The organism is Fluviicola chungangensis (assembly GCF_007558725.1).
In the GTDB taxonomy this organism is placed as follows: Bacteria; Bacteroidota; Bacteroidia; order Flavobacteriales_D; family Crocinitomicaceae; genus Fluviicola; species Fluviicola chungangensis.
Window position 1 is genome coordinate 57,672 of the sequence record NZ_VLPL01000007.1, and the last position, 115,343, is coordinate 173,014.

The 115,343-nt window shown below is 42.1% G+C and carries 111 protein-coding genes and 1 other RNA gene (2 of these 112 cut by a window edge); 63 read left to right on the top strand and 49 right to left on the bottom strand.

The annotated features are described in order from the left end of the window. The 3 genes from FO442_RS13815 to FO442_RS13825 all read left to right on the top strand — a co-directional run. A protein-coding gene (locus tag FO442_RS13815; RefSeq protein WP_144333796.1) for a PASTA domain-containing protein crosses the window boundary here: on the top strand, nt 1-11 show its 3' end. Its footprint begins 670 nt before the window's first position; 11 of the gene's 681 nt are visible here — the last part of the coding sequence; its start codon lies beyond the left edge, outside the window; its stop codon occupies nt 9-11. Between the two features lie 88 nt (nt 12-99). Further along, nucleotides 100-1,089, top strand: coding sequence for a hypothetical protein (locus FO442_RS13820; protein WP_144333797.1), 990 nt, complete (start codon nt 100-102; stop codon nt 1,087-1,089). Further along, the gene (locus FO442_RS13825; RefSeq protein WP_144333798.1) at nt 1,073-1,552 is read left to right on the top strand and encodes a hypothetical protein; all 480 of its coding nucleotides are present in this window, start codon (nt 1,073-1,075) and stop codon (nt 1,550-1,552) included. The genes FO442_RS13820 and FO442_RS13825 overlap by 17 nt, the downstream gene beginning before the upstream one ends. A 71-nt stretch (nt 1,553-1,623) precedes the next feature. Here FO442_RS13825 and rfaE2 read toward each other — a convergent pair whose 3' ends face one another. The 4 genes from rfaE2 to panC all read right to left on the bottom strand — a co-directional run bounded on the left by rfaE2 (nt 1,624) and on the right by panC (nt 4,458). After that, nucleotides 1,624-2,139, bottom strand: a complete 516-nt coding sequence (gene rfaE2 / locus FO442_RS13830) for a D-glycero-beta-D-manno-heptose 1-phosphate adenylyltransferase (RefSeq protein ID WP_144333799.1) — start codon at nt 2,137-2,139, stop codon at nt 1,624-1,626. Then, entirely contained in the window at nt 2,111-3,136 is a 1,026-nt protein-coding gene (locus tag FO442_RS13835; RefSeq protein ID WP_144333800.1) for a lysylphosphatidylglycerol synthase transmembrane domain-containing protein, read from the bottom strand. The genes rfaE2 and FO442_RS13835 overlap by 29 nt, the downstream gene beginning before the upstream one ends. Then, a complete protein-coding gene (panD, locus tag FO442_RS13840) occupies nt 3,136-3,486 on the bottom strand; it encodes an aspartate 1-decarboxylase (RefSeq protein ID WP_144333801.1) in 351 nt (116 codons plus the stop codon). The genes FO442_RS13835 and panD overlap by 1 nt, the downstream gene beginning before the upstream one ends. Before the next feature lie 132 nt (nt 3,487-3,618). Further along, nucleotides 3,619-4,458, bottom strand: coding sequence for a pantoate--beta-alanine ligase (panC, locus tag FO442_RS13845; RefSeq protein WP_144333802.1), 840 nt, complete (start codon nt 4,456-4,458; stop codon nt 3,619-3,621). Between the two features lie 115 nt (nt 4,459-4,573). Between panC and FO442_RS13850 the strand changes: the two genes are divergently transcribed. Genes FO442_RS13850 through glmS form a run of 3 tightly spaced genes read left to right on the top strand, consistent with a single transcriptional unit; the run spans nt 4,574 to nt 8,609 of the window. After that, nucleotides 4,574-5,404, top strand: a complete 831-nt coding sequence (locus FO442_RS13850; protein WP_144333803.1) for a glycogen/starch synthase — start codon at nt 4,574-4,576, stop codon at nt 5,402-5,404. Continuing rightward, on the top strand, nt 5,401-6,762 hold the full coding sequence (locus FO442_RS13855; RefSeq protein ID WP_144333804.1) for a DUF4270 family protein: 1,362 nt from the start codon (nt 5,401-5,403) through the stop codon (nt 6,760-6,762). The genes FO442_RS13850 and FO442_RS13855 overlap by 4 nt, the downstream gene beginning before the upstream one ends. A 2-nt stretch (nt 6,763-6,764) precedes the next feature. After that, complete coding sequence (gene glmS, locus FO442_RS13860; protein WP_144333805.1) at nt 6,765-8,609, top strand: glutamine--fructose-6-phosphate transaminase (isomerizing); 1,845 nt, start codon at nt 6,765-6,767, stop codon at nt 8,607-8,609. Between the two features lie 214 nt (nt 8,610-8,823). Here glmS and FO442_RS13865 read toward each other — a convergent pair whose 3' ends face one another. Genes FO442_RS13865 through FO442_RS13875 form a run of 3 tightly spaced genes read right to left on the bottom strand, consistent with a single transcriptional unit; the run spans nt 8,824 to nt 11,069 of the window. Beyond that, nucleotides 8,824-9,522: a hypothetical protein gene (locus tag FO442_RS13865; protein ID WP_144333806.1), complete on the bottom strand. Its 699-nt coding sequence runs from the start codon at nt 9,520-9,522 to the stop codon at nt 8,824-8,826. A 1-nt stretch (nt 9,523) separates the two neighbouring features. Then, nucleotides 9,524-10,225, bottom strand: coding sequence for a hypothetical protein (locus tag FO442_RS13870; protein ID WP_144333807.1), 702 nt, complete (start codon nt 10,223-10,225; stop codon nt 9,524-9,526). A 55-nt stretch (nt 10,226-10,280) separates the two neighbouring features. After that, on the bottom strand, nt 10,281-11,069 hold the full coding sequence (locus FO442_RS13875; protein ID WP_144333808.1) for a hypothetical protein: 789 nt from the start codon (nt 11,067-11,069) through the stop codon (nt 10,281-10,283). A 123-nt stretch (nt 11,070-11,192) separates the two neighbouring features. Between FO442_RS13875 and FO442_RS13880 the strand changes: the two genes are divergently transcribed. The 5 genes from FO442_RS13880 (at nt 11,193) to FO442_RS13900 (ending at nt 18,188) form a co-directional block, all read left to right on the top strand. Then, nucleotides 11,193-11,399 (top strand): hypothetical protein, encoded by a 207-nt coding sequence (locus FO442_RS13880; RefSeq protein WP_144333809.1) that lies wholly within the window; start codon nt 11,193-11,195, stop codon nt 11,397-11,399. Nucleotides 11,400-11,478: 79 nt separating this feature from the next. Then, the gene (locus tag FO442_RS13885; protein ID WP_144333810.1) at nt 11,479-13,509 is read left to right on the top strand and encodes a S9 family peptidase; all 2,031 of its coding nucleotides are present in this window, start codon (nt 11,479-11,481) and stop codon (nt 13,507-13,509) included. A gap of 156 nt (nt 13,510-13,665) precedes the next feature. Next, nucleotides 13,666-16,353, top strand: coding sequence for an efflux RND transporter permease subunit (locus FO442_RS13890; RefSeq protein ID WP_144333811.1), 2,688 nt, complete (start codon nt 13,666-13,668; stop codon nt 16,351-16,353). 3 nt (nt 16,354-16,356) lie between these two features. After that, on the top strand, nt 16,357-17,220 hold the full coding sequence (gene rfbA / locus FO442_RS13895) for a glucose-1-phosphate thymidylyltransferase RfbA (protein ID WP_144333812.1): 864 nt from the start codon (nt 16,357-16,359) through the stop codon (nt 17,218-17,220). Continuing rightward, entirely contained in the window at nt 17,220-18,188 is a 969-nt protein-coding gene (locus FO442_RS13900; RefSeq protein ID WP_144333813.1) for a polyprenyl synthetase family protein, read from the top strand. Before rfbA ends, FO442_RS13900 begins: the two co-directional genes overlap by 1 nt. A gap of 2 nt (nt 18,189-18,190) precedes the next feature. On the opposite strand, the gene FO442_RS13905 is transcribed toward FO442_RS13900, so the two are convergent. From FO442_RS13905 to FO442_RS13935, 7 genes are all read right to left on the bottom strand, one after another. Continuing rightward, nucleotides 18,191-18,895: a lycopene cyclase domain-containing protein gene (locus tag FO442_RS13905; RefSeq protein WP_144333814.1), complete on the bottom strand. Its 705-nt coding sequence runs from the start codon at nt 18,893-18,895 to the stop codon at nt 18,191-18,193. Further along, nucleotides 18,892-19,377 carry a sterol desaturase family protein gene (locus tag FO442_RS13910; RefSeq protein ID WP_144333815.1) on the bottom strand — a complete coding sequence of 162 codons (486 nt, stop codon included), beginning with the start codon at nt 19,375-19,377 and terminating at the stop codon, nt 18,892-18,894. The genes FO442_RS13905 and FO442_RS13910 overlap by 4 nt, the downstream gene beginning before the upstream one ends. Further along, the gene (locus FO442_RS13915) at nt 19,374-20,000 is read right to left on the bottom strand and encodes a carotenoid biosynthesis protein (protein WP_144333816.1); all 627 of its coding nucleotides are present in this window, start codon (nt 19,998-20,000) and stop codon (nt 19,374-19,376) included. Before FO442_RS13915 ends, FO442_RS13910 begins: the two co-directional genes overlap by 4 nt. A 3-nt stretch (nt 20,001-20,003) precedes the next feature. Then, nucleotides 20,004-22,205 (bottom strand): tetratricopeptide repeat protein, encoded by a 2,202-nt coding sequence (locus FO442_RS13920; protein ID WP_186280129.1) that lies wholly within the window; start codon nt 22,203-22,205, stop codon nt 20,004-20,006. Between the two features lie 97 nt (nt 22,206-22,302). Beyond that, nucleotides 22,303-23,484, bottom strand: a complete 1,182-nt coding sequence (gene hflX, locus FO442_RS13925; protein ID WP_144333818.1) for a GTPase HflX — start codon at nt 23,482-23,484, stop codon at nt 22,303-22,305. Between the two features lie 3 nt (nt 23,485-23,487). Continuing rightward, entirely contained in the window at nt 23,488-23,835 is a 348-nt protein-coding gene (locus tag FO442_RS13930; RefSeq protein ID WP_186280131.1) for a c-type cytochrome, read from the bottom strand. Continuing rightward, nucleotides 23,826-24,263 carry a cytochrome B gene (locus FO442_RS13935; RefSeq protein ID WP_144333820.1) on the bottom strand — a complete coding sequence of 146 codons (438 nt, stop codon included), beginning with the start codon at nt 24,261-24,263 and terminating at the stop codon, nt 23,826-23,828. Before FO442_RS13935 ends, FO442_RS13930 begins: the two co-directional genes overlap by 10 nt. Before the next feature lie 115 nt (nt 24,264-24,378). Here FO442_RS13935 and FO442_RS13940 point away from each other — a divergent pair, with 115 nt between their 5' ends. The 4 genes from FO442_RS13940 to FO442_RS13955 all read left to right on the top strand — a co-directional run bounded on the left by FO442_RS13940 (nt 24,379) and on the right by FO442_RS13955 (nt 30,633). Beyond that, complete coding sequence (locus FO442_RS13940) at nt 24,379-27,417, top strand: amidohydrolase family protein (RefSeq protein WP_144333821.1); 3,039 nt, start codon at nt 24,379-24,381, stop codon at nt 27,415-27,417. A gap of 18 nt (nt 27,418-27,435) precedes the next feature. Beyond that, a complete protein-coding gene (locus tag FO442_RS13945; RefSeq protein WP_144333822.1) occupies nt 27,436-28,710 on the top strand; it encodes an amidohydrolase family protein in 1,275 nt (424 codons plus the stop codon). A gap of 173 nt (nt 28,711-28,883) precedes the next feature. Then, nucleotides 28,884-29,849: a T9SS type A sorting domain-containing protein gene (locus tag FO442_RS13950; RefSeq protein WP_144333823.1), complete on the top strand. Its 966-nt coding sequence runs from the start codon at nt 28,884-28,886 to the stop codon at nt 29,847-29,849. A 184-nt stretch (nt 29,850-30,033) separates the two neighbouring features. Then, nucleotides 30,034-30,633, top strand: coding sequence for a superoxide dismutase (locus FO442_RS13955; RefSeq protein WP_144333824.1), 600 nt, complete (start codon nt 30,034-30,036; stop codon nt 30,631-30,633). Between the two features lie 73 nt (nt 30,634-30,706). Here FO442_RS13955 and FO442_RS13960 read toward each other — a convergent pair whose 3' ends face one another. From FO442_RS13960 to FO442_RS13975, 4 genes are all read right to left on the bottom strand, one after another. Next, nucleotides 30,707-32,350 (bottom strand): choice-of-anchor L domain-containing protein, encoded by a 1,644-nt coding sequence (locus FO442_RS13960; RefSeq protein WP_144333825.1) that lies wholly within the window; start codon nt 32,348-32,350, stop codon nt 30,707-30,709. A gap of 86 nt (nt 32,351-32,436) precedes the next feature. Continuing rightward, a complete protein-coding gene (locus tag FO442_RS13965) occupies nt 32,437-32,682 on the bottom strand; it encodes a NifU family protein (RefSeq protein WP_144333826.1) in 246 nt (81 codons plus the stop codon). Next, complete coding sequence (locus FO442_RS13970) at nt 32,669-33,763, bottom strand: Mrp/NBP35 family ATP-binding protein (protein ID WP_144333827.1); 1,095 nt, start codon at nt 33,761-33,763, stop codon at nt 32,669-32,671. Before FO442_RS13970 ends, FO442_RS13965 begins: the two co-directional genes overlap by 14 nt. 197 nt (nt 33,764-33,960) lie before the next feature. Then, on the bottom strand, nt 33,961-38,805 hold the full coding sequence (locus FO442_RS13975; RefSeq protein WP_144333828.1) for a hypothetical protein: 4,845 nt from the start codon (nt 38,803-38,805) through the stop codon (nt 33,961-33,963). 158 nt (nt 38,806-38,963) lie between these two features. Between FO442_RS13975 and FO442_RS13980 the strand changes: the two genes are divergently transcribed. From FO442_RS13980 to FO442_RS13995, 4 genes are all read left to right on the top strand, one after another. Then, nucleotides 38,964-40,253, top strand: a complete 1,290-nt coding sequence (locus tag FO442_RS13980) for a T9SS type B sorting domain-containing protein (protein WP_144333829.1) — start codon at nt 38,964-38,966, stop codon at nt 40,251-40,253. Next, nucleotides 40,253-41,179, top strand: coding sequence for a PorP/SprF family type IX secretion system membrane protein (locus FO442_RS13985; RefSeq protein WP_144333830.1), 927 nt, complete (start codon nt 40,253-40,255; stop codon nt 41,177-41,179). The genes FO442_RS13980 and FO442_RS13985 overlap by 1 nt, the downstream gene beginning before the upstream one ends. 97 nt (nt 41,180-41,276) lie before the next feature. Further along, nucleotides 41,277-42,242, top strand: a complete 966-nt coding sequence (locus FO442_RS13990; RefSeq protein ID WP_144333831.1) for an OmpA/MotB family protein — start codon at nt 41,277-41,279, stop codon at nt 42,240-42,242. A gap of 95 nt (nt 42,243-42,337) precedes the next feature. Continuing rightward, the gene (locus FO442_RS13995; RefSeq protein ID WP_144333832.1) at nt 42,338-42,697 is read left to right on the top strand and encodes a CoA-binding protein; all 360 of its coding nucleotides are present in this window, start codon (nt 42,338-42,340) and stop codon (nt 42,695-42,697) included. A 47-nt stretch (nt 42,698-42,744) separates the two neighbouring features. Here FO442_RS13995 and FO442_RS14000 read toward each other — a convergent pair whose 3' ends face one another. From FO442_RS14000 to FO442_RS14025, 6 genes are all read right to left on the bottom strand, one after another. Continuing rightward, the gene (locus FO442_RS14000) at nt 42,745-43,815 is read right to left on the bottom strand and encodes a Fic family protein (RefSeq protein ID WP_186280133.1); all 1,071 of its coding nucleotides are present in this window, start codon (nt 43,813-43,815) and stop codon (nt 42,745-42,747) included. Between the two features lie 77 nt (nt 43,816-43,892). Further along, nucleotides 43,893-44,942, bottom strand: coding sequence for a tRNA preQ1(34) S-adenosylmethionine ribosyltransferase-isomerase QueA (gene queA / locus FO442_RS14005; RefSeq protein ID WP_144333958.1), 1,050 nt, complete (start codon nt 44,940-44,942; stop codon nt 43,893-43,895). Nucleotides 44,943-45,012: 70 nt separating this feature from the next. Continuing rightward, nucleotides 45,013-45,708 (bottom strand): tRNA pseudouridine(55) synthase TruB, encoded by a 696-nt coding sequence (gene truB / locus FO442_RS14010; RefSeq protein WP_144333959.1) that lies wholly within the window; start codon nt 45,706-45,708, stop codon nt 45,013-45,015. Further along, nucleotides 45,708-46,502, bottom strand: coding sequence for an undecaprenyl-diphosphate phosphatase (locus FO442_RS14015; protein WP_144333833.1), 795 nt, complete (start codon nt 46,500-46,502; stop codon nt 45,708-45,710). Before FO442_RS14015 ends, truB begins: the two co-directional genes overlap by 1 nt. 3 nt (nt 46,503-46,505) lie before the next feature. Further along, entirely contained in the window at nt 46,506-46,754 is a 249-nt protein-coding gene (locus tag FO442_RS14020; RefSeq protein ID WP_144333834.1) for a DUF3098 domain-containing protein, read from the bottom strand. Nucleotides 46,755-46,778: 24 nt separating this feature from the next. Continuing rightward, complete coding sequence (locus FO442_RS14025) at nt 46,779-47,669, bottom strand: cell division protein FtsX (protein ID WP_144333835.1); 891 nt, start codon at nt 47,667-47,669, stop codon at nt 46,779-46,781. Nucleotides 47,670-47,821: 152 nt separating this feature from the next. Here FO442_RS14025 and FO442_RS14030 point away from each other — a divergent pair, with 152 nt between their 5' ends. The 3 genes from FO442_RS14030 (at nt 47,822) to FO442_RS14040 (ending at nt 50,791) form a co-directional block, all read left to right on the top strand. After that, complete coding sequence (locus FO442_RS14030) at nt 47,822-48,439, top strand: YceI family protein (RefSeq protein WP_144333836.1); 618 nt, start codon at nt 47,822-47,824, stop codon at nt 48,437-48,439. Between the two features lie 240 nt (nt 48,440-48,679). Further along, entirely contained in the window at nt 48,680-49,951 is a 1,272-nt protein-coding gene (locus FO442_RS14035; RefSeq protein WP_144333837.1) for an aspartate kinase, read from the top strand. Between the two features lie 75 nt (nt 49,952-50,026). Next, nucleotides 50,027-50,791 carry an OmpA family protein gene (locus FO442_RS14040; RefSeq protein WP_144333838.1) on the top strand — a complete coding sequence of 255 codons (765 nt, stop codon included), beginning with the start codon at nt 50,027-50,029 and terminating at the stop codon, nt 50,789-50,791. 111 nt (nt 50,792-50,902) lie between these two features. On the opposite strand, the gene FO442_RS14045 is transcribed toward FO442_RS14040, so the two are convergent. After that, a complete protein-coding gene (locus FO442_RS14045) occupies nt 50,903-51,484 on the bottom strand; it encodes a hypothetical protein (protein ID WP_144333839.1) in 582 nt (193 codons plus the stop codon). 179 nt (nt 51,485-51,663) lie between these two features. On the opposite strand from FO442_RS14045, the gene FO442_RS14050 reads away from it, so the two are divergent. The 7 genes from FO442_RS14050 to FO442_RS14080 all read left to right on the top strand — a co-directional run bounded on the left by FO442_RS14050 (nt 51,664) and on the right by FO442_RS14080 (nt 57,873). Further along, a complete protein-coding gene (locus tag FO442_RS14050; RefSeq protein ID WP_186280135.1) occupies nt 51,664-52,512 on the top strand; it encodes a MerR family transcriptional regulator in 849 nt (282 codons plus the stop codon). A gap of 154 nt (nt 52,513-52,666) precedes the next feature. Continuing rightward, nucleotides 52,667-54,148 (top strand): phytoene desaturase family protein, encoded by a 1,482-nt coding sequence (locus FO442_RS14055; RefSeq protein WP_144333841.1) that lies wholly within the window; start codon nt 52,667-52,669, stop codon nt 54,146-54,148. A gap of 10 nt (nt 54,149-54,158) precedes the next feature. Beyond that, nucleotides 54,159-54,995: a phytoene/squalene synthase family protein gene (locus FO442_RS14060; protein WP_144333842.1), complete on the top strand. Its 837-nt coding sequence runs from the start codon at nt 54,159-54,161 to the stop codon at nt 54,993-54,995. Then, a complete protein-coding gene (gene idi / locus FO442_RS14065; RefSeq protein WP_144333843.1) occupies nt 54,996-55,517 on the top strand; it encodes an isopentenyl-diphosphate Delta-isomerase in 522 nt (173 codons plus the stop codon). Then, entirely contained in the window at nt 55,514-55,918 is a 405-nt protein-coding gene (locus tag FO442_RS14070) for a 6-pyruvoyl trahydropterin synthase family protein (protein WP_144333844.1), read from the top strand. Before idi ends, FO442_RS14070 begins: the two co-directional genes overlap by 4 nt. Nucleotides 55,919-56,082: 164 nt before the next feature. Beyond that, complete coding sequence (locus FO442_RS14075; protein WP_144333845.1) at nt 56,083-56,403, top strand: hypothetical protein; 321 nt, start codon at nt 56,083-56,085, stop codon at nt 56,401-56,403. 144 nt (nt 56,404-56,547) lie between these two features. Continuing rightward, complete coding sequence (locus FO442_RS14080; protein ID WP_144333846.1) at nt 56,548-57,873, top strand: cryptochrome/photolyase family protein; 1,326 nt, start codon at nt 56,548-56,550, stop codon at nt 57,871-57,873. A gap of 102 nt (nt 57,874-57,975) precedes the next feature. Here the strand turns inward: FO442_RS14080 and FO442_RS14085 are convergent, their stop codons facing one another. Next, nucleotides 57,976-58,608: a carboxypeptidase-like regulatory domain-containing protein gene (locus tag FO442_RS14085; protein ID WP_144333847.1), complete on the bottom strand. Its 633-nt coding sequence runs from the start codon at nt 58,606-58,608 to the stop codon at nt 57,976-57,978. A gap of 166 nt (nt 58,609-58,774) precedes the next feature. On the opposite strand from FO442_RS14085, the gene guaB reads away from it, so the two are divergent. The 4 genes from guaB (at nt 58,775) to FO442_RS14105 (ending at nt 65,116) form a co-directional block, all read left to right on the top strand. Next, nucleotides 58,775-60,247, top strand: coding sequence for an IMP dehydrogenase (guaB, locus tag FO442_RS14090; RefSeq protein WP_144333960.1), 1,473 nt, complete (start codon nt 58,775-58,777; stop codon nt 60,245-60,247). A gap of 420 nt (nt 60,248-60,667) precedes the next feature. Continuing rightward, the gene (locus tag FO442_RS14095; RefSeq protein WP_144333848.1) at nt 60,668-62,623 is read left to right on the top strand and encodes a peptidylprolyl isomerase; all 1,956 of its coding nucleotides are present in this window, start codon (nt 60,668-60,670) and stop codon (nt 62,621-62,623) included. A 139-nt stretch (nt 62,624-62,762) separates the two neighbouring features. Continuing rightward, nucleotides 62,763-64,142, top strand: coding sequence for a peptidylprolyl isomerase (locus FO442_RS14100; protein WP_144333849.1), 1,380 nt, complete (start codon nt 62,763-62,765; stop codon nt 64,140-64,142). 17 nt (nt 64,143-64,159) lie between these two features. Further along, a complete protein-coding gene (locus FO442_RS14105; protein ID WP_144333850.1) occupies nt 64,160-65,116 on the top strand; it encodes an AAA family ATPase in 957 nt (318 codons plus the stop codon). A gap of 80 nt (nt 65,117-65,196) precedes the next feature. Here FO442_RS14105 and FO442_RS14110 read toward each other — a convergent pair whose 3' ends face one another. Continuing rightward, a complete protein-coding gene (locus FO442_RS14110) occupies nt 65,197-66,045 on the bottom strand; it encodes a hypothetical protein (protein WP_144333851.1) in 849 nt (282 codons plus the stop codon). A 242-nt stretch (nt 66,046-66,287) separates the two neighbouring features. On the opposite strand from FO442_RS14110, the gene FO442_RS14115 reads away from it, so the two are divergent. From FO442_RS14115 to FO442_RS14140, 6 genes are all read left to right on the top strand, one after another. Next, the gene (locus FO442_RS14115; protein WP_246073860.1) at nt 66,288-67,163 is read left to right on the top strand and encodes a transglutaminase-like domain-containing protein; all 876 of its coding nucleotides are present in this window, start codon (nt 66,288-66,290) and stop codon (nt 67,161-67,163) included. 150 nt (nt 67,164-67,313) lie between these two features. Next, nucleotides 67,314-68,573 carry a peroxiredoxin family protein gene (locus tag FO442_RS14120; RefSeq protein WP_144333852.1) on the top strand — a complete coding sequence of 420 codons (1,260 nt, stop codon included), beginning with the start codon at nt 67,314-67,316 and terminating at the stop codon, nt 68,571-68,573. Nucleotides 68,574-68,687: 114 nt separating this feature from the next. Beyond that, complete coding sequence (locus FO442_RS14125; protein WP_144333853.1) at nt 68,688-70,760, top strand: prolyl oligopeptidase family serine peptidase; 2,073 nt, start codon at nt 68,688-68,690, stop codon at nt 70,758-70,760. 135 nt (nt 70,761-70,895) lie between these two features. After that, a complete protein-coding gene (locus FO442_RS14130) occupies nt 70,896-71,261 on the top strand; it encodes a hypothetical protein (RefSeq protein WP_144333854.1) in 366 nt (121 codons plus the stop codon). Nucleotides 71,262-71,323: 62 nt separating this feature from the next. Beyond that, nucleotides 71,324-72,115 (top strand): AraC family transcriptional regulator, encoded by a 792-nt coding sequence (locus tag FO442_RS14135; RefSeq protein WP_144333855.1) that lies wholly within the window; start codon nt 71,324-71,326, stop codon nt 72,113-72,115. Nucleotides 72,116-72,164: 49 nt separating this feature from the next. Next, a complete protein-coding gene (locus FO442_RS14140; protein WP_144333856.1) occupies nt 72,165-73,613 on the top strand; it encodes a S41 family peptidase in 1,449 nt (482 codons plus the stop codon). 1 nt (nt 73,614) lies between these two features. Here the strand turns inward: FO442_RS14140 and dnaE are convergent, their stop codons facing one another. From dnaE to ruvX, 7 genes are all read right to left on the bottom strand, one after another. Beyond that, complete coding sequence (gene dnaE, locus FO442_RS14145) at nt 73,615-78,000, bottom strand: DNA polymerase III subunit alpha (protein ID WP_144333857.1); 4,386 nt, start codon at nt 77,998-78,000, stop codon at nt 73,615-73,617. A gap of 197 nt (nt 78,001-78,197) precedes the next feature. Then, a complete protein-coding gene (locus FO442_RS14150; RefSeq protein ID WP_144333858.1) occupies nt 78,198-78,638 on the bottom strand; it encodes a DUF1573 domain-containing protein in 441 nt (146 codons plus the stop codon). A gap of 196 nt (nt 78,639-78,834) precedes the next feature. Then, the gene (locus tag FO442_RS14155; RefSeq protein ID WP_144333859.1) at nt 78,835-79,209 is read right to left on the bottom strand and encodes a DUF1573 domain-containing protein; all 375 of its coding nucleotides are present in this window, start codon (nt 79,207-79,209) and stop codon (nt 78,835-78,837) included. Between the two features lie 12 nt (nt 79,210-79,221). Continuing rightward, entirely contained in the window at nt 79,222-79,668 is a 447-nt protein-coding gene (locus FO442_RS14160; RefSeq protein WP_144333860.1) for a DUF1573 domain-containing protein, read from the bottom strand. Between the two features lie 90 nt (nt 79,669-79,758). Next, the gene (locus tag FO442_RS14165) at nt 79,759-80,322 is read right to left on the bottom strand and encodes a hypothetical protein (RefSeq protein ID WP_144333861.1); all 564 of its coding nucleotides are present in this window, start codon (nt 80,320-80,322) and stop codon (nt 79,759-79,761) included. Beyond that, the gene (def, locus tag FO442_RS14170; protein WP_144333862.1) at nt 80,319-80,915 is read right to left on the bottom strand and encodes a peptide deformylase; all 597 of its coding nucleotides are present in this window, start codon (nt 80,913-80,915) and stop codon (nt 80,319-80,321) included. Before def ends, FO442_RS14165 begins: the two co-directional genes overlap by 4 nt. A 188-nt stretch (nt 80,916-81,103) precedes the next feature. Further along, nucleotides 81,104-81,520, bottom strand: coding sequence for a Holliday junction resolvase RuvX (gene ruvX, locus FO442_RS14175; protein ID WP_144333863.1), 417 nt, complete (start codon nt 81,518-81,520; stop codon nt 81,104-81,106). Nucleotides 81,521-81,676: 156 nt separating this feature from the next. Between ruvX and FO442_RS14180 the strand changes: the two genes are divergently transcribed. Continuing rightward, complete coding sequence (locus FO442_RS14180) at nt 81,677-82,486, top strand: 2,3,4,5-tetrahydropyridine-2,6-dicarboxylate N-succinyltransferase (protein ID WP_144333864.1); 810 nt, start codon at nt 81,677-81,679, stop codon at nt 82,484-82,486. Between the two features lie 55 nt (nt 82,487-82,541). On the opposite strand, the gene FO442_RS18735 is transcribed toward FO442_RS14180, so the two are convergent. Next, nucleotides 82,542-83,501 carry a hypothetical protein gene (locus tag FO442_RS18735; protein ID WP_186280137.1) on the bottom strand — a complete coding sequence of 320 codons (960 nt, stop codon included), beginning with the start codon at nt 83,499-83,501 and terminating at the stop codon, nt 82,542-82,544. A gap of 354 nt (nt 83,502-83,855) precedes the next feature. Then, the gene (locus tag FO442_RS14190) at nt 83,856-86,129 is read right to left on the bottom strand and encodes an aconitate hydratase (RefSeq protein WP_144333865.1); all 2,274 of its coding nucleotides are present in this window, start codon (nt 86,127-86,129) and stop codon (nt 83,856-83,858) included. 231 nt (nt 86,130-86,360) lie between these two features. On the opposite strand from FO442_RS14190, the gene FO442_RS14195 reads away from it, so the two are divergent. From FO442_RS14195 to FO442_RS14215, 6 genes are all read left to right on the top strand, one after another. Then, nucleotides 86,361-86,768, top strand: coding sequence for a hypothetical protein (locus tag FO442_RS14195; RefSeq protein ID WP_144333866.1), 408 nt, complete (start codon nt 86,361-86,363; stop codon nt 86,766-86,768). Nucleotides 86,769-86,868: 100 nt separating this feature from the next. Then, complete coding sequence (locus FO442_RS18740) at nt 86,869-87,009, top strand: hypothetical protein (protein ID WP_186280139.1); 141 nt, start codon at nt 86,869-86,871, stop codon at nt 87,007-87,009. A 55-nt stretch (nt 87,010-87,064) separates the two neighbouring features. Next, on the top strand, nt 87,065-87,616 hold the full coding sequence (locus FO442_RS14200; protein ID WP_144333867.1) for a hypothetical protein: 552 nt from the start codon (nt 87,065-87,067) through the stop codon (nt 87,614-87,616). A 143-nt stretch (nt 87,617-87,759) separates the two neighbouring features. Next, on the top strand, nt 87,760-88,119 hold the full coding sequence (locus FO442_RS14205; RefSeq protein WP_144333868.1) for a TfoX/Sxy family protein: 360 nt from the start codon (nt 87,760-87,762) through the stop codon (nt 88,117-88,119). Between the two features lie 370 nt (nt 88,120-88,489). Next, nucleotides 88,490-89,185, top strand: coding sequence for a hypothetical protein (locus tag FO442_RS14210; protein ID WP_144333869.1), 696 nt, complete (start codon nt 88,490-88,492; stop codon nt 89,183-89,185). Then, nucleotides 89,182-90,033: a hypothetical protein gene (locus FO442_RS14215; RefSeq protein WP_144333870.1), complete on the top strand. Its 852-nt coding sequence runs from the start codon at nt 89,182-89,184 to the stop codon at nt 90,031-90,033. Before FO442_RS14210 ends, FO442_RS14215 begins: the two co-directional genes overlap by 4 nt. A gap of 168 nt (nt 90,034-90,201) precedes the next feature. On the opposite strand, the gene FO442_RS14220 is transcribed toward FO442_RS14215, so the two are convergent. Beyond that, on the bottom strand, nt 90,202-92,973 hold the full coding sequence (locus tag FO442_RS14220) for a bifunctional aconitate hydratase 2/2-methylisocitrate dehydratase (RefSeq protein ID WP_144333871.1): 2,772 nt from the start codon (nt 92,971-92,973) through the stop codon (nt 90,202-90,204). Nucleotides 92,974-93,326: 353 nt separating this feature from the next. Between FO442_RS14220 and rpsF the strand changes: the two genes are divergently transcribed. The 5 genes from rpsF (at nt 93,327) to FO442_RS14245 (ending at nt 95,635) form a co-directional block, all read left to right on the top strand. Continuing rightward, nucleotides 93,327-93,674, top strand: a complete 348-nt coding sequence (gene rpsF, locus FO442_RS14225) for a 30S ribosomal protein S6 (RefSeq protein ID WP_144333872.1) — start codon at nt 93,327-93,329, stop codon at nt 93,672-93,674. Nucleotides 93,675-93,702: 28 nt separating this feature from the next. Next, nucleotides 93,703-93,966 carry a 30S ribosomal protein S18 gene (rpsR, locus tag FO442_RS14230; protein WP_013685774.1) on the top strand — a complete coding sequence of 88 codons (264 nt, stop codon included), beginning with the start codon at nt 93,703-93,705 and terminating at the stop codon, nt 93,964-93,966. A gap of 31 nt (nt 93,967-93,997) precedes the next feature. Continuing rightward, entirely contained in the window at nt 93,998-94,444 is a 447-nt protein-coding gene (gene rplI / locus FO442_RS14235) for a 50S ribosomal protein L9 (protein WP_144333873.1), read from the top strand. A 227-nt stretch (nt 94,445-94,671) separates the two neighbouring features. Further along, nucleotides 94,672-95,142 carry a peroxiredoxin gene (locus FO442_RS14240; RefSeq protein WP_144333874.1) on the top strand — a complete coding sequence of 157 codons (471 nt, stop codon included), beginning with the start codon at nt 94,672-94,674 and terminating at the stop codon, nt 95,140-95,142. Continuing rightward, complete coding sequence (locus FO442_RS14245; protein ID WP_144333875.1) at nt 95,129-95,635, top strand: YciI family protein; 507 nt, start codon at nt 95,129-95,131, stop codon at nt 95,633-95,635. The genes FO442_RS14240 and FO442_RS14245 overlap by 14 nt, the downstream gene beginning before the upstream one ends. Here the strand turns inward: FO442_RS14245 and FO442_RS14250 are convergent. From FO442_RS14250 to FO442_RS14260, 3 genes are read right to left on the bottom strand one after another with little or no spacing between them, the layout of a single operon-like run. Next, nucleotides 95,632-96,150: an SRPBCC family protein gene (locus FO442_RS14250; protein ID WP_186280141.1), complete on the bottom strand. Its 519-nt coding sequence runs from the start codon at nt 96,148-96,150 to the stop codon at nt 95,632-95,634. The two genes, FO442_RS14245 and FO442_RS14250, sit on opposite strands and share 4 nt — an antisense overlap. Before the next feature lie 47 nt (nt 96,151-96,197). Next, nucleotides 96,198-96,932 (bottom strand): LytR/AlgR family response regulator transcription factor, encoded by a 735-nt coding sequence (locus FO442_RS14255; protein ID WP_144333876.1) that lies wholly within the window; start codon nt 96,930-96,932, stop codon nt 96,198-96,200. Beyond that, nucleotides 96,929-98,671 (bottom strand): tetratricopeptide repeat-containing sensor histidine kinase, encoded by a 1,743-nt coding sequence (locus FO442_RS14260; protein ID WP_186280143.1) that lies wholly within the window; start codon nt 98,669-98,671, stop codon nt 96,929-96,931. The genes FO442_RS14255 and FO442_RS14260 overlap by 4 nt, the downstream gene beginning before the upstream one ends. A 216-nt stretch (nt 98,672-98,887) precedes the next feature. Between FO442_RS14260 and FO442_RS14265 the strand changes: the two genes are divergently transcribed. Beyond that, complete coding sequence (locus FO442_RS14265) at nt 98,888-99,328, top strand: hypothetical protein (protein WP_144333878.1); 441 nt, start codon at nt 98,888-98,890, stop codon at nt 99,326-99,328. A 45-nt stretch (nt 99,329-99,373) separates the two neighbouring features. Here FO442_RS14265 and FO442_RS14270 read toward each other — a convergent pair whose 3' ends face one another. Genes FO442_RS14270 through rfaD form a run of 3 tightly spaced genes read right to left on the bottom strand, consistent with a single transcriptional unit; the run spans nt 99,374 to nt 101,586 of the window. Continuing rightward, on the bottom strand, nt 99,374-100,183 hold the full coding sequence (locus FO442_RS14270) for an energy transducer TonB (RefSeq protein ID WP_144333879.1): 810 nt from the start codon (nt 100,181-100,183) through the stop codon (nt 99,374-99,376). A 48-nt stretch (nt 100,184-100,231) separates the two neighbouring features. Further along, on the bottom strand, nt 100,232-100,615 hold the full coding sequence (gene gloA2, locus FO442_RS14275; RefSeq protein WP_144333880.1) for an SMU1112c/YaeR family gloxylase I-like metalloprotein: 384 nt from the start codon (nt 100,613-100,615) through the stop codon (nt 100,232-100,234). A gap of 5 nt (nt 100,616-100,620) precedes the next feature. Beyond that, nucleotides 100,621-101,586, bottom strand: coding sequence for an ADP-glyceromanno-heptose 6-epimerase (gene rfaD / locus FO442_RS14280; protein WP_144333881.1), 966 nt, complete (start codon nt 101,584-101,586; stop codon nt 100,621-100,623). Between the two features lie 180 nt (nt 101,587-101,766). Here rfaD and FO442_RS14285 point away from each other — a divergent pair, with 180 nt between their 5' ends. From FO442_RS14285 to FO442_RS14315, 8 genes are all read left to right on the top strand, one after another. Further along, on the top strand, nt 101,767-102,198 hold the full coding sequence (locus FO442_RS14285; RefSeq protein WP_144333882.1) for a 6-pyruvoyl trahydropterin synthase family protein: 432 nt from the start codon (nt 101,767-101,769) through the stop codon (nt 102,196-102,198). A gap of 40 nt (nt 102,199-102,238) precedes the next feature. Next, nucleotides 102,239-102,829 (top strand): GTP cyclohydrolase I FolE, encoded by a 591-nt coding sequence (gene folE / locus FO442_RS14290; RefSeq protein WP_144333883.1) that lies wholly within the window; start codon nt 102,239-102,241, stop codon nt 102,827-102,829. A gap of 2 nt (nt 102,830-102,831) precedes the next feature. After that, nucleotides 102,832-103,563, top strand: a complete 732-nt coding sequence (locus tag FO442_RS14295; RefSeq protein WP_144333884.1) for a Bax inhibitor-1/YccA family protein — start codon at nt 102,832-102,834, stop codon at nt 103,561-103,563. A gap of 90 nt (nt 103,564-103,653) precedes the next feature. Beyond that, nucleotides 103,654-104,364 carry a zinc metallopeptidase gene (locus FO442_RS14300; protein ID WP_144333885.1) on the top strand — a complete coding sequence of 237 codons (711 nt, stop codon included), beginning with the start codon at nt 103,654-103,656 and terminating at the stop codon, nt 104,362-104,364. Between the two features lie 51 nt (nt 104,365-104,415). Then, nucleotides 104,416-104,544, top strand: coding sequence for a hypothetical protein (locus FO442_RS18975; protein ID WP_281281584.1), 129 nt, complete (start codon nt 104,416-104,418; stop codon nt 104,542-104,544). A 49-nt stretch (nt 104,545-104,593) separates the two neighbouring features. Beyond that, complete coding sequence (locus FO442_RS14305; protein ID WP_144333886.1) at nt 104,594-106,126, top strand: GH3 auxin-responsive promoter family protein; 1,533 nt, start codon at nt 104,594-104,596, stop codon at nt 106,124-106,126. Beyond that, nucleotides 106,119-106,931, top strand: coding sequence for a hypothetical protein (locus FO442_RS14310; RefSeq protein WP_144333887.1), 813 nt, complete (start codon nt 106,119-106,121; stop codon nt 106,929-106,931). Before FO442_RS14305 ends, FO442_RS14310 begins: the two co-directional genes overlap by 8 nt. Before the next feature lie 153 nt (nt 106,932-107,084). Beyond that, the gene (locus FO442_RS14315; RefSeq protein ID WP_144333888.1) at nt 107,085-107,699 is read left to right on the top strand and encodes a deoxynucleoside kinase; all 615 of its coding nucleotides are present in this window, start codon (nt 107,085-107,087) and stop codon (nt 107,697-107,699) included. Here the strand turns inward: FO442_RS14315 and FO442_RS14320 are convergent. Then, a complete protein-coding gene (locus tag FO442_RS14320) occupies nt 107,691-108,269 on the bottom strand; it encodes a hypothetical protein (RefSeq protein WP_144333889.1) in 579 nt (192 codons plus the stop codon). The genes FO442_RS14315 and FO442_RS14320 overlap by 9 nt on opposite strands. Before the next feature lie 50 nt (nt 108,270-108,319). Here FO442_RS14320 and FO442_RS14325 point away from each other — a divergent pair, with 50 nt between their 5' ends. After that, entirely contained in the window at nt 108,320-109,177 is an 858-nt protein-coding gene (locus FO442_RS14325) for a type 2 periplasmic-binding domain-containing protein (protein ID WP_144333890.1), read from the top strand. A 556-nt stretch (nt 109,178-109,733) separates the two neighbouring features. Here FO442_RS14325 and rnpB read toward each other — a convergent pair. The 4 genes from rnpB to FO442_RS14345 all read right to left on the bottom strand — a co-directional run bounded on the left by rnpB (nt 109,734) and on the right by FO442_RS14345 (nt 113,187). Beyond that, an RNA gene (gene rnpB / locus FO442_RS14330) (RNase P RNA component class A) lies at nt 109,734-110,149 on the bottom strand. Between the two features lie 12 nt (nt 110,150-110,161). Further along, nucleotides 110,162-111,238, bottom strand: a complete 1,077-nt coding sequence (locus FO442_RS14335) for a T9SS type A sorting domain-containing protein (RefSeq protein WP_144333891.1) — start codon at nt 111,236-111,238, stop codon at nt 110,162-110,164. 153 nt (nt 111,239-111,391) lie between these two features. Continuing rightward, complete coding sequence (locus tag FO442_RS14340) at nt 111,392-112,615, bottom strand: outer membrane beta-barrel protein (RefSeq protein WP_144333892.1); 1,224 nt, start codon at nt 112,613-112,615, stop codon at nt 111,392-111,394. Then, entirely contained in the window at nt 112,612-113,187 is a 576-nt protein-coding gene (locus FO442_RS14345) for an RNA polymerase sigma factor (protein WP_144333893.1), read from the bottom strand. The genes FO442_RS14340 and FO442_RS14345 overlap by 4 nt, the downstream gene beginning before the upstream one ends. Before the next feature lie 107 nt (nt 113,188-113,294). Between FO442_RS14345 and FO442_RS14350 the strand changes: the two genes are divergently transcribed. Continuing rightward, nucleotides 113,295-113,801, top strand: a complete 507-nt coding sequence (locus FO442_RS14350) for a SixA phosphatase family protein (RefSeq protein ID WP_144333894.1) — start codon at nt 113,295-113,297, stop codon at nt 113,799-113,801. Here the strand turns inward: FO442_RS14350 and FO442_RS14355 are convergent. Next, on the bottom strand, nt 113,749-114,588 hold the full coding sequence (locus FO442_RS14355; protein WP_144333895.1) for a rhomboid family intramembrane serine protease: 840 nt from the start codon (nt 114,586-114,588) through the stop codon (nt 113,749-113,751). The two genes, FO442_RS14350 and FO442_RS14355, sit on opposite strands and share 53 nt — an antisense overlap. A 167-nt stretch (nt 114,589-114,755) precedes the next feature. Here FO442_RS14355 and FO442_RS14360 point away from each other — a divergent pair, with 167 nt between their 5' ends. Next, on the top strand, nt 114,756-115,343 hold the beginning of the coding sequence (locus tag FO442_RS14360) for a hypothetical protein (protein ID WP_144333896.1). 876 nt of this gene lie beyond the right edge of the window; only the first 588 of its 1,464 coding nucleotides appear in the window; it begins with the start codon at nt 114,756-114,758; the stop codon falls past the right edge of the window.

The following is a 115,343-nucleotide window of genomic DNA, read 5'->3' on the forward strand; positions in this document are numbered from 1 at the left end:
CTGAGATCTAATCTTCAGGAGAAATTCAGGATACGAGAAGATCCCGTATCCTGAATTTTAATCAGTCATTACAATTATTAACCTATTCCCAACCACCACATGCACAAGCTCAATATTACGACTACTATTTTCGATCAAGTGGCGGAAATAAACAGTCAAAAAGAATACTGGTATGTTCGTACCGACGGAGGAGAGCATTATACCGATTTTGTTCAAAATGGATACATCGGAATTAATTGGAATTTCATTTCTGCTTCTGATATCCGGGAAGAAAACCTGCAATATCTCCGAAAATCAATCATCACCAACAGTTATAAATACAGAAAAGTTCCCTACGATAAATTAGGAGCCGGAGAAAAATCGTCGGTAACCAAAACCATCAACAAACTATTTACCTTTCAAAACCTGAAGAAAGGTGATGTGGTGCTCATTCCCTCTGAAGAAGCGGATCGTTTCAGTATCGGTGAAATTGCAGACGACGAAATCTATACTGTTTCCGAAAAAGAGACATCAACCGGTGTATTTCTTAAAAGACGAAAAGTAAACTGGCTGAAAACTTCCATTCAACACCCTTATTACAATTCCCTGTTTTACTTATTAAAACATTCACACACCATTGTCTCCATTAAAAAATATGCCGATTTCATTGATTCCATCATGGAAGAATTGTACATCAAGGACGGTGATTGTTTTTTATCCCTGAGAATCAACAAAGAATCGGAAATCAGCTTGAAAGACCTGAAGGATTTATTTGACAATTACCTGGGACTTATCTCGAAAGTAAACAACGATTTCAATTTCGGAGAACAAATCGATACGACCACTGTGAAACTGAGTTTAAATTCTCCGGGATTCATCAATATCAAATTACCCGTTGGAAAATCTCTGATCGTAACCAGTTTGATCGTTTCTATGTTTCTGAACGGTTGTTCCAATGAAGAAATCAGCATGAAAATCAATCGCGAGAACATTCCGACAGAGTACATTCCATACATGGATTCCATCCAAAACATCCGGAAAAACCTGGAAGTGGAGAACGACTCGATTTTTAACCGTTTAACAAATCAGGACCATGGAAACAGCAAGTAGTTTTTTAGCATCGGGAGACAACGTCTTCAAATTCCTGTTGACCATGTGTATCGGAACCATTCTGTTCAACATCGTGTACCCGACTGATAAGATCCGGGAGCTTGAAATTCGGAGAAGCGAACTGAATTACAAACTGGACATCATAAACAATGACTCCAGGAAACTTTTTGAAGAGGTGAAAAAGCTAAAACGGATAGAAGATAACCTGGCGGATAAAGCAGTCTCCTATCCGGCCGGTTTCATGAAAAAAGTGGAATCATTCGATTTGAAATACGAGTTGCTCACAAAGAAAGATTATGAGATCAAACACCTGCGAAAACTGATTGCCATTTCCGAAGACGAACTGGAGTTCTATTCCGGTTTCCGGTTCTGGAGTTATTATCCTTCCATGGTGATCGGGTTATTGTCTTTGATCTTTTGGATTAAGTTTTATGTGAAGAGCCTGGAAAAAGAAGAACATTAGACATGGTAAAGTAAAGTCCATCGCGGAACTCAATACGGATGTCATTCTAAACTCAGACGACATTATAACGGTTAGCTTTTTAACTTCTTCACAATATTCGTTGTGCTGAATCCTTCAACGAGGGCAACAGTTTTTACTTCACCGCCTTTTGCAAGGATCGTCTCTCTTCCAACGATGTACTTTTTACTGGAAGGATCCGACTCATCGGCATCGTAATCAGCACCTTTTACCAGCACATCCGGTTCCAGGAATTCAATAAGGGAAACCGGTGTATCTTCATCAAAAAACACCACTCCGTCAACAAATGCCAAAGCTGCCAGGATCAATGCCCTGGAAGATTCCGGATTAATCGGGCGTTCTTCCCCTTTGCCCTGTCGTTTCACGGAAGCATCGGTATTGATGGCGATGATTAATTTCGATCCGAAATCAGCCGCTTTTGCCAGGTAAGTGACATGGCCTTCGTGTAAAATATCGAAACAGCCATTGGTAAAAACTACTTTTTCACCGGATTGTTTCCATTCCCGGATCCAATGTTTCATTTCTTCCGGAGAAGTTACTTTATGCTTGATTTGCTCGAATTTCCCCATCTTTCGAATAGTTTTTTGGTAAGAGAAAAAGGGACAATATTCCCAAAAGAATAATCAGTAATGTCTGGGAAGCCCAAATGATCATTCCCAAAGCCCAGCCCAAACCTCTGGCCTGAACACCGTATTGGTCTTTGAGGTAATATTCGATCACCAGTCCAACTACCAACGGAAAAATTCCCATACCACCGTTAGTCAGTGTAATTCCCAAAGAGCCGGCTAAAAATGCCAATAACATCCCGGTTGGCGGAACTTTTGATGTTTCGTCCAGTGCAAAAAAGCAAATCCCAAAATAAACAATGTAAAGAATCCAGATAAATAGTGTGTGACCGATAAATCCGACCGGATTCTTTGTATTAAAGACGGATAACGCTCCTGCAAACAACCCTCTGATAAAACCGATAACCTTTAAACGGATGGATCTCATAAAGAACACCAGGCAAAAACCCGCTAAAACAATTCCGGCAACAATCCATTTGATCAATTGAAAGTTGGAAGCAGATTCCGGGTCTCCGGAAAACTTCGCTTCGATGAGGTCTTTTATTTTCCAAAAGTCACCCGCTCCGACAATAGAAGCAATCAGCGCAACGGAAAATAACAAGATGAGGTCAAAAACGCGTTCTGCCAGAATAGTCCCGAAAGATTTGGAGAAAGGAACTCCATCCGAACGATAAAGCATAGCAGCCCTGGAAGCTTCACCGGCCCTTGGAATCGTCAGGTTTACAATGTACCCGATCATAATGGCATGGTAGCGATTCCAAAGGGAAGTCTTGTATCCCATTGGCTCCAATAAATACTTCCAGCGATAAGCACGTGAAAGCAAGGCAAAAAAACTTAGCAACAAGGATAGGAAAACCCAAAAATAGTTGGCTTCGCGAAGTGCTTTGTAGAAAGCATCTTTCACAGCCGATTCCATTGAGTGAAAAAAGTACCAGATCAGATAAACGCCTAATGCCAGTGGAAGAACTGTTTTTAGAAGAATACCTGCTGTTTTTTTCATCAGACTATCAAATTAGTCAATTCATTCGGAAAAACCAAAGACGGTTTGAATGATCGGGCTTCTTCGGGAGTCATATATCCATAACCGATCACGATGATCATGTCTCCAACAGCTACTTTTCTTGCTGCCGGACCATTTAAACAAATGGTACCACTTCCTCTGTCGCCTTTTATAACATAAGTTTCCAAACGCTCGCCATTATTTATATTGACAACCTGAACACGTTCTCCTTCAACCAAATTGGATGCATCCATCAATGCTTCATCGATAGTAATGCTTCCGACGTAATTTAGTTCTGCCTGAGTTACGCGTACGCGGTGAATTTTTGATTTGACTACTTGTATCAACATGTTTGTAAAAATCGAAATGCAAAGTTAATGTAAAATTGAGAATGTAAAATGAAGTCCCGATAATTATCGGGATGAAAAGTTAACACCGTTTACTCAAGGAAAATCAGCTTTTCAATTTTCACTTCACGATTTTCAATTCAGAATCATATTATCGATCAACCTGACTTCTCCGCAAAAACACGCAATACACATGGTTGCTCCCGGAACCCAGTGATCAGTCAAATCCTGCAAAGTAAGCGGATCCACTATATTCAAATACTCCAACTGAAGCGTTCCCTGCATGAAAAATTCCTTTGCACGAATAGCCGTTTCTTCCGGTGAAAAATTACCCGAATCCGTTTTTGCATGAATCAGGGTTTTATAGATTATTAACGCTTCTTCTTTTTGATCCTCTGTCAGACGCTTATTTCTGCTGCTCATGGCAAGCCCTTTATCTGTTCTGAAAGTCTCACAGGGAACTATTTCGATCGGGAGTTTCAATTGTTCCACCATCTTCTTGATAACGGCAACCTGCTGAAAATCCTTCAATCCGAAAAATGCTTTTTGAGGTTCGACCAATTCGAACAAGCGGGAAACAACTTGGACGACACCTTTGAAATGCCCCGGACGAAATTTCCCCTCCATTACAGTATCCAATCCGCCTAAATCTACCCGGGGAGATACCAGTTTTTTGGGATAAACTTCTGCTTCAGAAGGAAAAAAAGCGATGTCGCAACCGAATTTTTTCAACAACTCGGAATCGGCCTCCGGAGTTCGGGGATATTTTTCAAGGTCCGAGAGATTATTGAACTGGGTCGGATTCACAAAAACACTTACCACAACCACGTCACATGCAGCAACAGCGCGACTTACCAAGTCCATATGCCCCTGATGTAAAGCACCCATAGTTGGCACAAAACCAATGCTTTTACCTTCTTTACGAGCTGAATTTAGAGCTTGTTTTAGCCCTTCAACCGTGTTGATTATTTCCACATTTCTACCCTTTCGTTCAAAACAAGCAGGCAAAACTATATTAATATCTTGAAGATTCCGTCTTTTTTTCTTAATTTTGCACGTATAATATTCAAAAATTCCCCTATCGAATTCTATGGAAAAGAAAAGAATTCTCTTTGTTTCTCAGGAAATTTACCCATTTCTTGCAAAAACAGAAATTTCTCACAATGCTCGCAAGCTTCCGCAAGGAACGCAGGAGAATGGTAAAGAAATCCGTGTTTTCACACCTCGCTTTGGCAGTATTAACGAAAGAAGACATCAGCTTCATGAAGTAATCCGCCTCTCGGGAATGAATATCATTATTGACGACAATGATCATCCGTTGATCATTAAGGTCGCGTCAATTCCGGCTGCACGTTTACAGGTTTATTTCATTGATAACGATGAATTCTTCAAACGTAAAACAAATGTAACAGATGATAAAGGAGCTGATTTCACTGACAACGACGAAAGAAGTATGTTCTTCTGCCGCGGTGTTTTGGAAACAGTTAAAAAATTAGGGTGGAAACCGGACGTGATTCATTGTCACGGATGGATGACTTCCCTGATGTCTTTATACATCAAAAAAATCTACAACAAGGATCCGCATTTTGCAGATACTAAAGTAGTTTACAGTATTTACGATGATAAAGAAGGTTTCGAATCTCCATGGGATGAGCGCTTCCACGAAAAATTGAAATTTGACGGATTTGACGAAGAAGTCACAAATTTAGTTAAAACCCCTACCCTGGACGCAATAACTAAAGCTGCTGTGACGTTCTCTGACGGAGTTATCCAAAGTAGTGAAGTAATTCAACCTGAATTGCAAAAAGTCTACGACGATGCAACGTGTTTAAAACTAAATTATTTACCGGAAGAACACTTAACCAAAGGATTATCAGAGTTCTTTGATAAAGTAATAGAAGAAGGTATTTTGATACAATGATGAATCTAAAAAAACTACATAATAACTGGCGGAAAGGTGTTTTACTTTCCGCTTGTTTTGTCTTAACACTTTCCGTTTTACCAAGCTGTAAAAAAACATCTTCCAAATTCGGAACGGAAGCTCTGAACGTTGACGACTTGTTAGCCGCAGGTGGCGTGGATACTTTTCAACTGAAAACGTCCTCTGTTCTTTTTGATACACTTGCAACTGACAACCAGGTTTACGGAACTCTTGGTGCATATCACGATCCGAAATTCGGGATTGTCAATGCTTCTATTTACACTCAATTTTCAATTGCAGGGTCTATCTCTATGGGAACAGCCCCGATTGTTGATTCCGTAGTTCTAAGCCTGAACTATGGTGGTTATTACGGTAAACTGGATCCGCAAACATTCGAAGTGTACCAACTTGCAGATGCACTTCACAAAGATTCTGTTTATAAAAGAAACACCGTAAAGGCAACTATGGGTAGCAATTTGGTAGACCCGGGATCCGCTACGCAAACACCCGTTACTGATGGAAAAGTGATTATTGCAGACTCGGACGGGGATGGGAATGCCGACACCCTAAATCCACAACTTAGATTAAAACTCAGCAACGCTTTGGGTCAGCAATTTTTGGATGATATGGCTGCCGATAATCCTGCGTTCGAAAGCAGTGAAGCCTTTCTTAGTTCAGGTTACTTTAAAGGATTGAAAATAAATGTAGCAGATGCAACCCCTTCAAACGGGAAGGGAGCAGTTTTATATTTCAACCTAGGGAACGCCCAGACAAAAATGACGATTTACTACAAGCTTGCTGCCGAGCCTTCCGTATCACGAAATGTGGCCCTGATCATTAATTCTTCCTGCGGCGATTTCAACCATGTAGATATTGACAATTCCGGATACCACATTGCAGACGTTCTTGCAAATCCAATAAACGGACAATCACAATTTTACAGTCAGTCATTCAATGTTATTCCTAAAATTGAACTCCCTACGATAAAAAATGTTCCGGGTAAATCGGTAATCAATAACGCTTTGCTTTATTTGCCTATTGCGTACCAAACCGGTAACGTTTATTATCCGACCCAAACATTTTTACTTGCTTACCTGGACGGGGAAGATTTCACCCTGATCGGTTATAACGGAGCGGTTGTAACCGCCACATACGATAATAATCAAAAAGCATATGTCGTCGATCTGAGACATTATATCCAGGAACTGGTAAGTGGAAAAAAAGAAAATTCCGGAATTTATTTAATCCCGCAGGTTACTTATTTTAACTGTACCGCAGACCGTGTTGTTTTCAACGGTCCGGCATCTTCTTACAAAACAAAACCCAAATTAGTTATTAAATACACTGAATTCAAATAGACATGTGTGGAATTGTAGCATATATCGGAAAAAAAGAAGCTTATCCAATTTTAATTAAGGGATTAAAGCGTTTAGAATATCGTGGGTACGACAGTGCGGGAATTGCACTTTTGGATTCAGGAAAAGTGAATTTGTACAAACGTCAGGGAAAGGTATCTAACCTGGAGGAGTTTGCAGCCGGCAAAAACCTGGCAGGACATGCAGGAATCGGTCATACACGTTGGGCTACCCATGGTGCACCAAATGATATCAATGCGCATCCGCATTTTTCAAATGATGAAAAAATCGCATTGATCCATAACGGGATCATTGAAAACTATAACAGCTTAAAGGAAGAGCTGATCGTACGCGGATATCATTTCAGAAGTCAAACCGATACGGAAGTATTGGTACACCTGATCGATGATATTCAGAAGAAAGAAAAAGTAGATCTGGCTGAAGCAGTCCGTATGGCGTTGCAAAATGTGATCGGTGCCTATGCCATTGTTGTTATTTCAGCTGATAACCCGAGCCAGCTGATCGCAGCCCGCAAAAGTTCTCCTTTGGTTGTCGGGATCGGTAAAGAAAATGATTTCTACCTTGCTTCTGACGCTACACCGATTATCGAATACACGAATCAGGTAGTGTATTTGGAAGACGAAGAAATTGCCGTAGTGGATCTGGTAAACGGATTAAACATCACAAATTTACGCAATCAGCCAAAGACTCCGTATGTTCAGGAATTGGAAATGCAATTGGAAACCCTTGAAAAGGGCGGATACGAACATTTTATGCTGAAGGAGATCCATGAACAGCCCCGTTCCATCAAAGATTGTTTCCGCGGACGCTTAAATGCAGCCGAAGGATGGGTTTCTTTGGGCGGAGTAAAGGACTACGAACAAAAAATGATCAATGCACAACGCATCGTAATGGTTGCCTGCGGAACCTCCTGGCACGCATGTTTGGTAGGAGAATATTTGTTCGAAGACCTTGCACGGATCAATGTGGAAGTAGAATACGCATCCGAATTCAGATACCGCAATCCAATCATCGGTGAAAATGATATTGTGATCGCTGTATCTCAATCCGGTGAAACAGCAGATACCTTGGCAGCGCTTGAACTGGCAAAGTCCAAAGGAGCAACTATTCTTGGAATCTGTAACGTAGTCGGATCTTCCATTTCGCGCATTACGGATGCCGGCTCCTACACACACGCAGGACCGGAAATCGGTGTGGCCTCTACCAAAGCATTTACAGCACAAGTAACGGTTTTAACTTTGATGGCGCTTTCCCTTGCCCATAAAAAAGGTACATTGAGCGAATCCAAGTTCAGAACCATGCTTTCGGAGCTCGAAGTTATTCCGGAAAAAGTAAAACGGGTATTGGAACGCAATGCAGAGATCGAAGAGATTTCCAGGATTTATAAAGATGCCAACAATGCGCTTTATCTGGGAAGGGGAAGTTCATTCCCGGTTGCACTGGAAGGTGCTTTGAAATTGAAAGAAATCTCTTACATCCATGCGGAAGGTTACCCGGCTGCAGAAATGAAACACGGCCCGATCGCATTGATCGATGAAGAAATGCCGGTGTTTGTGATCGCAACCAAAGGAACGTCTTACGAAAAAGTAGTCAGTAACATCCAGGAAGTAAAAGCACGTAAAGGAAAAATTATTGCCATTGTTACGGAAGGTGATACGGATGTAAAAGAAATGGCGGATCATGTAATCGAGATCCCGGATACGGACGAACACCTGGTTCCGATCTTGGCAACGATTCCGTTCCAGTTATTGAGTTACCACATTGCAGTGATGAGAAATTGCAACGTAGATCAGCCACGAAACTTAGCCAAGTCGGTTACTGTAGAGTAATCAAATGAGAGATAAAATGAAAGGCTGCTAATCATGAGATTGCAGCCTTTTTTGTTATTCAGTACAAAATATTTTGGCTTAAAAACAAATAAGTTAACAACAAACCTATTCGCAATTTAGCGAATTCACGAATTCTAAAATTCCACGTAAAAAGGATCATCCGCCATACGCGAATAATCCTTTCTCTTTTCATATTTGAGGTTGTTGGTAGAGCTTATTTATATTCGTATTGGATATCTCCTTTTAACATTACTTCTTTCCGGTAAAGCGTAATTTTCATATTCCGGATCGACTTTTTCTCGTGAAATAAAATCGTGGATGGGATTAAACCCTCGCCGCTGATATACAAAGAAGCAGGATTTTTCACCCAATTAAGCGGAAAATTAAATTTCCCATTTTCATTGGGTGTTACTTTCGCAATCTCCTTACCACCATCGTCGAGTAATTGAATGGAAACAAGCTTATAACCTTTTCCATCTACCAGGATCGTCCCGTCGGTAAATTGCTCATCCGAGTGATCGTAATATTCAATGGCCAAGACCAGTCCATCTAGCGGCTCCCGGTAAATGACCTGCGTCGTATCAATCGGCGTTACTTGTGCATCCGCATGAATTGCAGAAAAAGTACTTAAGGCCAAACCGAATGCAACGGCTTTCAGATCAAATGAAAGTCCATGATGAGGTTTTGTAAGTAAGTATGTTCTATTCATTTGGTCCGGGTGAAATCTGCCGCAAACCGGCTCACCCTTTTTCCCCTCAAGGTAACTGACAATGGAAAAATCCGACATGGAACTGAAATCCACTACCGTTTTGCTGCAGGATTCACAAAATCTTCCACTTACTTCAGGTTTCATCCGGGACCAGTCTTCATGACAAGGCTCTTCGATGGTATATTTGACTGTTTTTGTTTTCATATCAGTTAGTTTGGCGAACCACTTTACCTTTAATCATTGGGCGTTCGTGCAAGGTAACAGTCAAATTCCCCAATGCCTGGTGATTGCTGAAATAAATTGTTTCAGAGCCATATCCCGGAGCACTGATCCGAATAGACGCCGGGTTCTTTGACCAATCCAAAGGAATTTTAAACGTGTTGTTCTTCGATGCTGTAACGGATAACAATTCAACCGAACTTCCATCTACCAGAGTGATTTTGATAATTCCGGAATGTCCTCCGTCCAATTTGATCTTTCCGCTGACAAACTTTTCATTACTGTGATCATAAGACATGGCAACAGCTCCCTGGATCATCACTCTTGGTTCCTGAATGGAATCGTGCTGCTCCACCAATGTGGAAGTTTGTGCCTGAGAAGGAATGGCAGAAAATGTACTCAAAGCCAATCCCAAAGCAACTGCTTTCAAATCAAACTGAAAAGGTGAATGATTTTGTTTTGGAAGTAAATATGTTTTATCCAATTGATCCTCAGCAAAACGGCCGCAAACAGATTGATGTTTATTATTCTCCAGGTAGTTTACAATAGAAAAATCAGACATTGCACTAAAATCAACTACTGTTTTACTGCATGAACTGCAGAAACGGCCCTGCGCTTCGGGTTTCATCTGATCCCAGTCCGCATGACAAGGCTCTTCGATCTGATAGTTTACTTTCTTCGGTTTCATGGCTTCGTTTTAATAGTTTACAACCCGGAATAAAAATGGTTCAATAGACCGTTCTTTATTCTTCACCTTTTTGAAAACCAACATTTCCCATTTCGATCGTTTGCAGGATCGGGTCCTCCGAAGAATCCTCCGTTGCCTTCACATCTCCCTGGATAACTTCGCCAAGGAATAGTTGTACCTCATCAAGTAACGTAATCTCGACGTTGCTCAATGAACGCATATAACAAAAATACATTTCCTGTGTTTCATAACCGATCCCCGAAATTTCGATGAAAGCCGGTTTCAATTTCCAATCCAGATCAAATTCAAATTTCCCTTTCGCATCCGGATGAATCTCTTTCAGGATCTTTCCTTCAGACGTTTTCAATACCACATTGATTTCCTTAAAATCCGAAAGCGCATTCTGAATACTTCCACTGGCCTTTTTCTCTTTTTCATGATCAAAATGCACGTGAGCCACCGTTCCTACCACCACCGGTGGAACAATTGCTAAGGTATCCGTTTTAACGAGTTCCCGGGGGTCTGTCTTTGAAAAGCCATGAACAGCAGAAAAAGTAGTCAATGCCAAACCGAGTACAAATGCCCGCAAGTCAAAACTTGGTGCAAAAACCGGTTGATTCAACTGATAAACACGGTCCAGCTGAGGCTTGGTAAATCTTCCGCAAACTTTCTCCTGTTTATGATTTTCGAGGTAAGAAACGATCAAAAAGTCTGACATCCTTGTAAAATCAACCACCGATTTTTCACAGGCTCCGCAAAAACGACCGTTTGCTTCCGGCGTCATGGCTTTCCAGCTTTTGTCGCATGGATCCTGGATGGTGTATTGAACCGTTTTAGTTTTCATAGCCGATTTTTTTTTGACAGTACAGTAAATAACTCCAAAAGTTCACTTCTATTTTGTTTATTTATTAACTTCCTTAGGCATTCATTTGTTTTTTGTTTAAATTAGTTCAAAACAAGTAGGTCAATGATTCGAATAAAACGATTTCAAAGAACACTAATTATCCTGCTGGCAGCCATTAATTCGCTTTTCTACTCCAGTTCGCGTTCATATTCGTTGCCGGAGATTCTTTCCAATACCTTTATTTTTACCGGAATGGTCACACTGTTTGTATTTAGCTATGTATACATACAAAACAGTTCGCGCAGGAAGAAAGCAAAGGTTAAATCCTAGTTAATCCCGTATTTCCTGCTTTTTTATAGTCCCCAAATTGACTTTTTTAGGTATTTTTGAGCAACTTGAAAAAAAGCTAATGGGTAAAAATTCTATTTTCCTGGCGCTGATTGCGGGCGCTCTTGTACTATTTCAGGCAAAGGCGCAAGAATTTACTCCTGAAAAAATGTGGTCTCTCAATCGAATTTCAGGAACGACCGGTTCATCGAATGAAGAATGGATGATCTATCAGAGTACGAAAACGGATTACACTGTCAACAAAGGAAAAACAAGCACTTTTTTGGTTGAATTGAAGACCGGAAAAACAAGTGTTTTAGATCTGAATGGTGCCTGGAATTTCATCTGGAATGCAGAAAATCAATTGGTATTTCTTCAATCTGAAGGTTCGGAAATCCGGCTAAAAAGTTTAAATCCGTCCAATAAGGAAGTAAAAATACTTCACCATTTCGGGACAACTCAAGTCGAAGGAATTACCTTAAGTCCTGACGGAAAGCGATTTGCAACTCTGGAACCATTAAAAATAAAGCAAACCGTTAAAGACATCTATCCGGATCTTCCCCAGACTTCCGGAAGAATTGAAACAGATTTAATGTATCGGCACTGGAATCAGTGGTCAACGGCTGAAGTGCCTCATTTGTATTGGTACGAATCATCCACAGATGGCGGATTCACCAAAAAAGCCGATGTGATGGAGAACGAAAACTTCCCTTCTGTTACAGGTCCTTTCGGCGGAATAGAAAGTGTTTGTTTCAGCAAAGACGGACAAACCATTTTTTACTCCACCAAGAAAATGTCCGGGAAAACATTTGCGCAGTCTACAAACTCTGAGATTTATGCGTACCGGACATCCGATAAGATTACAACGGTCCTGTCTTCAGCACATAAAGGGTACGATACAAATCCCGCCATCAACTTCACGGGAAAAACCCTTGCTTGGTTAAGCATGGAAAAAGACGGTTTTGAAGCGGATAAAAACCGGATCCGTATCATGGACCTGGAAAGCAGACAAGAAAAGGATCTGACGGCAAGTATGGATATCAGTGTGAATGAATTTGCATGGCATCCTTCCAAAGAGGTCATTTATTTTACAGCAACGACAAAGGCCACGAAACAATTGTATTCCATCGACGTTAAATCGGGAAAGATCCAGCAACTGACTTCCGATCGCTGTGATTACGTGAGTTTCAGTGTGATGAAAGACCGTATCCTGTTGGAAAGACAGGATATGATCCATCCGACCGATATCTGGATCTTTACTCCCAAAACCGGCTTAAATGAACAATTGACACAGGCAAATAAAGAAGAATTAAAAGGAATTGCCGAACCGACTGTCCAGGAAAAATGGATTACTACAACGGATGGAAAAAAAATGCTTACATGGGTTATCTATCCTCCAAATTACGATCCCGCAAAAAAATATCCGGCATTGCTCTATTGCCAGGGTGGACCTCAAAGTCCTGTTTCCCAATTCTTTTCTTACCGCTGGAATTTCCGTTTAATGGCTTCTCAGGGGTATATCATTATTGCTCCCAACAGAAGAGGATTACCTGGATTCGGCCAGGAATGGAACGATGCCATTTCGAAAGACTGGGGCGGACAAGCCATGCGTGATTATTTGACCGCAACCGACAGCTGTGTAGCACAAATATCATCAATTAACAAAGACAAACTGGGAGCCGTCGGAGCAAGTTATGGTGGTTACTCCGTTTATTACCTGGCAGGAATACACGAGAACCGGTTCAAAGCCTTTATTTCTCATTGCGGTTTATTCAACCTTGAAAGCTGGTACGGCACAACAGAAGAATTGTTCTTTGCAAACTGGGATATCGGCGGACCGTATTGGTTACCGGAGAACAAGGAATTATATGCAAAAAACAGCCCGCATAAATTGGTCGACAAATGGAATACTCCGATGCTGGTCATTCATGGCGGGAAAGATTTCCGCGTACCGGAATCAGAAGGAATGCAAGCATTCCAGGTACTGCAATTAAAAGGAATTCCAAGTAAATTCCTTTATTTCCCGGATGAAGGGCATTGGGTTACCAAACCACAAAACAGCATCCTGTGGAACAGGGAGTTTTTTGACTGGTTAAATACTTATTTGAAGTAAGAGCAATCGTTGTTTCCGATAAAAATTCGCGGCGGCGGATTAATGCAGTTTAGAATGAAGCACTCCTTGAGATAAAACGGGTTGTGCGGAGTAATAAAAAAGTAACAAGAACAGGCCCTCTAACATGGTCTGATTAAAAATAAAAGCTAAAGAGATATGTGGAATAGAATAGCCAATATCATCCTGAGAAATCGTTTTATTATACTGGCGATCATGGCCCTATTGACCGTTTTATTCGGTTATTATGCGCTTACAAGCCTAAAGATCGATAATAAGTATGGAAACATGCTTCCGAAAGATAGTCCGACTCAAATCACTTACTTGAAGTTCAAAAAAATGTTCGGGGAGGACGGATCTGCGCTGATTATTGCAATCCAGGATAAAGATCTCTATACCAAAGAAAAATTCATGCTTTGGAAAAATCTCGGAGATTCCATTCTTCAGATTGATGGTGTTATTTCCGTTATTTCAGAAGCAAAGCTCTTCAACCTGATCAACGATACGGCAAATAGCCAATTTACGATTAAACCTATTTTCTCGGACGTCTCTTTCAAAGAAAAGTCCATCGAGCAGATCAAAAGTGAAATTCGCAGAAACCCAATTTACAATGGCGTCATGTATAACGATTCGACCAATGTAAGTTTGATGATGGTTACCCTGGATGAGAATTTCCTGATCGACAAAGAGAAACAAAAGGTTGTGATCGAAATTGAAAACCTCGCAAAATCCTACGAAAAGCAGTTCAATCAGATCCACTTCGCCGGATTACCGCATATGCGTGTATTAATCGGGAAACGGGTAATGGGTGAAATGTACATTTTTGTGGTGCTTTCCATGCTGATTTCTTTTGGGATCATGTACTTCTTCTTCCGTTCGATCCGTGTAACACTTATCAGTCTCCTGGTAGTTGCAATTACCGTGATCTGGGCAATGGGAACGATTGGATTGTTCAATTACAACATTTCCATCATGATGGCCCTCATCCCTCCGTTAATGATCGTTATCGGGATCCCGAATTGTATTTACCTTTTCAATAAATACCATTACGAATTCAAACAACACGGGAATAAAATCAAAGCCTTAACGCAGGTAATCCGTAAAACAGGAACAGCCATGTGGTTAACCAATGTGACCACAGCGATCGGTTTCATGACTTTCCTCTTGACGAATTCCTCCAAGTTCTTCGAATTCGGTGTTATTTCATCGGTGAACATCATGTTGTGTTACGTGGTCTCTCTTTGCCTGATCCCAATTTTTGCATCCTTTTCCAAGCAACCAAAAACACGTCACCTAAAGCATCTTGATCGCAAAGCGGCAGTGAAATTCCTTGAGAAACTGGTATACATTACAGCACACAAGCGGAGAGCCGTTTATCTCATTACCATTCTATTGACTGTTGGAACCGGCATCGGGATTTTCTTTATAAAAGTGACCGGGAATATTACCGGAGACTTGCCGGCACGGGATCCCATCCTCAAAGATATCCAGTTCATGGAAGCGAATTTTGGCGGAGCGGTACCTTTTGAAGTGCTGATTGACTACAAGGAAAAAGGACGTCTGTTCGGGAAGAATACCATGAAGAGCGTAGAACAAATTCAGGAAATGCTTGCTGAGGACACCCTGTTTGCCAAAAGTCTTTCCATTGTCGATTTCGTGAAGGTTGTCAACATGGCTTATTACAACAACAATCCTGCACAATACAAAATATTCGCAACCAAGGATAAGTTGCGTTTGAACAGTTACCTGAAAAATCTGTCTACAACCACCAATAATTCAACTTTATCCATCAAAGAATTGGTCGATACAACCAATCACATTCTCCGCATCCGGACTTCCATGAAAGATTTGGGATCCTATGAGGTAGAAGACCAGGTTCATCTGATCGAACACCGCATTGACAGCATTATGAATCCGGATAAACCTTTGCTGGAGAAATATTATTCCAAATTTGAAAAGGGTAAGAAGGATTACATCGATTCCATTTTTGATCTGTCGAGTGGAGTTTACAACAACCTGACCGCTTTGCTGTCAAATGGCGACGACAAAAAACAGTATGCTTTCGATTCCGACCCCGAATTGGTAAGAAATTATTTCGGAAAACCGACATTCAAAAAAACACTGCGTGAAGCGATCAATAAAGAATATTATGATGTGACATTGACCGGAACATCCGTAGTGGCATCCGAGGGTACCAAATACCTGGTCAGCAACCTGACATCGAGTATCGTTTTTGCCGTTATTTCGATTGCTGCATTGATGAGTATCCTGTTCTATTCATTCCGGATGGTTATTGTTTCCATGATCCCGAACTTAATTCCGATGGCGATTACGGCTGGAATTATGGGAATATTCGGAATTCCGTTGAAACCATCTACCCTATTGATCTTCTCCATTGCTTTGGGGATTACAGTCGATAACACCATTCACTTCCTGGCCCATTACCGCCACGAATTAAAAACGAAAAAATGGGATCTCAAAGAATGCATTGCGATCTCCATCCGTGAAACAGGTCTGAGTATTATCTATACTTCCGTGATCCTCTTCTTCGGATTCATCGTATTCGTATTCTCCGATTTCGGAGGTACTCAGGCTTTGGGTTACCTATCTGCAATTACTTATTTTGTGGCCCTTTTCACCAACCTGATCCTGCTGCCTTGTTTGCTTTTAAGTTACGAACGCAGACTGACGACCAAATCGTTTGAAGAACCTTTGTTTGAAATTTACGATGAAGATTCTGATGTGAGCTGGGATTTATTGGAAATAGAAACATCAGAAGACTCAGACTCCGAAAAACCGGCTTCTGACAATAAAAAAGACGACTCAAACGAAACAAAAGAAGTTTAGGTAATGAAAGGAATCATTCTTGCGGGAGGCTCAGGAACACGGCTTCATCCATTGACATTAGCAATCAGTAAGCAGCTAATGCCTATCTACGACAAACCCATGATTTACTATCCTTTGTCGATTCTGATGACAGCGGGAATTCGTGAAATCCTGATTATTTCCACACCACACGATCTTCCACAGTTTAAAAAATTACTGGGTGACGGAAGCCAGCTCGGCTGCTCTTTCTCCTATGCCGAACAAGCAGAACCGAACGGACTGGCTCAGGCCTTTGTCATCGGTGAGTCATTTATCGGAAACGATTCCGTCGCTTTAATCCTGGGTGACAATATTTTCTACGGAGTAGGAATGGATGAATTGCTGAAGGAAAATGCGAATCCGAACGGAGGTGTCGTGTACGCCTATCATGTAAGCGATCCCGAACGTTATGGCGTTGTGGAATTTGATGAGGTAATGAATGTGCTTTCCATTGAAGAAAAACCGGCAAAGCCGAAATCAAACTACGCCGTTCCGGGCTTGTACTTCTACGACAATGATGTCATTGAAATTGCAAAGAACTTAAAACCATCTGCCCGCGGAGAATATGAAATTACCGATGTAAATGCCGAATACCTGAAACGTGGAAAATTGAAAGTCGCCGTTTTGAGCAGAGGAACTGCCTGGCTGGATACCGGTACCTTCCCTTCTCTAATGCAAGCAGGACAATTTGTCCAGGTCATTGAAGAGCGACAAGGTTTGAAAGTAGGATGCATTGAAGAAATTGCCTACAGAAACGGATTCATCTCCGCCAATCAATTAAAGGAAATTGCTCAACCTCTTGTAAAAAGCGGTTACGGTTCTTATTTGTTGCAGTTACTGAAAAAATAATGAATGGCCTTGCCCCATACGCGGCTTACGTAAAAAATCAAATCTCAAGCCTGGAACTTGCCGACGGACCAAAAAGTTTATTTGATCCGCCACGCTATTTCCTTTCCTTGGGAGGAAAACGCATGCGGCCGATCCTGACATTGATGAGCGGTGAAATTTTCAATGTTCCGAAGGAAGAAAGTATTCATGCAGCTTTGTGTGTTGAGCTATTTCACAATTTTTCACTGATCCACGACGACATTATGGACGGAGCTCCGGTTCGCAGGGGAAAAGCAACCGTACACACCAAATGGAGCCCTGAAGTTGCTATTCTTTCAGGTGATGTGCTCTTTGTGGAAGCTTACCGGCAGCTGATCCGTTATTCCGATAACCGGCTTCCGCTTTTATTGAAACGATTCAACGAAACGGCAATCGAAGTTTGCCAGGGACAGCAGATGGATATGGATTTCGAAAAACTGGACACAGTTTCAGAAGCGGAATACATTGAAATGATCCGTTTAAAGACTTCCGTTCTGCTGGGATGTGCGTTGGAGCTAGGCGCAATCTTAGGAAATCAGGACGAAGCTATCCGAAAACATTTGTATGAATTCGGAGTTTCATTGGGAATCGCTTTTCAGATTCAGGACGATATCCTCGATTTGTATGGAGATCCGGAATTATTCGGTAAACAAGTCGGCGGAGACATCCTTTCCAATAAAAAAACCTTGCTTTTCCTGAAGGCAAAAGAACTATCCGAACTCCATTCGGACGAGCGGTTCCTGGTTTTGACCCAAATGGGAGCAACCGCCGACAAAATTGAGCAGGCTAAAAAACTGTTTGAAGAAACCGGTGCAAAAAAGGCAACACTCGACACGATGGATGGGTACTACTTCCGGGCGATGCAGAACCTGGAAAAACTGGAAGAAAAAGGACTGCATGTTGAAGCGCTTCGGGAACTGGCTAATTTTCTGATCACCCGCGTTCTCTGATCTCACAATTTTTCAATCAGTTTTTTCACACGATACTGTTTCAACACTTCATGGATCAAAACGATCGGAAGCAGCATGCTTAAGTTGTAGTAAATATCCTCCAAAGGAATGGTTCCGATGCGAATTCCTACGATGTGATTTTCTGAATACCAAACAATGGGTTCATCCGTAAAGAAACCGGTCAAAATTCCATTTACAATCAAAAAAGGGACCAGGCAGACCAGGAATGTCAGCGCAAAATAATTAAACCACTTTGCTTTCGCACGGAAGTGAATCCCAATGATCAATAAGCTCGAAAGCGAACATGCAGTTAATGTATACCAATTCCGGATATAGAAAATAGTCAGAAGCAAACCAGAAAGGACCATAGCGAAGGCAAAAGCCCTGCCTAAGAGATCCAGTTTCAAATCCGGAAAATAACCCCGAATGACCTCATAAACAAACATACAGGCATATGGGACGACCAAAAAAAACAGAACTTCTTCTATTGGTAAACGAAATAGGTAAATTCCCCGGATATATTTCGGGTTGAACCCCCAGATTTTGTGCTCGGTGAAATAATTGTCCCACAGCAAAAAAAACATTCCTACCAGAAATATGGCAGAAAAAATGGTCTTCCAATGGGTATAAAAATGGATTTTCTTATCGAAACTCAATAAAAACGGAAACACGATCGTCCCTGAAATGATCCAAAAATATAGACTCATTTACCCGTCTTATTTTGTTGGTAGCTCTTTCTTGCTTCCATGTAATATTTAAACGGGACAATCAACAGACCGAAACATTCTCCGTCTTCCTTATTCAAATGCTTGTGGTGCATTTTGTGTGCTCGCCTGATCGCTAAGAAATAAGGCGTATTGATTTCACGGATCCATTTGAAACGGCGGTGAATAAATACGTCGTGAATTAAAAAATAAGTAAATCCGTAAGCCATGATCCCAAATCCCATCCAGACAAAAGCGTATTGCTTGTACATTAGTCCCAGCATAATTCCAAGCCAGCTTGGAACTGCAAAAATGAGGAAAAAGACATCATTCCGCTCAAAAAAACCGGGTTCACCCTGGTGATGGTCCTTGTGGAAATACCACATAAAACCATGCATCGCGAATTTATGCGCAGACCACGCAGCAAATTCAGTCAGGAAAAATGTCACTATAAAAATCAATATGCCGACCCAAGTTGGAATCATCTGTTTAAAATTGCAAAAAATATTACTAAGATCACAAATAATCCAACAGTAACTTTATTTGTTTCTACTGTTTTCCGGTTCAATACCCAAAAAGCAAAGACCGATGAGAAGCTCATCCAGCAAACATAGTTATACAAAGGTATTTCATTAGTTTCCCAAAACCAAAACCCGGAACGGATTGCAACCGGTTCGAGAATCCAATCCAGCCCTGTCATCAATGCTCCGGCAATCAATGCTTTCAATACCAATGGCAATTTCCATTTGTAGACAATTGCAGTGGAGGTAAAAGTCAGCAAGACCCAATTTAAGGCAATGGTCAACGGAATTCCATCCCATTGATACCCCAACACACTGCCGTAGTGATAATGGCCAAAAAGCACCGACGTGTGAACACCGATCCATTCCAGGGAATAACCTACCGCTGCAATCAGGAGTATGTCCACGTGTTTTTTCAATGAATAATCTTTGAATGACAGGTAAAGACATCCGAATGAAAGCAACAAATTGAACGGGGTTAAATTCAAAAAGTAGGTTCGGTAATCGGTGTGTAATCCGATCAGTCCGACGGAATAAAAAATAATCAATACGATTAACAGCAGGTTCTGCTTTTTTAAAGGACTCATTCGCTACGTTAATTTAACTCCGAACAAACATACATCATCAACCTGCGCCAGATCTCCTTTCCATGTATGGAAGTGTTCTTTCAACAGGTCGTTTTGTTCGGTTATTTTTTCAGTGGAAATACGCAGCAGGTATGCATGCAGATTGGTCAGCTTCAGTTTTTTTCCCTTCTCTCCCCCAAACTGGTCGGCATATCCGTCGGTATAGGCGAATAGTTCATCTCCTGCTTGCAGGTCAATCGTGTAAGTCTGGAATTCGGTCATCAGGTCACTTTTTCCAACAGGCATTTTATCTGCCGGAAACTTGATCAATTCACCAGCGCGTACCACAACCGGGTTGTTGTATGCAGCGGCATAAGCCAATTTCCGGGTTGTTTCATCAAAACAAAATAAAACTCCGTCCATCCCATCCCTTGCTCCGTCATGTGAGATTGATTCGACCAACCGTTTTCGAACATGATCAAAGATTTTTCCCGGCTCCATTATTCCCAGCTGATTGATCGCTTCACTCAAAAAAGTAATATTCAATGCACTCATAAACGCTCCTGGAACTCCATGCCCGGTACTGTCACAAATAGCCAGGTAAAACTTCCCGCCCCGCTTGGTTGCCCAATAAAAATCTCCCGAAACAATGTCTTTCGGCTGAAAGAAAATAAACGACTCGGGAAGTGCTCCCTTCAGTAATTTTTGCTGAACCAGCAGCGATTCCTGGATGCGTTTGGCATAGTGAATGGAATCCAGAATTTCAGTCTGCTTCTCCTCGATAAGTGATTTTTGATCTTCAATTTCTTCATTTTTCCTGTTCAGCAATGCATTCGCCTTTTTCTTTTGCTGATTGGATTTAAAACTGATTCCAAGAGAGATCACGATCAATCCTCCGATCAGGAACAATCCCAGAATGAGGTTGCTTTTCCGGTTGTTTTCAGCTCTGATCAATTGGTTGGTTTGTTTGAACAGTGCCAGGTCCTGTTCCTTCCGCTCCAGTTCGTTCAAAGAGTTTAGTGTCGCAATTTGATTGGTAACTGCTTCCAGATCTGTTTTTTCCTGCAGTGAATTCGCTTTCTCGAAATACTCCAGCGCCAGTTGATAATTACCGGCTTTTTTCCAAATCTCAGACAGGGTATTGTATGTCCGGACCAGTGCATTGGCATCTTCTGTATCCTTAAAGGCATCCAATGCGGTCTCTGCATGCTGAATCGCCAGTTTGGACTGTCCCATTTGCTGATAAATGATTGCCTTGGTTAATTGTATTTCGGCATAATCGAGCAAATCAGCTTCCTGGTTCGACAATTTCTCAGCCATTTCGGCCATTTTAAGAGCTTCCGGGTATTTTTTTATATCCAAGAGGTAATTTGCCTGTGATCTGTAATAGGTGAACCAAACTCCATCCTCGTTGAGACGCTGAGCCACTTTTTTCAATTCAGCCAGCATTTGCTTTGCCTTGACGAATTGTTTTGTTTGGCGATAATCCAGACTCAAATTGTACAAAATGGTTTCCAATAACCGATAATCTCCCGATTTCTCCACTTCTTTTTTTGCAATCAAAAAATACCGGATCGATTGGGCATTCATTTGCCGGTCATGATAAACTGTTCCCAAATTGAGATAAATAGATGCTTCTTCTCCTTTGATCCGTTTACTTAATTTCAGACCGTCCTCAAACTCAGCAATTGCCTGATCATACAATCCGATCGCTTTGTAGGTGACTCCAAGATTTGTACACAGAACCAATGTTCGTTCATCATCTTTCAATTTTTGGGCCTGCTCTTTGGCTTTTTGGTAATTTTTTAAAGCCAGGGCAAAATTTCGCTGTTCATAATAAACAGAACCCAGGTTGGAATATCCTCCGATGAGTTTTTCTTCCTGGTGGTATTTCTTTCTTAAGCGAATAAGTTCCTCATAGATGCTGATTGCCTCAGCATATCTTGAATTCAGTCGGTAATAGATTCCCAGCGTATTTTTGGCATCCATGATTCCGTTCGGATAATTTTTCTTCCGTGCTAAAACCATTGCTTTTTGAAGGTAGAAATAGGTGGAATCCAGCGAATAATCGAGGTAGGTCCAGGCAATTTCGTTGTACTGGAATACGCGCATGGTATCGGAAGAAACAGGTTTTTGAAGTGCATTCTTTAAACTGTCCAGGTATTCCGTTTGACCGAAAGACAGTGAACAGGTAAATAGCGTTATTCCTAAAATCCAATTTCGCATACCCGAAGATACTGAAAATTCAAAATGATGCATGTAAAATTCAAAAACAGGCTACTCAGGAATAATTTAGTGTGCTATTCTTAAAAGACCTTTTGCATTAATACAAGAAATTATTGAACGGATACCGGATCGCGAAAATGCGTTTGATCTCGGAGTACATCGTTTCTTTCAACTCTTCCACATTTTCTTTGTCGGTTGCAGAAATAAACACACATTTCGTCGCCGGTAAGCGATTCATCCAGGTTTTTTTCAATTCTTCCAGGGTCATGTTTGCACCGTGTTCGTTCTCCGGGTTATACTGGTATGCATCGATCTTATTGAAGACCAGGATCATCGGTTTGTCTTTGTTGTCCAGTTCGGCCAGTGTTTCATTCACAATATGCAACTGATCTTCGAAATTGGGATGAGAAATATCCACGACATGAATCAGTAAGTCTGCTTCGCGGACCTCATCCAAAGTAGATTTAAACGATTCCACCAGTTGATGAGGTAATTTACGAATGAATCCGACGGTATCCGTAAGTAAAAAAGGCAGGTTTTCGATCACTACTTTCCGGACAGTGGTATCCAGGGTTGCAAACAACTTATTTTCGGCAAACACCTCTGATTTACTCAACAAGTTCATCAGGGTACTTTTGCCTACGTTGGTATAACCAACCAAAGCAACACGCACCAATTGTCCGCGATTACTTCGCTGAACACTCATTTGCTTGTCGATCTCTTTTAATTTTTCTTTCAAGAGCGCTATACGCGTTTGAATAATCCGTCGGTCGGTTTCGATCTGGGACTCCCCCGGACCACGCAACCCGATCCCTCCTTTCTGACGTTCAAGGTGAGTCCACAGGCGTTTCAGTCGCGGAAGCATGTATTGCATCTGGGCCAGTTCAACCTGCGTTTTCGCATGGGAAGTTCGTGCCCTGGAAGCAAAAATATCCAGAATCAGGATATTCCGGTCCAGGATCTTACATTCGAGTTCCTTCTCAATATTCCGCAGTTGGGAAGGAGAAAGCTCGTCATCAAAAATAACCAGCTCAATTCCATTTTCTTGGATGTATGCTTTGATCTCCTCCAGTTTCCCCGTTCCCACAAAAGTACGCGGGTTTGCCATCGGAAGTTTTTGCGTGAATCGTTTGACAGCAGTTGCTCCGGCAGTTTCTGCAAGAAATTCCAATTCGTCGAGGTACTCTTGAGCCTGTTCATCCGTCACCGCAGAGGTAATAATTCCAACAAGAACGCAAGTTTCTTCAACTGCATCGACTAAAACGTGACCTTCACTCATTTCTTATTTTCGTAAATTTTGGACGAATTTTACCAATCCTTTTATTTCCGGTGTACTCAGCATGTCTTCATAAGGCATCATCCCCTTATCGTTTCCTTTCCGGATCATTTTTTCAATGGCTTTTTCATCCAGGGTACTGATGGACAAATCCTTTGCATTGGAGGCCTTCAGCGTTCCATCGGGTCCGTGGCAAGAAGCACAATTCAGCGTATACACCGCCCGTGCGTCTTCCAGGGAGATCGGTTCATTTGAAACAGGTTCACTGATTTTTTCCGGTTTTTCCGTTTCACCGCAAGCTGTACTCAGCAAACAAACGGAAAGAAGTATTCCGATACGCGTTTTTAGAACCATGATCCTCCCAATGCTGTTCTGAACGGCCATGGAATCGCAAGGAAAATGATTACCAATACAATCACATACCAAATCAAAATGGTTTTGTGTTTTTTAGCCGGATCAATCGCTCTTTCCGCTTTCTTTCTACCAATAGTGATCAACGTAACGGCAATTACCATCAACAGGATGTGTTCCAACCCGAAGAAACGGTACTGGGGGTTTTTCATCCATCCTTCCGCATAAGAAATCTTTCCGGTTAAGAAGGAAAGAACCGTTCCTATCAAAATTTGGATGTGTAATAGCACCATTGCAAACAAGTTCAGCATTTTATCGCTTTTCTCGTATTTACCACTTTTCAATTTCAGAATAGCGTTTACGATTGCGAAAAACAACAATGCCAGTGCCAACCAGCGTAATCCCGAATGTACATGTATCAATGCTCCCATAATATGTTTCTTTTTTGGCAAAATTACCGAAAAAATGACCTCATTGGTCGAACTGAATCACTTATTTCCCATAGAATCACTATTTTTCAGCCCTTAAAACCAGAAGTTACCGAAAATGATTCGCTATATTGTTGCTCTCTTATTTCCAGTGAGCGTTTTTTCGCAAGCTGAAAAGCCTCAGAACGGTGTCAAAGCTCCCGATCAAAACTCCTTTGTCCTGACCAATGTGACCATTATCATTTCCCCGGAAAAGACCATCGAAAACGGTACGATTACAGTCAGAAACGGCAAGATTACTGCCGTGGATAAATTCATGCTGTCTGCTCCAAAAGATTTGATGGTGATTGATGGGAATCATGCCGTAGTGGTTCCTTCTTTTATAGAAGTCAATTCCACGATGGGAATTCCTGCCGATCAAAAAGCGGAAAACAAAACCGGACCTTATTACTGGAACCATGCGATCCGAGCGGAATTCGATGCGATCGACTGGTACAAAACCGACGAGAAACTCACAGTCGAATATCAAAAAATGGGATTCGGTTCGGTATTGGTCCACAGAAACGATGGGTTGGCCCAAGGTTACGGAGCATTCATGCAATTGGGAACAACAGCTGCAGACCATCAGCCCTATTTAAGCAAAGCCGCTTCCTTCTATTCTTTCCGAAAAGGAAGTTCTCCACAAGATTATCCAAGCTCTTTGGTAGGGTCTATCGCTCTGTTAAGACAATCCTTCTACGATGCCCAATGGCATGCGGAATATGGAAAAGATGCCAACTATACCTTAGATGCCTTAACAACCCAACTGAAAAAACCTGCCTTTTTCAGCCTGGATGATAAATCCGATGTTTTTCGTGTTAAGTCATTTATGCGCGAATTCAAACGCGACTTTATCGCGATCGGCACGGGCCAGGAGCAATTTTTAGGCAATGCATGGGACACACTGAAAATTCCGTTGGTGATTCCCATCAATTTCCCGGAAGCGTTTGATTTAAAAGATCCGTACCTGGCACATGAAATTCCATACAGCGAATTGAAAATATGGGAAATGGCTTCCAGGAATCCGGGTTTCCTGTACAAGCACAAAGTTCCTTTCATTACTTCAGCGGCAGGCCATACAACAGCAGCAGATTTTTGGAAACACATTCACCAGGCTCTGGCAGCAGGCTGGTCCGTAAACGATGTATTGCGTTCCCTGACTGTTGCTCCGGCAACTCTTCTGGGTATTCAAAAGGAACTGGGAACCATCGAAACGGACAAATGGGCGAACTTTACGGTGTACGATCAGAATCCCTTTCTTTTCCAGGCAAAAGTACTGGAAGTATTTTCAAAAGGAGAACGGAAAATATTTCAAAATGCCCCGATCTCTGACATCCGCGGAACATATAGCCTGAACATCGACGGGACAAAATACTGGCTGGAAATTGCCGGAACACCGAACCAACCGGAAGGAAAAGTGAAACTGGTGCGCATCATCCAGGATTCGCTGACCCTGGCAAACAAATCGGACACGCTGACTTCGAATGCGAAGCTTTCATTGGTAAACAATGATATTTCGATCCATTTCGTGCAACAACTTGACGGTGAAAAACAACCCTTCAGTTTAAAAGGAGAGGTCAATCCGCGGGTATTCATTTTTGAAGGCGAGGGAACGAATAACAATGGAAAATGGATCAAATGGAGTGCTTTACGCAATAAAAAATACGAAGTGAAAGAGGAAACCAAACAAGCCTGGATACCAGATACCGTAAGTATCCCGGGTGTTCGTTTCCCGAACAGTGCCTATGGCTTCACTACCCCGCCGAAGCAATCAGTCATTATTTTCGAACAAGCTACCATCTGGACAAACACCGAAGAAGGAATTATCCAGGAAGGAACCGTGATCGTTGAAAACGGAAAGATCAAAGCAATCCACAAAGGGTCCGGAACATACCTGAAACCGCATGATGCGATTGTGATCAATGCACGTGGAAAAATCCTGACGACAGGAATCATTGATGAACATTCCCACATTGCCCTGACACGCGGTGTCAATGAAGGCGGACAGGCAGTTACCTGCGAGGTACGAATGGAAGATGCGATCAATGCCGAAGACATCGATGTGTACCGCCAATTGGCCGGTGGTGTAACTGCGGCCCAATTACTGCACGGATCCGCCAACCCGATCGGTGGACAATCTGCTTTGGTGAAACTGAAATGGGGACATTACCCGCACGAATACGTGATTAAAAACGCTCCGAAATTTGTCAAGTTTGCATTGGGAGAAAATGTCAAACAATCCAACTGGGGAGTAAGTAACCGTTTCCCGCAAACACGGATGGGTGTAGAACAGGTTTACATCGATGCATTTTCCAGGGCTTTGGCTTATCATCAGGCAAAAAGCAGTCACCAGGCCGGAAAACACAAGGACAAGAATACAGCTCCCCCTGCAGTGGACCTCGAGCTGGAAGCTTTATATGAAATTGTTTCCGGCGAACGAAGAATTACCTGCCACAGCTATGTACAATCCGAAATCAATATGCTCATGCATGTAGCGGATTCATTCGGTTTCAAAGTCAATACCTTTACACACATCCTGGAAGGGTACAAAGTGGCCGATAAAATGAAAGAACACGGCGTGGGGGCTTCTACTTTCTCCGATTGGTGGGCTTATAAGTTCGAAGTAATGGATGCCATTCCTCAAAATGCTTCTTTGATGACGGACATGGGACTGATTGTTGCGATCAATTCGGATGATGCGGAAATGGGAAGACGTTTGAACCAGGAAGCTGCGAAAACGATCAAATACGGTGGCGCAACAGAGGATGAGGCATGGAAAATGGTCACCCTGAACCCGGCAAAACTGTTGCACCTGGATGATCGCATGGGAACCGTACAAGTCGGAAAAGATGCTGATCTGGTCCTGTGGACAAACAATCCTTTAAGCATTACTGCAAAACCGGTTTATACGGTCGTAGACGGAGAGATCCTGTTCGACGCACAAAAAGATTTCCTTATTCAGCAGGAAATTGCAGCCGAACGGGTACGCATCATTGCAAAAATGTCGGAAGAAAGCAAGAAAGGCGAACCGACGAAACCCTTCACGCGTAAACGCAAAGGTCACTTTCATTGCAACACACTTGGTGAGGAGGCATCTTTCGAAACAAATGAACACTAAGCATCCAACATTCTGAATATGAAGACAAGTATCGCAACTTTTTTGATCCTGCTGATTGGTTTGAACGGCTACGGACAAAAGAAATACAACAAGATCCTGATTGAAGGGGCCACTCTGCATATCGGGAACGGACAGGTGATTCCTACCGGATCTGTCGGAATTGAGAACGGAGTTATCACCCTGGTGAAGAATACATTGGCCTATACCTATAACAAAACAGACTGGGATACGGTCATCAACTTGAGCGGACAGCACCTCTATCCCGGATTTGTTGCCCCCAATTCTACTTTGGGTTTAACAGAGATCGACGCCGTCAGAGCTTCCCGTGATTTTCATGAAATGGGAACCTTCAATCCGCATGTACGTGCTCAAATCGCCTACAATTGTGAATCATCCGTTATTGAAACGGTTCGAACCAACGGTATTCTTATCATCCAAACGACACCACGCGGCGGACGGATTTCCGGACAATCGAGCCTGATGGCAAGTGCGTGCTGGAACTGGGAAGACGGGACACTGAAAGCAGACGACGGAATTCACATCGAATGGCCTTCTGCTTATAGTCGCAATTGGGGTGACCCGATCACCAAACCGAACGAAGCCTACGAAGATCAAAAACGCGAACTGATTGCCTATTTGACTAATGCAAAAGTCAGTGCAAACAATAAGGATAAGAACACCCCCCTTCAATTCAGTGCCTTGAGTGAAGGTTTTACCGGGGAAAAACGGCTTTATTTCCATGCAAATGAAGTACAGCAGATCAATGACATCCTGGATCTAATTACCGAATTGGAAATCAAATTCCCGGTGATCGTGGGCGGATACGAAAGCTACCTGGTTGCCGACCGGTTGAAAATCAAAAAAATTCCGGTTATGCTGGGTCGTTTGCATTCCTTGCCGCAACACGATGACGATCCTTTTGACTTGCCTTATAAATTGCCGTTCCTATTACAACAGGCGGGTGTGCAATTCTGTTTGCAAAACGAAGGAGACATGGAAGCAATGAATGCACGTAATTTGCCTTTCCTGGCAGGAACAGCCATGTCTTATGGCTTGACCGAAGAGGAAGCAATTCGCTCAATCACCTTAAGTACTTGCGAGATCATGGGGATTTCAAAAAACTACGGAAGCATTGAGGTCGGTAAAAAAGCTACGCTTTACGGTTCGGTTGGTTCTGCTTTGGAAATGAAAGGAAACCAGGCATCACTCTTGATGATTAACGGAGCTTTTGTTCCGACTACGAATTTCCAAACGGAGCTTTATAATAAGTATAAAACGAAGTACGGGAAGTAAGACGAATTACATCCTGTTTTGTCAATTCGAGTACACCCACAACAGTGTCGATTTTCGGATTTTGGAAAGGTGTTTATCGCTTATTGTATCTGACCCCGAAAAAATTTAACAACTTATTAAAACTAATTATTCCTATCTCTATGTAATTTCACTTGCACCCTAAATTAGAAACAATGAAAAAAAATTACCTTTTAGCCACTTTATTGCTTTTAAGTGGATCTTTGTCCGCTCAATCACTCAACCGATCAGATATTTTTTTTCAACCCGGTGAATCGTATACCCGGTATTACTGTGATTCCATTGATCCCGGACCGGGTGGTAATGGCGTCACCTGGAACCTATCTTCTTTAAGTAGTTATGCTAATGAAACACAAATGGTTACGGATTATTCAGGAGCTACTTATCCAAGTGCAAGCATCCAAGTAGCTATCCCTTCATCAGAGGATTACTATCAAGTTTCCGATACACTTATTCAATTGGTAGGCAGACATTCTCTTGGTTTCCCCGGCTATTATTCGTTTACCGATGCTATGGATTATCTGAAATTTCCCATTACCTCCTTATTGAACTATTCAGACACGTATTCCTGCAATTATGTAAACAATATTGGTCATAGTATGTCAGAAACCGGTTCCATTCAACGCGAATTCTCAGGATCCGGAGTGCTGATTACTCCAATCGGTACTTTTACGGATGTCGTACGAATTAAATCCATACATATTCTCAGTACAACAGATAATACTAATGGGAATATTTATCCCGACACGCTCATTACCTACTATTGGTATAAAGCAGGAGTGCATCACGAGTTGGCAAGTGTCATACATGGAAACTCATTTTCAGGACCGTATGCCATTTCAACCTACCTGGATGTTCCGGCAGATTTAGGAATGGAAGAAAATCCTTCCATTCGGTTCTCCTTATTCCCTAATCCATCAGCCACATTCATAACCATTCAATCCGATGAGGTGATTTCCAAAGTAGAAGTATATCAACTCTCAGGAGAATTGGAAATGGGACAAACTGTGAACAGTACTTCTTCCCAAATAGATCTTTCCACTTTGAACGCGGGAATGTACCTGGTGAAAATATACAGAAAAGACGAGGCCGTTTCTGTGAAGCGCATTACAAAGAATTAACCGGTTTAAAAATCGTTGAGAAATCCTTTTCCCCCAAAACAGAAGGGTTTTTCGTTTCTAAAGAGAAAAACAATGTTCTTTTACAGTTTGTTTTAACCTTTCCTAACAAAAGCTTCTCTCGTCTGAAACAAGCATTGTCAATTTTGTTTCCTATTTTTGTTAGACAACATAAAAAATAATTGTTATGGCATTTGAATTACCAAAATTAGCATACGCATACGATGCATTAGAGCCACATATTGACGCTCGCACGATGGAGATCCACTATTCAAAACACCACCAGGCATACGCAACAAACCTGAATAATGCGATTGCAGGAACGGATTTGGAAGGAAAATCAATCGAGTATATTTTACAAAACTGCAAAGACAAGCCAGCTGTTCGCAACAACGGAGGTGGTTTCTGGAACCACAACCTGTTTTGGGAGATCATGGCTCCGAATGCCGGAGGAACTCCAACAGGAGAATTGGCGCAAGCTATCAACGACGCTTTCGGAACATTTGAGCATTTCAAAGATGAATTTTCAAAAGCAGGTGCTACCCGTTTCGGTTCGGGTTGGGCATGGCTGTGTGTTGAAGGAGGGAAATTGGTGATCTGTTCTACTCCGAACCAGGACAACCCGATTATGGGTGAAGGGTGCAAAGGGACACCGATTTTGGCTATGGACGTTTGGGAACATGCTTACTATTTGCATTACCAAAACCGTCGCCCGGATTACATCAACGCATTCTTCAATGTAATCAATTGGGATGCCGTTGCGAAGAAATACGCAGCAGCGAAATAATTAATCAGACCATTTTATAAAAAAGTAGGGCTGCAATTAATCGCAGCCCTACTTTTTTTACGTAAACAACGAACTATTGCTTCGTCACAACCAATCGTTTTGGTGCCGACTGATCCATGCGAACCAGGTAAACCCCTTGTTTCAAATTGCTGATATCGAAGCTTGTTTTAAAACCGCCTCCTGACGGATAAATTTCGGTTACCACTGCTCCGTCGATCGTTAAAATCTGAATCAGTTTCACTTCTTTGTCTGAAGTGATTTCCACGATCTTATCTGCCGGGTTCGGAGCTATGCTCCATTGCATTTCTTTGTACTCTTCCAAGCCCAGGTAAGGTGTGCCGTTGATCGTAATTCCTTCGGTGAGGATCGCATAATCCGCGTCCATCAGGATCCCTCCTGCGGGAACATCAAAGAATAAGGTATCCGTATGCGGAATGTATGGCACATCGACCAATAAATAATAGGAACCTGCTTCTACATGATTGATGGTATACGTTCCGTCTGAAGCGGTGTAAGCAAACCCTCTTGTTTCATGTGTTTGTGCATTTTTCAGCAACATCAAAGCTCCTTCAAAAGGCACATTCAGTGATTTTAGGTATGAAGTATCCACTACGATTGTTCCCGAAACGCTTCCGGATGCGCTTAATACATCCAGTGTATCCGCATTGATGTTGGCGCTATTTAGGAAACATGGCAATCCGATCGCATCTGCTCCTGTCCAGGTAGAACTGGTAGCAAAATAAAGCGGAACTGCTCCGGGGAATAACACCGGATCAGGTGTAAAACGCACGTGGTACAATCCTGTCGGCAAGCTGTCTGCTACATAACTTCCATTCGTTACATTTACCGTTTCTACCGGTGTGGCAACCAAGGTATCCTGAACGAAATTGAACACTTCCAGGACTCCTTCGGCCGGTTGTCCGTTTACGGTCAAACTTCCTGAAATATCGTTGTTTGCCTCTTGCTCGTCCAAAAAGATTGCAGAATCATAAACCCCATCGGAAACATCTGAAATAACCAATTTGATGTGGTAAGTATTTCCTACCTGTGCAAAGAATTTTGCCTCCAAAGGAACCGTATATGCATCGAATACAAAATTCGTGGAATTCATTCCAGTCGAATTGTCGACGTAATATTGCGAATTGACAAACTGGTTGATCGAATTGATCTCTACCGGAACAGTAGTTCCCGGCACATTGGCAATGTTCACAGGCACTCCCCCGTTCTCAGATACTAGGAACAGAAAGCGGTCCGTATACTGCGTATTCGAGTATTCCGGATATTCTTCCGAAGCAAAAATGTAGTTGAATCGAATCGTATCCGTAATGATCGGAGTAAAATCAAATTGGACGGAGACCGCATCGTAACTGTAAGCACCTTGCCCGGTGATATTCCCATATTGGATAATATCGTAATCCCCCGGCATGTTCATGTTGACACTTGCAAAACTTGTAGAAGGTGCACTGGACAAGTTCGGATACCCCGTTGAAAGCACCAAACCACTGTTTACCCCAAGGGATGAACCGTTTTCAAAACGGGCGATCTGGTTTTGTGTTCCCTGGAGACCTACATTGGTAATTCCCTGACATTGAACACCGAAGATATTCGTGATCAGTACTTCCAGGTCGGAAACCCCCGAATAGATTAATTGGGAATTGGAATAATTGGAATAAGTAAGCAGGAGAGCAATTACAAATGTAGTTTTCAATTGTTTCATAGCGCGGATTATTTTTCTTTCGACATGAACTAGACGCTACGTTCAGAAAGAAAGTTGCACTGCGTTTTTTTTAAACAACAAAAAAACTAGTTTACCGCTTCTACAGCAACGATCTCAGGAGCAACCTTTTTTACTGCTTCTTCCAATCCTGCTTTAATTGTCATGACACTCATGGAACAATCGCTGCAAGCACCGAGTAATCTCACCTGTACGACGCCCTCATCAGTAATATTAACCAATTCCATGTCTCCTCCGTCAGCAATCAGATGAGGTCTTAACTCACCCAGCGAAAGGTTAATCTTATCGGTTAATTCGGATTTATTTAACACCATCTTTTTGTGTTTTTATTGCTTTACGCGCTTTCAGCACGTTTACCTCTTCTACAAAGATACGCACTAATTCTTCAAATGCTAATGCAGTCGGTGTATTTTCCTGAAATACAGCAGGTCTGCCCACGTCTCCGGACTCACGCACGCCCTGAACCAATGGAATATGACCCAAAAATGTTTCATTCATTCCCGCAGCCAGATTTTTAACTCCGTCTCTCCCGAAAATGTAATATTTGTTTTCGGGTAATTCAGCCGGGGTAAACCACGACATGTTTTCTACCAAACCAACAATCGGAACGTTGATTGTGTCCAGCTTGAACATATTCACTCCTTTACGCGCATCTGCCAAAGCCACTTCTTGCGGCGTACTGACAATCACAACACCATCCAGCGGAACAGTCTGTACCAATGACAGATGAATATCGCCGGTTCCCGGAGGAAGATCGATCAATAAGTAATCCAGTTCTCCCCAGTATGCATCCGTAAATAATTGGGTCATGGCTTTTGCTGCCATCGGGCCCCTCCAGACAATCGCCTCATCATTCTGTGAAAAGAATCCCATTGACAAAATCTTGATCCCGTAGCTCATGACCGGATTGATCATTGGTTTTCCATCAACATCCAGCATCGTTGGGCGTTCTCCTACCACATCAAACATAGTCGGAATACTTGGTCCGTAAATATCTGCATCCACAATCCCCACCCGAAATCCTGCTTTCGCAAGCCCTCCGGCCAAATTCGCAGTTACGGTAGATTTCCCTACTCCTCCTTTTCCGGATGCAACGGCAATAATGTGCTTCACTTCCGGAAGGATTTTGCGATGGGTTTCACGCGCTTCGGAGGGCAGTCCTTTTACCATACACGTTATTTCAACAGACTCACCGAAAACGCGTTTCAGGTTAAACTCAACGGCTTCCTGCATCCGTTTCCGTGCATGCAGCGCCGGATTGGAAACATAAATCGTAAGGATTATTTTCGAATCTTCGATTTGCAGGTCTTCTACAAAATTAAGCGTTACGATATCTTTCTTTAAATCGGGTTCCAAAATGGTCCCCAATACTTCCAAAACTGCTTCCTTGGTCATGGTAATTTATTTACATTGCAAAAATAGCTATTCGTACGCGGAACTTTCTTAAAACAGGCAATTTTGTTACAGAATATTCCAGATTTGCATATTTCCGGCAGATCCTGCTGATTGCGCAGCTAACCTGTGAAGGGATTAAATCAAAAAGTCCCTCCGCCGAAGCGAAAGGACTTTCTGCACCATTGTTTCTTTTAAGCTTACGGTCTTCCCGTTGGTCTTGTCGGAGTGGTTATTGGTGTTGTTGGTCTGGTAGTTGGAGTTCCCGTGGCACCGGGTCTGGTTGGTCTGGTTGGATTGGTAGTTTTCCCACCGTTACCGTTACCGCTGCCATTTCCGTTCTCATCATCCACTGTTCCGTTCGTTCCACCGTTAGGGCCACCTGAACCTTGCCCCGGATTGGATTCATCCGTTCCATCCGTATTGTTTCCATGCCCGTTATTCCCGTTTCCAGATGGAAGGGCCGCATTGATCAAACAAAACTTCCTGTCTGATCCGCTTGCATTGGTTGCTGTAACAAGCAACGGAATGGAAAGGGTAGTCGCGGTAATATTAACCTGAAAAGAGAAGCTCAATACATTGCTCTCAATACTGGAAGTAAACACCACATTCTCCCCGTTGTATAGAATACTCACCTGGCTCGCACTGGATACGTTTTGAACCATTCCCGTTATCACTGCAGTCCCGATCTGGAATGTTGCAGGACAGCGATTTGGATTCTTGAAAGTAATCACAGGAGCTGGAATTACTTCCGGTGCATTGTAAATAACAATTTTGGAATCTGTTGCCGTTCCTCCGGGTGTAACTGCAGTTGCTACAATCACGTTTTGTCCCAGTACGTAAGTTGCATTGAACTTAATTCCCCCGGAAGCTTTGTACTCAAAGTTCGTCGCTACCCCGTTTAAAGTCACCGAAACCTGTGATGCTGAAGTAACACCTGTCGTTACGATCTGAACGGTCTGAGCAGACTGGTCTGTCTCCAGGGGCGACATGAAAGGACTGGTGATTTGAATCGTCGGAGCAGGAACTGTAATCACTTCGTTTCTTAACACATTAATCGTTTTACTATTCTCCCCACATTTGTTTTTGGAAAGGATCACAAAGGCATTTGCCCCAAGCACCAGATTTCGGTCCAAGCTAAGAACCCCTGTTTGCTGGTTATAGACGAATCCGATTACTTGTCCGTTTTGCGTTACTGTGATTTCCGACTGGTTTTCCACGTTTGAAACTGTAGCAGACAGATTAAATCCATCCGAAGTCACCACAGAGCCATTTGGAGTAGAGCTTTCTGTAATGGTAACAACAGGTGGTCTGCAGACCTTACGTGTTATTTTCCAGGTTACCTGTTGTGATCCACATTCGTTTCTCACATAAATAACAATCGTATGTTCACCTTCTGTTACTGCCATCGTTGCAGTAACTGTGTGAGAAGCCTCATCGTAATTGAACGGAATAGTCACGCCATCCAATTTACATTGGATTTGAGATGCCTGGCTTACATGGTTTACCGTTGCAGCCACTGCTACTGATTCACTTTCCGTGAGGATTGTTTCTGTTCCCGGTTTTATACGGATCACTTCAGGAGCAATACATGGAATCACTTTGGGTTCCATTACAACAACCGTTGTACTTGTTGCCGTTCCGCATGTATTAGTGGATTTAATCTCAATTGAATTGGACCCTTCAATCAAAGTCACCATTTTCTCCATCAGGGAAGTACCGGTATTGAAGGTTCCGGCAGATTGCAGGTTTCCATTCAGATATACTTCAACCTGGTTCACCGAAGTGATATTTGCAATACTTGCTTTTACTGCAAATTGTGCATTCTCTACGGTTGTATTTGGCGCAACCGGATTACTAAATGCAATTACAGGTTTGTTACATGGAACTTCAACTCTTTTGAAGATCACCGAAGTGGAAGCGGTGTGACTTCCTCCTGCATTCGTCGCAGTAATTTCAAAAATGTTGTTTCCTGCATTCAAGGTATGATTGAAAGTAACTTCCAAAGTAGCAGGGTTAAACGTCCAGAAACCAGGATTTACAATAACACCATCTTCTTTCAGTACAATCTGAGATTGATTTGTCACATTGGTTACATGCGCTCTCACAACATACGGTGCCAAAGAAACAGTTTGTCCCGGACTTGCCGGATTAATAAAGCTTACAAACGGCGGTGGAACAATTACATCGCGTTTATAAATAATCTGAGTTGCATCTGATGCCGTTCCTGCACTGTTTGTTGCCGTAATGACCACATTGTTTCCCCCCGCAATCAACGGAACATTCATAGTCAGCACTTTTGTTGAACTGGAATAAGTGAACGCGGAATATGGAGCACCGTTTAATGTTACCTGAATTTGCTGCTGGTTGTCAATGTTCAGAACAGTCGCTGCTACATTGCTTGTCGCTACGTTCACCGTTTGAGGATCCATAGCCGGATAAGTAATGGTTACTACAGGAGGCAGGGTCGGATTTGGTGCCCTGTAATTGATCACAGTTGTTTCCATATCCGAACCGGCAGCATTGGTCGCTGTGATTTCAATGACGTTTGCCCCGTTCACCAAACCGGTGGTGAATTCCATTAATTCACTGGATGCGGTATAGATGAAATTCGTTGAAGTAACTCCATTGATTTTCAAACCGATTTGGCTTGCCGTGCTTACAAAACGGACACGTGCTTTTACCGGATAAGAAGCATTCAGAGAAACAGCCGGGTTCAAACTCGGATCGATAAAAGAAACAATCGGAGGTTGAACAGAAACCGGCTTTCTGTAAATGATTGTTTGTGTTTCACTTGCAGTTCCCGCAGTATTGGTTCCCGTTACTGTAATAATGTTTGCCCCTTCTATCAGTGTTACCGGGAATGAAGCTGCACTGTTCACGAATGAGAAGTTGGTCAGGTTCGTTCCATTGACATTGACGTTTACACCACTTTGGTTTGTAACATGAAGCACGGACGCAACGACATTGTAGGTTGCGGATGAGGTCGTATACGGATCTACATTCGGACTGGTAAACTGCACAACCGGTGGCTGAACTGTTTCAACGCGTTTATAAATGATTGTTGTTTGCTTGGAATCAGTTCCATCCACATTGGCCCCTGTAACGCTTACTACATTCGCCCCTACTACCAAGGTCAGCGCCTCGGTTACTCCGTTTGATGCTGCGTTATAAGTAAAATTGGGCAGGTTGACACCATTCAGCGTCACTTTGATCTGGCTCTTCTGAGTTACATTCAATACTGTAGCATTCAGGTTAAATACCGCACTGGATGTTTCGTATGGGTTTGTTCCCGGATTGGTAATTGTTACAATCGGGGGTTTCGGAGCAACGCGGTTGTAAATAATAATCGTTGTAGCCGAAGCAGAACCTGCCGCATTCGTACCGATTACTTCAAACACATTTTGCCCTGGGTTCAGGATCACATTGCTGGTGAATTTGTCTGTCTGCGCATTGTATGCGAAATTGTTGTTGATCGTTCCGTTTTGCTTGAAGCTGACATGCTGAGCATCCGCAACATTTAATACATCCGCCGTCAAAGCAAACGTATTTTGGCTCACCGTGTAAGGGTTGATGTTCGGATTTACGAAATAAACTACCGGTGGCTGGATCGTTTGTTGCGGCTGGTAAATAATTGTAGCAGTTTCTGTATCCGATCCATACTGATTGGTTCCCGTCGTGCTCACCACGTTTGAACCTGTCACCAAATTCAATGTAGTAGCGATTCCTCTTGTCGAAGTATTGTAAGTAAACGTTACCGGGGTCCCATTCAAAGTCATAACAATCTGATCCTTTCCGGTAACGTTCAACACCGTTCCGGTTAAATTGAATACCGGGTTCTGAACGGTTGTCGGGTTCGATGCCGGATTTGAGTAAGTTACTACCGGCGGTGTCGGTGTTTCGCGCACATAATTGATCACCGTTTGGTCCATATCCGAACCGAAGTCATTTGTTCCTGTTAATTCAAAGGTATTCTGACCTGGAACCAGTGTTACGGTGCTTTGAAATTCCTGTGTGGAAGGGTTGAATGAAAAGTTGGTGATGTAATTCCCGTTTTGTCTGAAAACTACGTTTGAACTTGAATTCACATGCTGAATTCGTCCTCTGATGACATAGCTGCTTGAATTAACCGTTGTTCCGCTGGTACCCGGATTCGTGAAATCCACAACAGGAGGAGTTCTATCCGCTTGTGTCCAGTTCGGATTTGTAACAACCGGTGTGTGAGCTGTGTCCTGATAAGTAGTATGTTCATAGTGACTTCTGATATGGAATTTCAGGTAGACACTGGTATAATGATACCAATCATTGGCATATTTCCCTTTTGACAAGACGTGACCGTCGAAGTTATCAGCCAGTGTAAACGTTGTTTTGTGCTCGATTCCCAGTGAAACACCTTTCGCAATCTGGTATCCGATACCAATACCTACGCTTGGCATGAATTTTCCCATGCTTGCAGGTGAATTCAGGTCTGTATCGAATTTTTTATCCGTCATCGAATGGATTTCAGTTTGTGTATAAGAGCCCGATGCCAATTTGGTTGAGTCATAGAGATAAGTAAACCCGTCGGATCCGTATAAATCTCCTTTGGTGCGGTACCAAGTGTAACCAATACCTCCGAAAATGTAAGGATCCCAACCTGTTCGCTCTCTGAGCCTGTTCAAATGGATCGCCAATTCCAGGCTTAATTCATGCAGCCTGGTTCCGAAATTCAGCACAACCGGTTGTCCTGCGGTATTGTAATCCTGGTAAATTGCATTGGAGGAAACATTTGTTGAGTCGGTGTTGTATCCTTTCCAAAGTCCTGTCAAATAACGTAACCGCACATCAAAACTGATCGGTTTTCCATAGTTGTAGTTGAATTGACGTCCCAACACCAAACCATATCCCAGGTCCAATTTGTAAGGAACATCCGTTTTCGTCCAGGTGCCCCCAATGTTTAGCCCCCAAAACCAACGACTGTCATTGTCGTAGTTGACTTTTTCATTCTGAGAAAATAAGGTGGTAGTTAATAGCAGACCTACAATTAGCGTGTAAAAATATTTCATAGTCCAAAGTTTAATCTATTTTGTGCCCTAACCATTCCTATGCCAAAAAAACACAAAAAGGTTTCCATTTAACAAAATTGACGGGGCGAAACTACGAAAAAACGATTAAAATATCCCTGAATGTATTAGTTTTACAATCATATACGCATTTTTTGCACATGAATTTCAGGGCTGTTAAAGTATTGTTAATCTCATTTTTAAGTGTGACTTCCGGGTTCTCCCAGTTGACAAACGATGGATGTTCATCGGCAATCCCTTTATGTCCGAATGTTACTTTCTCCGGTTCCAATATCGGGGCAACCGCAACCGTTTGCCCGGATTGTGAAGACGACTTCACCTTTTGTTTTTCAGGAACAAATAGTGTTTGGTACCAATTTAACACCAATATAACCGGCGGCGATGTGACTTTTAATTTCAGCAATATCCTGTTTAACCTTCAGGCTACGCGCGGCACCGAATTGCAGGCTGCAATTGTTCAGGCAATTGTTCCGTGTGATGCGGCAACCTATTCATTGGTCAGCAACTGTGAAGCAGGTTCTGCGGGAGCTTTCAACTTAACTGCTCTCGGACTCCCTGCAAATACAACGTATTACCTCGTTGTCAACGGAGCCAAAAACGGAGGCGCTGTTTTGCCTGCTGAGGCTACTTTTGACCTGATCGGATCGGGAACAGGATTTGACCGTCCGCTTCCAACGATCTCAATTGGCGGACCAACGATTACCGTTTGCCCGGAAACGCCGACCTCATTCACAGCCTATTTGACCAATTGCACTGATACCAGTGATTTCCGTTGGTATATTAACGGAACACTGACTGCAGTAACCCATACTTCTTTGTGGATCACCAGTAATTTGCAAAACGGAGATGTCGTTTCTGTTGAATGCAGTTGTTTTGACATTTGCCCCGACACCTTAAACTATTTTTATCCTGCGGTTACAGTAGATCCTTTAACCGTTGACGCAGGACCCGATTATACCATTCAGGCAGGAAGCAGTGTGCAGATTACCGGTTCTTCAAATGGAACTGATTTTATGTGGAGTCCTACTCAAACACTGAATACTCCGTATTCGATTACAACCTACGCTACACCGGAAGAAACTACCATCTACACCTTAACTGCATTGGATTCAAACTGTTCGCTTTCGGATGAAATGACCGTGTTCGTTTCCAATAACCTGGACATTCCCGGCAGCTTCTCCCCGAACGGAGACGGAACAAACGATAAATGGGTTATTGACGGGATTAGTTTTTATCCCGATGCCCAAGTGGTTATTTACGATCGCTGGGGACAAAAAATTGCAGATATCGCGGGTTACAGCCTAACCAAAGCTTGGGATGGGACCAATAAAGGCAAACCTGTTTCGGACGGCGTTTATTTCTACTCATTGGACCTTCGCCAAAACAATGACACAAAACCGCTTAAAGGAAGTATTACCGTAATCCGCTGATGAAAAAGAACCTGCTTTGCATCCTTGTTTTAATCACTTTTTGTTCTTTCGGACAACAGGTGAGCCACATGTCGCAATGGATCCATCATCAATACGCAATCAATCCAGCATATACGGGAATCAAAACCTGCCTGGAAGCACAATCGACATTCCGGGGCCAATGGATTAAAGTAGATGGAGCTCCTTATTCCGGCTGGGTAAGCGTACACGCTCCCTTGCAGTCAAAAAGAAGAAAATTCCTGAGCGGAAGACATGGTTTGGGCGGAATGGTCTATTTAGACAACATCGGTCCGTTCCAGGATATCCGTGTGCAGCTATCTTATGCGGGACATTTCAACTTTTCACTTACCAACCGGTTATCCTTAGGATTAGCAGTAGGCGCAAGGCAGCTTTCCTTTGATTTGAACGAGGCGAAACCATTGACACCTGATCCGACCATTAACGGAAGCGCATCTCAAATCCTTCCGACAGCCACTTTCGGAGCATGGTGGAATGGGAAAAACTATTTTGCGGGTTTCACTTTATATGAATTGATTCCCCAAAAATGGAATGTGATCGGTACGAACGCAGGGTCGCAGATGCATGCAATGGTAACAGGTGGTTACAAATTCAACATCAACCCGAAAGTCGACGTATTCCCGGGAATGTATGTAGCATATACCAAAAACACACCCATTGAATTGCAAATCCACGCATTGGTCGAGTTCCAGAAGAAATTCAATCTTGGTTTGGGTTTAAGAAATACCGACGCGTTGATCGCCATGATTGGTTTCCGGTTCAAAGAAAAATGGAAACTGGGATATTCGTACGATTTTATTCTTTCCAAGATGCGACCGAACACCTTCCATTCGCATGAGATCACCCTTTCTTTTTCACCCTGTAAACAACGTGTCGAGAGCACTTCGGGGTGTGCTGATTTCGATTAAGTAACCGGGCTATTCCCATTTCACTGTTTATAAGTATCTCTTTCCCTTCTCTTTCCCGGCCGATTTCTTTCGAAATTTGAACATAAAGCATTTTTGAATGAAAAAACAACTTTCTATAATCGCATTAACTTGCGCATTGGCAGCATGCGTACCCGCAAAAAAGTACAACGAATTGCTCGAAAGAGAAAAGATTTGCAGCGAAGAATTGAGTAAATACAAAACTTCAAGTATCGAAAATGAAGGAAAAGCAAAGGATTTGCAGGTCATGGTCGATCAGTTCCGCAAAGACATTATTTCATTGAAAAAAGACACCCTCGAATTGGGGTCCAATCTTCGCTTCCTGCAAACACAATACGATTTAATGGTTGCACAAAATGAAGCTTATGAGCAAAAACTGGATCAATTGCGCATGAAGGGACAAAAGGAATCTGCCAATTACCAGGCGGATATTGATGCGAAGAACCAAGAACTCCAACGCAAGGAAGATGCATTGAAGACATTGGAAAGCGAATTGATTGCCAAAGAAAAATTGCTGATCGAACGGGAAGAACGTGTAACGGAGCTGGAGGAAATGATCAAACGAAAGGATGATGCCATGAAACAGTTAAAAACGCGCGTTTCGAATGCTTTAAAGGGTTTTGAAAATATGGGATTGACCGTTATCGAAAAAAATGGAAAAATCTATGTTTCATTGGAAGCCAAATTGCTTTTTGCATCGGGAAGTACAACTGTAGAACCTGATGGAAAAAAAGCATTGGTTGATCTTGCAAAAGTGCTGGAAAACGAGAAAGATTTGGAAATCATCGTTGAGGGACATACCGATACCGATAAATTGGCAAGTTCTGCACATCCCAAAAACAACTGGGAATTGAGTGTCCTTCGTTCGACGGCAGTTGTAGAAATCATGATCGGGAACAGTAAAATGAACCCGATGCAGCTAATGGCAGCAGGAAGAGGAGAATACCATCCGGTAGATCCGAAAGACAAGGCAAAGAACCGACGTATTGAAGTGATCATTTCACCGAACTTAAACGAACTCTATCAGATCCTGGAAGGAAAATAATTCCCCGGATGGACTTTCAATAAAGACACTCTTTTGGGTGTCTTTTTTTGTGAAATAATTCGTAATTTAAAATATCTATAGAAAAGGTCATTCACATGGAACAAACATTGGTCATAGGAGCTACAACGAAAGAGGATCGTTATGCAAACAGGGCGATTCGTGCATTGCGCAGTCATAAATATCCGGTAGTTGCTTTCGGGCAGAAAGCAGGAAAAGTAGAGGACATAGAAATTGAAACAGAATGGAACCCGAATTGGGATATTGAAACCGTTACGTTGTATTTAGGACCTCAAAACCAGGAAGAGTATATCGATAAGATCATCGCATTAAAACCAAACCGGGTGATTTTCAATCCTGGAACTGAAAATCCGGCATTTATTCAAAAACTGAGAGCTGCCGGTATCCACCCTGAAATAGCATGTACACTCGTCATGTTATCGATTGGAACTTACTAAAAACAAAAATCTTGCTCTTCTGCAGCAAGATTTTTGTTTTAATGCACCTAACCGCAAAGTGCAATGTGTTCCTTTAATGCATAAATCACCGTTTCTGCTATTAGCGTATAGAATGCATTCTTATTATCTTCAGAGGCCGTTTCCAATGCATTGTAATAACGAAGCCGGTTTTCCAGCTCTCCTTTTATATTTGCGATCGGATAACCATGCTGCATCAGAATGAGGTTCATGATTAATCTGCACGTTCTGCCATTGCCATCAATAAACGGGTGTATACGAACAATACGCTCATGCATTTCTGCAGCAAGAATAACAGGATGAAGTACCGTTTTGTTTTCTTTATAGTACACGAAGACTTCTTCCATAAGAGGATTAAGCAGATAGGGTTCAGGTGGCAAATGAGTACTCCCTGAAATACGAACACCGATTGCACGATAAACACCGGCATTTTCACGATCGATTCCTTTCAGAATTAAATAGTGGATTTCTTTTAAGACGCGTTCCGAAAAAACGGTTTTATTCTGAATAATTTCCCCCAGGTAAGTGATCGCTTCAGCATGATTAATGGCTTCTAAATGTTCCCGGACAGATTTCCCGCCGACAGTAATTCCATCGTTAACTACCAGGTAAGTTTCCTGTAAGGTTAATGTATTGCCTTCAATTCTATTGCTTTCATACGTATAATTCAAATTGAAATATTCTTCCATTTTTTGAAGCTGCAATTGATTCAAAGGGCGCTTTGACGACCAAATGCTCAATAAATCAGAACACTCCTTAAGCAATTCACTTAATTGGGAAGAAATAGCTTTCTCATGCTCGGTTTTGCTCTTGCGGTTATATTTAACCCGTTTCTCCGCAACTTGCATTGCCTTTTCAAACAAACGGCTGTCATCATCAAATAAAGCATATATCCGCTCACCTATCCAGGTTGCTTTGGTGTCATCTTCGTTTAGTTTCAAATAAGAGATTAACAACTGAAGATGTTTTTCAGAAGGTTGCCTTTCCCCTTTTTCATATTTATTTAATAAAGCGGTATCTATTCCTGAAAGATTTGAAAGTTCTTTCAAGGTGTAATTGAAACGCATACGTGCTTCCTTAAAAACAGATCCCAAACTCATTTTGACAAAATATTTATAGACAAATTTAGTCAATTTTTTCGGGTAAAAAAATCCCCGAACAAATTTCGGGGAACTTTTTACAATATCAACATCGCATCGCCGTACGAGTAGAACTTATATTTTTCTTTAATGGCTTCGTGATATGCCTCCATCATTAGATCATGACCACAGAAAGCAGAGATCATCATCAATAAGGTAGAAAGTGGTGTATGGAAATTCGTTACCAAACTATCTGCAATACTGAAATCATATGGAGGGAAAATGAATTTGTTTGTCCAACCGTCGAACGCTTTTAACATGTTATCCGTAGAAACTGAAGTCTCAACTGCACGCATGGAAGTTGTTCCGATCGCACAAACGCGCTTCTTATTTCTTTTTGCTTCGTTTACAATATTTGCAGCCTTCTCTGTAATAATTACCTGCTCGGAATCCATTTTATGCTTGGTTAAATCCTCCACCTCAACGGAACGAAAAGTGCCTAAACCAACGTGCAGGGTTACTTCTGCAAAGTTTACCCCTTTTAGTTCCAAACGCTTCAACAATTCCCGTGAAAAATGCAATCCTGCAGTCGGTGCTGCAACAGCTCCTTCTTCTTTTGCATAAATGGTCTGGTATCGCTCTTCATCAGCTTCTTCCACCTCACGCTTGATATATTTTGGAAGCGGTGTTTCTCCAAGTTCCGTAATTTTTGCTTTGAACTCTTCGTAAGGTCCGTCGAATAAGAATCTCAAAGTTCTTCCACGGGAAGTTGTATTGTCGATTACCTCTGCAACCAATGAATCATCATCACCGAAATACAATTTATTTCCGATTCGGATCTTACGCGCCGGATCAACCAACACATCCCACAAAAGGCTTTCGCGGTTCAATTCCCTTAACAGGAACACTTCGATCTTAGCACCCGTTTTTTCTTTATTTCCGTACATCCGAGCAGGGAATACACGCGTGTTGTTCATAATCATCACATCACCTTCTCCGAAGTAATTGATAATATCCTTAAACAACCGGTGCTCGATTTTTCCGGTATCCCGATGGACTACCATTAATCGTGCTTCATCACGGTTTTCACTTGGGTATTCGGCAATCAGTTCATCCGGAAGGTCAAAACTGAATTCAGAAAGCTTCATTTTATTCATACAAGCTGTATTTTATCTGCTTTAAATCAAAAGAGGGCAAAATTACAAAAAATCAGGCTATTTACAAAGGTTGTTCTTCAATGAATGCGATCCAATCTTCCACACTCCTGGAATCTTTGATATCGTAAATTCCGGATTTGGTTCTTCTCAAAGCAATTAAGGTAGCTCCGCAACCCAGCCTTTGTCCGAAATCATGAGCAATTGAACGAATATAGGTTCCTTTTGAACAGGAAATTTCGAAATCAATTTCGGGGAAACGGGTCGCATCAATCTTGAAATCCATCACCTCGATTGTATTGGCTTTCAACTCCTTTTCAATTCCTGCTCTTGCATAATCGTACGCGCGTTTCCCGTCAATTTGCTTTGCGGAAAAAAGCGGCGGGACCTGTTCTTGAATTCCTAAAAAACTCGCCCGTACTTCTTCCAGTTGTTCCGGGGTAATTCCTTCTGTTCCTTTATCTGAATTATATTCCGTTTCCAGGTCGTAAGAAGGAGTTGTTTTACCCAAAAGAAAAGTTCCGGTGTATGTTTTAGCGTCAGAAGTGAGTCCTTCGATCAGTTTGGTATGTTTTCCGATACAAATTACCAACAATCCGGTTGCCAAAGGATCCAATGTCCCGGCATGGCCCACTTTCAGTTTTTTGACACCCAGTTTTTGACGCAAATGCCAACGCAGTTTGTTGACTGCATCAAAAGAAGTCCATTTGAAAGGCTTATCTACCAAAATAGTGCTCCCTTGCGCAAATTCCGTAATCATCAGAGAATCGTTAATTCGTAACCGCAAAGCAACAAGATTAAAATAATCCCGCCGACAACGATGCGATACCAGCCAAAAAGCTTAAATCCATGTTTGTTCAGAAAACCGATAAATCCTTTAATCGCAATAATAGCAACCACAAAAGCAACTACGTTTCCTATAATCAATAAGTTTACCTGATCACCCGACAATGAATCGTGCTTTTCAAAATAATCCAATGTCTTTTTAGCGGTCGCTCCCAACATTGTTGGCAAAGCTAAAAAGAAGGAAAATTCCGCGGCCAGTTTTCTGCTCATTTTCTGGCTCATTCCTCCCACAATGGAAGCCCCCGACCGGGAAACTCCAGGAATCATAGCAATGCATTGAAAAAAACCAACTTTTAGTGCATCCAGGTAAGTCATTTCTTCCATTTCATTAATTCGTGGCTTATTAAACCAATTATCCACAAACAACAAAATGATCCCTCCAGCTAATAAGGAAATTGCTACAGCCATTGGGCTTTCCAATAACTGATCTATATAATCTGAGAGCAAAACCCCCAACACCACTGCGGGAATGAATGCTACGATCAATTTCAGGTAAAATTGAACACTTTGAAAAAAGCGCTTAAAGTACAAAGCAAAAACGGCGAGAATCGCTCCCAATTGGATTACAATCATGAACAATTTCGTGAAATCATCATTTTCAACACCCATTGCTGCTGATCCTAAAATCATATGTCCTGTTGATGAAACAGGTAAAAACTCAGTTAGGCCCTCAATGAGAGCCAATATAATTGCTTCAAACCAATTCATGGATTATTCTTGAGAATTTGAATCTTTTGCTTTCTTCATGATGCCGTAGATCATTACGACAAAACCTGCTACGATCAAGATCGGAGCAACGGTAATTCGAACAGTGGAAAACAACTCCTTTTCATGAAACTCAGACGGACTATCAGCGCCACCTCCAATCATTAAGAGGTAGCCAATAATATTGATTGCCAACCCAATGAAAATGATTCTCAGGTTTTCTTTTTTTATAGGAAAGTCGAATTTATTGTTCATGATATAACTGAATGGGTTGCTAAATTAATATAAATCATCCAATTTCGCACGTAAATATTTGTTTAGCGCAAACCAGGTTGAAACAACGGTTAAAAGACAACCGATTACCAGGAGCGATGCAAAAAGGAGCAGTACATCCTTTAGCTTCATATCAATTTCAATAATGTCGAGCACATTGTTCAAAGCAAAAAATACAGTCATCAGAAATGCCATTCCAATAATTCCGGAAACCAAGCCCTGATAGATCGCCTGTTTCAAAAACGGCCTTCTGATAAATCCACTGGTAGCACCAACCAATTGCATGGTTTTAATGGTAAAGCGCTTGGAGTAAAGCGCCAACCGAATCGTATTATTAATCATCGCAACAGCAATCACGATCAATAATGAAGCAACCACCAGGATCAGGAAAGCAAATTGTTTGAATCCCAGGTTCACTTCTTCCAAAGCTACTTTATCGTAATTCACTTCTGCGAGCATATCGCCGTAGGCGTTGTTCAACCGGGTTTCAATCTCTTTCATTCCCTTTTTGGTCACGAATGAACTAACAGGCCTGAAGTTAATGGTTGGAGGAAGCGGATTCTCTCCCTCAAAAATAGCAAGGATCTCTTCTGAATTTTGATCGGCACCTTTAAATTCGTCAATTGCTCGCTCCGGTGAAACAAAAACAACTTCCTTAAAACAATCCCACGATTTCAACTCTTGAGCAACTTGTTTGATATCTGCAGAATTGTATTCCGATTTAAAGAACAAATCTCCATGCAAATTTTCCCGGGCTTGTTTTTGCAGTGAATCCAAACCGATCACACCGGCTAAAACCAAACCGATCATAAACAGAACCAACGAAATTCCAATTACGGTTGAAATGTAACTGGTTCGCAGCCCCTTCTTTCCTGTTTTTTCGATTCCTTTACTCATCTCTACGAAATTACACTTTTTCGTTACACGCTCCTTTACCTTCTTCGAGAAGCTATTAACGAAGAAATGAACAAATCTTCAGCTTTCGGGTATTTTGCGGTTATTGAAACCAAAAAAACGCATATTTTGCACCAACTTTAATTCCAATAACGATGAAGAAAACATTTTTTTACGCCGCAGCGGTAGCGCTGATCGCATGGGGAATGACTGCTTGCGGGGCTTCAACAGAACCAGCCGAAGCTACGGCAACAACTTACCAACTGGATGGAAATGCAACAACCTTGAAATGGAAGGGAACGTACGCCGGTGACGGACATTCGCATTCCGGAACGGTGAAAATTTCAAAAGGATCAATCAGTTATATGGATGATACCTTTGATTCGGGCAGCTTTACAATCGATATGAAAACCATTCAGAATGAACTGACCTTGGAAATGGGATCGGAAGATTTGAATAGCTCCATCATGGGAGAAGGATTGTTTAATACCACTCAATTCCCGAACGTTGATGTGGTAGTAAACAGCATTTCCGACAAAGAAATTGATGCGACTTTAAAGGTTGCAGGGAAAGCGGTTCCTGCAAAAATGCCCCTGACCATTAAGAAAACGACCAATGAGTTTACTGCAAAAGGGAAATTCACCATTGATTTTTCACCCATGGATGCAGAAGGCTTTAAACCCGGAACCGAAAAAGGAAAAGAAATGCAATACATCAAACCAGGTGTTGAGTTTGAATTGAACTTGGTAATGAAAGCAAACGCTTCCAAATAAAAACTTCCATCCTTGTGTACCGTGTGTTTTCTAACATACGGTACATATAGGATAAAAAACAAAACCGACCTTCATGATGATCAGTTTCCGGTATGAGCCGGATATTTATTTATCCAACCATCCAGATGAAATTTATTCTTTTTACAACACTTTGTTTTATATTTAAAAATTGGTGAATATTTATTACTAACGAATCGTCGGATTTGTTTTTGGGTTATTTTTGCCAAAATTTAATTTCAGATGAATGTTTTCAAATTTGGTGGAGCTTCTGTGAAAGACGCCAATGCGGTAAGGAATGTGTCACACATCCTTTCTCTTTTTCCTAAAGACCAATTGATTGTTGTAGTGTCCGCAATGGGAAAGACTACCAATGCAATGGAAGAGATTGTCGATTCTTTATGGAAAAGGAATGAAAAACGGTACATGGAATTAATTGAGGACCGGTATCAGTTCCATCAACTGATTGTTGCAGAATTATTCCCGGAAAAACATTACTTCATTTATCAGCAGATGGATGAATTGTTCGAATCGCTGAAAAACCGGTACTATCTCCCGATTTCCGACAATTATAATTTTGAGTACGACCAGATCGTTTCATTGGGCGAAGTATTATCGACCATGATTGTAGAAGCTTTCATGAGAGAAGAAGGCCATTTGACAACCTGGGTCGATTGCCGAAAAATTATCCGGACCAACCATGATTACCGTGAAGCGGAAGTGGATTGGGCAAAAACGGAAGCATTGGTAAACGAGCGACTGCTGCCTCTGTTCAAGGAAAAACGCATTGCAATTACACAAGGGTTTATCGGTCATACCTCCGAAGGATTCACAACCACATTGGGAAGAGAAGGTTCCGACTTCACTGCCGGAATCCTGGCATACTGCACCAACGCCAAGGGTGTTACCATTTGGAAAGACGTTCCCGGAATGCTGAACGCCGATCCGAAATGGTTTGATGATACCATCAAGCTTCAGAAAATTTCTTTCAAGGAAGCCATCGAACTTGCTTATTACGGGGCCAGTGTTATTCATCCGAAAACGATTAAACCACTCCAAAACAAAGGTATTCCGTTGTATGTCAAATCATTCATTGAACCGAATGCAGAAGGAACCGCAATCCAGGAATCCATGGATTTTGATCACCTGGTACCCTCATTCATATTCAAGATGGACCAGGTATTGATGTCCTTTACCCCAAAAGATTTCTCCTTCATCGTAGAGGAAAACCTGGGTGATATCTTCCAGCAGCTCGCATTCTACGGGGTAAAAATTAACCTGATGCAGAATTCGGCCCTGAGCTTTTCCATTTTATTTGACCGGTCGAAAACAGACCCAATGAAACTAGTGGAAAAATTCAAAGACCAATACACTGTACGTTACAATGAAGGAGTCGAGCTGGTTACGATTCGTCATTATGACCAGGCAACGATCGACCGGGTAACCATCGATAAAGAAATACTGCTTGAACAGCGAACACGACAAACCATTCGCATGGTCATGAAAAATAAGTAAATTCAGCATCCCTTCCCCATGGAAGGGATTTTTTTTGTAACCGATTGCAACGAATGGTATTATTAACTTGAACTTATGAAGGGACTTTTACATTCACTTTTCATCCTCGCACCTGTTTTGTTGTTTGCTCAAGCGAAACCGCCTGTTGATTCAATGTCTTTCTATTTTGAGTTTAACAGCCACGAGATCCATTTTCAGAACAAACGCAATTCAGAAACAAAAGCAAAGCTTGCACAACTCAATGATCAATCGCTCATTCTCCGGGCCTATACCGATTCAATCGGCTCCAAAGAATACAACATCAAGCTCGCGGAAGAACGCCTGGAAGCAGCCAAAAAGTTTCTTAATGAATCTTTCCCGGGCCGGTTTTCCATCCGGACAGAAGTTGCCATGGGTGAAGATCTGTCACAAAAAGCAGATGCAGACAAGCGGCGGGTCGATATTTTGATTTCCGTTGTTGTAACAACCAGACAGCCGGCAAAGAAAAAACGCACCTTTGAATTGAACGTACCGATCCAATTAAATATTCAATTCGTTTACGGACGTGATGAGGTACTCAAAAGCTCCTATGAAGACATCCAATTCCTGATAGAGGCAATGCAGGAAGATAAATCATTGTATGTGACACTCGCCGGGCATGTTTGTTGTGGTACAGACACCAAAAATCTTTCCGGGATGCGGGCCGACCGGATCAAACAGATCCTGGTGATGGAAGGAAATATTTCCGGGAGCCGCATTCATGCCCTTGGCTTCGGAAACAAAAAGCCCCTGTTTGTGGAAGATTCGGAAGCACACCGGCAGGCGAACAGGAGAGTTGAAGCTACATTTTATAAAAAATAATACGGACACGCAAAAACAAACAGGGACGCGTCGCGTATCTGCTTGTTTACAACTTGCGGTCGCACCGATAATTAAAAACCCCGGCAAAAATTGCCGGGGTTTTTAATTAAATTATGAATTTCCTTTCAATGGTTTCACTGATTTGATCGATTTGGCCATTAAATCAATAATTATTTTCTCAAATCCATCGTCGCGGCTTCTGAATACATACGTAATTCCGTCAATTACTTTTTGTCCGTATACATGATAGGTTTTGTGTTCTACTCCTACTGACTTGGAAGCACCTTTCTTTCCATCTACTTTCAGCTCACGTTCGTATAAAATGAAATCAGGTTCATCCACCAGGTATTTGATCTTGTAAAAATTCAGACCTGCCAGGCGCTTTTTCTCAGATGAAACCATTTCACGATCAGAGCCCCAATCGTCAATGATCATATGAAAATTCGGGCCCACCATTAATTCCCATTTGAAATCATCTTCCACGTGAATAATCTCAGGTTGAGTCGAGGCTCCGATATTCGCAGTTTCATCCGGTAACATGATCATAACCGGAATATCGTACGGCTTCATGGAAAAACCCTGGAATTCGTATAATTCCTCGTCAGTCAATTCTTTACCCTCCTCAGAATCACCGCAGCGAACTGCCAGCATGGAAACGGTCAAAAGCAATAAAAAGATTGAAAATTTTTTCATACCTGTTTTTTATTTTCCATTCGGTTAGAATCCAAACGGAACGTAATTAGGACAAATATAGTTTTTTTATCAATTTTGACCCAAAATCACGTTTTCAATTAATTGTAACGCAAAAAATCCGTTCTTTCCGGATTACTTAAGAACTTCAAAAAATAATGGCAGCTTACAAAATTCGGGACTTGGAAATTCTGACTGGAATTAAGGCGCATACGATCCGTATGTGGGAAAAAAGATATGGCTTGCTGAAACCCCAAAGAACGACCACCCAAATAAGGACTTATTCAAACAATGACTTGCTGCTGCTTTTAAACGTTTCCCTGCTGTATAAAAAAGGCATTAAAATTTCGCGGATTGCCGATATGAGCAACGAGCAAATTTATCAGGCTTCCAGGTCTCTTCAGCATTCGGAAGACACAGATACAGCCATAGAACAATTCATCGTTTCCGTATTGCAGCTTGATGAACAATTATTTCAGAAAACATTTCAGGAATTGACCTATAAATCAGATCTGTCCGTCATTTTTTCCGAACACATCATTCCCTTTCTCAATCGCATTGGTGTGATGTGGCTCGTAGGAACAATCAATCCGGCGCAAGAGCATTTTATTTCTAACCTCATCCGGCAAAAAATCATTGCAGCGATTGACCAACTGCCTGTTCCCGATTCGAAACAGGTGAAAATAATCCTTTATCTACCTGAACACGAGTGGCACGAAATCAGTTTGCTCGTTTATCATTATCACCTCAGGTCCAAAGGACTGAACAGCATTTATCTGGGCCAGGCCCTTCCTTATGACGCGCTCATTAAAGCTGTCACAATCCTGGAACCGGAATGCCTTGTTTCCAGCTGGCTGACAGCGATAGAACCTCAAAAAATCAGGGATCATTTCCATCAGCTGGAAACTGATCTGGGTCCTGTGACACTCATTGCCGGAGGATATCAAATCGATCAACTGGAATCTTTCCTTTCCAAAAAAATAAAACGGATTCGTACTCTAAGCGACCTGGAGCTGTTCATCTCGCCCTAATTCAATATCTTCTTCGAACGATTTATTCATTTTGTTTAATCTTTTTTTATATTTGTTAAACAAAATAGAGTTATGATCCTGATCCGATTAAAAGTGTAAATTCATCATCGGTAGGATTCTGGTCACTATTTGATAATCTAATTTGAACGGCAACATGTCAGGAAAAAAAATTGCACTAATCGGTTCGGGTATCTCAAGTCTGTCCTGTGCCTCTTTTCTGGCAAAGGAAGGTCACGAGGTTGTTATTCTGGAACAGAATGACAGCATCGGCGGAAGAGCGCGCCAGTTCCAAACGGACAATGGATTCACCTTCGACATGGGGCCAAGCTGGTATTGGATGCCGGATATTTTTGAGAACTTTTATCAGCAATTCGGTTACACCACTTCGGATTTCTATGAATTGGTCCGGCTGGATCCGTCCTACCAGGTAATTTGGGATAAAAACGACATTGATCCGATTCCCGCATCCCTGAAGGAACTGGAGGAATATTTTGAAAAACTGGAAATCGGAAGCAGTATCAAACTCAGGCAATTTTTAGCTGATGCTGAAAAAAAATACAGGATCGGGATGAAAGACCTGGTTTACAAACCCAGTTTGAAACTCACCGAATTTGCAGATACACGTGTTCTCACAGGGTTATTTAAAATGCATTTGTTTACTTCATTTGCCTCCTTCATCCGCAACTATTTTACACACCCGAAAATTATTTCCCTGCTTGAATTCCCGATTTTATTTCTGGGAGCCACACCAAAAGACACCCCTGCACTTTATTCTTTAATGAACTATGCAGACATCCAATTGGGAACTTGGTACCCGATGGGTGGAATGTTTGAATTTGTCAAAGCTTTTGAAACAATTGCATTGGAACAGGGCGCCACTTTTTCATTAAACACGAGCGTTTTGGGATTCAACACCTCCAAAGGAAAAATTACCTCCATCAACACATCGAAAGGCGAAATCGCATGTGATTATGTTATTTCCGGTGCAGATTACCGCCACACAGAACAACTATTGAAAAACAACGCCAATTATTCTTCATCTTATTGGGAAAAACGCATCATGGCCCCTTCCTGCCTGATTTTTTATGTCGGTTTGGATTGTAAAGTACCGAACTTAGAACACCACAACCTATTCTTTGATGAAGATTTTGACACACATGCATCAGAAATTTACAAAAACCCGAAATGGCCGCAAAAGCCGCTTTTTTATGCCAGTTGTCCTTCAAAGACAGATCCCTCCGTGGCACCGGAAACCGGTGAGAATCTATTCCTGTTAATTCCAATTGCCCCGGACTTGCAAGATTCTGAGGAAAAGCGGGAAATCTATTTCGAGGTACTCAAAAAACGCCTCAATGAAAAAATTGGTTTTGACATCAATCCGCATATCATTTACAAACGTAGTTATTGCATCTCCGATTTTGTGAATGATTACAATGCATTCAAAGGAAACGCTTACGGATTAGCAAATACATTAAGACAAACTGCTTTACTTAAACCCCGCATTAAGAACAAGCATTTATCAAACCTGTTTTATACAGGGCAATTGACGGTACCGGGCCCAGGAATCCCACCTTCAATTGTTTCGGGGGAAGTGGTCGCAAAACATGTGATCCGGCAAATAAAAAAATTGAACTAAAGGCCCTGCTATGAAACAACTATTCGACACATTATCTCTTGAAATAAGTGCCATGACCACCAAAAGGTACAGCACTTCTTTCTCTCTTGGAATTCATTTCCTGAGCAAAGACCTCCAGGCACCTATCCATGCGATTTACGGATTTGTGCGCTTTGCAGACGAAATTGTAGACACATTTCATGAGTATGAAAAGGAAGAATTACTCCGGGAATTCAAACACGAAACCTACAAAGCGCTTGAACGCGGAATTTCCCTGAACCCGATACTGAACAGTTTCCAATGGGCTGTTAATACGTATAAAATTGATCCGGAACTGATCGAAATTTTTCTGCAATCAATGGAAATGGACCTGGAAACCACCCAATACGAACGCAACGTTTACGAACAGTATATCCTGGGTTCTGCAGAAGTCGTTGGATTGATGTGCCTGAAAGTTTTTGTAAGAGGCGACCATCAAATGTATTTAAAACTGAAAGATTCTGCCATGAAACTGGGATCCGCTTTCCAAAAAATCAATTTCTTGCGCGACCTGAATGCAGATTATTTCCAATTGGGAAGAACGTATTTTCCTGAAATGAATTTCGATTTATTTGACCAATCCATGAAAACAAAAATTGAGCACGAGATCGAACTGGATTTTAAAGCTGGGTACGAAGGAATTAAAAAACTTCCCAAAGATGCGCGATTCGGGGTTTACATGGCTTATCGCTACTACATCAAATTGTTCCATAAGATCCAAAAAACGGATGCACACATTATTTTGGGACAACGTATCCGGATTCCTGACAATAAAAAGGTTCGTTTGCTATTTACTTCTTATCTTCGTCACAACTTGAATTTATTGTAGTTGGAAACAGTTGTATTGGTAAATGACCGGGATGAGGCGATCGGGACCATGGAGAAAATGGAAGCCCATCAAAAAGGAGTATTGCATCGCGCGTTCTCTGTTCTCCTATATCAAAACGGAAAAATCCTGCTTCAGCAACGCAGCCTGAACAAATACCATTCAAGCGGACTGTGGACCAATACCTGCTGTTCGCATCCCAGACCGGATGAAACGCTTGAAAATGCCGGAAACAGAAGGTTAAAGGAAGAAATGGGAATTGATTGTGCGGTTACGCCCCATTTTCATTTTATTTATAAGGCGCAATTGGACGGAGGTTTAGTGGAACACGAACTGGATTATGTCTTGTTCGGTTCGTATGACGGTGCTATTTATCCGAATCCGGAGGAAGTAATGGATTATAAATGGATTAACTGGAATGAATTGGTAGAAGACATTACCGAACATCCCGAACGCTATACCGCATGGCTTCAAATTCTGGTAGAAGATTACAAACAAAACATAGAAGAAATCCTTTTCTCATGAAAATCTTTCGTGTCGAACAATTTAATGCAGCACATCGTTTGTTTAACCCCAAATGGGATGATGAAACAAACAACCGTATTTTCGGAAAATGTAACAACCCCAATTTCCATGGACACAACTACAAACTGGAAGTAGAGCTGGAAGGACTGATCAATCCGGATACAGGTTACGTCATGGACATGAAACAGCTTTCCGACATCATGAAACTGGAAATTCTGGAGCGCTTCGATCACCGGAATTTAAATTTGGATTGTCCGGAATTTGCCCATTTAATTCCTTCTGCTGAAAATATTGCACTGGTTTGCTGGAACATTCTTCGCGACAAACTTCCTTCTGAATTAATCTTGAAGGTCCGCTTATGGGAAACTCCTAGAAATGGGGTTGAATATGATGGAAAGTAAATACTAAAGGAAAAAACAGTTTTTTAACACACACTAATGATCGCACCAAGGTTTATCCATATCAAAAACGAACATTTTCCCTCAAAACAATACTTTGTAAACCAATTTTTCGTCTTCAAAAGCAAAGCTTTTTCTTCTTATTTTTGTCAGACACAGTATAAATCATGAGAGCTCTTTCGGCAATAGGTTTTGTAATCAGCGTTATTGGCTTGCTGTTGGTTTGTTACAACCAATTCGCGATCATCCCGTTCCTGACAGATTTGAACAGTAATGCGGACATCAAAGACAATGAATTCACCCAGGCATTGCGATTCAATTATGAAAACCAATTGTTCTTCTTGAGTATGCTCAGCATCATTATCGGTGTCTTTTCTGTTCTGTTCTGCTCCATTGTTTACCTTAAAAAGCGGACCCGAATGACTTTAATCGGAACCATTTTGGGTGTTTTTGTCGCGGTAATGGGAATTATACATTCCTGGTATTAAACAAATTCAAATTGTTGAAATGGTTCAAAAGTTTAAACGATAAATCAATCGTTTAATTCAAATTTGAACTCTGCGCCGATGCTAAAGCTTTAGCGCAAGCATTTTGAACTCTTTGAACCCTTTTAACTCTTTGAAAGAAAATCCATGAAAAATTTGACCTTATTCTGGCACCGAAGAGATTTGAGAATTCACGACAATGCCGGACTTTTCAAAGCCTTGAAACAAGGAAAAAATGTTCAGCCCGTCTTTATTTTCGATACAAACATCTTAAATAAGCTTCCGAAAAACGACCAGCGCGTTTTATTCATTTACCAAACAATCAAAGAATTAAGCGCTTCTTACAACAAATACGGATCTTCTTTATGGGTATTTCATGGAAACCCGACACAGCTTATTCCCGAACTGGTGAAACGGCACGGTGTGGAAAAAGTCTTTTGCAACAGGGATTATGAACCTGCAGCCATTCAGCGCGACAAGTTTATCCATGAAGCACTTCAAAACCTGAACTGCAGCTTTTCGGGTTCAAAGGATCAGGTTATTTTTGAAAAGGATGAGGTTGTAAAACCGGATGGAAATCCCTACCATGTATTCACACCTTATATGAGACGATGGAAGGAAAAACTGACTGACTTTTACTTAAAAACTTATCCGGTAGAAAACTATATTTCCAACCTGAACAAAGGAACCGAACTTTCGATACCCGATCTGGAAGCGTTCGGTTTCAGCGACATTCAAACACAGGCTTTCCCCCCTCTTCGAATCCCGAAGAGCATTATCCGGGACTACCACAACACCCGCGACATTCCTTCTCTTGATGGAACTTCCCGCCTAAGCGTTCACCTGCGGTTTGGAACCATTTCTATCCGCGAACTGGCGAAAACCGCCCGGGAAACCAATGAAAAATACTTTAACGAGCTGATTTGGAGAGATTTTTATCAAATGATCCTGTTTTGGTATCCGAAGAGTATGAATCATGCGTTCAAAGCGGAGTACGATCGTATCGAATGGGAATTTGACGAAGTACAATTCCTGGCATGGTGCGAAGGAAGAACAGGTTATCCTTTGGTTGACGCCGGAATGCGTGAACTAAATGAAACCGGCCATATGCACAACCGAATCCGGATGGTTGTTGCGAGTTTTTTGTGTAAACACCTATTGCATGACTGGCGCTTGGGTGAGCGTTATTTCGCAGAGAAATTACTGGATTTTGATTTGGCAAGTAATGTTGGCGGATGGCAATGGGCTGCAGGATCTGGTGTAGACGCGGCACCTTATTTTCGTATTTTCAATCCGACCAGTCAGCAGGAAAAATTCGATCCGGAATTTGAATACATCAAAAAATGGGTACCTGAATTCGGAACAGCTGATTACCCAAAACCGATAGTAGAACACAAATGGGCGCGCGAACGAGTTTTGGAACGGTATAAAAAGGCACTCAATACTAATTCTTTCGGGATTTTGAAAAAGTAAAAAAATGATCTCCGAATATCAATAAGTACTTATACCTTAATGAGGTATTTTCGTTATATAACGAAAACGGCAGCTATTGGGGAAATTATCCGCTTTTGATTGCTACTGACGTCTTAACTCACCCGATCGCCATTTCTGCAGGAAAGTAGCCCACGCAAACGGATTCAGTAAGTTATTTACCGGAGATTGCCCCATTGTATACAAGCGGGTATTGTTCTGGTTGGTCACATTCCCGAAAGAAAGGGACGCATCGTTCGGAACCAGAGAAGCAATGTTTGCCAAAGATTGACCGGACAATTGTTTTTGTGCTCTCAGCATAGCATCCTCATATGGATTCATCTCAACGAATGCCTGGGCAAATGCTTCTTTGGATGGCCATGGATAAATGACTACTTCACTCAATTGAATTGTGTCGACAGTCATCATATGAATAATCGAATAACGGCTTTCACTCAACGTATCGGGAACGATGTAGGATGACGGTTTATGTCCGTAATAACGGAACATGATCGTATCGCCGGGTTGAACGACCATTGAAAAGAAACCGTAGATGTCTGCTATTGTCCCTCTATGAACCGTTTTATTATAAACAGCGGCGTATGGCATTTCCTGTAAACTATCCGAAGAAACAACCACACCCGACAATTGAACCAACTTCTCTTCTTTCTGAGAGTTTGCGTTCAGTGAAATGGCAAAGACCATTCCAATAAGTCCGTATTTCAACCAATTATTCATACAACAAGAATACGGAATTTTCGATAATCATCGAAAGCTTTCACTTCGTTTAACATTAATTATACCCTGAAAGTCGAAAAGTTAACAGAAAGTTTAACTAAACCGATTTGTTTGTGATCGAAAATAATTACTTTTGCGAGAATTTATTTCAAAAGTAGGTTCACACATGGCACTGTCCAATCTTAATTCAGTCAGAGAAGGTCTTACATACGACGACGTACTCTTAGTCCCAGCATTTTCACAAGTTCTACCTCGCGACGTTCAATTAAAAAGTAAAATTACTCGCAACATTGAGGTCAACACACCGATCGTTTCCGCAGCAATGGATACCGTAACGGAAGCCAGTTTAGCTATTGCGCTTGCCCAGCACGGAGGAATTGGAGTGATTCACAAAAACATGAGCATTGCCGACCAGGCACTGGAAGTAAGAAAAGTGAAGCGTTCCGAAAGCGGAATGATCTTAGACCCGGTGACACTTTCCGAGCATGCTGTAGTCCGTGATGCGCTTGACTTAATGGCCGAATTCAAAATCGGTGGAATTCCGGTGGTGGATGAGAACAGAAAATTAAAAGGAATTATTACCAACCGTGATTTGCGTTTTGAAAAGAATCATTCACGACCGGTCAGAGAGGTGATGACCTCAGAAAACCTGATCACAACCAAAGATGGTACAAGTCTTTCTACTGCTGAAGAAATATTACAAGAAAAGAAAATCGAAAAATTACCTGTTGTTGATGCAAACAATACCTTAATCGGGTTGATCACTTACAGGGATATCATCAAAGTAAAAACACATCCGAATTCCTGCAAGGATCAATATGGAAGATTACGTGTTGCTGCTGCGGTTGGTGTTACGCACGATACGATTGAACGTGTGCAGGCACTTGTTGAAGCAGGTGTGGACGCCATTGTGATTGATACCGCTCACGGACATACGGAAGGAGTTGTTGTTAAACTCAAAGAAGTAAAAGCCCAATTCCCGAACCTGGATGTAATCGTAGGAAATATTGCCACGGCTGCTGCTGCAAAATACCTGGTAGAAGCAGGTGCAGATGCGGTAAAAGTTGGAATAGGTCCGGGATCCATTTGTACGACCCGTATTATTGCAGGAGTTGGTGTTCCACAGCTTACCGCTGTCAATGATGTTGCTTTGGCATTGGAGGGAACCGGAGTTCCTGTAATTGCAGACGGAGGAATCCGCTACACCGGAGATATCGTAAAAGCAATTGCCGCCGGAGCAGACGTAGTTATGATCGGTTCCATGTTTGCAGGAGTAGAAGAATCTCCGGGTGAAACGATTATTTACGAAGGAAGAAAATTCAAGTCTTACCGTGGAATGGGTTCTTTGGAAGCCATGCAAAAAGGTTCGAAAGACCGCTATTTCCAGGATGCGGAGGATGACATCAAAAAATTGGTTCCGGAAGGAATCTCAGGACGCGTTCCGTACAAAGGAAACTTATTCGAAGTGGTTTACCAGATCGTTGGTGGTTTGAGAGCCGGAATGGGTTATTGCGGAGCAGGTTCGATCGAAAAACTGAAAGGTGCGGAATTTGTACGCATTACTTCAGCAGGAATGCGCGAATCACATCCACACGATGTAACAATTACACGGGAAGCACCGAATTACAGCTTGAAATAATTTCAGTAAGCGGGTTAATAATTCATTAATCCGCTTATTTTTGCTTCTGAAAATTCAACCTTCAACTAATGAAATTACGCCTCTTACTAATCGCTCTGACAGTTATTTCACAAATATTCCGCTGATATCTTATGGAGAAATTCCGCTTTCTTTAAGAGAAGACTTCGGATGCAGTTTCCTTTTTACATGCAAATATTAAAGGAAAAATGACTAGTGATAGAAGGTGGATACGAAGCATAAGTTGTTATTTAGGTTTCAAATCTAGCAAATTATCTTTATGTATGGCTTTCACAAACAAACTCAAAGAATAAGATTCATTGAATCAATCCTTAATTTTTTCTTAAATCATTCGATTTTACTTTCAAACCCGAAACAATGTGTTATTTTTGGCGTTCTTGGTTTGAATAAAGTATTATATACATGAAAAAACGACTAGTATTAGCCTTAGGAATTCTATTTTCCCTAAACACCATAGCTCAAACAGATGACGTGGTTATGGAAATTGATGGTAAAAAGGTTACCAAAACCGAATTTTTACAGATCTATTTGAAAAATAATACCAATCCGAAATACGATAAACAATCATTGGATGAGTATATGGAATTGTTCAAAAAATTCAAGCTGAAAGTTGCAGAGGCAGAAGCGCTCGGATACGATACGATTCCCAAGTTAAAAAAGGAACTGGCAGGTTACAGAAAACAGTTGTCTCAGCCTTACCTGATCGATTCTACTAAAAACAGTTCCCTGGTAAAACAAGCATATGAACGCATGAAAAATGAAGTTCATGCAGCGCACATTTTAGTCAAGGTTGCTGAAAACGCTTCTCCGGAAGATACCCTTGCAGCTTACAACCGAATTATGGCGATCAAAAAACGGATCGAAAACGGGGAAGATTTCAGTACGGTTGCCAAAGGAAAAAACGGCTCTGATGATCCTTCAGCTGCAAGAAACGGTGGTGATTTGGGGTATTTCACAGCATTTCAAATGGTTTACCAGTTCGAAGAGGCGGCATACAATACTCCGATCGGGAAAATTTCCAACCCGGTCCGCACCAAATTCGGCTACCACATCCTGAAAGTAATCGACATGCGTCCTGCAAGAGGAACTATGAAAGCAGCACACATTATGGTTGCAACCGGAAGAGATGCAAGTGCGGAAGAAATTGAAACTGCTCACAAAAAGATTGATGAGATTTATGCCAAATTACAAGCAGGAGAATCTTTCGAAAAACTGGCAAGTGAGTTTTCAGATGACGCTCAAACAGCTGAAAAAGGTGGTGAACTGCCTTTATTCGGAACGGGAACAACCACTCGAATGGTCCCTGAGTTCGAAGAAGCCGCATTCCAGTTAAAAGAAAACGGAGAAGTTTCGCAACCGGTTCAAACGGCATTCGGATACCATATCATCAAACGTCTGGATTTAGTTCCATTGCGTTCATTTGAAGAATTGAAGAAAGAGATCCAAGGGAAAGTAAACAAAGACGAACGTTCAATTGTAACGCAACAGTCCTTTATTGAGAAGTTGAAAAAAACATATGCTTTGAAGGATAATTACAGCAAAACAAGCAAGTGGTTTGTACAAAACATCGACACCAATTACTTCAAAGGAACCTGGACCGCTGACGGATTGAAGTCAAACTCAGCCATGTTTACTTTAGACAAAAAAGCATTTACGCAAAAAGACTTTGCAGCATACCTTCAAAAAAATTACCGCGCTTATAAAAACATGGATGCAAACGCATTGGTTAAAAAACAATATGCGGCGTGGCAAAACAGCGAAATCCTTGCTTATGAAGAGAGCAAACTCGACAGTAAATATCCTGATTTCAAAGCATTAATGCAGGAATATCACGATGGTATTTTATTGTACGAAATTATGTCTGATAAAGTGTGGAACAAAGCAATTAAAGACACTTCGGGTCTGAAAACATTCTTTGAAAACCATAATGCGAATTACACCTGGGGAAAAAGATACAATGCCTATATCTACGAATGTTCCAACGAAGATATTTCCAAAAAAGTTGCCGCCATGCTGAAAAGTGATACCATTTCTTCCCGCACGGTTATCAATGCCATCAACAAAGATTCCGAATTGAATCTGCGTGTAAGAACGGGTAAGTTCGAAATCGAATCTACTCCTTACTTGAAAGGCCATGACCTGAAAAAAGGAGTCAATCCGGCTTATGTATCGGACGGAAAATATTACATCGTTAAAGTGGATGAGATTCTGGAACCGACACAGAAGACACTGACCGAAGCAAAAGGAGCTGCAACTTCCGATTATCAAACCTATCTGGAAAAAGAATGGTTGACGGAAATTGCCAAAAAGCATCCGATCGTCATTCATGAGCAAGTCCTTTACAGTTTAGGAAAATAAGAAAAGAAAGCCGGCAAAGCCGGTTTTTCTTTTTGTAAAAAACACAGAATTCTTAAAATAATGTAATTTGCTATGCGTTATTGATTGAATCTCAAAAAAGAACACGAAATTAGCAACTCATTTGCTTGACAAAAAGAACATGAAATACAGCATATTCCTAAGTTTATTCTTCCTACTGGCATTTACCAGGTCCTTTGCCCAGCCAAAATTAATTGATAAAGTAATTGCCCAGGTCGGCGACAACATTGTGCTTTATTCTGAAATTGAAGGCCAAAAGCAATCGATGAAACAAAATGGTGTGGCAGCTGAAGACATTGACGAATGCGCCATCCTGGAGCAAATGCTGTATAATTTCCTGTTGGTGAACCAGGCCGAACTGGACTCCATCCAGATCAGTGACGAACAGGTGGATGCGGAAATGGAAAACAGGCTTCGCATGATCGAAAGTCAGATGAAGAATGTGAAAGACGAAAAAGGCAATCCGATCACCATCGAATCCTTTTACGGAAAAACAAAGCTCCAGATTAAAGAAGAATTCAGGACGACTATTAAAAAACGATTGCAAGGTCAGGAAGTAGAACGCGGAATTACCTCTTCCATAGACGTTTCACCTTTAGACGTAGAGAATTTTTTCAATTCCATTCCGAAAGACAGTCTTCCGTATATCAATTCACAACTGTCTTTTCAGCAAATTGCTGTTTTCCCAATGATCACAAAAGAAGATAAAGACCTTGCTTTCAAACAAATTTCTGATATCCGGAAACAAATTGTATCCGGTAAAACTACCTTTTGTGCTGCGGCCTCTTTTTATTCCGAGGATCCTGGAAGTGCAAAAGCTTGTGGCCGGATCGAGGCCACACGCGGAGCAATGGTGCGTCCGTTTGAAGCAACAGCTTACAGTTTAAAGGTAGGCGAAATCAGTGAAGTTTTCGAAACGGAATTTGGGTATCACTTCATGCAATTGATTGAACGAAAAGGGGACGATTATGTCGTTAACCACATTCTCATTGCACCGAAATTCAGTTTGGACAACCTGGATGCAGCCAGTAAGCGAATGGAAAAGTGTTACGAGGAACTCAAACAAAATAAAATCACCTGGGAAGAAGCGGTTAAAATCTATTCCAACGATGTAAACACTAAAGAAAACAAAGGATATATTACAAACCCGATCACCGGAGAAATTAAATGGAGTGTCGAACAGGTGAACCAGGTCGATCCGATGATGTTCCAGTTGACTGACGGTTTGGAGTTAAACCAAATCACTTCACCACTCCTTTATTACGATTACAACGAACGCAAAGAAGCTATCCGTATCGTGCGTGTTGCTGAAAGAACACAGCCCCATGTTGGGAACCTGACGGACGATTACAACCTGTTCCGTATGATGGCATTGGAGCAAAAGAAGCAAAAAGCAATTGCCAACTGGACGAAATCCAAAATTTCAACCGCTTACATTCGCATCGACGATTCTTTTAAAGATTGTAAATTCGAAAATCAGTGGGTTCCTAAAGCACCTTAAAGAAAAACTATAAAACTATGTCAGACGTTGCTGCTATTGAACAACTAGTAAAAGACTATAAAGCTCTCAAAAACGAAATTCACCAGGTAATTGTTGGTCAGGAAGAAGTTGTTGACCAGGTTTTGATTTCCATTTTTTCCCGCGGACATTGTTTGCTTGTCGGGGTTCCCGGATTGGCAAAAACGCTATTGGTAAATACCATTGCAGATACTTTGGGATTGTCCTTCAACCGCATTCAGTTTACTCCCGACTTAATGCCTTCGGACATTGTAGGTTCTGAAATCCTGGACGAAAGCCGCCAGTTTAAATTCATTAAAGGCCCTTTGTTCAACAATATCATCCTGGCAGATGAGATCAACCGTACACCTCCGAAAACGCAATCAGCGTTGCTGGAAGCGATGCAGGAGCGAAGAGTGACTGCTGCCGGAACAACGTATACACTTCCTCATCCCTTCTTTGTTTTGGCGACCCAAAACCCGATTGAACAGGAAGGAACATACCCTTTACCTGAAGCTCAACTGGATCGTTTCATGTTCAATATTTGGGTAGACTATCCTACATTTGTGGAAGAACTGGCAATTGTAAAAAGCACCACTTCAGATACCAAGATCCAATTGAAGCAAATCGTTTCGGGAGAAAAAATTGCAGAATACCAGGAGTTGGTGCGCCGTATTCCCGTTCCGGACAATGTACTGGAATATGCCGTTAAACTGGTAGCAAAAACGCGTAAAGACAATCCGATGGCGCCACAGTTGACAAAAGACTTTATTTCATGGGGAGCAGGCCCAAGAGCATCTCAATACTTAATTGTAGGAGCAAAATGCCATGCAGCACTGCATGGTCGTTTTTCTCCGGATATCGATGATGTGAAAGCGGTAGCTTTACCGATCTTAAGACATCGTATTGTGAGGAACTACCGGGCGGAAGCGGAAGGTTTTTCGAATGACAGATTGATTACAGAATTGATGAAGTAGATTCAGTCGAATTATATTAAAAAACGTAGGGGCAGAAAATTTTCTGCCCCTACGTTTTTATTGATTGATTTATTTAATACTTAAACGTTGATCGTATACGTATGTCCGTCGATCTCGATGGTGAACGTTCCATCACAGGCACCGGAACCATAATCAATCGTTCGCATGGATTTTCCTGTAGGTGTGATTTGCAATGTACCTTTTGTAATGTACGGACATCCGATTTTCACATGGAGCGGACTTGTAATGTTTGCCACGTAACCATCACCATTCACTACTTGTGCCGTTGCAGTTCCCGTAACATCCCATTCATCGTCATAAATATTCAAGACTGTGTTGTACCCGGTTGTAAATGTCCGGACCTGGGAAGAGACATAGGTTGCGATCTCACCGGTAGTCAACGTAACAACTCCATTGATATTTACATTGTAATAAGGTTGCTGTGATCCATTTACTCCCATGTTCTCAACGGTCATCAATCCTTCTACTTTGATGTCATTCACGTAATAATTAACCGGTGTGTAACGGATAATTGTTCCCTGCTGATAATACGGTCCGTTGTATGCAATAATCAGTTTACCGCGACGCTGTTTGTAATCCTGGCAAGTACAGTTGTTTGTACCCCAATCAATTGTAATCGTATCCTGGGAACCAACAGTATCAATCGTAATAATCACATTGCAGTTTGCCTTTTCAGCTTCAGTTACTTCATGACTGTCCTGGTAGCGGTAAGTTGGCTTTCCAATTCCGTAAATGAAAGTCCCTCCTTTGTATGCCTGATCGGACATATTTGCCATTTCAGCGAACGCATTTTCCACAATTGCGTTTGTTTTAGGTGCATTACTTTCGTCGTACTTCCATTTTTTCTTACAAGATGTAACTTGAACGATAGCTGCTAAAGAAAGGCTTAGAATCAATAGTTTTTTCATATTGTCGTAGTTTTAGTGATGCGAATATCGTTGATAACAAATAACATACCAAACGTTTTTGGTATAAATGAGTAAATATCACTTTTAACCGATTATTTGACTAAAAGTTACACGATTTGTTATTTTTTCTATGATAAAAAACGTCCTGTTTAAACGATTTTAATTGGTTGTTCACATTCCAGTATTAATAGTTTCAACGAAAGAATTCAAAATCCGAATTCAGCTTCCCATATCTTTGTTTCATGAAAGATCTCAAATCTTTACAAGCCCTAATTGCACTCATGGATGATCCGGATGAGCAAGTTTACGCGCATGTAAGAGATCGTTTGCTGGAGATCGGACCTGATGCTGTTCAATTACTGGAATCCTCCTGGGAAGAAAAAGATTACGGTTTGCTCTTTCAATCGCGGATTGAAACCCTGATCCACGAAATTCAATTCGAAGAATGCAAGCGCCAGCTGATTTCCTGGTATCGCAGTTCCACCAAAGATTTATTGAAAGGTGCTATCATTGTTGCAAAATACCAATATCCGGGTTTAGACGAAAAACACATCTACGAGTTCATTGAACGCGTTCGCAGGGATTGCTGGCTGGAGTTAAATCCGAATATGACGGCTTTTGAGTCAATTCGTATCATTAACAAGGTACTTTTCGGTCAGTACGGTTTTTCCGGGAACTCCAAAAATTACAATTCACCGCTAAATTCCTTCCTGAATACGGTCATTGAAACCAAGAAGGGAAATCCGCTGAGCCTGAGTATCCTTTACAGCGTCATTGCGCAGGAATTAAAACTCCCGATCTACGGAGTAAACCTTCCGAACCATTTCATCCTGGCTTATATGGATAACAACGGGGTGAACCAGTTTATTTCGAACGGGAACGAATACGGGGTTTTGTTCTACATCAATGCCTTTTCCAAAGGGAGTATGCTTCAGAAGGACGATATTGTACAATTCCTGACGAGTATTCAGGTGGCACCGCAGGCAAGCCATTTTCAACCGTGTTCCAATTCAGATATCATTCGCCGCATGTTAACCAACCTGATCTCATCCTTCCAGCAGGTAGGAAACCTGGAGAAAGTAAATGAACTGATTGAATTACGCAGTTTACTCGACTGATTCCTTTTTCGACAAGCTTAATTCACGGATTCTCCAAAAAATGCACCGCGTGAATCCGTCTGTCATTCTGGAAAAAACACTACTTTTGAAAACGCTTTTCGCTTCGATTATGAAAAGAATCCGCACTATACACTGAAAAATAATATAACCATGTTACGAAAACTGAATGACAAATTACCACTGTCAGCAATGAAAACCTTGAAAATAAACCATTTATTTTTATCAACTCTTTTATTTCTCCCACTTTTCAGCTACTCACAAGTCCAGCTTGGAATGAAAGCCCCGGAAATCCATCCCGAAGGAACCTATAACTGCGGAAACATTTCCCTTCAACCGGAATCGCTCAAAGGAAAAATTGTAGTCCTCGACTTTTGGGCAACCTGGTGTTCTCCTTGCGTTGCAGCTTTCCCCGAGAACAATGAACTCTCCGCCAAATACAAGGATAAAGGTGTGGTGTTTATTGCCATCACAGATGATCCGAAAGAGAAACTGGAAAATTTCCTAAAGAAAGTGAAAATCGACTTTTGTGTCGGGAGAGACGATGACCAGCAGGATTTTAAGAACTACAGTGTTACAGGCCGACCGGCCATGTTCATTATCAACAGAGACGGAATCCTGGTTTACCGGGGCAATCATTTAACGGAGGAAACTCTTTTGGAAGTTGTCAACACAAACGGAATTGCTCCCGAACAAAAAAGCAGTCGCCCGGAAGTAATCCTGAACGGTGGATTCCGTGGAGGAGAGGATCCGCTGTACAACGGAATGAAAATGATGACCGGAAACACTCAATCCTGTACTCCTGAATTGATCGATCAACTGATCATCCGGCCTTCCCTGGAAACAAACTCGACAGGGTCCTTTGGCTACCGGATGAAGCAGGATCACGTTGGTATTACCTACAGTTCGGGAACACTCGAAGACATTTTTGTTTTTTTGCATGACCTTCCGTCAACCGTGTGGATAGCAAACATGGTAAACGACAGTTGCAGGTATGACGTTATTTACTGGAGAAAAAACGACAGTTTTGAAAAAGCGGTTTCGGAAATTGAGCACGCGTTGACAAGTGGGTTATCAATCACATTCGACAGTATTTCGGAAAAAAGGCCTGTAACGGTTTTGTCATTGAACAAATCAAATGGATCTGTCATCAGCCCGGAACAATTGGAGGAAGGAACGGATAAAGCATATACTTCGATCGGCAATTTCCTGACCAAACTGGAAGAGTTGACCAACCAATTCTATCTGGCAGACGACTCGTTAAAAGACAAACTAATCCATAATCAGGGAATGGAATGGAAAAAGTTACACGATGCCAACCCTGCAGAGATTATCGATTTCCTGAAAACCAGGGGAATTGTCTTAAAACAGGAAACACGGGCAATCACTACGTATATCATTCGGAAGAATTAAATTTTCCTCCCGATCTTCTTTCATTTTGCGTATCGTATTTTCGTGCTTTACGATCCTGAATAATTTGTATCTTGAGGCACTCATTCATCCAACTTTTGATTAATTGTTAAAACCATGGCAAAATATCCTTTAATTCTCATGACACTTCTCGGAATAAATTCATCCATCCGGGCACAGGAAGATAAATTCCAATGGCTGGAGGAAGTAGATGGCAAAAGGGCGTTGGAGTTTGTAAATGCCCAAAACAAAGCCACTTTTGAAAAATTGAGCAAACTGAAGGACTATCAATCCATTTACGATAAGACGCTGGAGATTTCCAACTCTTCCGATCGGATTGCATATCCAAGTATCTACGGGAAATATGTTTACAATTTCTGGAAAGACCAGCGTCATGAACGCGGAATCTGGAGAAGATGTACCTTGATTGATTACAACAACGGGAAAATGAACTGGGAAACCCTGTTGGATATTGATGCACTATCTCAAAAAGACAGTGTCAAATGGGTTTACAAAGGAGCAAATGGCTTGTACCCTTCCTACAATCGCTTTTTGATTGAGCTTTCCAATGGAGGCGGAGATGCCGTATATATCAAGGAATTTGACGTGAACACCAAGCAATTTGTGGAAGGCGGATTCCAAATTGACGAAGCGAAAGGTGAAGCAGGTTACATCGATGAAAATACCTTGATTGTTTCAACCGATTTCGGCAAGGGCAGCATGACCACTTCCGGTTATCCGAACCAGGTGAAGATCTGGAAACGCGGAACTTCATTGAAAGAGGCGCAGCTTATCTATGAAGGAAAAAAGACAGACGTTGGAAGTTGGGGTGGAATCTTGCGTACAGACGGGAAAAGTTATGTCTTTATCTCCCGCGCTCCTTCCATGTTTACAGCTCAAAAATTGCTGTGGATCGACAACAAAATTGTGACTTTGGACATTCCGGACGATTGCAGTGTGAAGGGTATTCTGAAAGGTCAGTTAATTATCCAATTGAAATCCGATTGGGTCGTGAATGGTCAAACCTATGCCAATGGGGCGCTTCTGAGCATCAATTTCGACAAGTTGTCGAAAGGCTTAAAAGAAGTCCAGCTGATTGTTCAACCGGACGAGTTTTCAAGTATTTCAGATGTTTCCACTACCAAAAACCAATTGTTGGTAAATATGCTGACGAACGTTACAAGTAAATTGTTTATCTATTCCTTCATTGAAGGAAAATGGGCGGACCGACAGGTGAAAGCACCCGATTTCGGAACCATTTCCCTGATCTCAGCTCACGAATTTTCCGACCAGTATTTTTTCCAATACGAAAACTTCATCACTCCATCCACCTTGTATGCAGCCGATGCGGGGGCGAATACATTCACCGCAATCAAATCCCTTCCATCCTATTTTGATGCGAGCAAATATGAAGTAAAGCAGTTCAAAGCACGCTCAAAAGACGGAACCATGATTCCTTATTTCATTGTAGCGGCAAAAAACATGAAAAATGACGGACTAAACCCTACCTTGATTGTTGCTTACGGCGGATTTGAAGTTTCCTATCAACCCTTTTATGCGTCCAAATATGGAAATACATGGCTGGACAAAGGTGGCGTATTTGTACTGGCCAATATTCGCGGCGGCGGAGAATTCGGACCGAAATGGCACCAGGATGGAATCAAGGAAAAGCGTCAAAACGTATTTGATGACCTGTTTGCAGTTTCAGAAGACCTGATCACAAAGAAGATCACCTCTCCGAAGCACTTGGGAATCATGGGAGGAAGTAACGGCGGTTTATTGGTTGGAGTGGCATTTACACAAAGGCCCGATTTGTACAATGCTGTAGTTTGCCAGGTTCCTTTACTGGATATGCAGCGCTACAACAAACTCCTGGCCGGCGCAAGCTGGATGGGCGAATATGGAAACCCGGACATTCCGGAAGAATGGGCGTATATTCAAAAATATTCTCCGTACCAAAACCTGAAAGCAGGAATGAAGTACCCGGAAGTGTTCTTTACGACTTCTACCCGCGACGATCGGGTTCACCCGGGGCACGCACGAAAAATGGTTGCCAAAATGAACGACATGGGATACAAGACCTACTATTACGAAAACACGGAAGGCGGGCACGCAGGTTCGTCCACCAACGAACAGAGTGCTAAAAGTACAGCCTTGATGATTTCCTATTTGTTGATGAAATTGAAATAAGGCTTGGGAGTAATAGGAAATTAATAATGAATTTCATTTCTTAAATAATCCAAAACTTAACAGTTAATAGCACTTTGGTTGCCGGTAAAAGCAGAATTTGATGTATCTTAAGAATTCATCAAAAAAAATAATATCATGACCTGGAGACAGTTAAGGAGTTATTTAAAAGGGAAAATGTTTCTCATCGGTTTAACGTTTATTGATCAGGAAGGCGAAATTATTGAACAATATCAAACACATGGGACCGTTCTGAGGCTGACCGTTGACGGATTCTTCAAAATACTGCGGGAAGACAACAGTGTTTTTCAAATCCCGTACGACAAAGACACCATCAAGATAGCCAAAGAAGGAGAATACCGGGAAAAAACTACGGGCGAAATAATCAAAAATCCGGATTTTATTATGACCTGGAAGGTAAAAACCAAAAGCCCTGATACCGTGGAAGAAATCAAAAAGTACGGGTACAAACCGATCTTCGATTACGGAGACGCCAAATCATAATTGGTAAGCAACCGAAAGAAATCGTATCTTGGAGATACAATTTTCCGAAACATTCAATTTCCATGCACACAACCAAGGAAATCAGCTTTATTTCCGTTGAAAATCAGAACCGGGATTTTCCAACCCATTTTCATGAAACGTTTTGCATTTCACTGATTCGAAATGGGATCGAAAAGATGGAACTGGATAATCAGTTTTTATACAGCGAATCCAGCAGTATCTCCATAACAAACCCATACGAGGTCCACGCCAATCCGCTGGTTGATGCTGAAAGTCGCGTAAGCTTTGATACAATCTATCTAACGCCCGATTTAATGACATCCATTCTAAACGAAAAAGGAATTGAATTCAGGAACAGACAGATAAGTGATCTTCACTTAACCGCGTCCTTTATCCGGCTTTTTGACCAATTGAAGGCCAATGATCAACGCACGGAACAATTGTTGACAGACTTCATCTGGCAACTGTCTCCACATGCTCACACTTTACCGGATGAAAAAACCTGTAGTTTTCATTCCGGATACCTTACAGAACTGCTGACATACATTGAACAGAACCTGGAGCACAAACTCTACTTGGATGAATTAGCGCGGATCACCCATTTGAATCCCTTTGGCTTTGCCAAAAAATTTAAATCACTTACAGGAATGACGCCCATGAGTTATGTTTTGATGAAAAAGGTGTTTTCTGCCAAAGCCAGGATTACACCCGATTGTGATCTCACGGATCTTGCATACACCTACAGTTTTACGGATATGGCCCATTTTTCCAACAGCTTCAAAAAATATGTCGGTGTTTCACCCAGAGAATACCGGAATCTAGTAAGTGGAAAATTGCCAAGATTATACAAGTAAGTTTCCTTTCTATCCTCTAATTTTAATTTGTTATTCATTCAGAGGTTCGATGAAACACTTACTTACCATATTTTTATTGCTTATCCTGGTCTGCGAGTGCAGGGCACAGATCAGCCGGCGACAGTTGCGAAACGACTTCGATCTTTTCACCCGCATCTATGAAAAAGCGAATGCCGGATTATATAAACACCATTCAAAACAGGAAATAGACAGTACTTTTCGTGCCAACAGGAAGTTAATCCAAAAACATACTTCGTATCGGGAATTTTATACCATTGTTTGGAAAGTCATTGATTTTACCGGAAGTTGTCACAATGAACTGAGCTTTCCTTATTCCCTGAAAAAAGAACTGCGTAAACAAAAAATCTTCTTCCCTTTACCGTTGAAATACCTCAACCATAAGCTCTATTCCAACCTGGAGTATAAAACGATTCCTCTGGGCAGTGAATTGCTTTCTGTCAACGGTATAGCAGCAAAGGATTTTGCAATTGAAGTTTCCAGGTACACCAGTACTGACGGATACAACCTAACCGGAAAATATGCTTTCCTGGAAACGGGATTGCTTTTTTTCTATATCTACCTGGCGTACGGAGAACAGGATTCTTTCACGATTACTTACCGAGACGGTTCGGAAATCAAGCAACAAGTGCTGGAGCCTCTTGATTATAAGGATGCCCTGGAAAATTATCGGACCCGTTTTATTCCCGCATACCATAACAACCAGGGACCGGATTATTTCTTTCACTACACCGACAGTTCCAAAACCGGTTTGTTAACGGTGAATACTTTTGGTTTAGGAGGTCCGAAAAGTGAAGGACATAAAAACTACGCCGCATTTCTCGACTCTGTTTTCACCGACCTGAAGACACATCCCATTCAGAACCTGATCGTTGATATCCGGGAAAATGGTGGCGGTAACGATCCGAATGACCTGTTGCTTTATTCCTACCTTACCAAGCGCAATTTCAGAGAAAACCGTTCAGCCTTTACACTTTTTAATTCGGTACCGTTCAAGCAATTTTATGTAGAGGAAGAAACCGATGAGATCGCCGACCTTGAGAAGGATTTGAAAAGCGAACACAACATCCGGAAAAATAACCGGTTCTACCAGAATGAGCAACTAAATCCGGTTTGGATCCCCAAGACCAATGCGTTTACCGGCAAGCTGTATCTTTTGGTTAGTCCTTTTGTCGCTTCCGCAGGATCTCTGTTTGCCGGAATGGTAAAAAGTGATGAAGAATCCGTTGTTGTCGGGCAGGAAACATTGGGTGGATATTATGGCCACACCGGACATATTTCTGTCAGTTACCAATTACCCGAAACCGGTTTGTTGCTGACATTTTCAATCGTAGATTTGGAACAGGATGTACAGGAACTGCCCGACCAAAAAAAAGGAGAAGGGATAAAACCGGATTTCACGGTAGAACAAACCATCGAAGAATACCTGGAAGGAAGAGACATGGTACTGGAATTTGCACGAAATCTAATACACCGTTAATTCAATTCGTATCAAATCCCACTTCCAATTGCATCTCTTTCATTACCGAGAGCATTTTCGCAGACGGATTGATTCGTAAGCGTTTGGACGGCATACTGACTGCCAGGTTATCCAAATGATCAATGACTGTGAATTTTACCGAACAGTTTCCTTCTTCGCTTTCACGGAACATTGTTTCCAGCTTATTGAGCATCATTTGGTCGAGTAATTTGATCGGAACCGTGATATTGATCGTTGCCGATTTATTTCCCATCATATCCTGCAGTTGCTCAATGGAGGTGATGCTGAATTCGATCGGTTTCATTTTCGTGATCTTATCCGGATACGGACCTTCCTGCACACGTCCTTTGATGGCAACGAACAGGTCTTTTGTTAACAAGTGCTTGAATTTCAGGTATGTATCTCCGAAAATGTATTGTTTATGCGAATTCGTGTAATCTTCGATAATAATCAACCCGAATGGCTTTCCTGTTTTCGTTGTAAGGTGCTGTGCATCGGTAATAATTGCCGGGATTGTGAAATCGCGCCCCAAATAGTTTTTTACATTTTGAAGCAATTCCACATTTCCGTTACAGAATGCTTCGATTTCGACCCTGAAATCGTCCAGCGGATGACCCGAAATAAAGATTCCAACTACTTCGCGTTCCCGGTTCAACTTGTACAGTAAACTCCATTCTTCTGAGTTCGGAATAGTTGGTTCCGGCATTTTCACGTCCGTAGCTTCTCCAAACATGGAAACCTGTGCGGAATTTTCATTGTCCTGCAAACTGTTCCCGTATTTCAACGCATTTTCAATGAAGGTCTTTCCACTTCCGTCCAGTGCAAAATATTGTGCCCGGTGCGCTCCCTTGAATGAATCGAAACAGCCGGCATACGCCATACTCTCCAGTGCCTTCTTGTTAACCAACCTCAAATTCAGGCGTTTGGTCATATCAAAAATGGAAGTAAAAAACCCATTCTGCCGTTCTTCGATGATATTCTCAACCGGTCCGCTTCCCAATCCTTTAATTCCACCCAATCCGAAACGAACGGCTCCTGCCTGATTTACAGTAAATTCGTAAGACGATTCATTTACATCCGGCCCCAAAACTTCGATTCCCATGCGCCGGCATTCCTCCATGAAGAAGCTAACCTGGGTAATGTCATTCAGGTTATTTGAAAGTACCGCAGCCATGAATTCAGCCGGATAATTCGCTTTCAGGTACGCTGTCTGATAAGCAATCCAGGCATAGCAAGTGGAATGCGATTTGTTGAAAGCGTAGGATGCAAATGCTTCCCAATCCTTCCAGATCTTTTCCAATATAACAGGATCGTGCCCTCTTTGTTGACCTTGTTCTACGAACTGAGGCTTCATCTTATCCAGGATATACCGCTGCTTCTTACCCATCGCCTTACGCAGGACATCGGCGTCACCTTTGGAAAAACCCGCCAATTTTTGGGACAAGAGCATTACCTGCTCCTGGTAAACGGTAATTCCGTATGTTTCTTTCAGATACTCTTCACAGGCATCCAAATCATATTTAATCTCTTGTTCCCCATTCTTTCTTTTAATGAAATCCGGAATGTATTCCAGCGGTCCCGGGCGATACAAGGCATTCATGGCAATTAAATCCGCAAAAACAGACGGACGCAATTCGCGCATGTACTTCTGCATTCCGGGACTTTCATACTGGAAGATCCCCACGGTTTCACCTCGTTGGAACAATTCGTACGTTTTTTCATCGTCGATCGGGAAAGTATCGGGATCGAGATCTATATCGTGTCGTTTTTTGACGTTTTTAACTGCGTCCTTGATCAGCGTCAGGGTTTTCAGTCCCAGGAAGTCCATTTTCAACAACCCGGCTTCTTCTGCAACCGAGTTATCAAACTGTGTGCACCACATCCCGGTATCTTTCGCGAGCGCAACCGGAACGAAATTGGTAATATCGTCCGGTGTGATGATTACACCACAGGCATGAATCCCGGTATTTCGAACGGAACCTTCAATGCGTTGTGCTTGTCTCAGCACCTGAGCTCGCATGTCATTTCCTTTTGCAATCAACCTCAGTTCCTGAACGTTAGCCAAATCCTGCGGGCTGTTTGCCAATTTCTCCGCCAGCTTGGGTTCTTCCCAATTGAAAATCGCATCAAGTGAGAAGTTATCCGGAATGAGCTTTGCCAGGCTATTTGTCTCGATCAGCGGCAAATCCAATACCCGGCCTGCATCGCGAATGGAAGACTTTGCAGCCATTGTTCCATACGTAATGATCTGTGCCACCTGGTTGGATCCATATTTTTCAATTACCCAGTCGATCACACGTCCACGGCCTTCATCATCGAAATCGATATCGATATCGGGCATGGAAACACGATCCGGGTTCAGGAAACGCTCAAATAGGAGATCGTACGCAATCGGGTCTACATTGGTAATTCCGGTACAGTAGGCAACAGCAGATCCTGCAGCCGAACCACGGCCCGGACCAACCGAAACGCCCATTTCGCGGGCTGCATGACAAAAATCCTGTACAATTAAAAAGTATCCGGGATACCCCGTTTTTGCCACTGTTGCCAATTCAAAATCCAGGCGCTCCCGAATTTCATCCGTAATTTCCGGATAACGCTTCGCGGCTCCTTCGTATGTTAAATGTCGTAAATAGGCATTTTCTCCGCGTTTTCCCCCGTCGATCTCATCCTCAGGATGTTTGAATTCCTCCGGAATTTCAAAAGCCGGAAGAAGTACTTCACGCGCCAACGCATACGGTTCGATCTTCTCCAGGATCTCTGCAACACTTTCAATTGCTTCCGGAAGGTCCAGGAACAATTCCTTCATTTCGTCAGCAGATTTGAAGTAATATTCTTCGTTTTCCAATCCGAAGCGGAAGTTCCGTCCTTTTCCCTTTGGGGTTGTAACCTGCTCGCCATCCCGCACACACAACAAAATATCGTGTGTATTTGCATCCTCACGAGTTGCGTAAAAAGTATTGTTGGTCGCAACCACTTTGACCCCGTGTTTTTGCGCCAGTTTGATTAACGAAGCATTGACGCGGTTTTCATCTTCCTGTCCATGACGCATGATTTCCACGTACAAATCATCCTGAAAAATATTTTTCCACCAGACCAGTGCTTCTTCAGCCTGTTTTTCACCTACATTCAGCAACAAGCTCGGGATTTCTCCGCTCAAGCCTCCGGTCAATACGATGAGGTCTTCGTGGTATTGTTCCACTGCTTTTTTATCAATCCGCGGAACGTAATACATTCCTTCGGTGTGGGCCATGGAAGCCAGCTTGATGAGGTTGTGGTATCCTTTTTTGTTTTTCGCTATGAAAACAATCAATGATCCGTTGTCTTTTACACTTTTATCCAGGCGATCACGGCAAACATACATTTCACATCCGATGATCGGAAGCAACGGTTCGCGCGTATAGGGTTGCCCGTTCTCTTCTGCCTGCTGGCGTTCGGCTTCAATTTCCTTGTTAATTCCGGCAATTGCCTTCTCAAAGTGAAAAGCCGCCATCATGTTCCCGATGTCTGTCAATGCAACAGCCGGCATGTTGTGCTTGATGGCTTGCTTCACCAACCCTTTCACATCCATTGTGGATTGAAGAATGGTGAACTGTGTATGATTGTGTAAATGAACGAAAGGAACATCTTTTAATCGCTCCCTCGCTTCCGAAATATCAATTGAAACAGAATCGTCACTTGTCTGCTTTTTAAGCTTCGCACTTTCTTCTTTTAAATTCAGGTGCGTCAGACCAATCGGCTGAATGAAATCCGGGTTCGCGATTTTAAACCGATCGAAAAACTCTAATTCAACCTTTAATTCTTCTTTGGTAAAAACTTCCCTGCGAACCAGTTCAAAGAAACAACGGGTTGTCGCTTCCACGTCGGCAGTTGCGTTGTGAGCTTCTCCAAAAGGAACATTGAACAAATAATTGTGCAGTTCGGTTAGTGTCGGCAATTTGAATTTCCCGCCACGCCCCCCCGGAATTTTGCACAATTCGGCTGTGATTTCGGTACAGGTATCCAAAACGGGAAGATCGTGCATGTTTGTTTCCACTTGGGTACGCAGGAACTCCGCACCCATGATATTCAAGTCGAAACCGATGTTTTGTCCGACTACGAACTGTGCTTTCCGCAGAGCTTCGTTGAATTCTGCGATAACATCTTCCAATGCTTCTCCCCGCTCCATTGCCAATTCGGTGGAAATACCGTGAATCCGTTCAGCATCATAGGGAATATCAAACCCTTCCGGACGGATTAGGAAATCTTTTGCTTCGACTAAATTTCCCAACTCATCATGCAATTGCCAGGCAATCTGGATCGCTCTGGGCCAATTATCCAAATCGGTCAAAGGAGCATTCCAATCACGAGGTAAACCTGTTGTTTCGGTATCGAAAATCAAAAACATGAGAGTCTTTTTTGGGGACAATAAAGATAGTTAAAAGAAAGGGATGAATCAAAAACAAGTTGGCTGCTTGTTAATAACTCATCCCTATTCTTTGAAAGTTTTACAAATGGGTGTTCTTCCCCAGATTTAACAGGACTTCATCGGTATATACCGATATTCCGATATAGCTATATCTCTAATTAGCTAATTTGATCCGTTCAATTCCTTGAAGCAGGAACAGATTCCACTGCAGTTTCTTTCGTTGCAAGCACATTCCCCTTGATCCGAACAACTTTAACCGCTTCGTTTACCGCATTAGATGTAATGGTAACGGACTTGTTGATAGGTCCCGCAGTACTTGTATTATATTGCACTTTGATCTCACCTGTTTGTCCGGGTAAAATCGGTTCAGTGGGCCACTGCGGAACGGTACAAGAACAGGAACCTTTCACATTTTCCAGGATTAAAGGTGCATTGCCGGTATTTTTAAAGGTAAAAATGCAGTCACCATTTGATCCGTTCTCAATGGTTCCGTAATCATGCGATTCTTTTTCAAATTGAATTTGAGGGCCATTTAGCACTTCCGGCTGGGCCAATACCTGTTTTACTCCAAGAGTAAAAACAAAACTTAAAATTAAAAGGATGGTACTTGATTTCATAAAGTAGTATTTAAATATGAAAGCAATCTACGCAATCAAAACCTTAGAAAGACAAGGTTTAACAAGGTCTTAACTCAAGTCTTAAATAGCTGTTAAAAAAGAATTTTAGAGGCAACCATTTTCTGAAAGAAAAAACCGGAAATGAAGCGTAAACAAAAACATTCCTGTTTACAAAGGTGGTAGTTGAATCCGGATTTTACTCGTCCTCGGGGATTACGAATACTTTGAAGCGTACTTTCTCAGTTCCTTTTTTGGTGTTTGTTGAAAGGATGATGGAACGATCCTGTTCGTAGTATTTTCCTTTGGTTTCAAAGGTAACATGCATAACTGCTGATTTCCCGGGTGGAATTGGTTCTGGGAGTGTGACTTTGGTACACGGACAAGAAACTTTGTAATCGGAAATAATCAATGGTACATCACCGGTATTGGTAATGACATAATCGTGTGAAATTACCGGTCCTTCTTTTGTTTTCGGAAAGGTGAACACACTCTTATCAACAGAAAATTCCGCTTTCTGACCGATGCAAAAAGCGGAATTCAATATGAGAAATGCGATAGCTAAACAACGCATTTGATGTTGTTTTTAGTGAGCAGATGGCGCTCCACCTTCGTTTACAGGGCTTGTTCCTTCCGGTTGCGGAGCAACATTTCCTTTGATACGGATCACTTTCGTAGGCTCATTTACAGCATTTGAAGTAATCGTCACGTTCTTGTTGATTGCACCGGAACGCTTTGTATCATACTTTACTGTAATTACTCCTTTTGCTCCCGGAGCAATTGGTTCTTTCGGCCATTCAGGAACCGTACAGCCACATGATCCTTTTGCATTTGAAATAATCAAAGGAGCGTTCCCTGTATTTGTGAAAGTAAAAGTACAAGTTCCGTTTGCCCCGTATTTGATATTACCGTAATCATGCGTTTCTTTCGCGAATTCGATCTTAGCCCCGTTTTGAACTTCCTGAGCTACTGCAGTGTTTGCTCCGATCACAGCTACAAAAGCTAACATCATTGTAAATAATACTCTTTTCATTTTGTTTCTTTTAGTTGTTGTAAATATAGATTATTAAGTTTTATCACTTCTTTTCTTTAACACATCCTTAACGAAAATCATTTCAATATACTAATTTGCTTTTGAAACGTACTCATCGAAGGTTAAATCGACATACTTTAGACGGTCTTCGATCTGTTTTCGTTGCTCCGGGTTCATTTCCGGGTTTTCCTTCAATAACAATTCATAGTACTTTTTAACCTTTTCTTTCTGTCTTGGAATAACAAATACATCGTAAGCCCCTGCGAGACTTTCCAGTACCATAGCTCGGTTCTTATACATCGGATACATTGCAATCAGCGAATCTGCAATCATCACCGAACGCTGGTGTAAATTAGCTGAAGCAAAAATAATGTGCGCTTTATCCATATATTTCGGAGCTTCTTTGGATTTGGGGAAACGATGCGCAATGGACAAACATTTTTCTGCATAGACCACAGCCGTCTCCTCATTATACTCCAATGTTCCTGAAGCAGAAGATCTTTTCAGGGAATCTTCAAACGCTTTCACTTCTTTAATGGCAGCAGGCATGCTTTTCACATTTTCTCCTCCGGTTGGCAATTTGACTGTTTCCGGATCGGAGGCACATGCAGCTACCAGAAATCCGACAGCAATGACATAATATACCTTCATCATTTTCCTTTTTTGAAAGATGGGAACTTCATTTTATAGGCAACAGAGATTAAACCCTGCGAAATATTCTGAAGCCTCTTGCTCAATAATCTACGTTTCAATACCGAGAGATGATCCGTAAAGAGAACTCCTTCTATGTGATCGTATTCGTGCTGAATAATACGCGCTTTATACCCATCAAACCATTCATCGTGGAATTGCCAGTTCTCATCATAATAGGTTATACGGATCTTTTCTTTGCGGAATACTTCTTCACGGATCTTCGGAATACTTAAACAGCCTTCATGAAATCCCCAGGGTTCACCTGTCTCCTCTTCAATAATCGGATTAATGAACACCCGTTTAAACCCTTCCATTCCTTCCGCTTTCGGATCATCCTCTTCATCCTCATCGGTTTCGGCAAAAGGACTTCCGTCTACAACAAACAAACGAATGGAACGATTGATCTGTGGTGCAGCCAAACCTACCCCGGATGCTTCATACATCGTTTCAAACATGTCTTCGATCAACTTGTTCAATTCAGGATAATCCTGATCGATCTCAACTGCTTCTTTTTTCAGAATCGGATCACCGTATGCTACAATTGGCAATATCATTTTTCTTTTCTTTTTACTCTCATTATATGGATCAAGGTACCAATCCCTTGTCTTTTCAAACTATTTCAGCGAGTTCAAAAGTGGAAATGTTCAATCGTTCAAATTCATTTTTGAACTTCTTAAACGTTGGAACACTTTGAACAATTCTTTACAAAGTTAGGAAATAGACCCTTTCGAAATACTTTTCCTTATTTTATGCGGGTTTGAAGGTAATCCTGGAGGATAATAGCTGCACTTACCGTATCAATTAATCCTTTTTGCTCCCGGCTTTTCTTCTTCAATCCACTTTGTGCAATAACTGCCGAAGCCATTTTGGAAGTAAACCGCTCGTCCAATAAATTGACCGTCACTTCCGGAAAATTCTTCTGAACCGCTTCTTTTAATAAACGTACATTTTGAGTAATGTGTGAGTCGGAAGCATCTAATCTTTTCGGTTCACCGATGACAATCTCAACTATTTTCTCTTTCATAACGAGCACCTTTAGTTCATCCATCAGGGTTTTACTGTCGATGGTTTTTAACCCGAATGCGAATAGTTGCCCTTCATCCGAGAGTGCCAAACCGGTTCTTTTCAGACCGAAATCAATTGCGAGAATTTTGGACAAGTGAGAACATTTTAAAATCTGACACAAAAGTAAGGCAAAAAAATGGTCTAGGGTTTACAACCCTAGAAAGGTCATTTCTACAGAAATCGTAATATTCGCACGCGCGACCCTCCTTTCAACCCTATAATTTTCTAATTTTGCCCAAAATCAAAACATATGCGTTCCATTATTGAAGCTGCCTGGGAAAACCGGGCATTACTGGATCAGGTTGAAACCCGCCAGGCCATTGAACATGCGATAGAAGATATCGACAAAGGAATCTTGCGGGTTGCCGAACCAAAAGAAGACGGTTCCTGGCAAGTAAACGAATGGGTGAAAAAAGCGGTAGTGATGTATTTCCCGATTCGAAAAATGGAAACCATTGAAGTGGGACCATTCGAATTCCACGATAAAATGGCACTGAAGAAGAATTATGCTGAATTGGGGGTTCGCGTTGTTCCTCATGCCATTGCACGTTACGGAGCATTTGTTGCACCCGGAGTTATCATGATGCCTTCCTATGTCAATATCGGAGCTTATGTGGATTCCGGAACCATGGTTGATACCTGGGCAACGGTTGGTTCGTGTGCTCAAATCGGGAAAAACGTGCATTTGAGCGGCGGCGTTGGGATCGGTGGTGTATTGGAGCCTTTACAGGCTGCCCCGGTCATTATCGAAGACAATGCTTTTATCGGATCACGTTGTATTGTGGTAGAAGGAGTTCGTGTAGGTAAAGAAGCTGTTTTGGGAGCAAATGTGTGTTTGACAATGTCGACAAAAATTATTGATGTTACCGGAACGGAACCGGTTGAATTGAAAGGCTATGTTCCGGAACGTTCGGTAGTCATCCCGGGCTCGTACACCAAATCGTTCCCTGCGGGAGAGTTCCAGGTACCTTGTGCATTGATCATCGGAAAGCGCAAAGCATCAACCGATTTAAAAACCTCTCTGAATGATGCCTTGAGAGAACATAATGTGGCGGTATAAGCAGGAATATCCAATTTAAAATACAAGGGGCGCGATGAATCGCGCCCCTGTTTGTTTATGGTTTTTCCTCTTCTTTCTTTTCCTCTTCGAATTTCTTCTTCTCTTCTTCCAGCTTTTTCTTTTCAAGCTCCAATTTCTCCTGCTCGAGTTTCAGCTTTTCTTTTTCGAGTTTTACTCGTTCCTCTTCCAATTTCTTTTCGGGATCTTCTTCCGGTATAGATTTACCTGTTCCTTTTTCCAGCTCCTCTTTTTTCTTCTCAGCATCTTCCTGTTTTCGTTTGGCATCTTCAGCCTTTTTTCTCAGGTTATCTCCTTTACCATCGGGATTCAATTCGTCCATTCCCGGAATTTTTGGGACTTTAAATCCAAAGCGGGAAGAAACCCCGGTTGAAATAAGCGGCCCTCCGATCCCGATTTCAAAGTTCATCCCAACGAACTTGGAGAAGTAGTAACGGAATCCCCAACAAGTCCTCATCGAAATCGGAATGGTAGGAAAACCGCTCCAGAAACCATCTTTATCTTCTGTTTTAACCCCGTTAACGAACGTACTTCGGTATTTTGCATTGCTCCCGATCCCGATTCCTCCATACATATCCAATCGTTTACTTTTTACCGGGAAATGGAAATTAAACCGGGCCTGTATACGTACGCGGCTCATTTTTCGTTCGTAGTTATTCGTATAGGAAATTCCATCCACTACCGAATCCAACCGATCGTATGTCACACTGCTTCCACTGTAAATTGCATCTACTCCTATTCCGAACCAATTGTTCAGGAAAAATTCGGTTCGCAACCCTGTTGGTCCCGAACCCCGGCTGTGGATATTCGAAATATTGTCATCGTCTTTTACCGCTCCAAGGATGGAGCTTTTTAATCCGGGAAATAAACTGGTGTAATTAGGGAATCCATAATACGGATCGTTGATCAGGTTCCATTTGGTGTTGGCTTGTCCAGTCGCATTGAATACGAGCATTATGGACATAATACTTCCAGCAAGAGTAAAAATTCTCTTCATAAATTGTAGCGTTTTTGGTTTTTACTTTTGTGTAAAATAAAACCTTCTCTTTTACAAAAGAAGGTTGATTTACGGTCTAAATTTTAATGGTGACGAAATTAAAATTTTAGTTCACCCATACCCCATACTTCGGACCTGAATTCGTAAATTACGTGTTTCAATGAGTGTCTGACAGAATTCATTATGCTTGCATATTTCTATGTAAAATCAAAGCAAAGAGCTCTACTCATTTAGTAACAAACTGGCACAGAGTTTACTAAATAAAAAAGCACAAGCTTATTAGAAATTCAGCATAACTATCATAAACAAGTAGGGGCGCGATTAATCGCACCCCTACTTGTTTTTATTTTCCTTTTAGTTGTTTTGATCCTGCAACTTAATCAAATTCAATGCTGACCCTGCTCTAAACCAGTCAATTTGCTGATCGTTGTATGTATGATTCAGTTTGATATTTTCTTTCGAGCCGTCAGCATGTACAATTTCCAGTGTTAACTGCTTACCCGGAGCAAAATCTACCAAATCAATGAAGTTGAAGGTATCGTCTTCCAGGATTTTCTCGTAATCTGCTTCATTGGCGAATGTCAATCCCAACATTCCCTGTTTTTTCAGGTTTGTTTCGTGGATCCGAGCAAAGGATTTTACAATGACAGCACGAACACCCAGATGACGCGGTTCCATGGCAGCATGCTCGCGAGAAGAACCCTCCCCGTAATTGTGGTCTCCCACAACGATTGAAGGAATCCCTGCCGCCTTGTAAGCCCGCTGTACTGCCGGAACTTCACCTACCGAACCGGTCAACTGGTTTACTACTTCATTGGCTTTTCCATTGAATGCATTCTCCGCACCAATGAGCATGTTATTTGAAATATTATCCAGGTGACCACGGTAACGCAACCACGGGCCTGCCATTGAAATGTGGTCGGTAGTACATTTTCCTTTCGCTTTGATTAGCAATTTTGCTCCGAGAATATTTTGTCCGTCCCAGGCAGGGAAAGATTCCAGTAACTGCAAACGCGTTGAATCCGGCTTCACAATGACCTGAACACCTGATCCGTCTTCAGCAGGAGCCTGGTAGCCCGGATCATCCACATCAAACCCTTTTTTAGGAAGTTCATCGCCATGCGGAGGCAATAATTTTACTTGTTCTCCTTTGTCAGTTGTTAAGGTATCTGTTAGCGGATTGAATCCCAAATCACCGGAAATTGCCAAAGCCGCAACCATCTCAGGTGAAGTTACAAACGCGTGTGTATTCGGGTTTCCGTCAGCTCTTTTCGAGAAGTTCCTGTTGAATGAGTGCACGATCGTGTTTTTCTCCTGTTTGTCCGCTCCTTCACGGTCCCACTGACCGATACATGGTCCGCAGGCATTGGTAAAGACTTTCGTCCCCATTTTTTCGAAAGTTGCAATGATCCCGTCGCGCTCGATCGTATAACGCACCTGCTCGGAACCCGGGTTGATCCCGAATTCTGCTTTTGGAGTAATTCCGTGCTTTACAGCCTGTTCCACAATGGATGCTGCACGCGACATATCTTCGTAGGAAGAGTTGGTACAAGACCCGATCAGTCCCCACTCGATTTTCATCGGCCAACCGTTCTCCAGTGCTGTCTCCTTCATTTTGGAAACCGGTGTTCCGCGGTCCGGGGTAAATGGTCCGTTAATATGTGGCTCCAATGTATCCAAATCAATTTCGATCACCTGGTCAAAGTACTTCTCTGGATCAGCATACACTTCTTTGTCTCCGGTCAAATGCTCGGCGATCCGATCTGCTTCCGCAACGATTTCTGCACGACCTGTTGCATTTAAGTAACGGCGCATGGAATCATCATAACCAAAGGTAGAAGTTGTAGCTCCAATTTCTGCCCCCATGTTACAGATCGTTCCTTTTCCGGTAGCGGAAAGCGAAAGCGCTCCGTCCCCAAAATACTCGACCACCGCTCCTGTTCCACCTTTTACGGTCAGGATATCCGCCACTTTCAGGATTACATCTTTGGCAGAAGTCCAGCCGTTCAATCTTCCTGTTAATTTCACACCGATCAGTTTCGGGAATTTCAATTCCCACGGCATTCCGGCCATCACGTCCACCGCATCAGCACCACCGACCCCGATGGCGATCATTCCTAATCCACCGCCATTTACGGTGTGAGAATCCGTGCCGACCATCATCCCTCCCGGAAAAGCATAATTTTCCAGCATCACCTGGTGAATGATCCCAGCTCCGGGTTTCCAGAAACCAATTCCGTATTTATTGGAGATCGACGACAGGAAGTTGAAGACCTCGTTGTTTTCATTCAAAGAACGCTGCAAATCGGCATCAGCTCCTACTTTTGCCTGGATGAGGTGATCACAATGCACCGTTGAAGGAACAGCTACTTTCTTTTTACCGGCTTGCATAAATTGCAATAAAGCCATTTGAGCAGTTGCATCTTGCATCGTTACGCGATCCGGAGCAAAATCCACATACGATTTACCACGCTCGTGTGTCACCGTCGCGTTTCCATCCCACAAGTGGGCGTATAATATTTTTTCTGTCAAAGTCAGTGGGCGACCAACAACTTTTCGTGCAGCAGCTACGCGCTCGGGAAAAGCAGCGTAGACTTTTTGGATCATGTCTAAATCGAAAACAGCCATTTTTAAGTTCTTTTTGTATACCTCTAAATTTAAGCATTAAAAAAATAACGGGTATCACATGGAATCGATAAATGCATTGATTTTTTCTATACAATCCACGTGACATGAGAATTAATATGTATTTTCAAACACCGTTCGTTGTCAGTACCAGATACCTACATTGAGAACACTTGGCCTGATAGCCTAGTGCATGTAAACGCGTTATAACCAATGACCAAACCAAGAAATATTATGAAAAAGATCATGAAATCGCTATTGATTGCAGCCATCATCTTAGTCGCATCCACCAGCTGCGAAAAAATATCAGCACCAAACGAGTATGCTGAAAAAATATTTGGACAATGGGACTATAAATCAAACTCGGGTGGTTTTTCCGGAGCAGGAGGCAGCTCTAGGTTTTCTAATAATAACTGGTTAGAAATCACCGATAAAGGTTGCTTTATAGTTCATGAAGGTACGAAGAAAAAAACGAAGAAAAAATTCAAAATCGAAATGAAAGAAAGTATTTACGATACGAATCAAAGACCTGCGCTAGTGTATAAGAATGGGGGACATGAAACATATCAAATATTTGGAGACACTTTATTTCTCAGCGATGAATCTTATGATGGATATTCTTATCTTTTCGTGAGAAAATAAATGTGGTACACGGTGTACAAAAAGAGCCTTGTATTACCATAAATGCATGGATTTTTTCTATGAGCGAAGGGTTGTGTTTCAATAGTAAAAAATACAGCTTATGTCGAACACGGATCGCGCAGATTTCGCAGATTTATTTGTTCGTTGCACGGAGACTGATTGGGGTGAATTGTGTTTCAAACTGGTGATTGGTTGTTTCACGGCGTTCTCGGTTTCTACAACAAAGAATGAAAATGCATGAATTTTTGACACGACTTTGAATACCAGTCCAATTCAGATTTATTACGTTTTTCAAAATGGATGCAGAAAAAACAGCAGAACTTAAAAAAAGAAAACAGCAACTACAGGAGGAAGTTCGACTGAAGGGGTTAAGAAATAGAATTGCCTTTCAATTGGCTTATTTAGACGAAATAGACCAGCCGTACACCATTCATTATGAGAGTGAAAATCTCCATTGGATTTATTCAACTGTACAAACAAGAAAAAAGGATGGCTATTTTGGAATCCATGGAGATTTTCAAATGGATGTTAACGATTCAACAACCATAGAAACTATTGAGATGAGAAAGGAAGAATTGAACTCCGGCAAATTTCAACAGCAGTTTTTAGCACTCATTCCGGATACGACAAATATCGTAATATGCTATGATGGTGGTGATCCCGAGTTAGAAATTTCAGCAAAGACCTTTCTATCAAATCCAACAAAATTTATTTCCCATCCCGACACCTGGATAATTACCACCGACAAAAAATGGATTATCGAGCATATCCTAGACCAGGAGGCCATTAGATTCATTCAAATACAACTGTCTACACCAACTTTGGTTAAGAAAATACTCTTTAAATAAACAAACGATTTCTTAACTGGCACAGGAAATTTATTTCGAGCTTACAGTTCATCGGTCGACTTTGAACAACTGTCGGTAAGAAAAATTGGTTATTTTAGATTGCATGAACAAGCACCAACCCGGGCTTGAAAAATAACTGAACGATGGCCTATAACGAAGAAATGTTGGAGCGGATACGCCAAGTATTGTTCTCCAAAGAAGTGGATTTCGAGGAGAAGAAGATGTTCATGGGAGTTTGCATCATGGTTGATGATAAAATGTGTTGTGGTACACACATTTCCAAGAATAGTCAGGAAGATCTTCTTTTTTGCCGAATCAGTGATGAAGACTATTTGAAAGCCGTGGAACGAGACGATGTTTTACCTATGAAAATGGGCGAACGGGTCATGAAAAATTACATCTACGTCATGGAACACGGATTCAGCAGTTCAAAGGAACTGGATTACTGGGTCCAATTGTGTTTAAATTACAATCCCAAAGCAAAATCGAGCAAGAGGAGGTGAAATAAAAATCACTGCCTTTGTATTTGCAACTTCGCTGGAAAACGTCTCTAAATAAGAAAGTTCCATCTCGTAGATAGAGAACCCCAAGCTGACGGTACACCGATCCACCATTTTCCAATCATCATAGATCTTCCTGCTTACCACATTTGCCGGATGTTTAGCGATTAAATACGAATATGTTGGGAGGGGAAACGCGTGCCGAAGTTTGTTTGAAAAAATAAGTAAGTTAGTAAACTTGCTAACAACTATACTCTCCACAACGCACTTCACAACCCATTGCGTCCGAAATAGTTACCTCGCATTTCAGGCGAAACAGAAATGAATGCATTTCTAAACAATTTCTGCTATTTTTACCCCCAACTCACTGCTTATGCTTATACTCGTAACTGTTGGATGCTCCGTTCTGGTCTTCGGATTGATTTTCCTGTTCATCGTCAAAAAAAAGACCAAAATCCACGCGATTGATGCCGTAGTGGCGGATAACACCTTAAACTTCTACCATATTTTTGGTCACAGCATGTACATGCCCGACGATTCTCCGAGTTATGAAGTTTACCGGCATTATGTGTTCAACCTGTCCAACTATCAGTTCACAGCCGGAGACCATCAACGGGGAAAAGGGATTGACCTGAACAGTCCGTTTGTGGAGCGGAGTATGGAGACACTTTCCAAAAAACTGGGACGAACACTCAGCCCGGCACCCAACAAGGCAATCAAACATCCTGAAATCAAAGTCATTCACCGGGATCTGAATGCCAGCGATACCGAAGTGATGGAAAAAATTCCCGCCAACGCCTTTGTGGTAACCAAACTGCGTGAAAATGACATGGGGCTGTCAAAAGTACGCCTGGAGATCTACCGCAACGGGATTGAAATCCGGAAGCATGAATTCAGAGGATGGGCGGAGCACGATTTCCGGATCTATGAAACTCCTTTCTCCAACCAGGTCCTGATGATCTACTCCAAAGGAGGAATCAATTTCGGAATAGCGCTCGCTGTCATCGATCTCACGAACGGAGACTTTTTATTCGACCAGTACATTACCGAAACCAAAAGAAACCGATGAAACAACTATTACTCACAGCATACAATGCAAGGCCCACGGAATATTCTACTACACAAACAGTTCTATTATTTGCGGGTACCGCCCTATTTGTGCTGGTGTTTTTCCTGGTCGTAAATCGATTGCGGATCAAAAGCCAGACAAAAATAGGACACATTACCCACATTTTAACAGATGAAAACCCCCGTTACCTTCACCTCATTTCAGAGCTTTCATTGATGAAGAACAACCTATGTTTCTTTCGGCATTTATTGTTTGATTTATCAGAAAAAAAGTTCTATTCAGGTGACAGTCAGAAAGGAAACACCTTCCAATTCGGCAGTCCGTTCATGAAACGATCGGTTGTTGCACTAATGGAAAAGCTGCACATCAAGCTGAGTCCACATTTCCCTGAAGATTCCGAACCAGAAGATTCCGATAACTGGGAAAACAATGAAGCATGGGAAGACTGGGACGAGACGGATGAATCTCATGAACCGGAACTGGAGAGCATCGAAATTGAAGTGGTCGATTACGAAGAACCTCCGCTCACGGAAATTCCGGTTCACAAACAATATACCGGAGACGACCTTCTCAGATCGAATAAAATTACCGACAGTGCCTATTTCCTGCTCACCGAAAACGAGCAGAGCGAACAGTCAACATTGACGTATGTCCGGAACAATAAGCGCATGGGAAAATACAACCTGAAACTGAAATATGGCAATCTCAATAACCTGTTGATCCTTCAGAACGGAAAGCTTGCTTGTTTCAGCTACGAAAAATCCACCATTACAGGGAGCTCGCAAGCCCTTTGTCTATTGAATCTGGATTCGGGTGTACTGGAATACGATCAGGTGATCCGCGCTTAGGTCCGGCAAGAGAAATCTATTTGGGACTGACGATGCACCGGTCTAGCGGCATCTAAAGAAGGTCATTTAGGGATTTTATAATTCCAATCAAACATCTTTACAATAAAAAGCCCCGACACTTCGACTACGCTCAGTGACCGGGGCTTTCATTATTTTATTTCTGACTAATTAATTCGCCAACAGCTTGTGAGAAGGAGCAAATTTAGTCAATGCAATACCATCCACCGCTTTCGTGTATTCTTCAATCGTTGGAGTTCTTCCTAAAATCGTAGAAAGAACAACCACCGGTGTGGACGAAAGCAAGGATTCCCCTTTTTTACCTTCCGCATCTTCTACTACACGGCCCTGGAACAAACGGGTGGATGTTGCCATCACCGTATCTCCTTTTTCAGCTTTTTCCTGGTTCCCCATACACAAGTTACATCCTGGACGCTCCAAGTACAACATGTTTTCGTATTTCGTGCGCGCTTCGCCTTTCGGAGCATCGTCGTTAAACTCAAAACCGGAATATTTCTGCAATACTTCCCAGTCGCCCTCAGCTTTCAATTCGTCCACGATGTTGTAAGTAGGAGGAGCAACTACCAACGGAGCTTTGAATTCCACTTTCCCGTTTTGCGCTTCTACGTTTTTCAACATTTGAGCAAGGATCTTCATATCGCCTTTGTGGACCATGCATGAACCGATAAAGCCAAGATCCACTTTTTTCGTTCCTTCATAGAAAGACAGCGGACGGATCGTATCGTGCGTATAGCGTTTGGAAACATCTTTGTTGTTTACATCCGGGTCGGCGATCATCGGCTCAGCAATCTGATCCAAATCAACCACTACTTCCGCGTAATATTTCGCATTGGCATCCGGGGTCAAAGCCGGTTTCTCACCCGATTTAATTTCAGCAATACGCTTATCCGCTTTGTTGATCAATCCCTGAAGCACCTGGCGTGCGTTATCCATTCCTTTGTCGATCATAATCTGGATACGGCTCTTCGCAATTTCCAATGATTCGATCAACGTATCGTCTTCTGAAATACAAATGGAAGCTTTTGCCTTCATTTCTGCTGTCCAGTCTGTAAAAGTAAAGGCCTGATCCGCAGTCAATGTCCCGATATGAACCTCGATGATTCTTCCCTGGAACACGTTCTCCCCGCCAAATTGATGCAACATCTGTGCTTGCGTAGCATGCACCACATCACGGAAATCCATGTAATCTTTCATCGTTCCTTTGAACGTCACTTTTACGGATTCCGGAATCGGCATGGAAGCTTCACCGGTAGCCAATGCCAAAGCAACAGTTCCGGAATCGGCACCGAAAGCAACACCTTTCGACATTCTTGTATGTGAGTCGCCACCGATGATGATCGCCCACTCGTCTACCGTAATATCATTCAATACTTTGTGAATAACATCGGTCATTGCGTGGTAAACACCCTTCGGGTCACGTGCAGTAATCAACCCGAAGTCATTCATAAACTTCATCAGTTTCGGAATGTTTGCCTGTGCTTTTTTGTCCCAAACGGAAGCCGTGTGACAACCGGATTGATACGCGCCGTCCACAATCGGTGAAATCACCGTAGCAGCCATTGCTTCCAATTCCTGGGCCGTCATCAAACCGGTTGTGTCCTGAGAACCAACGATGTTTACTTCTACCCGAACGTCAGAACCTGCGTGCAATACTTTTCCGGGAGCCACTCCAACTGCATTCTTGTTGAAGATCTTTTCTACCGCTGTCAACCCTTGTCCCGGAACAGAAACCTCTTTTGACGGGGCAAATACGACTGGCGCTTCGATTTCCAATGTTTTTGCAGCAAACGTCTGGATCTTCTTACCAAACACAATGGCATAGGAACCACCTGCTTTGATGAATTCAATTTTCTGAGGAGTAAACGCTTTGGAAACGTCGATCAACTCCTGATCACCATTATATAATTTCTTTGTTTTTGTATTAATGGTCAAAACCGTACCTGTAGCAACCGAATACGCTTCTTCCAACACCGGATCACCGTTTGCATCGCGAACCGGGTTTCCATCCGCATCCAGCTTTTTCACCCAGTTTTTCAGGTCCAAACCGATTCCACCCGTTACATCAACCGTAGTCAAGAAAATCGGGGAAATCCCGTTGGTACCTCCAACGATCGGAGCAAAGTTTACGAACGGCACATACGGACTCGCTTGTTTCCCGGTCCAAAGTGCCACGTTGTTCACTCCCGACATTCTTGACGAGCCGACACCCATCGTTCCTTTTTCGGCGATGAGCATCACGCTTTTGTCCGGATGCTGTGTCTGTAAAGCCTTGATTTCTTCCTGTGCCTGTGGTGTGATCATACATTTCCCGTGTAATTCACGGTCAGAACGCGAGTGCGCCTGGTTACCCGGAGAAAGTAAATCCGTTGAAATATCTCCTTCACCGGCGATGTAGGTTACTACTTTGATTTCTTCCGGAACTTCGGGAAGTTTCGTAAAAAACTCTGCTTTCGCATAGCTTTCCAGGATTTCCTTCGCGATGGCGTTCCCGTTCTGGTATGCATCCTTTAAGCGTGCAGTATCTGCGTCGTAAAGGAATACCTGTGTTTTCAATACATCCGCAGCTTGCTTTGCGCTATCCGCATTGTTTCCTAAAGCCAAATCAAGCAATACTTCGATGGAAGGCCCACCTTTCATGTGTGACAACAGTTCAAAAGCAAAAGCCTGAGAAATCTCGTCAACCACTTCTTCACCCAGGATGATGTGCTTTAAGAATTTTGCTTTCACAATTGCTGCACTTGTTGTTCCCGGTAAAGTGTTGTAGATAAAGAATTTTAGAGAATCTGCCCTGTATGGATTAGTGACATCTTTGATCTGCTCAACAATCTCGCTTAATAATTCAGCGCCGTCAATGGGTTTAGGGTGAAGGCCCTGCGCTTTACGCTCTTCAATTTCTTTGATGTATTCTTGATAGGTATTCATAAAAGGAAAACTTGCTTTTGAAAGTTGTTTTTTAACAATTTATTCGACGCGCGAATTTAGCTAAAAGCAATGGAAACTGAAACACAAAAGAAAGGAGGAAAGTATTATTCCTATTTATTCAGATTGGTTCTAAATTAACCGCATAACGTTCTATCCTGCAATAAAACCAGATTCTTGTTTCAGCTTTAAATAGTTATCTTGCCAATAATTCAGTGAGCCAACCATCGTATCGATTCCTTTAGATTAGCGAATTTCTCACTCAATCTATTGATTTTAAGATTTTATTCCTACCTTTGCACCCCGCTAAGTGTATCTTGGCGGACAATTAGTATTAATAACAAATAAGTTTAATTATGAATTCTTACGAAACTGTTTTCATTCTTACTCCCGTTTTGTCTGAAGACCAGGCAAAGGAAGCAGTGCAAAAGTACGAAAGCGATTTGGCTGCCATGGGTGGTAAATTAACGCATTCTGAGAGCTGGGGCCTAAAAAAATTGGCTTACCCGATCCAAAAGAAATCAACTGGTTTCTATTTCTTGTTCCAATTTGATGCTGAAGGTTCAGTGATCGCTGAGTTGGAATTGGCTATGAAACGTGACGAGCGTATCATGCGTTTCCTGACTGTGAAAATGGACAAGGACCACGTTGCTTACGCAGAGAAGCGTCGCAAGAAAATGAGCGGAGCTCCGGTTGAAGCTTAATTATTAATTACCATTAAATTTTAAGAACATGTCACAAAACGATATTCGCTATTTGACTCCGATCAACATCGAAATCAAAAAAGATAAATACTGCCGTTTCAAAAAAAGCGGGATTAAATTCATCGATTTCAAAGACGCTACTTTCTTGTTGCGTTTGGTAAACGAGCAAGGGAAAATCCTTCCTCGCCGTATTACCGGAACTTCTGCTAAATACCAGAAGCGAGTTAATAAAGCTATCAAACGTGCTCGTCACTTGGCTATCTTGCCTTACGTTGGCGATATGTTGAAATAGTCTTATTGTTTAATTTTAAAGACAAGAAATCATGGAAGTAATTCTTAAGAAAAATATCGATAAATTAGGTTACAAGGACGAAGTTGTAACTGTGAAGCCAGGATACGGACGTAACTTCCTGATCCCTCAGGGTTACGCTTCTTTGGCTACTCCTTCTGCGAAAAAAGCGCACGAAGATATGATGAAGCAACGCTCTCACAAAGAGTCTAAAATCGTTGCGGAAGCAGAAGCAATTGCAGCTAAATTGGCTGAGGTTACCGTGAAAATCAGCACGAAAGTGGGTGAGAACGGTAAAATCTTCGGTTCTGTTAATACAGTTCAATTGTCTGAAGCTTTGAAAGCTGCAGGATTTGACATCGACCGTAAAGCTTTGAAAATTAAAGACGAGCCAATCAAAGAAGTTGGAACGTTCGAAGCTGAAGCAAACTTACACAAAGGTGTGAAGCCTGTGTTCAAATTTGAAGTAGTAGGAGAATAAGATTTTCCGACTCGAATATGCAAGTCCCGTTGTTCTCTGAGCAGCGGGATTTTTTTTTGTTTAACCACGAAGCGCACCAGGGGCACTAAGACATTATTATTCACACCCTTCCTCTCTTGAAAGACCACTAAGCAATCTGTGCAATTATTTTAATATTCCCTCTTGAGCTTAGTGCGCTTCGTGGTTAATTTTCGCATCTTTGTTTTACAAATTCAAATTACAAAGTCATGGCAATCGCAGTTGGGGACAAGTGTCCGGAATTCACACTCAAAGATCAAAACAACACTACTTTTGACATCCAATCCGTATTGGGGAAAAAGATCATCGTGCTTTATTTTTACCCGAAAGACGATACGCCCGGATGTACTGCAGAGGCTTGCTCGTTTCGCGACAGCTACGAAGATTTCAGGGACCTGGGATGCGAAGTGATCGGAATTTCCAGCGACTCGCCGAAAAAGCATGCTGAATTTGCTGCTAAACACCGCCTCACTTTTACCTTGCTTGCAGACACCGAAAAAAAGGTCCGAAAACAATTCGGGGTTCCCGGAAATTTATTCGGGTTGATCCCGGGGCGGGTGACTTATATCATCGACAAAAAAGGCATTGTGCGCCACATTTACAATTCGCTGACCAATGCTGCAGGACATATTAAAGAATCTATTAACGCTGTAAAATCCATCCTCCATGAAGAAGCATAACTTCCTGTTCTTAACCACTCTGTGCATAGGTTTATTCATCGGCTCGTGTTCCAGGGAAGAAGAAAAATCCTGCTCGAATGAACCACAGGTCGAGGTAAGAACCGAAACGGATTTTGACCAGGCGTTGGCAAGCGAACTGGGTGCGGATGATTATGGAATGAAGCATTACGTGATGGCTTTCCTGAAAAAAGGGCCGAACCAGGACCAAAGTCCGGAAGAGGTGCAGCGTTTGCAGCGTGCACATATGGACCATATCGGGAAACTCGCCGAACAACGCGTACTGGTTGTTGCAGGTCCGTTTATGGACGATACGGAATTACGCGGAATCTATATTTTCGACGTGGAAACGGTTGAAGAAGCGGAAGAATTGACCAAAACCGATCCGGCAATCCGGGCAGGAAGATTGGTGATGGAACTGCATCCGTGGTACGGGTCAGCAGCCCTGATCAAATCGGCTGAAATCCACAAAACGATTTCGAAGAAAGAGATTTAATGCTTTTTCGATCCGGCTGTTTCATAACCTATTGATCCGTTAAGGGCAGATTCCACAACTGGTTTCGCATTAAACAACTCATCCACCTTACGGATGCGGTAATCGAAAATATTTTCCAGTTGTTTCCGGATAAATAACCAATGGAAAAAGCGGCCGACAAATCCGAAAGGCATGCAATAACTGATAATATCCGTCATCTCAACACCTCCTTCCACTTCTTTGAAGTGATGCTCGTGATGCCACATGCTGTACGGTCCTTTTCGTTGTTCATCTATGAAATAGCTTTCTTCCTGTATGGTTTTTATTTCACTGATCCAGGTTAAGGGAACCCCCAGGATCGGTCGAATGGTGTATTTGATGATCAATCCTTCATACATGGTTTCGGGAACGGGTGTGTGCACTCTGAAATCGATGTAATCCGGTGTAATGACATGCAGGTTTTCCGGCGCAGAAAAGTACTTCCAGCAAATTTGGGAATCTGCGTTGATGAATTGTGTTCGTTTGAGCTGATACATCCTGTCGAATTGCTGTGTCAACTAAATGTAGCAAAACAAAGCCGGTTTCAAAAAAGATTCACACGCTTTAACAATTCGGAACGATGTGCCTCACTGACAGGAATCTCCTTTCCATCGATCAGTACCAGAGACTTCGGATTGATCTGTGAAATTTGAGTAATGTTGATCATATAGGAACGATGCACGCGCAAAAACTCCTGTACCGGTAATTTTGCTTCTACGTGTTTCAAACTGTAGCTGACGATAAACTTCGAATCGTTCGTGTGGAGAATGGAATAATTATCGCACGCTTCGGCGTAGGTAATGTCCGAATAAGCCAGTTTTATCAGCTTTTGTTTGTCCTTGATAAAGAAATGCGTATTTGCCAGCACCGAATTCGCAAAATCCACCTGATTATTGCTCATCCGTACCTGATAAGCATACCAGGCCAATTCGATCTGGGTAACCAGCTCCAGCTTTTTGAAAGGCTTCATCACAAATCCGCTTGGATTGGTCAACTTCACCCGTTCCAGTGTCTGCGGGTCTGTATTGGAAGTCACAAACAAAAAAGGCTTGTTAATCTGCTGGTTGATGAAGTGTGCCAGATCAACCCCGTCAGGACCCAATCCAAGATTGATATCCAACAGGAATAGATCGGGGATGTGATGCATCAATTGTTTCTTCGTATCTTCAAAACTGTCTGCTATTCCCAAACATTCAAATCCTTCATCCGATAAGCACTGCGCCAAAAAATCTGCTATGATCGGTTCGTCTTCTACAATAAAAATGGTTGGTTTTGTCATGACAACAGATTGTATTTGGTGATTATCAATTCCGACCTCAGGCCCTTCTCGCTATTGGTTTCGATGAATTCCGCTTTCAGCTTACGGGCCATTGAACGGATTAATTTGGCCCCGAAATGAGTTCCTTCTTCTACATGCGACTTTCCGTTCCCATTGTCCGAAACGACCAGCACCAGTTTCGTTCCTTTTATTTTGAGGGATAAACTGATTTGAGGCTGCGCTTGTTTGTCGAATGCATATTTACACGAGTTCATTACCAATTCGGCGACAATTAAACCGATCGGCAGTGCTGTTTCTATATCGAGGTTCAGGTTATCGCTCTCCGAATTCAGGTGAATTTCTTTGTTGACTTCCTTTTTAAAATGGGTGATCAAATCGTTGACCAATTCTGCCAGGTACGGACCTATTTGCACAGCCCGGATATTTTCAGATTGATAAAGCTTCTGATGGATCATCGAAATGGCATTGATCCGGTTCATACTTGCATCGATCATTTGAATGGATTCAGGGTCTTTCAATTCGCGTGACTGCAAATCCAAAATAGCTGAAATGATCTGCAGGTTGTTTTTCACCCGGTGATGCACCTCTCCCATCATGAATTCTTTCTGTTCCAGGTTTGCCTGTGTCATGATGTATTTTTGTTCCAGGAGCACATTGATGCGCTTCTTATTCCGGAACAGGAAGAACAGAAACACAGATACCAACAGAATAATGAACAGGATCGCTCCCAATATCAGCAATTGCCAGCGATGGCTCTCTTCCTCGGCCTGCTGTTTCAACCGGATTTCTTTGACTTCGAACCGGGCTTGCATCTCAGCCAGAGCATCACTTTTTTCACGTGTAAAAATCGTATCACTCAGAACAGTATACTCATTCAGACTTTGGTACGCTTTTTTGTATTCACCTTCTTCAAAATAAATCCGCGACAGGATTTCATGTGCAAAAACTTCCCGTTCCTTCGCTCCAATTTCCTGCGATATTCGCAATCCTTTGAGTGAATATTCTTTTGCCAGTTTATATTGCTTCAGATCAAAATAACAATTTGCGAGTCCCAGATACGATGATTCCAGGTTATAATCATTATCATACTTCCTAAAGTTCGCGGATGCGCGTTCAAAATAACGAATCGCAGTTTCAAAATCTTGTTGATCGTAATAAATTTTACCCAGCGAATTATAGGCCCCGCCGAGACCGTCCAACTGATTGTTCTTTTTGTAAAGTTCAATTGCCTGCTTAAAATTTTCTTTCGCTTCTTTGGTTTTATTTTGGTAGGTGAATGTAATTCCCTGGTTCACTAAAGCATTTGCCAGATCCTCCTCCAAATGAAGTTTTTTGCACAGATCTATTGCTTTCTGATGGTAATAATCCGCATTCTCATACTGATATTGAGAAAAATAGCAAATGCCTAATTGAGAATAACAATAACTCAAATTTTCCAAATCGTTCTCTAATTGGAACAAATGGACAGCACGCTGAAAATACCTGATCGCGATTTTCGAATTGCCCTTGATATCATTTGCTATCGCCAAATTCATACAAGCAAAAGCTTCACCATGCTGATAATCAATAGCTTTAGATAAGTGAAGTGCCTTTGTGCTTAATTCAATAGATTTCTTCACATCGGTTGTATAGAGAACTTCGCTTTTCAAATTAAGCGAATCAATCCTCTCAGTATCTTTTTGAGCAAAAGTACCGCCTGCCATTAAGGCAACAATCAGGAGGAGGAACGACCGAATCATCTTCACCCCAAATTTAACATCATTTACTCGAAATTTACCCCCGAACACCCTTTTTTTTTGACTTTGGGAGACCTGTTCGCGAATTTCGCAGCACAATCTGTTTATGAAGAAACATTTAGCCATTCCCCTTATTTCCAAAGGTAATTTGCACTTGTTTGCTTTTATACCACAGATTTACGAAAACGAATAAATCACCAAATCAAAACTGTCATCTGAATGATGTTTACAGAAACAATAGCTTTTAAACATTGGGTGTTCGAAGTACCGAGTAAACTAACACGGAAAATATACTCGAATACCCTGTGTGGCTACTCCGAATACAACGTGCAGGAATTCCGTTCCTTCTTCAAATACTACGATGAAATCTTTACCCCCGAGATCACGGATCTTTTGAACAGATTAGGCATCGATTACAAGAAAGACACTTTCCTGAAACAGATCCAGGATCCGGACGGAAGACACTCTTTTGTCATTACCTACCAGTTTTTAGGAAGCATGCATGTGAATTCTCCCGAACGCATGAAAGAACCCTTCATTTTGGATACCCTGGAATACGAACCCGTTTCGGACAGGATCAGTGTTGCCTTTTACCAGGTGGAAGAAATGATGATTGGGATGGAAATTATTTACGTGGAGATTTTGTTCCGGGTGAAGTAGATACTTACAAATTGTTTAATAATCAACTATTTAAAACTAGCTAATTCACTTTTTTAAACTAAAAGTAATCGGCATAGAAAAGATACTATTGACCGCTTGCCCATCTACCTTACCAGGTACCCATTTTGGCATGGCTTCAATAACGCGAACAGCTTCCTCATCTAAAATTGGATGTACACCTTTTTGCACTTTTACATTGGTTATTTCACCAGTAAGAGAAACAACAAATTTCAGATATACCTTGCCTTCAATCTTTTTATCAACCGCGTATTTAGGGTATTTCAAATTTTCTTTGATATACTTTTTAATTCCCTCATTACCGCCATCAGGATAATAAGCAGGTGTTTCATCAGGCAGATAAGTCGTAATCTTTCCGTCTTCAAGATAGTACTCCTTCCCCGTTAAGTTCCCATGTTCATAAGTCTCTTTTTTCTTTATCCCTCCATTCTCATAATAAATAATGAAATCCCCATGAAATATACCGTCAGTAAAATCTCCGGAAGAATATAACCTTCCGGATGCATCATATTTTGTCCGTTTCCCGTTCAGTTTCCCGTTTTTATAATATTCTTTGGAAGACATTACTCCATTCTCGTAGTAGTAACTAAATTCACCTTCTTTAATCTTTTGAGATTCATCTTTAAATGCACCGGTCATTTGAACAGAATCTGACTTTAAGTAGTAGTCTCTAACACAATAAAGATCATCAGTCTTTGTGATAATTCGATAATAAACGGCACCTTCTGCTTGCTTTGTTATAACCCAGTTCAAATCATAATAAATGGTGTCTCGTTTTTGCTGCGCAAATACGCATACCGTTGCTAAGATTGATAAGGCGATCAAAAGGTATTTCATGGTGGATCTTTTTTACAAAACTAACTATTTTCAATTCGGCATTCGCACTTAGATTTCCACCAACTCAATCGGCAATCCATCCGGGTCCTCGAAAAAGGTAAAGCGCTTTCCTGTAAACTCATCGATCCGCACCGGTTCGCAGGTGACGCCTTTCAAAGCAAGCTCGCTGATGGCACTTTCTATGTTTTCAACTGAAAAAGCCATGTGTCTTAAACCCCTCGCTTCAGGTCGGGAAACGCGTTTCGGAGGATCAGGAAAGGAAAACAGCTCGACACAGTAAACTCCGTTCAGGATGAGGTCCAATTTGTTGGACTTGCGATCCGGGCGGTAATTTTCCGCTAAAATTTCCATTCCAAGCACTTCTGTATAGAATCGTTTGGATCTTTCATAATCCGAACAAATAACTGCGACATGGTGAATGGACTTCAACATCGGTCTTACATGTATTGATGCCCGACCAGGTAGTTCTTCACATAATCATCAATTCCTTCTTCCAGTGAATGGAACGGAATATCGTATCCTTGGCTAATCAGCTTTTGCATATTCGCTTCCGTAAAATACTGGTACTTATCACGAATATCTTCCGGTGTATCAATAAAGGATATATTCGGTTCTTTTCCCAATGCTTTGAAGGTGTTTTCTGCCAAATCGAGGAAGGTGCGTGCTTTACCGGAACCCAGGTTATAAATTCCCGATTTCGCCGTTCCTTTCATTAAAAACTCGATCACGGAAACCAAATCTTTTACATAAACAAAATCGCGCATTTGTCCGCCATCCGTATAATTCGGGTTATGAGAACGGAACAGTTTCATCGAACCCTGTTCTTTGACCTGGTTGAATGTGTGGAAAATGACCGATGCCATGCGTCCTTTGTGGTATTCGTTCGGTCCGTAAACATTAAAAAACTTCAATCCATACCAATGCGGCGGTGTTTGAGTTTGCTCCAGCGCCCACTTGTCAAAAACTTGTTTTGACCAGCCATACGGATTCAGTGGCTGCAACAACGGCATTTTCGACTCATCGTCATCGTATCCCAATTCTCCCAAACCATATGTTGCCGCAGAGCTCGCGTAGACCAACGGAATCTGGTAATTCACACAATGATTCCAGACCATTTTGGAATATTCCACATTCAATTCATCAAAAATTGCCTGGTCAAATTCAGTCGTGTCGGTTCGTGCCCCGATGTGTAAAACACAAGTAACCTCATCGCCGAACTCTTTCATCCACTGATCAAAATCATCGCGTTGTACCATCGCAACAAAGAGCTTTCCATCCAAATTGGCTGCCTTTTCGGTTTTGGAAAAATCATCTACCAGAACCAAATGATTAATTCCCTTGCTGTTCAGGGTCCCGACAATGCAACTTCCGATAAAACCCGCTGCTCCTGTAATGACAATCATAATAGCTATTTTAGACAAAAGTAACCCAAAGTAATTGAAAAAAGGAACGAGAATAATCAATTATTAATTATCAGGAGAAAAATTCTCTTCTGGATAATTACATCATTCATCCTTGATAATTCATTCCATCTTTTAACTTCTCATTTCAAAATCTTACTTTTGTACTCAATTTTTCAAGACTTGGAAACAGTATATATTACACGAAGAGAACATTTCAATGCGGCGCATAAATTATGGCGTGAGGAATGGTCTGATGAAAAGAATGAAGAGGTCTTTGGCAAATGCAGTAACAAAAACTGGCATGGACACAACTTTGAATTGTTTGTAACCGTGAAAGGAGCCCCCAATCCGGAAACAGGTTTCGTGATCAATTTAAAGGACCTGAGTGTGATCATCAAAGAATTGGTTATCGAACAACTCGATCATAAAAACCTGAATCTGGACGTCCCTTTTTTAAAAGGAAAACTGGCTTCAACAGAAAACCTGGCCATTGAGATCTGGAAAATCATCAACGACCCGATTCAGCAGGCAGGCGGACAATTGTGCAAGATCAAGCTGGTAGAAACCGAGAACAATTACGTAGAATATTTCGGTGGAAAAGAACCCTATTAACAAGTTCAATTTGAACATTTAGCAATAACAAACTGTGAGCATGAGCGAATTTCATTACAACGACGACACGACCGAACAAATCTCCAACATTTACAGAACCGTCCTTTCTCAAATCGGTGAAAACCCGGACCGGGAAGGATTGATCAAAACTCCCGAACGCGTTGCAAAAGCATTGCAGTTCCTTACACAAGGTTACGACATCAAACCCGAAGACATTTTAAAAAGCGCCCTCTTTAGCGAAGAATATTCCGAAATGGTGATTGTAAAAGACATTGAAGTCTATTCGATGTGTGAGCATCACATGCTTCCTTTTTTTGGAAAAGCGCACATCGCCTATATTCCGAACGGAACCATTGTCGGGTTGAGTAAACTTCCCCGTGTGGTAGATGCATTCAGCCGCAGGTTACAGGTTCAGGAACGTTTAACGATCGAGATCCGGGATTGTATCCAGGAAACACTGAAACCTAAAGGAGTTGCAGTTGTCCTGGAATGTCAGCACATGTGCATGCAGATGCGCGGAGTTCAGAAACAAAATTCGGTAACAACTTCCAGCGCATTTACCGGATTATTCCTGAGTAATGACTCTACGCGAAAAGAATTCATTAATTTAGTACAAGCCAAATTACATTAACTATGAACAATCACATTATCGACGATTACAGCTTTGACACGGTTGCCAAACAAACAGCTGCAAGACAATTCTTTGCGAAAGTATACGGATTCATGTTCTTTGCACTGATCGTATCGGCAGCAATTGCTTACCAATACGGAACGGAATCGTTCTTTAAAGAATACTTTCTCAACCTGACTCCGAAAGGATATCAGCCGAATATGCTTTATTACGTGGTTTTATTTGCTCCGATTGGTGTGGCATTGCTCTTCCAGACTATGATCAATCGCCTTTCTTTCCCTTTATTGTTCGGTTTATTTTCCATTTACAGTATTTTGATCGGGTTTGCGATATCCAGTATTTTCCTGCGGTATTCCATGGGTTCCATCGCAACTACTTTCGGAATCACCGCCGGTACATTCGGTGTGATGGCTGTGATGGGATATCTGACCAAGGTAGATCTGACGAAATTCGGAAGTATTTTAATGATGGCATTTTGGGGAATTTTCATTGCCAGCATTGTAAATGTATTTATCGGGTGGGAAGGTTTGCGATTCCTGATCTCAGTGATCGGAGTTTTTGTTTTCACCGGTTTAACAGCATACCACATGCAGCAATTGAAGAAATTTGCACATGATTCTGAAATTTCTGCGGACGATAAAAACAAACTCGCTCTGTTGGGTGGATTTACACTGTATATTCTCTTCATAAATCTCTTCCTTTCCCTGTTAAGTTTGTTCGGAAACCGGGAGTGATTTTGACATAACATTCTTTAAGTTAAAACCTGCTAAAATTCAAGTATAGCGGGTTTTTTTGTCCTTATCTTTGATGTAAAATTCAAATCGATGATACCTTTAGGACCTGCAATGCTCATTGGGTTAGTCTTTATGGGAATTGGACTAATTGTGAGTTGGCGTTTAAAAAGCAAATTCCAGGAATTCAGCAAAATTCCCTCTCAAAGCCGTTTAAGCGGTCGTGAGGTTGCTGAACGCATGTTACACGATTACAACATTTACAATGTACGGGTAACCTGCATTCCGGGTCAGTTAACCGACCATTATAATCCTGCGGATAAAACCGTCAATCTTTCGGAAGAAGTTTATCACGGAACCAATGCCGCTTCTGCAGCCATTGCCGCTCACGAATGCGGTCATGCTGTTCAACACGCGAAAGCTTATGCTCCGCTGCAATGGCGCTCCAGGCTGGTGCCCTTACAACATGCCTCAGGCTTATTTCTAAACATCCTGATGATGATTACCTTTATCGGAGGCGCTGTCTTATTCGAATCCTTCCCGATTACCTGGGTACTTTGGGCAATCGTGATCGCATACGGAAGTATTGCCTTGTTCAGTATCGTAACGCTTCCGGTGGAATTTGATGCTTCCAGGAGAGCGCTCAACTGGATCGAACGTTCCGGTACGGCGACCAGGGCAGAATACGAACGCTCGAAAAAAGCCCTGAATTTGGCTGCCTCAACGTATGTGGTAGCTGCACTTGGAGCAATTGTAACGATGTTTTATTATGTTTTGCGATTAATTGGAGCAAACAACGATTAATTTGCTTCCTTTTTTCAAACAAAATCTTAAATTTGAAAAAAAATTGAAGTTATGTCAGAACATCATTCAGAACACCACGATAAAAATGACACTTTCTTTGAAAGTTCAACTGTAGGAATTGGATTTGTGTACACTGTGATCCTATTAGTAATTATCGGATCTATTTACGCATTCGGATAATATAAGGAGGAAAAAATTCCTCCTTTTTTATTTCACTGAATATCGTCTTATGCCATTCAATTCAATTTTTGCATGGGTAATTAAGAAACGCTTGCATCAAATCGAGCTTTTCCGCAAATATCCTGAAGATGTTCAGCACGAACTGTTCGAAAAGTTGATTGAACAGGGAGTTCAAACCGTTTACGGAAAACAATACCATTTCCACCAAATTCAAACTTATTCCGACTTCAAGGAATTGGTCCCACTGAACAATTATGAATCCATGAAACCCTGGATTGACCGTCTGATGGAAGGTGAACAATATTTACTTTGGTCCCAGGACACCAAATGGTTCGCAAAAAGTTCGGGAACAACCGCTGAAAGAAGTAAATTCATTCCCGTCACCCGTGAATCACTGGAAGATTGTCATTACAAAGGAGGAAAAGACCTCCTGGCTCTTTATTACGAGAACTTTCCAAATAGAAAACTCTACAAAGGAAAGCACCTCATCATCGGTGGAAGTGCCCAGGTCCTTCCCGTAGCCGACGATGCATACCAGGGAGATCTTTCGGCCATCATATTAAAAAATTTGCCCTGGTGGGCTGAGATCAGAAGAACCCCTTCCAAAGAAATCGCCCTGATGACGGAATGGGAGGAAAAAATCGAACGCATGGCCAGAAGTACGATCGAAGAAGATGTGTACATCATCGCCGGAGTTCCCAGCTGGACCATGGTATTAGCGCGGAAAATACTGGAAATCACCGGAAAATCAAACTTAAGGGAAGTGTGGCCCAACCTGGAACTCTTTATGCACGGAGGCGTGAGTTTCGAACCCTACCGGGAAGCATTTAGGGAGCTCATTCCATTTGACGACATGCATTATGTGGAAACCTACAATGCTTCCGAAGGATTCTTCGGTATCCAGGATGTAGATGGCTCGAATGAATTGCTGCTCATGCTCGATTACGGGATCTTTTATGAGTTCATTCCCATGTATGCATTTGAAGAAACCGATTCCAAAATCATTTATAAACTCGATGAGGTCGAACTCGGGGAAGAATACGCACTTGTCATTTCTACCAACGCCGGGCTTTGGAGATACATTGTGGGAGACACGATCCACTTTACCTCCAAAACCCCTTACCGCTTTAAACTTTCCGGAAGAACCAGGCATTTTATCAATGCAGTCGGGGAAGAAGTGATCGTCAACAACACCGATTACGCCATTACCCAGGCATGCTCCAAAACAAATGCGCTTATTCGCGAATACACGGTTGCGCCGATCTATATGGACGGAAAAACACAGGGAAAACACGAATGGCTGATTGAATTTGACCGGGAACCCGACGACATCACCCGGTTTATGTTCCTCCTGGATGAAGCATTGCGCTCCATCAATTCGGACTACGATGCCAAACGCACCCGGAACCTTGCTTTAGGAAAACCATTGCTTCGTATTTTAAAACCGGGAAGTTTTGATGCCTGGTTGCAAAAAAAAGGTAAATTAGGTGGACAACACAAAGTACCCCGCTTGATGAATTCCCGTGAAATCGTGGAACAGATCTTGCAGGAAACGGAGTTCGAAACCATTGATTATGCATAAGTTAATTTTTCCGTTTATCTTCCTGGTGCTTCCTTTTTGGGGATCAGGTCAGCAAATATGGAAAGAACTTTGGCATTTGGAGCTGGACTCCACGGCAATCTGGGATATCGATCCCATCCATCAGAGCATCATTTATCAGAATCAGAATATTCAAAAGCGCGATGCGAAGGGTCAGATCATGCTCCAGGAAAGCATTAAATCCCTCGGGAATATTCAAAAAATCGATGCCCAAAATCCCCTGAAGATCGCGCTCTTCTCTGAAGATCAGCAGAGCATCTGTTTTTTGGACAATGCGCTGGCTTTGCAAGGCGACTGTATTTATTTAAGCGATCTGGATATCAGCTTAGCAGTAAGTATGAGCGCGTCCATTCAAACAGACCGCATCTGGGTATATGACGAACCGAATTCAAAAATAGAACTGATCACCCTGCGCAACGGACAAGGGCAGCAGGTCCAAAATGTAAAAGGGCTCCTGAATATGAAATCCATTGTAAATATCCAGGAAATTGACAATCGCCTGTATTTATTTGACGAGGAAAACCAGGTTGCCTGGTTCGATCAGTTTGGGAATTTCATTGATGTGGCAACACTTCCCCCCCACAAACCGGTTTATCCCATCCAAGACTATTTTTTAATTTCGGAGGGGAAGAATATTCAAACAGTCACCATTGATTCCGAGTTTGTTTCCTTTTTCTTTGCAGGAGATTTACTGCTGGATTCAAAAATTTTAAAAATGGAGGTTTCCGGTGATCGGTTATATATTCAGACACTGAAGATGCTGTATTGTTTTAAGATTCTTCAATAAAGTGTAAGGAGAAAACATTTTCCGCTCTTACACTTAAATCTGCCATCCACCAACTCAATTCGGGCAATCACACAGCAGTAATTATTTTTTGCACAAAGGGCGATTTATGTAGGCAGATTTTGTAATTTAGTCACCCCGAAAAACTCATACATTATGCACATTGCAGTAGCTGGAAATATAGGATCCGGAAAGACGACCCTGACACAAATGTTGGCAAAACATTACAACTGGGAAACTCATTTTGAGGACGTTGAATTAAATCCGTACCTGAATGACTTTTATGAAGATATGCAGCGCTGGTCCTTTAATTTGCAAATCTACTATCTGAATTCCCGCTTCACACAGATCCAGGAAATCAAAAACAGTACAACACATGTGATTCAGGACAGAACCATTTATGAGGATGCCTTCATTTTTGCACCGAACCTTCACTCCATGGGTTTGATGACTACCCGTGATTTTGAAAATTATTTTTCCTTGTTCAACCTGATGGATTCGTTTGTTTCCGCACCGGACCTGTTGATCTATCTGAGAGCTTCTGTTCCAACCCTGGTAAATCAAATCCAGCAACGCGGGAGAGAATACGAAGAAAGTATCCGGTTGGATTATCTGAAACGTTTGAATGAACGTTATGAGGCCTGGATCTCTACTTATGACAGCGGGAAATTACTGATCATTGATGTTGACAACAATCGTTTCCCGGAAAACCAGGAAGACTTGGGGAAAATTATTCAATCAATCGACGCGGAAATCAACGGATTATTCTAGGAATAAATCGTCCGTTCCCTCCAATTCCGAAAAATCTTTTAACAGCATGGCCAGATCGGTCAGGATCGCATCTTTTTGATCATCCCTGCTTGCAGTTTGTCCGAAATACTCGGTCAGTAATAATTGTGATTCCAGGATTGCCGATTCAGGTGCTACCGTTTCAAAATTCTCAATCAGGGTGATCACTTCCAGGACATCCAAAAAGTCCCCTTCAATTCCAAATAATACGAAATCTGCCAGGTAGTCCGAAAAGTCGAGTTTGGAATTCCAGAAAGCAGTTGCCAGTTTTCTTCTCAAAGACGTATTTGCCGGCTCATTGAATGCTTCCATAAGCGGTTCAATAGCCGAAGTGTCTTTCAGATTTTGGAATAAATCTATAACCAGGGCCTCATTTTCTTTCGACAAACCGGATCTCCACACCTCGATGATCGGTTCAATAACAGAGGCATGACCATGAACGGCAAACGCTTTAATGGCACTTGCGATCTTTAATTCATCTTTGCTCTGTAAATCACTCAGAAGTGTATGAATCTTTAACTTTTCCTGTTTATTCAAATTGCTTTTCGACACCGTATTATTTTTTTTACAAAAGTACGAAATACCACTATCTTTGACTCACTATGAATTGGAAGATTTACGTCCTTTTTTCAGGACTTTTTATAGGGCTTCATTCCTGTGTTTTAGACGAGGCAAAACCCAGTGTACATGAAAAAGTAGTTGTATACACAGACTTTTACTGTCCGGCAGATAGTTTGATCATCAAGGAATTCGAGGAATCCAAAAAGATTTCTGTACAGGTTGTTTATCAAACCGCAGCTGAAATTGCAAAGACCATTCAGAAGAATAAATTCAATACTGGCATCGATGTGCTTTTACTCTCTTCCGACAGCCTGAGAGAAAACCTCTACAATCAAAGCCTCTTCAGTCAGTTACGGGACCGGAACTTTTTCAGGAATATGGACCGGCAATTCAACAACAATCATGGTTTTTGGATTCCTGTATGCCACGATCCGCTTATTCTCATCACGGAAAAAGATTCCCTGTCCAATTGTGCACCTGTGAATTGGGGAACCTTTAAAAAAGACAGTATCCACCCTCACATTGCAATTAAGTCCAACCTGAACTCCTACATCCTGAAACTGGGCAAGACCAACAAATTTGCTTCCCTGATCAATTCGAGCGCTCCTGTCCATACAAACTATACTATCTCCACTTTGAGCCAGGTTGCGGAACGATCCGACAAAGACATTCATTATGATCAATCCAGGTGCTTTTATTACTTAGTGGAAAACCAACGATTCATGACAAATTTCACGAGTGTCAGTTTGTATAAATACAGCAGAAACAAGGTGGCTTCCCAGCAATTTGCCGCTTTTTATTGCCGGTTCCAGCATCAGATAGCATCCAACCGGAATCAGCTTTCAACTTTTAAAACAATTCAACCGAATTTCCTGATCCGGGCATTGGAAATTCATTAATATTTGCTAAGTAACTTAAAATTAATTTGTTAAAATTTAAAAATTTTTTAAATTTTGCTTTACTTTTAGTCAAACTTCAAGCTACTATTATGAATTCAACCGTGCTCATTCAAGCGGATCGAATACTACTGAATCCGGACAACCGCAAACAGGCCTTCGGATTCCTTGTTGCCTCTTATCTTATAGTCAGTATTTTATTTGTGTTGCTTTCGATCGAAATGACCGATCATTTCTCCATCCCATTGGCAACTGCAGCCGGTTTGGGTATTGTATTTATGATGTGGGTGAAAATCATTCGGGTCAGCCTTGCAACCGGGTACATTAAAAACGATGTGGTGGTACTGAAACTAGTATCCGAACGTTCCTTTGTACTCGAATTCATTTGCATCAAAAAGGCGCGTTCCATTTCCCTGCTGGGATTGTCCGTCACCTTCTTAAAATTCAAATTTGACGGAGTGGAATATCACACCATTCTCTGCGGAAAACCCACCCAGGGCGGAACTATAGAGACCGTTCTGAAAGCACATAAAAAGGCTTACAGGGAAAATTGCAATAAAAATAAAAGCAAGCCATAAGCCGGGTTCTGTACATCCCGGTGAATAATCACCGGAACTGACTGTCATTTATCTAGCCCCGGAATCACTTCCGGGATCTATCGATCTACCCTCCAGGCACCCCGGCTTAGCCGAGGAGAGAACGAGCAGCCCTACTCGCCTGGTTTACATGATCTTTCAGCCCGTGAGGTTTACCTAGCTTCCGAATGTCACCACCGGAACGGTGAGCTCTTACCTCCCCTTTTCACCCTTACCACTGACATTCTTACGAAGTCAGGGCGGTTTATTTTCTGCTGCACTAGCTGTACCCATCCGCCAGCTGACGGATGAATCCTTCCTGTTAGGAAGCACGGTTACTCTATGCTGCCCGGACTTTCCTCGTTCCGCCGTAACGGACCGCGACAGTCGGCTTGCTTCTGCAAAATTACGGTTATTTAATGAATTTTACGGATGTATAACCATCTGAAGACAAAACAACCAGGGAATAGGAGCCGGAAGCCAATTCCGAAACGTCAATAACCTGATCCTTGGATGAGCCCGGGATCTTCTTCCAGATTCTTCCCGACTGGTCTACGATAAAGAAATTATCTGCTTGCTTCTCAGTTGAAACATGCAATTCATTGATAACAGGATTCGGGTAAAACGAGACATTTAATTGACTTTCAATCAATCCCAATCCGTTGAAATTATCGCGGTATTCGATCGCTGTTACTGTTTCAGTCCCTAAAATCTCGTTCGTGCGAATTCGCATCACAGCTTCTTTGTCCGAAGTTGATCTCCATTCATACTCATGTGCCAGTGGAACCGGGATCGGGATCCACATTCCCAAACCCTGAACGGAAAAATAGATCGAATCAAATTCATCGATTACGTGGTGAATACGCAAAGCATCAAACTGACCGAACGGTGTTTTTACAATTCCCCATCCATCCACATTCGTTATACGATGTCGGTGTTGTCTCCATTTTGCATCGTAAATCGGGTTCAAATCCAGGTTCGTGTATCCGCGGGATTCATAATTGTTCCCATACGTCATCGGAAGTGCGTAGCGTGTTTCGATGGTATCGGAACGGAAACCCAATCCTTGTCCGTTACTGACCAATTCATACCCAATGGATGTGATCGCATTGGAGGAATTTTTTGTAAATCCGTTTAATTCATCAATCGGAATCGGTAAAAAGGCCGATGCCTGGTCCAATGGCAAATCCGTTGAAGAATTAAAATAGGTTGCCTTATATGGTGCCGGAGCAAAACTCCCGAACTGGATAATGGACAAACCGGTGATTTGACTGCTGGGACGTGTAATCAAGCTTCTTTGGTCCTGTGGCACCATGGAAGAGAAGTCCCAGGTATAATTTGCTCCTGTAGTAGCATAATCAATGGTCGGATCAGTTAAGGTGCTGAAGATATAGGATTCACTTGGTCCGGCAAAATGCTGATCCGTCAGTGTGATTTGCCCGAAAGCAACCGTACTCAACGCCATGAATGGAAGTAGTAAATGTTTCATTTTCAAAGTAGTTTCAACAAATATAGGAATAGTTCCTGAACTTATTCAGTCCGGGTTGCTTTCAATGATATCCGCCGCATCAAGCCCACATTCCGATATCATCACACATCCGTGCTTTTTGCCAGAAAAAAAGCCTGGTTCCGAAATCCGGATTTACTTCCGGAAGCTTCTTCTGAGCAAGATTTGACCGTTTACAGGAAGCCCCGTGGATTTACCAAGGTAATAATCTGTATGAAAAGGACGTAGGACATCCGCATTTACTTTTGCTCCCACACTCCATTTTGAATTGAAGTTGTAATAGTATTGAAGGCCGAATTCCATCGTAAGCGAGTTGGAGTGCTCCACTTTCCCGGTAAAGGAATTCTGGCGCTCAACAATTTGGTTTTCTGTAATCCGTTCCTGTCCGTGAATGAATAACTGCACACCCGGCACTACACCCAAAGACATTTCCGAACGCCGGAACGTATAGCCAAATCTCAACGGAACTTCCAGAGAATACAGCTGTTTCACAGTAACGGTTCTAACTATATTCGGTGAGAAGTTTGTTTCGCGGTATTCCAGTCCTCCAAAACCTTCCAGGCGAGCCTGCAAACCAAAACTTACAAAGGCATTGTCAATTCTTTTGGTATAACCACCACCCAGCACTGCTCCGCTAACTACATTTCGTTTTTGATCCGGAGACAAATACGGAGACTGGCCGATTGTAGGCCCTGCTTCCACATACCATTCATTGGATTCATTGGAACCTTTTTCCGGTAAACCTGTTATTTCTTCATGAGGAACAAGCTCGAAGCGGACTTCGAGCTTGATCGAATCCAACTCATTCCGGGAATCGGGAGCCAATCCGGAGATCTCCTTCGTCCTTTCTTCTCCAGATTCCTGCTTGTTAGGCGTTCGATCCGAAAAAGAGGCGCGGTCATCCGATCCGATGTGTCTCCGATCATTAGCAGCTGAATCGGTATTTGTTCTTTTTCGTGTTTTAAGTGTTGTTTTTACTTTCGGGCCCGCCAAAACAGCTTCAGGAGCCGGAGCAATCCCCACGGTTGAATTTTCAGCAACTACCGAAGTCTCATTCCGTTGTGGTCCGCCTGTTTGAATTAACTCTGACTTATCTTCCTGCTTAGCCTGTTTTTGTTCGAGGCGATCAATTTGGGCAGGATTGGAGGGGTAGAACCAAACGATTCCGATCAGGACAAGGACTGATGCCAGCGGAATCCAATAAAACCCGCGTTTCTTACTTCTCTCCGCAGGTAACATGGCTTCCATTTCAGACCAGAATTCCGGAACAAAAAGCGCCTCCTGTCCTTCAGAGGCATGTGCGTCCCTGAACAACTGATCCAGCTCTTCGTCGCTGATATGTCGATCTGAATATTTCATATTACAAAGCGTTTTTCATACCTGTTTTCCATCAATTCCAATCTGTCCCTTAACAGTTTTCGTGCCGTAGAAAGGTGCCACTTGGAAGTTCCTTCAGAAATCTCGAGCAACTCCCCGATTTCTTTGTGATTATAGCCGTCAATAACATACAAGGTAAAAACGTGAGCCGAAATAGGCGGAATTGTCTTGAGGAGGTCCAGGATTTCCTGATAATTCAATTCAAGCGATCCCAGGTTTTCGACTTTTTCCGCAGAATTAGCCAATTCCGATTCTGTTTCCTTCGCTACAATAACCCGATTGTGATTTTTATTTTTTCTATATTCATCAATCAGCGTATTTACGATGATGCGTTTTGCCCAAGCTGCAAAGTTCAACTCGTCCAAATCCACATTTTGCAAGCCATTTACAATTTTCAAAAACCCGTTATTCAATGCATGCCGCGCGTCTTCATGGTTTGAATAATAGCGCATACACAAACGAATGAACTGCCTGTAACAGTATTCATAGAGCACCTTTTGCGAGCGCCTGTCATTCTCAGCGGACCCCAACAATATCTGTTTGGTTACTTGCATTTACCTGGGTTCAAAATTGTTCATTAACAAGACAAAATGTTGAAAGTTGAATCTTGCTTTTTACGCATAACGTCCTATCTTTACATTTGGTTGGAAATTAAGAAAAAATGTTGACATTAAATCTGATACGGCACGCTAAAACCCAGCAAATATCGCCAACCGGGCGTGATTTCGAACGGGAACTTCTTGATAAGGGGATCTCGCAGGCAAATATTCTCGGTAATTATTTGCAGTCACACCACATTTCGCTTGGGAAGATAATCTGCTCCAGTGCTGTCCGAACTCAGCAAACCCAGTCCATTATCTGTCAACACCTTACGGAGCGCTGCAATTTCGTGCTTACCAAAGAGCTTTACGATGCTTCGTACAACGAGATGATCCGTGTGATCATTGCCCACGGTAAGAATGAGCAGGTGATTACAGTGGTGGGACACAATGACGGTATTTCCCGGCTAGCCTGTTATCTTTCGGGGGAACTGATCTCTCTCCGTACTTCGGAAATGGTTTCGTTTGCCATCCCATTCGAATCCTGGGATTATTTAAGTGAAGGAACGGCCGGGATTATTTTTCAGTATCGTCCTGAGGTTTTTCTTCCGCACCCGGTTGTTTCCTGAGTGGATTGATGTGATAAATGATCTGCACCGGGGGATGAGGCCCGTATTCCCTTTCCTGTTCACGGTATAGCTGTTCCAAATAGTGACGGTATGCAATTTCCTCCTGATTTCTTCGCCACATTCCTTCCAGGTCGGGCGGTTCAATTCCCAATTCTTTTTCTACTTCGTACTGGTATTTCGGTCTCACAGGTCCGCGCTTTCTAAATGCCACCGCCAAACCTGCCCCGACAACAAACCCACCAAAATGGCCTTCCCACGAAATAGACGGTTCCGTCGGGAAGATTCCCCAGATCATGCTTCCATAAACGAAAATAACCGCCAGGGAAATTCCCTGCAAGGCCTTCACCCTGCGAAAAAAACCGGAAATAAACAGAAAACCGAAAAGGGCATAAATCACACCGCTCATTCCGATGTGGTACGCTCCATTGTCTTGTGCAATCCACCAAACGATCAGCCCGGTTCCCAGCCAGGAAATGAGGAATACCTTCAGTGCAATTTCCCGGTAATAATAAATCACAGCTGCCAGCAACAGGAAAGTAGGAAGCGAATTATTCAATACATGTTTCACACTGGACGGATCATGTAATAATGGCATGAAAAACAGTCCTTTCCAACTGCTCCACTGGCGCGGACGGATGCCCCATTGCACCAAATCACTGCCCCCGGAAGTCGATTCGAGGAGCCAGATCGCCCAGCAAAAGAGCACTAAAAGCAGCGGATAAATCAGCGCTTCAGCGGCCCGTTCATCAGAAGCAGTGCTTCTTCTTGTTTTCGTTTGTGTTCTCACGAAAGGCGTCCGTCAAAAAGCAAACCGGAAATAAAAGCCTGACAGATTGACACGTATGAGGATAATTCCTAATCAACGGGAACTCAATAGTTAAAAAGGTTTAAAAGTTCAGTGATTCGTTATTTTGACCCTGGCAGCTATCGGGACGTAATTTGTATTTTAGAAAGATGGGAAAAAACACTTCACTGTTTCTTGTATTAAGTCTATTGCCATTTTTATCATCCGGTCAGGACAATCATTACTGGAACGACCAATTCGGGATCAAAGCAACTGCATTGGGTGGAGCGGCAGTCGGTGGCCTGGATGATTACTCGATGGTTTACTACAACGCTGCTGCCATGACCCTGGTTGAGAAAAGAGCACTTTCATTCGCTATGAACGCCTACCAAATCAGGAAATTCAAGCAACAAAATGCGCTGGGTCCGGCACAGGATATTCAAAGCACTGAATTTTCCGTTGTTCCGAACATGATTGCAGGAATCATGATCCCGAAAAAATTTCCCAAATGGCATGTCGGATACATGCTTTTATCAAAAAACGTCCACAACAGTAAATTGAATTCCTTCCATTCCGGAACATATGATGCCATTGACGCCCCGGGATCAGAAAAGTATATTTCAAAGTATGCCCAGGAAATTCGCAATATTGAATATTGGGTAGGTTTCGGGATTTCCTACGATATTTCCCAGAACCTGTCAGTGGGGCTAACGCACATGGGCAGTTTTAAGGGAGTCCGGTATTACAATGATTATTCG

Bases quoted from the DNA above. Each gene is read 5' to 3' on its own strand.
- FO442_RS13820 (WP_144333797.1), top strand. From the start codon at position 100: ATGCACAAGCTCAATATTACGACTACTATTTTCGATCAAGTGGCGGAA.
- FO442_RS13825 (WP_144333798.1), top strand. From the start codon at position 1,073: ATGGAAACAGCAAGTAGTTTTTTAGCATCGGGAGACAACGTCTTCAAA.
- rfaE2 (WP_144333799.1), bottom strand. From the start codon at position 2,139: ATGGGGAAATTCGAGCAAATCAAGCATAAAGTAACTTCTCCGGAAGAA.
- FO442_RS13835 (WP_144333800.1), bottom strand. From the start codon at position 3,136: ATGAAAAAAACAGCAGGTATTCTTCTAAAAACAGTTCTTCCACTGGCA.
- panD (WP_144333801.1), bottom strand. From the start codon at position 3,486: ATGTTGATACAAGTAGTCAAATCAAAAATTCACCGCGTACGCGTAACT.
- FO442_RS13850 (WP_144333803.1), top strand. From the start codon at position 4,574: ATGGAAAAGAAAAGAATTCTCTTTGTTTCTCAGGAAATTTACCCATTT.
- FO442_RS13855 (WP_144333804.1), top strand. From the start codon at position 5,401: ATGATGAATCTAAAAAAACTACATAATAACTGGCGGAAAGGTGTTTTA.
- glmS (WP_144333805.1), top strand. From the start codon at position 6,765: ATGTGTGGAATTGTAGCATATATCGGAAAAAAAGAAGCTTATCCAATT.
- FO442_RS13865 (WP_144333806.1), bottom strand. From the start codon at position 9,522: ATGAAAACAAAAACAGTCAAATATACCATCGAAGAGCCTTGTCATGAA.
- FO442_RS13870 (WP_144333807.1), bottom strand. From the start codon at position 10,225: ATGAAACCGAAGAAAGTAAACTATCAGATCGAAGAGCCTTGTCATGCG.
- FO442_RS13875 (WP_144333808.1), bottom strand. From the start codon at position 11,069: ATGAAAACTAAAACGGTTCAATACACCATCCAGGATCCATGCGACAAA.
- FO442_RS13880 (WP_144333809.1), top strand. From the start codon at position 11,193: ATGATTCGAATAAAACGATTTCAAAGAACACTAATTATCCTGCTGGCA.
- FO442_RS13885 (WP_144333810.1), top strand. From the start codon at position 11,479: ATGGGTAAAAATTCTATTTTCCTGGCGCTGATTGCGGGCGCTCTTGTA.
- FO442_RS13890 (WP_144333811.1), top strand. From the start codon at position 13,666: ATGTGGAATAGAATAGCCAATATCATCCTGAGAAATCGTTTTATTATA.
- rfbA (WP_144333812.1), top strand. From the start codon at position 16,357: ATGAAAGGAATCATTCTTGCGGGAGGCTCAGGAACACGGCTTCATCCA.
- FO442_RS13900 (WP_144333813.1), top strand. From the start codon at position 17,220: ATGAATGGCCTTGCCCCATACGCGGCTTACGTAAAAAATCAAATCTCA.
- FO442_RS13905 (WP_144333814.1), bottom strand. From the start codon at position 18,895: ATGAGTCTATATTTTTGGATCATTTCAGGGACGATCGTGTTTCCGTTT.
- FO442_RS13910 (WP_144333815.1), bottom strand. From the start codon at position 19,377: ATGATTCCAACTTGGGTCGGCATATTGATTTTTATAGTGACATTTTTC.
- FO442_RS13915 (WP_144333816.1), bottom strand. From the start codon at position 20,000: ATGAGTCCTTTAAAAAAGCAGAACCTGCTGTTAATCGTATTGATTATT.
- FO442_RS13920 (WP_186280129.1), bottom strand. From the start codon at position 22,205: ATGCGAAATTGGATTTTAGGAATAACGCTATTTACCTGTTCACTGTCT.
- hflX (WP_144333818.1), bottom strand. From the start codon at position 23,484: ATGAGTGAAGGTCACGTTTTAGTCGATGCAGTTGAAGAAACTTGCGTT.
- FO442_RS13930 (WP_186280131.1), bottom strand. From the start codon at position 23,835: ATGGTTCTAAAAACGCGTATCGGAATACTTCTTTCCGTTTGTTTGCTG.
- FO442_RS13935 (WP_144333820.1), bottom strand. From the start codon at position 24,263: ATGGGAGCATTGATACATGTACATTCGGGATTACGCTGGTTGGCACTG.
- FO442_RS13940 (WP_144333821.1), top strand. From the start codon at position 24,379: ATGATTCGCTATATTGTTGCTCTCTTATTTCCAGTGAGCGTTTTTTCG.
- FO442_RS13945 (WP_144333822.1), top strand. From the start codon at position 27,436: ATGAAGACAAGTATCGCAACTTTTTTGATCCTGCTGATTGGTTTGAAC.
- FO442_RS13950 (WP_144333823.1), top strand. From the start codon at position 28,884: ATGAAAAAAAATTACCTTTTAGCCACTTTATTGCTTTTAAGTGGATCT.
- FO442_RS13955 (WP_144333824.1), top strand. From the start codon at position 30,034: ATGGCATTTGAATTACCAAAATTAGCATACGCATACGATGCATTAGAG.
- FO442_RS13960 (WP_144333825.1), bottom strand. From the start codon at position 32,350: ATGAAACAATTGAAAACTACATTTGTAATTGCTCTCCTGCTTACTTAT.
- FO442_RS13965 (WP_144333826.1), bottom strand. From the start codon at position 32,682: ATGGTGTTAAATAAATCCGAATTAACCGATAAGATTAACCTTTCGCTG.
- FO442_RS13970 (WP_144333827.1), bottom strand. From the start codon at position 33,763: ATGACCAAGGAAGCAGTTTTGGAAGTATTGGGGACCATTTTGGAACCC.
- FO442_RS13975 (WP_144333828.1), bottom strand. From the start codon at position 38,805: ATGAAATATTTTTACACGCTAATTGTAGGTCTGCTATTAACTACCACC.
- FO442_RS13980 (WP_144333829.1), top strand. From the start codon at position 38,964: ATGAATTTCAGGGCTGTTAAAGTATTGTTAATCTCATTTTTAAGTGTG.
- FO442_RS13985 (WP_144333830.1), top strand. From the start codon at position 40,253: ATGAAAAAGAACCTGCTTTGCATCCTTGTTTTAATCACTTTTTGTTCT.
- FO442_RS13990 (WP_144333831.1), top strand. From the start codon at position 41,277: ATGAAAAAACAACTTTCTATAATCGCATTAACTTGCGCATTGGCAGCA.
- FO442_RS13995 (WP_144333832.1), top strand. From the start codon at position 42,338: ATGGAACAAACATTGGTCATAGGAGCTACAACGAAAGAGGATCGTTAT.
- FO442_RS14000 (WP_186280133.1), bottom strand. From the start codon at position 43,815: ATGAGTTTGGGATCTGTTTTTAAGGAAGCACGTATGCGTTTCAATTAC.
- queA (WP_144333958.1), bottom strand. From the start codon at position 44,942: ATGAAGCTTTCTGAATTCAGTTTTGACCTTCCGGATGAACTGATTGCC.
- truB (WP_144333959.1), bottom strand. From the start codon at position 45,708: ATGATTACGGAATTTGCGCAAGGGAGCACTATTTTGGTAGATAAGCCT.
- FO442_RS14015 (WP_144333833.1), bottom strand. From the start codon at position 46,502: ATGAATTGGTTTGAAGCAATTATATTGGCTCTCATTGAGGGCCTAACT.
- FO442_RS14020 (WP_144333834.1), bottom strand. From the start codon at position 46,754: ATGAACAATAAATTCGACTTTCCTATAAAAAAAGAAAACCTGAGAATC.
- FO442_RS14025 (WP_144333835.1), bottom strand. From the start codon at position 47,669: ATGAGTAAAGGAATCGAAAAAACAGGAAAGAAGGGGCTGCGAACCAGT.
- FO442_RS14030 (WP_144333836.1), top strand. From the start codon at position 47,822: ATGAAGAAAACATTTTTTTACGCCGCAGCGGTAGCGCTGATCGCATGG.
- FO442_RS14035 (WP_144333837.1), top strand. From the start codon at position 48,680: ATGAATGTTTTCAAATTTGGTGGAGCTTCTGTGAAAGACGCCAATGCG.
- FO442_RS14040 (WP_144333838.1), top strand. From the start codon at position 50,027: ATGAAGGGACTTTTACATTCACTTTTCATCCTCGCACCTGTTTTGTTG.
- FO442_RS14045 (WP_144333839.1), bottom strand. From the start codon at position 51,484: ATGAAAAAATTTTCAATCTTTTTATTGCTTTTGACCGTTTCCATGCTG.
- FO442_RS14055 (WP_144333841.1), top strand. From the start codon at position 52,667: ATGTCAGGAAAAAAAATTGCACTAATCGGTTCGGGTATCTCAAGTCTG.
- FO442_RS14060 (WP_144333842.1), top strand. From the start codon at position 54,159: ATGAAACAACTATTCGACACATTATCTCTTGAAATAAGTGCCATGACC.
- FO442_RS14070 (WP_144333844.1), top strand. From the start codon at position 55,514: ATGAAAATCTTTCGTGTCGAACAATTTAATGCAGCACATCGTTTGTTT.
- FO442_RS14075 (WP_144333845.1), top strand. From the start codon at position 56,083: ATGAGAGCTCTTTCGGCAATAGGTTTTGTAATCAGCGTTATTGGCTTG.
- FO442_RS14080 (WP_144333846.1), top strand. From the start codon at position 56,548: ATGAAAAATTTGACCTTATTCTGGCACCGAAGAGATTTGAGAATTCAC.
- FO442_RS14085 (WP_144333847.1), bottom strand. From the start codon at position 58,608: ATGAATAATTGGTTGAAATACGGACTTATTGGAATGGTCTTTGCCATT.
- guaB (WP_144333960.1), top strand. From the start codon at position 58,775: ATGGCACTGTCCAATCTTAATTCAGTCAGAGAAGGTCTTACATACGAC.
- FO442_RS14095 (WP_144333848.1), top strand. From the start codon at position 60,668: ATGAAAAAACGACTAGTATTAGCCTTAGGAATTCTATTTTCCCTAAAC.
- FO442_RS14100 (WP_144333849.1), top strand. From the start codon at position 62,763: ATGAAATACAGCATATTCCTAAGTTTATTCTTCCTACTGGCATTTACC.
- FO442_RS14105 (WP_144333850.1), top strand. From the start codon at position 64,160: ATGTCAGACGTTGCTGCTATTGAACAACTAGTAAAAGACTATAAAGCT.
- FO442_RS14110 (WP_144333851.1), bottom strand. From the start codon at position 66,045: ATGAAAAAACTATTGATTCTAAGCCTTTCTTTAGCAGCTATCGTTCAA.
- FO442_RS14115 (WP_246073860.1), top strand. From the start codon at position 66,288: ATGAAAGATCTCAAATCTTTACAAGCCCTAATTGCACTCATGGATGAT.
- FO442_RS14120 (WP_144333852.1), top strand. From the start codon at position 67,314: ATGTTACGAAAACTGAATGACAAATTACCACTGTCAGCAATGAAAACC.
- FO442_RS14125 (WP_144333853.1), top strand. From the start codon at position 68,688: ATGGCAAAATATCCTTTAATTCTCATGACACTTCTCGGAATAAATTCA.
- FO442_RS14130 (WP_144333854.1), top strand. From the start codon at position 70,896: ATGACCTGGAGACAGTTAAGGAGTTATTTAAAAGGGAAAATGTTTCTC.
- FO442_RS14135 (WP_144333855.1), top strand. From the start codon at position 71,324: ATGCACACAACCAAGGAAATCAGCTTTATTTCCGTTGAAAATCAGAAC.
- FO442_RS14140 (WP_144333856.1), top strand. From the start codon at position 72,165: ATGAAACACTTACTTACCATATTTTTATTGCTTATCCTGGTCTGCGAG.
- dnaE (WP_144333857.1), bottom strand. From the start codon at position 78,000: ATGTTTTTGATTTTCGATACCGAAACAACAGGTTTACCTCGTGATTGG.
- FO442_RS14150 (WP_144333858.1), bottom strand. From the start codon at position 78,638: ATGAAATCAAGTACCATCCTTTTAATTTTAAGTTTTGTTTTTACTCTT.
- FO442_RS14155 (WP_144333859.1), bottom strand. From the start codon at position 79,209: ATGCGTTGTTTAGCTATCGCATTTCTCATATTGAATTCCGCTTTTTGC.
- FO442_RS14160 (WP_144333860.1), bottom strand. From the start codon at position 79,668: ATGAAAAGAGTATTATTTACAATGATGTTAGCTTTTGTAGCTGTGATC.
- FO442_RS14165 (WP_144333861.1), bottom strand. From the start codon at position 80,322: ATGATGAAGGTATATTATGTCATTGCTGTCGGATTTCTGGTAGCTGCA.
- def (WP_144333862.1), bottom strand. From the start codon at position 80,915: ATGATATTGCCAATTGTAGCATACGGTGATCCGATTCTGAAAAAAGAA.
- FO442_RS14180 (WP_144333864.1), top strand. From the start codon at position 81,677: ATGCGTTCCATTATTGAAGCTGCCTGGGAAAACCGGGCATTACTGGAT.
- FO442_RS18735 (WP_186280137.1), bottom strand. From the start codon at position 83,501: ATGAAGAGAATTTTTACTCTTGCTGGAAGTATTATGTCCATAATGCTC.
- FO442_RS14190 (WP_144333865.1), bottom strand. From the start codon at position 86,129: ATGGCTGTTTTCGATTTAGACATGATCCAAAAAGTCTACGCTGCTTTT.
- FO442_RS14195 (WP_144333866.1), top strand. From the start codon at position 86,361: ATGAAAAAGATCATGAAATCGCTATTGATTGCAGCCATCATCTTAGTC.
- FO442_RS18740 (WP_186280139.1), top strand. From the start codon at position 86,869: ATGTCGAACACGGATCGCGCAGATTTCGCAGATTTATTTGTTCGTTGC.
- FO442_RS14200 (WP_144333867.1), top strand. From the start codon at position 87,065: ATGGATGCAGAAAAAACAGCAGAACTTAAAAAAAGAAAACAGCAACTA.
- FO442_RS14205 (WP_144333868.1), top strand. From the start codon at position 87,760: ATGGCCTATAACGAAGAAATGTTGGAGCGGATACGCCAAGTATTGTTC.
- FO442_RS14210 (WP_144333869.1), top strand. From the start codon at position 88,490: ATGCTTATACTCGTAACTGTTGGATGCTCCGTTCTGGTCTTCGGATTG.
- FO442_RS14215 (WP_144333870.1), top strand. From the start codon at position 89,182: ATGAAACAACTATTACTCACAGCATACAATGCAAGGCCCACGGAATAT.
- FO442_RS14220 (WP_144333871.1), bottom strand. From the start codon at position 92,973: ATGAATACCTATCAAGAATACATCAAAGAAATTGAAGAGCGTAAAGCG.
- rpsF (WP_144333872.1), top strand. From the start codon at position 93,327: ATGAATTCTTACGAAACTGTTTTCATTCTTACTCCCGTTTTGTCTGAA.
- rpsR (WP_013685774.1), top strand. From the start codon at position 93,703: ATGTCACAAAACGATATTCGCTATTTGACTCCGATCAACATCGAAATC.
- rplI (WP_144333873.1), top strand. From the start codon at position 93,998: ATGGAAGTAATTCTTAAGAAAAATATCGATAAATTAGGTTACAAGGAC.
- FO442_RS14240 (WP_144333874.1), top strand. From the start codon at position 94,672: ATGGCAATCGCAGTTGGGGACAAGTGTCCGGAATTCACACTCAAAGAT.
- FO442_RS14245 (WP_144333875.1), top strand. From the start codon at position 95,129: ATGAAGAAGCATAACTTCCTGTTCTTAACCACTCTGTGCATAGGTTTA.
- FO442_RS14250 (WP_186280141.1), bottom strand. From the start codon at position 96,150: ATGTATCAGCTCAAACGAACACAATTCATCAACGCAGATTCCCAAATT.
- FO442_RS14255 (WP_144333876.1), bottom strand. From the start codon at position 96,932: ATGACAAAACCAACCATTTTTATTGTAGAAGACGAACCGATCATAGCA.
- FO442_RS14260 (WP_186280143.1), bottom strand. From the start codon at position 98,671: ATGATTCGGTCGTTCCTCCTCCTGATTGTTGCCTTAATGGCAGGCGGT.
- FO442_RS14265 (WP_144333878.1), top strand. From the start codon at position 98,888: ATGATGTTTACAGAAACAATAGCTTTTAAACATTGGGTGTTCGAAGTA.
- FO442_RS14270 (WP_144333879.1), bottom strand. From the start codon at position 100,183: ATGAAATACCTTTTGATCGCCTTATCAATCTTAGCAACGGTATGCGTA.
- gloA2 (WP_144333880.1), bottom strand. From the start codon at position 100,615: ATGTTGAAGTCCATTCACCATGTCGCAGTTATTTGTTCGGATTATGAA.
- rfaD (WP_144333881.1), bottom strand. From the start codon at position 101,586: ATGATTGTCATTACAGGAGCAGCGGGTTTTATCGGAAGTTGCATTGTC.
- folE (WP_144333883.1), top strand. From the start codon at position 102,239: ATGAGCGAATTTCATTACAACGACGACACGACCGAACAAATCTCCAAC.
- FO442_RS14295 (WP_144333884.1), top strand. From the start codon at position 102,832: ATGAACAATCACATTATCGACGATTACAGCTTTGACACGGTTGCCAAA.
- FO442_RS14300 (WP_144333885.1), top strand. From the start codon at position 103,654: ATGATACCTTTAGGACCTGCAATGCTCATTGGGTTAGTCTTTATGGGA.
- FO442_RS18975 (WP_281281584.1), top strand. From the start codon at position 104,416: ATGTCAGAACATCATTCAGAACACCACGATAAAAATGACACTTTCTTT.
- FO442_RS14305 (WP_144333886.1), top strand. From the start codon at position 104,594: ATGCCATTCAATTCAATTTTTGCATGGGTAATTAAGAAACGCTTGCAT.
- FO442_RS14310 (WP_144333887.1), top strand. From the start codon at position 106,119: ATGCATAAGTTAATTTTTCCGTTTATCTTCCTGGTGCTTCCTTTTTGG.
- FO442_RS14315 (WP_144333888.1), top strand. From the start codon at position 107,085: ATGCACATTGCAGTAGCTGGAAATATAGGATCCGGAAAGACGACCCTG.
- FO442_RS14325 (WP_144333890.1), top strand. From the start codon at position 108,320: ATGAATTGGAAGATTTACGTCCTTTTTTCAGGACTTTTTATAGGGCTT.
- FO442_RS14335 (WP_144333891.1), bottom strand. From the start codon at position 111,238: ATGAAACATTTACTACTTCCATTCATGGCGTTGAGTACGGTTGCTTTC.
- FO442_RS14340 (WP_144333892.1), bottom strand. From the start codon at position 112,615: ATGAAATATTCAGATCGACATATCAGCGACGAAGAGCTGGATCAGTTG.
- FO442_RS14345 (WP_144333893.1), bottom strand. From the start codon at position 113,187: ATGCAAGTAACCAAACAGATATTGTTGGGGTCCGCTGAGAATGACAGG.
- FO442_RS14350 (WP_144333894.1), top strand. From the start codon at position 113,295: ATGTTGACATTAAATCTGATACGGCACGCTAAAACCCAGCAAATATCG.